This window comes from Streptomyces sp. NPDC093225, assembly GCF_044753805.1.
Classification (GTDB): Bacteria; Actinomycetota; Actinomycetes; order Streptomycetales; family Streptomycetaceae; genus Streptomyces.
Window position 1 is genome coordinate 57,290 of record NZ_JBIVNX010000013.1, and the last position, 110,489, is coordinate 167,778.

The window sequence follows — 110,489 nt, forward strand, 5'->3', positions numbered from 1 at the left end:
AGCTGGGCCGGCGAGACGGCGGACCGCTCGGCGCGGATCCGGCTGCGCCAGGGCGCGGGGTACCCGCTGCGGGCCCGGGCGACGGCCGTACGGGACGCCGGTGGCGGCTGGGACGAGCTGGAGATCCCGTACGGGCACGGACTGGACGCCTGGCTGGTGGAGTTCGGGCCGGACGTGATGGTGCTGGAGCCCGCCGATCTGCGGGCCGACGTGGTGGACCGGCTGCGCGCCGTGGCCAAGGGCTGAGGGGGACTCGAACGACATGGCCGCCAACGCCATCGACCAGACCCGGCGGATGCTGTCGCTGGTGACGTACCTGCGGGAGCGCCCGGGAGCGCGGATCGCGGACGTCGCCCGCGCTTTCGGGATCAGCGAGGACGAGCTGATCTCGGACCTCGACGTGCTGCCCATGTGCGGGACGAGCTTCCGCGGTGGGGACCTGCTGGACATCGACACCGACGGCGAGCGCATCTGGTGGCGCAACCCGGACGCGTCGGGCGAGTCCACGGCGGAGCCGCTGCGGCTGGCCGCCGACGAGGCGACCGCGCTGCTGGTGGCCGCGCGGGCCGTGGCGACGCTGCCGGGCCTGCGCGAGAGCGACCGGCAGGCGCTGCTGCGGGCCACCGCGAAGCTGGAGGCGGCGGCCGGTGAGGCGGCTGGGGCCAGCTCCCGGCTGAACGTGACCTTCGAGTCCGAGGGCGGGGTCTTCGCCGACGTCGACCGGGCGATCTCGGAGCGGCGCCGGCTGTGGCTGCGCTACTACTCGCCGGCCCGTGACGAGCTGACCGAGCGCACGGTCGACCCGATCCGGCTGTTCGCGGTGGGTCACACGTACATGGAGGGCTGGTGCCACCTCTCGGAGGCGCGGCGCACCTTCCGGCTGGACCGGGTGGCCGAGATCCGGCTGCTGGACGAGCGCGCCGAGCCGCCGGCGATCGAGCCGCGGGACCTGTCGGAGGGGCTGGTGCAGCCCTCGGCGGAGGACCCGGAGGTGGTCGTCGAGGTGGGGCCCGGCGGACGGTGGGTGGCCGAGTACTACCCGCACGACAGCGCCCGCGAGCTGGCGGACGGCGGCCTGCGGATCACGCTGCGCACCCCGGATCCGGCCTCCTTGCGCCGGCTGGCGCTGCGGCTGGGCCGGGACGGGCGGATCGCCGCCCCGCAGGAGCTGGCGGACAGCGCGCGGAGGGCGGCCCGGGAGGCGCTGGCGGCGTACGAGGAAGAGCACTGAGGCCGGGCGGGGAAGCGCACCGGGGCGGTACGAGGAACTGAGGGGGACGCGCGGATGAGGATGGTGCAGTTCAAGGCCGCCTGCCCGGACTGCCGGGCGCGCTTCGAACTCGACGCGGGCCAGTTGCGGCTGGCCATCGGGGGCAGCCGGCGCAGCACCTTCTACTCCTTCACCTGTCCCGAGTGCGGGGTGGCCGTGCGCAAGCCGGCGGGGGAGCGGATCGTCGAGCTGCTGACCGGCGGCGGCGTGCGGACCCTGCGCAGCGTCTGAGTAGGCTCGTCCCCATGCTGTGGCCGATGCTCGCAATTGCCCTGGGTTTCCTCGGACTGTCCGTGCTGGGCGTGCTCGCGATCCGCGTGTACGTCGAGGTGCGGCGACTGGCCCGCCAGGTGGACCGGGCCAGCCGGCGGATCGCCGGCGCGGCGGGCGACCTGGAACGGGCCGCGGTGGACCTGGCCCGGACCGGCGGCGACCTGCATTAGCACAGCCTTCGGTATTCGACCGCAATACCGTGGTCTCCACCCCGCGAGACGGGCGAGGTATTGTCGGATGCCGCGCCCCGTTCTGCCCCGCAGGGGCGGCCACCGGGAGTACGCACGGGCGTTGCACCGTGTTTGCACTCGGCGGTTACGATCACTGCGATCCACTGGGCCGGAACCGACCGTCCGGCCGGTAGAGAACCGACCGACCCGCCGCCTCCGTGAGAAGGTACCGCTTATGTTTGGAAGGCTCGGCGCACCCGAGATCATCCTCATCCTCGTCGTCATCATCCTGCTGTTTGGCGCGAAGAAGCTTCCGGACATGGCTCGGTCCCTGGGCAAGTCCGCTCGCATCCTCAAGAGCGAGGCGAAGGCGATGAAGTCCGAGGGCCAGCAGACCGCGCCCACCGGTCCGGCCCCCGACCCGGCCCAGGACCAGCCGGCTCCCCGCACCATCCAGGCCGCGCCCGGTGACGTGACCAGCGCGCGTCCGGTGACCGAGCCGACCGACACCACCCAGCGCTGACACCCCGCCCGCGCTGACACAGGGCCATACGCAGCCGTCGGAAACCGGCGACGGCCTGCCGCACGAGATGAGGACGTGGGTTGCTCAAGTCTGCCCGCAAGCAGGAGAAGGACCCCGAGGGGCGGATGCCCCTCGTCGAGCACCTGCGTGAACTCCGCAACCGGCTCGCGAAGGCGCTGCTGGCGATCGTCGTCGTCACGATCGTCGCGGCCTTCTACTACCGCGGGATCATCGAGCTCTTCACCAACCCGATCCTGAAGGCGGTGGGCTGCGAGTCCACCTTCGCGGAGCTGGCGAAGCAGCGGGACGGGACGTGCGCCCGGATCGTGCTCAACGGCCTGCTGACGCCCTTCACCCTGGCGCTGAAGGTCTCCCTGATGGCGGGTGTCACCCTCGCCTCGCCGATCTGGCTGTACCAGCTGTGGGCCTTCGTCGCCCCCGGTCTGCACCGGTCGGAGAAGCGGTACGCGCTCTCGTTCGTGGCGGCCGGCTTCCCGCTCTTCCTGTGCGGCGGCTACTTCGCCTACGAGACGCTGCCGACCATGGCCCAGGCGATGATCAGCCTGTCGCCGGCGGACCTCGACAACCAGCTGCCGCTGGACGACCTGCTGGACCTGATCACGCGCATGGTCGTGGTCTTCGGCCTCTCCTTCGAGATGCCGCTGCTGCTCGTGCTGCTCAACTTCGGCGGGGTGATCACCGGCAAGCGGATGCTCGGCTGGTGGCGGGGCATGATCCTCGGCATCACGGTGTTCGCCGCCGTCGCCACGCCCAGCACCGAGCCCATCAGCATGCTGGCCCTCTCGGTGCCGATCTGGGTGCTGTACTTCGCGGCCACCGCGATCGCGCTGCTCAACGACCGGCGCAAGGCCCGCCGCGAGGCCGAGGGCCCCGGCGACGACGAGGCCTCCGACCTGGACCTGACCCCCGAGGCGGTCGGCGAGGTCGAGCCGGTGGGCGCCGTGCCGTCGCTGCCCGAGCAGGCCGACGGCGGCCGGTCCCGGATCAACGGCTACGACGATGCCACCTGACCGACCCCGACCCCCGCAGCCCGCCTCCCGGGCGACCGGGCGGGCCACCGGGTCCTCCATCCCACCGCGCGACCGCGGCCGGGGCGCACACCGCGCCGCCGGCCGCTTTCGCGTTTCCTGGCGTGTTCGGGTGCAGAACGGCCGCTGTACGGGTACTGACCGGTTTGTCAGACCTTCAGTAAAGATCGCGACGGCTGTCAGAGGGGCCGGGTAGTCTCGGAGACAAGATGACAGAGGATCTCTCACCCGCCGAGCGGTACGCCGCCGCGCGGATCCGCGCCGCCGAGGAGGCCACCGCGCTGGCCCCCTTCCGCGAGCTGTACGACTTCGGGCTCGACCCCTTCCAGATCGAGGCCTGCCGGGCCCTGGAGGCGGGCAAGGGCGTGCTGGTGGCCGCGCCCACCGGCTCGGGAAAGACGATCGTCGGCGAGTTCGCCGTGCACCTGGCCCTGCAGCAGGGGCGCAAGTGCTTCTACACCACCCCCATCAAGGCCCTGTCGAACCAGAAGTACGCGGACCTGGTCAAGCGCTACGGCGCCGAGAAGGTCGGCCTGCTCACCGGTGACAACAGCGTCAACTCCGAGGCCCCCATCGTGGTCATGACCACCGAGGTGCTGCGGAACATGCTGTACGCCGGCTCCCAGTCGCTGCTGGGCCTGGGGTACGTGGTGATGGACGAGGTGCACTACCTCTCCGACCGCTTCCGCGGCGCCGTCTGGGAGGAAGTGATCATCCACCTCCCCGAGTCGGTGACCCTGGTGTCGCTGTCCGCGACGGTCTCCAACGCCGAGGAGTTCGGCGACTGGCTGGACACCGTCCGCGGCGACACCGAGGTGATCGTCTCCGAGGAGCGGCCGGTCCCGCTGTGGCAGCACGTCATGGCCGGGCGCCGGATCTACGACCTCTTCGAGGAGGAGAGCGACCACGGCGGCCGCGGCTCCGCCCGCCGCGAGGTCAACCCCGACCTGCTGCGCATGGCCCGCATGGAGAACAGCCGCACGTACAACCCGCGGGACCGGCGGCGCGGCAAGATGGTCCGCGAGGCCGACCGCGAGCGCGAGCGGCGGGCCCGCAACCGGGTCTGGACCCCGGGCCGGCCCGAGGTCATCGAGCGCCTCGACAGCGAGGGCCTGCTGCCCGCCATCACCTTCATCTTCAGCCGCGCCGGCTGCGAGGCGGCCGTCCAGCAGTGCCTGTACGCGGGGCTGCGGCTGAACGACGACGCGGGGCGCCTCCGGGTCCGCGAGATCGTCGAGGAGCGCACCGCCTCCATCCCGGCCGAGGACCTGCACGTCCTGGGCTACTACGAGTGGCTGGAGGGCCTGGAGCGGGGCATCGCGGCGCACCACGCGGGCATGCTGCCCACCTTCAAGGAGGTCGTGGAGGAGCTGTTCGTCCGCGGCCTGGTCAAGGCCGTCTTCGCCACCGAGACCCTCGCGCTGGGCATCAACATGCCCGCCCGCACGGTGATCCTCGAGAAGCTCGTCAAGTGGAACGGCGAGCAGCACGCCGACATCACCCCCGGCGAGTACACGCAGCTGACCGGCCGGGCCGGCCGGCGCGGCATCGACGTCGAGGGCCACGCCGTGGTGCTGTGGCAGCGGGGCATGGACCCGGCCGCGCTCGCGGGCCTGGCGGGCACCCGTACGTACCCGCTGCGCTCCAGCTTCAGGCCCTCGTACAACATGGCCGTGAACCTGGTCCAGCAGTTCGGCCGGCACCGCTCGCGGGAGCTGCTGGAGACCTCCTTCGCGCAGTTCCAGGCCGACCGCTCGGTGGTCGGCATCTCCCGGCAGGTGCAGCGCAACGAGGAGGGCCTCAGCGGCTACAAGGCGGGCATGACCTGCCACCTCGGCGACTTCGAGGAGTACGCCCGGCTGCGCCGCGACCTCAAGGACCGGGAGAACGAGCTCGCCAAGCACGGCGCCGCGCAGCGCCGGGCCCAGGCCGCGGCCTCGCTGGAGAAGCTGAAGCCGGGTGACGTCATCCACGTGCCGACCGGCAAGTTCGCGGGCCTGGCGCTCGTCCTGGACCCGGGTGTGCCCGGCGGGCGGTCGAACGGCCACCGCGGGTACGAGTACCAGGAGGGCCCGCGCCCACTGGTGCTGACCGCGGAGCGGCAGGTCAAGCGGCTGGCCGCGATCGACTTCCCGGTGCCGGTGGAGGCGTTGGAGCGGATGCGGATCCCCAAGTCCTTCAACCCGCGCTCCCCGCAGTCCCGCCGCGACCTGGCCTCGGCGCTGCGGACCAAGGCCGGGCACATCGAGCCCGAGCGGCACCGGCGCGGCCGGGCCGCCGCGGCCGACGACCGCGAGATCACGCGGCTGCGGGCCGAGCTGCGGGCGCACCCCTGCCACGGCTGCGACGAGCGCGAGGACCACGCCCGCTGGGCGGAGCGCTACCACCGGCTGCAGCGGGACACCAAGCAGCTGGAGCGGCGCATCGAGGGCCGGACGAACACCATCGCCCGGACCTTCGACCGGATCCACCGGCTGCTCACCGAGCTGGACTACCTGCGCGAGGACGAGGTCACCGAGCACGGCAGGCGGTTGGCGCGGCTGTACGGCGAACTGGACCTGCTGGCCTCGGAGTGCCTGCGGGAGAAGGTCTGGGAGGGCCTGACCCCGGCGGAGCTGGCGGCCTGCGTGTCGGCGCTGGTGTTCGAGGCGCGGCAGTCCGACGACGCGGTGGCGCCGAAGCTGCCGGGCGGCGGCGCGAAGGCGGCGCTGGGCGAGATGGTGCGCATCTGGGGCCGGTTGGACGCCCTGGAGGAGGAGCACCGGATCAACCAGGCCGAGGGCGTGGGCCAGCGGGAGCCGGACCTCGGCTTCGCGTGGGCGGCGTACCAGTGGGCCTCGGACAAGAGCCTCGACGAGGTGCTGCGCGAGGCGGAGATGCCGGCCGGCGACTTCGTGCGCTGGTGCAAGCAGGTCATCGACGTCCTGGGCCAGATCGCGGCCGCGGCCCCGGCCGAGGGCAGCACGGTGGCGAAGAACGCCCGCAAGGCGGTCGACGCCATGCTGCGCGGCGTGGTGGCGTACAGCTCGGTCGGCTAGGGATCCGAAAAGGCAGGCCCTAGCGGTCCTGCTGCGGAGGAGGGGCCTCCCAACCCGGGAGGTCCTCCCAGGCCTGCAGGGTGCGGGAGGACGCGAACCGGTGCGCCAGGCCCGTGACCGGGTCGGTGAACTCCAGTGTGCGGGCCAGGAGTTGGAGGGGCCGGCGGTAGTCGTCGGGGGCCGGGTCGAGGACGGCCGGGTAGACCGGGTCGCCCAGGATCGGCACGCCCAGGGCGTTCATGTGCACCCGCAGCTGGTGGGTGCGCCCGGTGGCCGGGGTGAGCCGATAGCGGCCCAACCCCGCCCGGTGGGCCAGGAGTTCGACGCGGCTCTCGGCGTTCGGCTCGCCCGGCAGCTCCTCGGCGGCCATCACCCCGCGGGTCTTCTCGATCCGGCTGCGCACGGTCCGCGGGAGCGCCAGGGCGGGGTCGTACGGGGCGACCGCCTCGTACTCCTTGCGCACGCGCCGGTCCTGGAACAGCCCCTGGTACGCGCCCCGGTCGGCCGGCCGCACGCTGAACATCACCAGGCCCGCGGTGAGCCGGTCCAGCCGGTGCGCGGGGCTCAGCTCGGGCAGGCCGAGCCGGTGGCGCAGCAGGGCCAGCGCGGTCTGGATGACGTGGCTGCCGCGCGGGGTGGTGGCCAGGAAGTGCGGCTTGTCGGCCACCAGCAGGTGGTCGTCGCGGTACAGCACCGGCAGCGGGAACGGCACGACCGGCTCGGCCGGCAGCTCCCGGTGGAACCAGACGAACGCCCCCGCCGTGTACGGGTCCCCGGGGCGGACCGGGGTGCCGTCGGCCCCGTACACCTCGCCGCGCTCCAGCAGTCGCGCCATGGCGCCGGCCCCGGCGCCGCCCTCGTACCGGTGGCGCAGGTACGTGCCCGGGTCCGGCCACTCGCCCTCCGGCAGCCGCAGCCGCACCGGGTCGATGCCGAGGCGCTGGGGGAGGGGCGAGGGGGGAAGCGGGGCTCTGCGTCTCATCCCGGCCAAGGCTACGGGGTGCGGCGGCGGGGCCGCGGGGCGGGCGCTCAGTGGGCGCGTTGGAAGGTGCCCAGGCCGTTCGCGTCCAGGTACTCGACGCGCACCGTGCCGTCCTTGAAGAACACCCCGGTGCGGCCGACCGCGTTCTCCCCGACGGTCTCGAAGCTGAACGTGTCGCCGTCGTAGTGCGTCAGCGGGAAGGCCAGCGGCTTCGGGCCCAGGTGCAGGACGAGCCCTCCGCCGCCGCCGGGCTCGGCGGTGACGGTCAGCCTGCCGTAGTACGGGTTGTCGTACGTGCCCGTGTACGCGCTGTCGGCGCGGGCGGGGCGGGCGTCGGACGGTGGGTGGGCGTAGTCGGTCTTCGAGTTCCCCGTCGGGTTCAGCTGTTCCTCGTAGGCCTTGGCCACCACCGGCAGCCAGTCGCGGGTCGGCTTCCCGTGCTCGACGGTGTCGAAGAAGTTCAGGGCGACGACGTCGGCCTGGCCGACGGGGGCGCCGTTGGTGAGGACCACGATGCCGAGGTGCTCGTCCGGGACCATGGTGACGTTGGTGTTGGCCCCCAGCGCGAACGCGCCGGAGTGGCTCAGGTGCAGCCGCCCCTTGTCGTCGTTGCGGACGTTCCAGCCCAGGCCGTAGAAGCCCGGCATGGTGTTCGCGGCGGGCGGGTGGGTCACGATCTGCGGCACGTGCGTGGCCGCCAGTCCGTCGGCGTCGATGACCTGCTTGCCGTCGAGCTTGCCGTCACCGAGTTGCAGGCGCAGCCAACGGGTCATGTCCCGGGCGGTGGAGCTGACGCCGCCGGCGGGGGACTGGGCGTCGGGATCGCGCTGGTAGCGCGGGGTCCAGGTGCCGTCGGGATCCTTGACGTGCGTGAGCGCGCGGTCGGGGGCGTTGACGTAGTCCTCGTAGCGGGAACTGGTGTGGTTCATTCCCGCCGGCTTGTAGAGGAGGTCGTCGGAGAGCTTCTCCCACGGGACGCCCTTGGACTGGGCGACGGCCTCGGCGGCGTCGGTGAGCCCGAAGTTCGTGTACGCGTAGCTGGCGCGGAACGGGGCCAGCGGCTCGTAGCGCAGGTGGGACAGGATGTACGAGCGGTCGTAGCCGAGGTCCTCGAGGAGGTCACCGGCGTGGTCCGGCAGGCCGGAGCGGTGGGAGAACAGGTCGGCCGCGGTGACGTGCTCGCTGACCCAGGGGTCCTTGAGGGTGACTCCGGTCAGCGGCTTGTCCCAGCCGTCCGCGCCGATGGCGCCGGCCACCACGGTGGAGGCCAACGGCTTGGAGACCGAGGCGAGTTGGAAGACCGTGTCGGGGTCGATCTTCTTCGCCGGGTCCTCGGTGCTGCGGACTCCGTATCCCTTGAGGTAGACGACCTTGTCGTTCTGCACGACACCGACCGCGACGCCGGGGACGCCCGTGCGGCGCATGACCTCCTCGACCTGGGAGTCGAGCTTGCCGAGGGCGCTGCGGACGGGGTCGGGCGGCGGGGTGGGGCTGGGTGCGGCGGTGGCGGCTGCCACGGCCCCCGCCGCCAGGGTGAGCCCGGTGGCGAGTGCCAGTCCTCTGCGTCGGTGGCGCATGGTCCCATTGAACGACGGTCGACGGGCGCGCGCGCGTCGGCGGGGCCGGGTCTCCGGCCCCGCCGGGTCAGGACTCCTGCTCGGCCTCGACCTGGGCGTTCCAGGCGCGCTTCGTGTTGCGCCAGGCCTCGTCGGTGTGGCCGAGGCGCCAGTAGCCGGAGATCGAGAGCCGCTCGCGCGGCACGCCGCGCTCCAGGCGCAGGTGGCGGCGCAGCTCCTTGACGAAGCCGGCCTCGCCATGGACGAAGGCGTGCACCGAGCCGACCGGGAAGTCCAGGCCGGTGACGGCCTCGACGAGGCGCTGGCCCACCGGGCGGTCGCCCCGGTGCAGCCACACCGGCTGCACCCCGTCGGGCGTGGCGACCTTCACCTCGTCGGCCTTGCCCTCGACCTCGATGAAGCAGCGCACCTGCGCGCCGGCCGGCATCCGCTCCATCGCCGCCGCGATCGCCGGCAGTGCGCTCTCGTCGCCGACCAGCAGGTGCCAGTCCGCCGCGGCGTCGGGGGCGTAGCCGCCGCCCGGGCCGAGGAAGTGCACCCGCTCGCCCGGCCGCGCCCGCGCGGCCCAGGGGCCGGCCAGGCCCTCGTCGCCGTGCAGGACGAAGTCGATGGTGAGCTCGCGGTGGGCCGGGTCCCAGGACCGCACGGTGTACGCGCGCTGGCGCGGCCACTGCTCGCGGGGGAAGGAGGCGCGGATCTCCTCCATGTCCCAGGGCTCGGCGTAGGTGACGCCGTCGGCGGGGAAGAGCAGCTTCACGTAGTGGTCGGTGAACTCGCCCGCATCGAAGCCGGCCAGTTCCGGTCCGCCCAGCACCACACGCACCATGTGCGGACCGAGCCGCTCGGTGTGTACGACGGTGGCCGTGCCGACCATGCGTGTGCGCGCCTCCTTGAGGGCCACTACTCCTGCCACGGTGGTACCCCGTTTCCCCTGACGTGTCACTTAGGTTTGCCTAACCTAGCACCTCAGGCCCGAAGTGTGGAGAGCAACCTTTCGACCGCTCCACCCAGACCCCAGCGTCGTACCAGGTCGGAGAGGGCCTCGGGGTCCGCCGGAGCCTTCGGCAGTGTGGGGTCGAACGACGGAAGCGGAACGTCGGAGGCCACCTTGACGACCTTGGGGGCGACCGCCACGTACGGCCGCGCCTCGTCGAGGCGTCGGCGCTGCGCCGGGGTCAGCTTCGACGCCGGATCGTCGACCGCGGCCATGATCCCGTCGAGGCTGCCGTAGGCGTCGAGCAGCTTCGCGGCCGTCTTCTCGCCGATGCCGGGCACGCCCGGCAGGCCGTCGCTCGGGTCGCCGCGCAGCAGCGCCAGGTCCGCGTACCCGGGGCCGTCGACCCCGTACTTCTCGGCGAGGACCGCCTCGTCGGTGATCTGGAGCGTGCCCACGCCCTTGAGGGGGTAGAGCACGCGCACCTGCCGGGCGTCGCTCACCAGCTGGTACAGGTCGCGGTCGCCGGTGACGATGTCCACCGGGCCGGTGGCCCGGCCGGTCAGCGTGCCGATCACGTCGTCCGCCTCGTACCCGGCGACGCCCACGCGTGCGATGCCGAGGGCGTCCAGTGCCGCCTCGATCACCGGCACCTGCGGGGCGAGGGTGTCGGGGACCTCCTCCTCGTCCGGTCCCGCCGCCGTCTCCACGGCGACGCGGTGCGCCTTGTAGGAGGGGATGAGGTCGACCCGCCAGTGCGGCCGCCAGTCGGCGTCCATGCACGCCACCAGCTCGTCGGGGTGGTGGTCCTGGACGAGCCGCGCGATGAAGTCGAGCAGCCCGCGCACGGCGTTGACGGGCGTCCCGTCGGGGGCGCGCACGGAGTCGGGGACGCCGAAGTAGGCGCGGAAGTAGAGGGAAGCGGTGTCGAGGAGCATCAGGCGTCGGGTCACGCTGACGATGATGCCGCAGCCCGCCCGCGGCCCCGGCGCGCACGCGGGCGGCCACGCTGCGTGAGCGTACGGATGCGGAGTTCGCCGTGCGCGCGAATCCGGGGGCGGAAGCTGCGTAAGGTGCTTACAGCACACCCATGTGCGACCGGACCAAGGGGAGGGCAGCCCCGGCCATGGACGAGAAGGACAGGGACAAGGACAAGGAGAGGGACGGCAAGGAACCGCTTCGGGTGGGTGCCGCCGTCCGCAAACGGCGCCGGCAGCTCCAGCTCACCCTCGCCGCCGTCGCGGCGCGCAGCGGTCTCTCGGTGCCGTTCCTCAGCCAGATAGAGAACGAGCGGGCCCGGCCCAGCATGCGCTCCCTCGAACGGGTCGCGGACGCGCTGGAGACCACCGCCGTCGAACTGCTGGAGGCCTCCGACGGGACCCGTACCGTCGACCTCGTGCGCGCCGGCGAGTCCTCCGGGCTCGCCCCCGCCGGGGTGCGCCCGCTCGTCCACGGCCACCACCAGCTGCACGCGCTGGAGTTCACCGGCGAGCAGGACGCGGGCCGCGAGTACCAGCACCGCAACGACGAGCTGATGTACGTGGTCGAGGGCTCCTGCCAGGTCGAGGCCGAGGGCCGGGCCTACCGGCTCGAGGCCGGGGACTCGCTGTTCCTGTCCGGCGGGGTGCGCCACCGCTGGCGGTCCACCGGGGAGGGCACCCGGCTGCTGGTCGTGGCGGTCGGCGACCACGTCGACGCCGTCACCGAACCCCCCGGCCGGTGAGCCCGGGCCGGGGCCCCAGGGTCGTCTCCCTCGTGCCGTCGCTCACCGAGGCCGTCGCCGCGACGGCCCCGGGGCTGCTGGTCGGCGCCACCGACTGGTGCAGCCACCCGCCCGGCCTGGACGTCGTACGGATCGGCGGGACGAAGAACCCGGACGTGGCCGCGGTCCTGGCCCTGCGCCCGGACCTGGTGGTCGCCAACGAGGAGGAGAACCGGGCCCCGGACCTCGACGCGCTGCGCGCGGCGGGCGTCGAGGTGCTGGTCACCGAGGTGCGCGCGCTGCCCGACGCCTTCCGGGAGCTGGAGCGCGTGCTGGTGGCCGGCTGCGGGCTGTCCCGCCCGGCCTGGCTGGACGCGGCCGAGGAGGCCTGGGCGTCGGTGGTGCCGGCGGGGGAGTGGCGCGCGGTGGTGCCGATCTGGCGGCGGCCCTGGATGGTGCTCGGCCGCGACACCTTCGCCGGCGACCTGCTGGCCCGGCTCGGGGTGCGCAACGTGTACGCCGACCACGCCGAGCGCTACCCGAAGGTGCCGCTGCCGGAGCTGGTGGGCTCCGGCAGCGACCTGGTCGTGCTCCCCGACGAGCCGTACGCCTTCACCGCGGCGGACGGCCCCGAGGCCTTCCCGCACGTGCCGGCCGCCCTCCTCAGCGGCCGGCACCTGACCTGGTACGGGCCCTCGCTCGTGGCGGCCCCGGCGGTGCTCAGCGCGGGGCTGCGAGCAGCCGTCCGCTGAGCAGCCCGCTCAGGGTGTGGGCGGCGGCGGCCAGCCAGGCCAGCACCAGCAGGGCGTAGAGCCCGGCGGCCAGCCACTCCAGGGCGACCAGTCCGGTGTGCCGGGCGAGGCCGGCGGCACCGGTGACGCAGGTGCCGACCGGGAAGGTGAAGGCCCACCAGGTCATCGCGAAGCCCATGCCCCGGCGGGCGGCCCGCACCACCAGGGCGGTGGCCAGGGCGAGCCACAGCAGGGCGAAGCCCATGACGGGGACGCCATAGACGACGGCGAACACGGACAGGCCCTCGGCGTAGGGGGCGCCGATCGCGCGGGGGGCCTGGTCGGCGAGCTGGTTGACGGCGGTGGTCGACTGGCCCAGCGGGCCGAGCACCAGGAACAGGGTCGGGGTGAGCGCCAGCGGCAGCGGCCCGCCGACGATCAGCCGGCCGAAGATCAGGGGCAGCATCAGAAGGGTGGCCAGCAGGCTGACGCCGAACATGGCGTAGCAGGCCAGCAGCAGGGCCTCGCGGGCCTGGCCGGCGGCCAGGTGCGGGATCAGCAGGGGGCCGAGCGCGGCCGAGACCATGGGGGCGACCAGCGGCAGCAGCCACACCGGGCTGGCGGAGCCGGCCCCGACCTCGTGGCGGGCCACCATCAGGTACGGCACGGCCACGGCGGCCACCAGGCCGATGGCGGTGCCGGCCACGTACAGCACGGTGTCCACGGCCACGGCCGGGCCCTGGCCGATGAGGTCCCCGCCGACCAGCAGGGTGCCGCCGCCGACGGCCAGCAGGGCCATCGACAGGCAGCCGTAGAAGGGGGCGACCGCCGGGTCCAGCAGGTGGGCGCGGGCCTGGTCGCGGTGGTGCAGCCAGTGCCCGGCGCGGGCGGCCAGGACGGTGGCCAGCGCGGCCACCGACAGGGCCCACATGACCTGGCAGAACCCGCGCAGGCCCGGGAACTGGTACGGCAGGCCGGCGCCGGCGTTGGCGATGATGGCCGTGCCCATGACGGAGGCGTACCAGTTGGGACCGAGGTGGCGCAGGGCGGGGAGCCGGCGCCGCTCTTCCCGCCGTTCGGTTGCGGCGGTGAGGGTGCTGGGGTGGTGCATGACGGTGGCCATGGCCCCAGCGTCGCCCCGGGGAAGCGGACGCAGTAGAGATGATCTCCCTATGGGCCCATAAACTGGATTTATGAGTGACGGAACGTCCAGGGGCGGGGGTGCACCGGCCGCGCCGCTGTCCCACCGGGTGCCCGACCTGGGATCGCTGGAGCTGCTGCTGGCCGTGGCCCGGCTGGGCAGCCTCGGAGCCGCGGCCCGCGAACTGGGGATCACCCAGCCGGCCGCCAGCAGCCGGATCCGGGCCATGGAGACCCGGCTGGGGGTGTCCCTGGTCGAGCGCTCGCCGCGCGGCTCGCGGCTGACCGAACAGGGGGCGCTGGTCACCGACTGGGCCCAGCGGATCATGGAGGCGGCGGCCGCCTTCGACGCCGGGGCGCAGGCCCTGCGCGGGCGGCGCGACTCGCGGCTGCGGGTGGCCGCCAGCCTGACGATCGCCGAGTACCTGCTGCCGGGCTGGCTGATCGCGCTGCGCGCGGAGCGGCCGGGCACCGCGGTGTCGCTGCAGGCCGGCAACTCGGCGGCGGTCGCCGAGCGGGTCCTCGCGCGCGAGGCGGACCTGGGGTTCGTGGAGGGGCGTACGGTGCCCGACGGCCTGGACTCGGCGGTGATCGCCCATGACCGGCTGGTGGTGGCGGTGGCGCCCGGACACCCGTGGGCGCGGCGGGCCGCGGGGGTCCCGGCCCACGAGGTGGCGGCCACACCGCTGATCCTGCGGGAGCGGGGTTCGGGCACCCGGGAGGTGCTGGGGGCGGCGCTGGCCGCGTACGGCGGACTGGCGGACCCGCTGCTGGAGCTGGCTTCCACCACGGCCGTGAAGGCGGCCGCGGAGAGCGGGGCCGGGGCGTGCGTGCTGTCGGAGCTCGCGGTGCGCGAGGAGCTCACCGCCCGCCGGCTGGTGGTCGTACCGGTGGCGGACACGTTGCTGGAACGGTCGCTGCGGGCGGTCTGGCCCGGGGGCGCCCGCCCCGCCGGCCCGGCCCGCGACCTGCTGTCGCTGACCCGCCGGCGGGGGTAGGGGGTGTCCGTTCCGCCGGGGCACGGGCGGGCCCGGAAGGACGGGCCCGCCCCGACCCCGAAGGGACGGCCTACGCCACCGGGGCCGGCGCGGGAGCCGCGGCGGGGGCCGGCACCGCGGCCCGGGCGGTGGCGGCGGTCTCGACGAGCGAGCGCATCACGCGCAGGTCCGTGCCCCGCTCGGGATGCCACTGGACGCCCAGGACCCACTGCGCACCGGGGAGTTCGACGGCCTCCACGGTGCCGTCGTCGGCCCAGGCGGAGACGACGAGCCCGCGCCCCAGGGTCTCGACGGCCTGGTGGTGGTAGGTCGGCACGTCGGTGGGCTCCGGCGCCAGCGCGCCGTACCGGGTGCCTGCCACCGGCGCCACGCGGTGGTCGCACATGACGCCGGGAGCCTCCACATGGCCGTCGATGTGCTGGACGAGGGTCCCGCCGAGGGCGACGTTCAGGGCCTGCATGCCCCGGCAGATGCCCAGCAGCGGGATGCCGCCGTCCTCCAGCGCGGCGCGGATCAGCGCCAGCTCCCAGGTGTCGCGGGCCGGATTGGGCGCCCCGGTACGGGGGTCGCGGTCGGCCCCGTAGTGCGCCGGGTCGATGTCCGGGCCGCCCGCGACGACCAGGCCGTCGAGCCGGGTCAGCAGCTCCGCCGCCCGCTCGGGATCGTCCGGCGGCAGCAGGACCGCCGTACCGCCCGATGCCTGTACGTACTCGTGGTAGCCGGACGGCGTCAGGGCCGCCGGTACGTCCCACGGGCCGTAGCGGGCGGACGCCTCGAGGTAGGTGGTGATGCCGATGAGCGGCCTGGGCACAGCGGGAACCTCCCGGAGCAGGGGCGAGCGGGTCGCGGCGGGGTGGGGTCGGTCGGAGTCGGTTGCGGTCGGTCGTCGGCCGTCGGCGGGCGGGTGTCAGTCCCGGTCGAGTTCCGCCTCGGCCGCCGCCAGCGCCGCGAACTCCTCCTCCGGCGCGGAGGCCACCAGGTGGTGCCGACTGTAGAGCGCGAAGTACGCCAGGGCGGCCGCGTACACGGCCAGTGCGATGAACGCGGCCTCCTTGTCCACCAGGAAGGTGGCGACCAGCGCCGAAAGGGCGAGCACGAAGGCGGCCGTGGAGGTCGCCACCCCGCCGGGCGTGCGGTACGGCCGGGCCAGTCCCGGCTCGCGGCGGCGCAGCACGATGTGGGACAGGGCCATCAGCGCGTACGAGATGGTGGCGCCGAAGACCGCGATGTTGAGCATGCGGGGGCCGTCGCCGGTGCCGGCGGCCAGCGCGAAGCCGAGCGCGCCCGGGATCAGCAGGCCCAGGTACGGGGCCTTGCGGCGGCTGGTCAGGGACAGGAAGCGGGGCAGGTAGCCGGCCCGTGAGAGGGCGAAGAGCTGGCGGGAGCCGGCGTAGATGAGGGAGAAGAACGAGGCGACGAGGCCGGCCAGACCCGCGTAGTTCACGAAGGTCTTCAGCCACGACAGGCCCGGGTCGCCCTCCAGGGCCACCACGAGGGGGTTGCCCGCCCCCTGGATGGCGTCGGCGCCGCGCGCCCCGGTGGCGACGAGGAAGGTGACCAGTGCGAGCAGGGCGAGGATGCCCATCGAGGTGGCCAGCGCCCGGGGCATGGAGCGCACCGGGTCCTTGGCCTCCTCGGCGGCCAGCGGTACGCCCTCCACGCCGAGGAAGAACCACATGCCGAACGGGAACGCGGCCCAGATCCCGAGCACGCCGAACGGCAGCCAGGAACTCGACCCGAAAGCGGAGGCGTCCACGGCGATGTCGTCGAGCCGGCCCGCGTCGAAGTGCCCCAGCGCGCCCACCGCGAAGACCAGCAGCGCGGCCACGGCCACCGCCGTCACGATCAGGCTGAAGCGCAGGGCCTCGCCGACGCCCCACAGGTGGATGCCGATGAACAGGGCGAAGCAGGCCAGGTAGACGGGCCAGCCGGAGGTCAGTCCGAAGAGGTGCAGGGACTCGACGTAGTCGCCGATGAAGATGGCGATGGCGGCGGGGGCCAGCACGTACTCGATGAGGATGGCGGTGCCGGTCAGGAAGCCGCCCCAGGTGCCCAGCGCCCGGCGGGCGAAGCCGTAGCCGCCGCCCGCGGTGGGCAGGATCGCCGACAGCTCGGCGAGGGAGAAGACCAGGCAGGCGTACATCGCGCCCATGAGGAGGGTGGCCAGGGCCAGGCCGCCGAAACCGCCGTGCGCCAGACCGGTGTTCCAGCCGGAGAAGTCGCCGGAGACGACGTACGCGACGCCGAGGCCGGTCAGCAGCAGCCAGCCGGCGCTGCCTCGGCGCAGCGTGCGCCGCTCCAGGTAGGCGGCGTCGGGGGAGGGGTCGGCCCCGGCGGACGGGGCGTGCGGGGGGACGGGGGTGAGGCGCGCCTCGGTGTCTTCGGCCATGGGTGGTCCTGCCTCGGGGTGATGGAGGGGAGGAGCAGGGGCAATGGTTCGAGGGCATACCTTTGCCGTATGCGGGGAGACGGCGCAAGACCCCTGGGTTAAACCGGCGTTACGAGTCGGCCGTCGTGGGGGCCGCCGCGGCGGCCGGACCGGTCACGCCAGGAACCCCCGCAGCAGCGCCGCCGTCCCGCAGCAGTGCTCGCGCATCACCTCGCGGGCCGCCTCCGGATCGCGGTCCAGGATCGCGTCGACCAGCGCGGCGTGCTGGCGCTGGGAGTGCTCCAGGTTGCGCACCAGCAGCGGGATGCAGTCCAGCAGGTCGTTGACGGTCGCACGGACCGCGGCGTACTGGGCCGTCAGCGTGGCGGAGCCGGAGAGCTCGGCCAGCGTCAGGTGCAGCAGCGTGTCGAGGCGGCGGTATTCGGTCAGCGGCGCGTCCTCGGTCGCCGCGAGGGCGCCCCTGAGGCGTGCCGCGCCCTCCTCGTCGAGCCCCTGGGCGGCGCACAGCCCGGCCGCGCCGGTCTCCAGCACCTCGCGGAAGCGCAGCACGTCCTCGATGTCCACCCCGGCCACGCGCCGGCGCAGCTCCGCCTCGGCGCCGCTCGCGGGGGTGTCGGGGCGCGGCCGTACGAACGTGCCGCCGTACCGCCCGCGTCTGCTCTCCACCAGTCCCTGGTCCTGGAGCACCTTGAGCACCTCGCGCAGCGTGACCCGGCTGATGCCCATGCGGTCGGCCAACTCGCGCTCGGGGGGCAGGCGTTCGCCGCCGGGTACCAGGCCGAGCCGGACGACCTGCAGGATCTGCTCAAGGGCCTCCTCGAAGCCGTTGCCCGCCCGCACCTGGCGGAGCACCGGGCCGAGCCGGTCGGGTGCCGCGCCGTCCCCCGTCGCCTCGTCGTGCTGCCGTACTCCCTCGCCGTGCGCCCGCGGGCCGTCGTTGGCGCTTTCCGGTGCCATGTTCCGTCATCCCCTTCCCAATCAATGGTCTCTCCCCATACCTTAGGCCTCCTCGGCTCACCCGAAGGAGAGAATCCCGTGGTAGACCGCACACCGCCGCTTTCGCCGGACGAGCTCCGCGCCCTGGTCGCGAACGGCGAGATCGACACAGTGGTCCTGGCCTTCACCGACATGCAGGGCAGGCTGCAGGGCAAGCGGTTCGCCGCACCGTTCTTCCTCTCCGACGTGCTCGACCACGGCACCGAGGGCTGCAACTACCTCCTCGCCGTCGACGCCGACATGAACACCGTCGACGGGTACGAGATGTCCTCCTGGGACCGCGGCTACGGCGACTTCGCCATGCACCCCGACCTGTCCACCCTGCGCCGCCTCCCCTGGCACCCCGGCACCGCCCTCGTCATGGCCGACCTCGCCTGGGAGGACGGCTCGCCGGTGGTCGCCGCGCCCCGGCAGATCCTGCGCCGCCAACTGGACCGGCTCGCCGAACTCGGCCTCACCGCGCAGGTGGGTACGGAGCTGGAGTTCATCGTCTTCAAGGACACGTACGAGCAGGCCTGGGAGGCGAACTACCGGGGCCTGACCCCCGCCAACCAGTACAACATCGACTACTCGGTGCTCGGCACCGGTCGCATCGAGCCCCTGCTGCGCCGCATCCGCAACGAGATGGCGGGCGCGGGACTGACCGTGGAGTCCGCCAAGGGCGAGTGCAACCTCGGCCAGCACGAGATCGCCTTCCGTTACGACGAGGCCCTCGTCACCTGCGACCAGCACGCGGTCTACAAGACGGGCGCCAAGGAGATCGCGGCCCAGGAGGGGGTCTCCCTCACCTTCATGGCCAAGTTCAACGAGCGCGAGGGCAACTCCTGCCACATCCACCTCTCGCTCACCGACGCCGACGGCCGGAACGTCATGGCCGGTGACGGGCCCGGCGGCATGTCGGACACCATGCGCCACTTCCTGGCCGGACAGCTCGCCGCCCTGCGCGAGTTCTCCCTCCTCTACGCGCCCAACATCAACTCCTACAAGCGGTTCCGGCCCGGCTCGTTCGCGCCCACCGCCGTCGCCTGGGGCCGCGACAACCGCACCTGCGCCCTGCGCGTGGTCGGGCACGGCCGCTCGATGCGGTTCGAGAACCGCGTACCCGGCGGCGACGTGAACCCGTACCTCGCCGTCGCCGGCCTGGTCGCCGCCGGCCTGTACGGCATCGAGAACCGGCTGGAGCTGCCCGAGGCCTGTGCCGGCAACGCCTACACCGCCGACTACGAGCACGTCCCCGGCACCCTCCGCGAGGCCGCCGAGCTGTGGGAGAACAGCGCCGTCGCCAAGGCCGCCTTCGGCCCCGAGGTCGTCGCGCACTACCGCAACGCGGCACGCGTCGAACTCGACGCCTTCGACTCCGCGGTCACCGACTGGGAACTGCGCCGCTCCTTCGAACGCATGTGAGGCACGACTTGTCGCTCTCCCCGCACCAGCCCCCCCTCGACGCACCCACCGAGCACCAGGTCCTCAACCCGGCCACCGAGGAGGTGGTCGCCACCGTCCCCGCCGCCTCCGCCGCCGACGTCGACGCCGCCGTGGCGCGGGCCGCCGCGGCGCAGCGCGCCTGGGCGGCCGCCGCGCCGGCCGACCGGGCCCGGCTGCTGCGCCGGTTCGCGACCGTGGTCGACGAGCACCGCGAGGAGCTCGCCCGGCTGGAGGTCACCGAGGCCGGCCACACCATCGGCAACGCCCGCTGGGAGGCGGGCAACGTCCGCGACCTGCTCGACTTCGCTGCCGGCGGCGTGGAGCGGCTGTCCGGCCGGCAGATCCCGGTGCCCGGCGGCCTCGACGTCACCTACCTCGAACCGCTCGGCGTGGTCGGCGTCATCGCCCCGTGGAACTTCCCCATGCCCATCGCCGCCTGGGGCACCGCCCCCGCGCTGGCCGCCGGCAACGCGGTGCTCCTCAAGCCCGCCGAGACCACCCCGCTGACCGCGCTGCGGCTGGCCGAGCTGGCCCTGGAGGCCGGGCTGCCCGAGCACCTCTTCCAGGTGCTCCCCGGCGCCGGCCCGGTCGCCGGCACCGCGCTCGTCCAGCACCCGGACGTCGCCAAGATCGTCTTCACCGGGTCCACGAAGGTCGGCAAGCAGATCATGGCCGCCTGCGCGCAGCGCGTGAAGCGGGTGACCCTCGAACTCGGCGGCAAGAGCCCCAACATCGTGTTCGCCGACGCGGACGTCGAGGCCGCGGCCGCGGCCGCTCCGATGTCGTTCCTCGACAACACCGGCCAGGACTGCTGCGCCCGCACCCGGATCCTCGTCCAGCGCTCCGTGTACGACCGGTTCATGGAGCTGCTGGAGCCCGCGATCAAGGAGGTCGCGGTCGGCGACCCCGCCGACGAGGCCACCCAGATGGGCCCGCTGATCTCGCGGGTGCAGCTGGACCGGGTCCGCTCGTACGTGACCGACGACCTGGAGACGATCCGCGGCAGCGCTCCCGAGGGCCCCGGCTTCTGGTTCCCGCCGACCGTCGTCACCGGCGTCGACCCGGCCGCGCCGGTCGCCTCCGAGGAGGTCTTCGGGCCGGTCGCCGTGGTGCTGCCCTTCGAGGACGAGGCGGACGCCGTCCGGCTGGCCAACGCCACCGAGTACGGCCTGGCCGGCTCGATCTGGACCCGCGACGTGGGCCGGGCCCTGCGCCTCTCGCGCGCCGTCGCGGCCGGCAACCTCTCCGTCAACTCCCACAGCAGCGTCCGCTACTGGACCCCGTTCGGCGGCTTCAAGCAGTCCGGCCTGGGCCGCGAGCTGGGGCCCGACGCCCTCACCGCCTTCACCGAAACCAAGAACGTCTTCATCAGCACGGAGGCCTGACCCACATGACCACCGAAGCCACCCCCGAGGCCGTCTGCCGCCGCCTGGTCGGCCGGACCGCCGTCATCACCGGCGCCGGCAGCGGCATCGGCCTCGCGACCGCCCGCCGACTGGCCTCCGAGGGCGCCAACGTCGTCTGCGGCGACATCGACGAGACCGCGGGCAAGGCCGCCGCCGAGGCCGTCGGCGGCACCTTCGTCAAGGTGAACGTCACCGACCCCGAGGAGGTCGAGAACCTCTTCAAGGTCGCCCACGACACCTACGGCTCCGTCGACATCGCGTTCAACAACGCCGGCATCTCCCCGCCCGACGACGACTCCATCCTCACCACGGGGCTCGACGCGTGGAAGCGGGTCCAGGAGGTCAACCTCACCTCCGTCTACCTGTGCTGCAAGGCCGCCCTGCCGTACATGCAGCGCCAGGGCCGGGGCTCGATCATCAACACCGCCTCGTTCGTGGCCATCATGGGCGCGGCGACCTCGCAGATCTCGTACACCGCCTCCAAGGGCGGCGTCCTGGCCATGTCGCGCGAGCTCGGCGTGCAGTTCGCCCGCGAGGGCATCCGGGTCAACGCGCTGTGCCCCGGGCCGGTCAACACCCCGCTGCTGCAGGAGCTGTTCGCCAAGGACCCCGAGCGGGCCGCGCGCCGCCTGGTGCACATCCCCGTCGGCCGGTTCGCCGAGGCGGAGGAGATCGCCGCCGCGGTGGCCTTCCTCGCCAGCGACGACTCCTCGTTCGTCAACGCCACCGACTTCCTCGTCGACGGCGGCATCTCCGGGGCGTACGTCACCCCCCTGTAAGCCACCACGAGGGAGGTCGCCCCACCGCCGGGCCGCCTCCCACCCCCCACACGGACAGCCGGGCGCCACCCACCTCCTCGGGCGCCCGGCTGTCCGGCGTCCACCCCGCCCCCCGCCCACCGACTCCAGGGAGCACCATGCGCAGACACGTCCCGGCCGCGCTCGCCCTCGCCGCCGCTGCGGCCGCCGCCCTCGTCCCCGCGCCCGCCGCCCAGGCCGCCCCGGGCACCCCGGCCGTCCGGACCGTCCCGCCCCGGCAGGGCGACTGCGCCCGCCCCGTCGTCGGCGCCGGCTGGTACGGCGAGAACCGGGCCCGCCTCCAGGAACTCGTCGACACCTACGGCCGCTGCACGCCCCACCGGCCCGGCCGGCACCGCCCGGTCGCGGTCTTCGACTGGGACAACACCGTCGTCAAGAACGACGTCGGCGACGCGACCTTCTACTGGCTGCTGCGCAACGGCAAGGTCCGCCGCCCGGCCGCCGGAGACTGGACCACCACCAGCCGCCACCTCACCCCCGCGGCCGCCGGCGCCCTGTCCACCGCCTGCGACGCACTCGCCGCCCCCGGCGACCCGCTGCCCACCGGCACCCCGGCGGGCACGGCCTGCGCCGACGAGCTCTCCGCCGTCTACGGCACCGGCGCCACCCGCGCGGGCGCGCCGGCCTTCGCGGGCTGGAACCGCCGTACCACCGAGCCCGGCTACGCCTGGCTCGCCCAGCTCACCCAGGGCTGGACGCCCGCGCGGATTCGGTCCTTCGCCGCGGCCGCGCGCCAGGAGAACCTCGCCGCCCCCGTCGGCGCCACGCAGCGGGTCGGCAGCTCCTCCGTCACCGGCTGGGTGCGCTACTACGCCCAGCAGACGGACCTCGTCCGCGCACTGCAGCGGGCCGGCTTCGACGTGTGGATCAGCTCCGCCTCGCCGCAGCCGGTCGTGGAGGTCTGGGCGCGCGGCGCGGGCATCGCCGCCGACCACGTCATCGGCATCCGCAACGTCACGCGCCACGGCGTCCTCACGCCGCGCCTGAAGGGCTGCGGATCGGTCCCGGACGGCGCCGACGCGATGATCACGTACATCGACGGCAAGCGCTGCTGGATCAACCAGGAGGTCTTCGGCGTGCGGGGCGCGGCCGCCGAGCGGGTCCAGCCGGCCGGGCACCGCCAGGTGTTCGCCGCCGGCGACTCCGACACCGACGTCTCGTTCCTGCGCGACGCCACGGCCCTGCGGCTGGTGCTCAACCGCAACAAGAACGAGCTCATGTGCCGGGCCTACGACGACGCCGACGGACGCTGGCTGGTCAACCCGATGTTCATCGATCCGAAGAAGCAGAAGGCGGGCCCCTACCCCTGCGCCACCACCGGCTACACGGGCCCCGACGGCACTCCCGGCCCGGTACGCCGCGCCGACGGCAGCGTCGTACCGGACCAGGCGGACACGGTGTTCTGACGGATCCGCGGGTGCGGCCGGCCGGCCGAGCGCGCACGGCGCACCTGGCCCGGAGAGCGCGTCACCACGCCGTCAGCACGCCGTCAGCACGCCGTCACCGCGCCAAGCTAGAGGAAGGTGCGCCCCTCACCGCGGTACGTCGGGACGGTGGCGGTGACCCGGTCGCCCTCGACGAGGTGCAGCTCGTCGAAGCGCTCGCACAGCTCGCCCGCCTTCGCGTGCCGGAACCACACCCGGTCCCCGATCAGCAGGTCGTCCGCCGGCGCCCCCAGGAGCGGGGTCTGCACCTCGCCCGCCCCCTCCTGGGGGTCGTACCGGAGCCCCTCCGGCAGGTACGGCACCGGCAGCCGGTCCGCGCCCGCCGCACCCGACGCCGGGTACCCGCCGCCGAGCACCGTCACCACGCCCACTCCGGGCCGGCGCACCACCGGCTGCGCGAACAGCGCCGCCGGACGGCCGCGGAAGGACGTGTAGTTGTCGAACAGCCGCGGCACGTACAGCCCCGAACCGGCCGCGACCTCCGTCACCGCGTCCTCGGCCACGGTGGACTCCACGCTGCCCGTGCCGCCGCCGTTGACGAACTCCAGGTCCGGTACGACCGACCGCACCGCGCGCACCGCCGCCGCCCGCCGCGCCGCGAGCTCCCGGCGGGCCGCCGCCTGCATCAGGCGGACGGCCCGGGACCGCAGCGGCCGCCCGGCCACCGCGTCGCCGACGCCCGCGATGTGGCCCTCGTACGCCATCAGGCCGACCAGCCGGAACCCCGGACGGGCGGCGACCTGCCGGGCCAGGTCCGCGAGTAGGGAGGGCTCGCGCAGCGGCGAGCGGCGCGCGCCGACGCGCACGCGCCCCCCGAGGAGGTGGAGCGCGGTGTCCAGCTCCAGGCACACCCGGACCTCCTCGCGGCCGCCCGCGCGGGCCGCGTCGACGAGCTCCAGCTGTGCCGGGTCGTCCACCATCACGGTGACGGCGGCGGCGAGCTTCGGGTCGCCCGCCAGCTCGGCGAAACCGGCCCGGTCCGCGGACGGGTACGCGAGCAGCACGTCCTCGAAGCCCGAGCGGGCCAGCCACAGGGACTCCGCCAGGGTGTACGACATGATGCCCGCGAAGCCGTCGCGGGCGAGGACGCGTTCGAGCAGGGCCCGGCAGCGCACCGACTTGCTCGCCACCCGGACCGGCTTCCCGCCGGCGCGGCGCACCAGGTCCGCCGCATTGGCGTCGAAGGCCTCCAGATCGACGATGGCGAGCGGGGCGTCGAGGTGCGCGGTGGCCCGGTCGTACCGGGCCCGGTCAGCGGCGGGAGTCGTCACCGGTGTCGTCATGGCCGCAGCTTGCCAGACCTGATTACCGGGGGGTAGGGGGAAGATCGAGCCCGTAGAGTACGGCCATTCGGGTCTTCGGGGACGGGGGGACGTACGCGCCATGACCACCGACCACCCTGCCGGCGGCCGTGTCGACACCGGCTCCGGATCGAACGGCCGCTTCCCGGACGACGGCCCGGCCGGCCGCTTCCCGGACCGCGGCTCCGACGGCTTTCCGGGCAGTGGCTTCCCGGGCGGCTTCCCGGACCGCCGCCGTCCCGGGCGCCACGTGGCCGGGCGCGGCGTCCCGGCCCCCGGGGCCGGGCCGGCCGGGGTGCCGCTGCGGGCGGCCGCCGGCACGGGTGCCGATGCGGGTGCCGACGCGGGCGCCGACGGTCGGTCGGGCGTCGGGCCCGAGCCCGGACGTGGGCGCGGGCGCCGTGCGGTGGCCGTGGTGTGCGCCGTGCTCGGGAGCGGGCTCGTCGGCGGTGCCGCCGCCGGCACCTGGCTGCTGGGCCGCGCCGATGCCGCGCCGCCCGCGGCGGCGTACGGCCGGGCGGCCTCGATGTGGCGGGCGGAACCCGTCGACACCCTCTTCCCGCCCGTACTGGTCGGCGACGGCGCGGGGCCGGGCGGCGCCGACCGCCGCTGGACCCGGGTCGCCGTGGACCCCGGCACCGGCTGTCACGCGTGGGCGGTCGCGCTGGGCTGCGCCCACGAGGTGCGGGCCACGTACACCGATGCGACGCGCAGCGCGGTCGTCGGCGCCGGGCTCGTCTTCACCGTCGCCCCGGCCCCCGCGCAGGCCGCGCTGAAGACCCGCCTCGGTGGCCGCCCCCCGCTGCCGACGGCGTACGGGATCCCCGACCGGGCCCGGGCCAGCTGGACGGTGTCCGTGCTGACGGACGCGCCCGCCGTGGTGTACGCGGTGTCCGGGTTCGCGGACCGGCGCCCCGTCGCCGCGCCCCGGCCCGCTGCCGCCGCGATGGCCTCCGACGACCGGAGCGCGGTGGCGCAGGCGGGGCTCGGCCACGAGGCGCGGGCGGTCGCGGACCGACTCGAGCGGGGGCTGCGGCGTCGGGTGGCCGCGTCCGGTCCCGCGGTTCGAGGGGCCGGCCGGTGAACGCGGCGCGGTTCCGGCGCCGCCCCGCGGCCGCGGTCGGGTCGGACGGGCGGGGGCCGTCGGAGTCCGGGGCGCCGCGCGGAGCCGTTCCCCGCCCCGCTCCTTCCCGGAACCGGGGCTCCGCCCCGACCCCCTCCCAGGGGCTCCGCCCCCGGACCCCCGCGCCTCGGACGCCGGCGGGGCCGGACGGCGTGTCCGTGTCGCCGGCGGGGCGTCGGTGGGGGCTGCGGGGCCTGGCCGTGGGGGTGGCGGTCGCGGTGCTCGCGGCGGGTGGGTGCGGGGCGGCGGTGGCCGACGGGATCCGGGACCGGCAGTGGGGGCTGGCGGCGCTGCACGCGCGCCAGGCGTGGCGTACGACCCAGGGGGCGGGGGTCACGGTCGCCGTCCTCGACACCGGTGTCGACGGGACCCATCCCGACCTGCGCGGAGCGGTCCTGCCGGGCAAGGACCTCATCGGCTTCGGCGCCGGCCGCGGCGACCGCCCCTGGGCCCGCCACGGCACGGCCATGGCCGGGATCATCGCGGGCCGGGGTCACGGACCCGGGCGCGACCAGGGCGTCCTCGGCATCGCCCCGGCCGCCGAGGTCCTCCCCGTGCGCGTGATCCTCGAAGAGGGCGACCCGGGCCGGGCGCGGGCCCGCGAGCGCAAGGGCGGCGCCCTCGCCGAGGGGATCCGCTGGGCCGCCGACCACGGCGCCGACGTGATCAACCTGTCCCTCGGGGACGACAGCGAGACCGCCCACCACGAGGCCGCCGAGGACGAGGCCGTCCAGTACGCCCTCGCCAAGGGCGTCGTGGTGGTCGCCTCCGCCGGCAACGGCGGCCAGGACGGCGACCGCGTGTCCTACCCGGCCGCCTACCCGGGCGTCATCGCCGTCACCGCCGTCGACCGCGCCGGCACCAAGGCGCCCTTCTCCACCCGCCACTGGTACGCCGACGTCAGCGCCCCCGGGGTCGACATCGTCATCGCCGACCCCGACCGGCACTACTACGAGGGCTGGGGCACCAGCGCGGCCGCCGCCTGGGTCTCCGGGACCGTCGCCCTGATCCGCGCCGCCCACCCCGGGCTGAGCCCCGCCCAGATCGGGCGGCTGCTGGCCGACACCGCCCGCGACAGACCCGCCGGCGGCCGCGACGACGCGCGCGGTCACGGCCTGGTCGATCCCGCGGCCGCCCTCGACGCCGCGGCCCGGCTGCGCCCCGAGCCGCCGCAGCCCACCCCGTCCCCGGCCGCCGCGACCTACTTCGGGCCCGGTCCCGAGCGCGTCCCGGCCCCGCAGCCCGCCCGCCGCCTGTCCGCGGCGGCCGTGGCCGGCGCCGGTGCGCTGCTGCTCGCCGCCGCCCTCGTCCTCGGGCGCCGCCGCCGCGCCGCGGAGCGGGGCGGTCCGAGGGGATAGGGTCGGGGGATTGTGGCGCATGACAAGAACATCCCCGACCCCGGTTTCGCCGACGACGACGGCTCCGCCGACCCCGTGCTGAGCGCGGCCCTCGCCGCCTGGTCCGAGGACAGATCGGCCGAGCCCCGCGTGCTGGCGGCCCTCAAGGACGCCCGGCTGCTGGTCCCCGTCGTGGCCCTGCTCGGCGAGGTCGAGACCGACCCCGAGACCGGCCTGCGCCGCGAGAAGACCTCCGACATGGCGGTGCCGACGCTGACCGCGGGCGACCGGCGGGCGCTCCCGGCGTTCACCTCGCTCGACTCCCTCGCGCGCTGGGACCCCAAGGCCCGACCGGTGGCCGTACCCCTGCACCAGGCGCTTGCGGCCCTGGTGCACGAGAAGGCGGACACCCTCGTGCTCGACCTCGCGGGCCCGGTCCCGTACCAGGTCACCGGCTCCGCCCTGCTCGCCCTCGCGGAGGGCCGCACCAGTGCCGCCCCGCTCGACGACCCCGCCGTCACGGAGGCGGTCCGGACGGTCGTCGCGGGGGAGCCGACGGTCGTACGGGCCCACCTCGTGCCCGGTGGGGCGGACGCCGACGGGATCCTCGCCGTGGCCCTCGACGCCCCCGCGGCGGAGGTGCCGAAGGCGGCCCGCCGGATCGCCGAGGCGCTCGCGGCCGACGAGACCCTGCGGGCCCGCCTCGTGCGCGGGCTGAACCTCGCCCTGCTGCCCGCGGACGCCCCCGCCCCGGGGAAGGCGCTGTACGCCCGCTGAGGCGGGACGCCCGTACGGCGCACGCGGCACGAGACGTGCGGAAGGGCCCGGGGACCACGTCCCCGGGCCCTTCCGCGAAGGTCCGGTTCACGACCGCCCGGGCGCGGGCGGCCCGCGACGGTCAGCCGAAGACCGGGCCGGTGAACTTCTCGCCGGGGCCCTGGCCGGGCTCGTCCGGCACCAGGGAGGCCTCGCGGAAGGCGAGCTGGAGGGACTTCAGGCCGTCCCGCAGCGGCGCCGCGTGGAAGGAGCTGATCTCGGTCGCGCTCGCGGTCACCAGGCCGGCCAGCGCGGTGATCAGCTTGCGGGCCTCGTCGAGGTCCTTGTGCTCGGAGTCGGGCTTGTCCAGGCCCAGGTTGACCGCGGCGGCGCTGAGCAGGTGCACCGCGACCGTCGTGATCACCTCGACCGCGGGCACCTCCGCGATGTCGCGGGTCAGGGTCTCGTAGTCGGGGGCCTCGTCGGCCTCGGTGGCGGTGGGGGGCGTCGCGTCAGTCATGCCACACACGATAAGCCGCACCGGTGAAGCGGACGACGCCCACCCGCTTCCGCCCGACGCGGAGCGGCCGGTTCGCGTCACCGCGCGGGGGCTGCTAACCTTGTGTGACGACCGGCCGGAGACCTATGTCCCCGGCCCACAAGTGGAGGCTCCGTACTCCCACCCGACCGTCCCCGAGGGACGGCGGGTCACCGGTCAGGCGGTAGCCATCGTTCCGTACGGACGATGGAAGCCGCCCGAGATGCGCGCCCCGTGATGACTCACGGCGGTGCTCCGGTAGTACGAGGAGCTCCCGCCTGTGTCCGTCCGGGGCGTTTTGTCGTTCCGGCGCGGTTGGTCTGACGAAACAGACGTCCGCGGCTGTCCCCCAGGCAGTCGTGTGGTGCTACCGAGGAGGATCCATCAGCGCCGAGCCCCGCATCAACGACCGGATTCGCGTTCCCGAGGTGCGACTTGTCGGTCCCAGCGGCGAGCAGGTCGGAATTGTTCCGCTTGCCAAGGCCCTGGAGCTTGCGCAGGAGTACGACCTGGACCTGGTCGAGGTCGCGGCGAACGCCCGTCCGCCCGTGTGCAAGCTCATGGACTACGGGAAGTTCAAGTACGAGTCGGCCATGAAGGCCCGTGAGGCGCGCAAGAACCAGGCGCACACGGTCATCAAGGAGATGAAGCTCCGGCCGAAGATCGACCCGCACGACTACGACACCAAGAAGGGTCACGTCGTCCGGTTCCTCAAGCAGGGCGACAAGGTCAAGATCACGATCATGTTCCGTGGTCGCGAGCAGTCCCGGCCGGAGCTCGGCTACCGACTGCTGCAGCGCCTCGCGGAGGACGTCCAGGACCTCGGTTTCGTCGAGTCGAACCCGAAGCAGGACGGCCGAAACATGATCATGGTTCTCGGTCCGCACAAGAAGAAGACCGAGGCGATGGCCGAAGCCCGTGAGGCGCAGGCCGCCCGCAAGGCCGAGCGCCAGGGTGGTCAGGTCGCCGACGCCGACGCCGAGGCCCCCGAGGTCGAGGTGGCCGAGGTCGAGGTTGCCGAGGCCGACGCCGACGCCGCCGCGACGGAGACCGCCGAGGCCTGATCCCGGAGCAGCCGCCCCGGGTCACAAGACACAACTGACGCTCCCGTGCGCCGGTCCGCGAGGACCGGTGGGGGCGCCACTGACGAGGAGATAACGGCGCTATGCCGAAGAACAAGACGCACAGCGGTTCCAAGAAGCGCTTCAAGATCACCGGCTCCGGCAAGGTGCTCCGCGAGCGCGCCGGCAAGCGCCACCTGCTCGAGCACAAGTCGTCCAAGCTGACGCGTCGCCTCACCGGCAACGCCGAGATGGCCCCGGGCGACGCCGCGAAGATCAAGAAGCTTCTCGGCAAGTGACGTCGCTCCGCTCCCGGCACGGGAGCGGAACTGCGACGGCTGGACCGGGACCCAATCGTTTTGGGCCGTGTGAAGACAACCACGGCCCCGCTACAAGGAGTTAAAAAGTGGCACGCGTCAAGCGGGCAGTAAACGCCCACAAGAAGCGCCGGGCGATCCTCGAGGCGGCCTCCGGCTACCGCGGTCAGCGTTCGCGCCTGTACCGCAAGGCCAAGGAGCAGGTCACCCACTCGCTGGTCTACAACTACAACGACCGCAAGAAGCGCAAGGGCGACTTCCGCCAGCTCTGGATCCAGCGCATCAACGCCGCTGCCCGCCAGAACGGCATGACGTACAACCGCCTCATCCAGGGTCTGAAGGCCGCCAACATCGAGGTGGACCGCAAGATGCTGGCCGAGCTGGCCGTCAACGACACCAACGCGTTCGCCGCGCTCGTCGAGGTCGCCCAGAAGGCGCTCCCGGCCGACGTGAACGCCCCGAAGGCCGCCGCCTGAGCGACCTGACGGTCGCACGAGCCGCACGAGGCTGAACCGGACCCGCAGGCGCCATGCCTGCGGGTCCGGTGTTTTCCGCCCCCCCTTCGGCGTTCCCGCGCCGCCCCCGCTCCCTTCCGGACCCGACAGAGAGACCGCCGAGCCATGGCAACCCCCGCCGAGCTGATCTCCCCGCGCTCCCCGCGGGTGGCCGCCGCCAGACGCCTCGCGCGGCGCAACTTCCGCACGAAGGAGCGCCGCTTCATCGCCGAGGGCCCCCAGGCCGTCCGCGAGGCCGTGGCCCACCGGGGCCCCGACGGGCCCACGCTCATCGAGCTCTTCGCCACCGTCGAGGCCGCCGAGCGCTACGCCGAGATCATCGACGCCGCGCGCGCCTCCGGGGTCCGGGTCCACTACGCCGCCGACGAGGTGCTGGCCGAGGTCTCCCAGACCGTCACCCCGCAGGGCCTGGTCGGCGTCTGCCGCTTCCTCGACACCCCCTTCGAGGAGATCCTCGGCGACCGCCCCCGCCTCGTCGCGGTCCTCGCGCACGTGCGCGACCCCGGGAACGCCGGCACCGTACTGCGCTGCGCCGACGCCGCCGGCGCCGACGCGGTGATCCTCACCGACGCCTCCGTGGACCTGTACAACCCCAAGTCGGTACGGGCCTCCGTGGGCTCCCTCTTCCACCTCCCGGTCGCCGTCGGCGTACCGGTCGAGCAGGCCGTCGCGGGGCTGCGCGCCGCGGGCGTACGGATCCTCGCCGCCGACGGGGCCGGCCAGGACGACCTCGACGCGGAGCTCGACGCGGGCACCATGGGCGGGCCCTCCGCCTGGGTCTTCGGCAACGAGGCCTGGGGACTGCCCGAGGAGACCCGGGCGCTGGCCGACGCGGTCGTCCGCGTCCCCATCCACGGCAAGGCCGAGAGCCTGAACCTCGCCACCGCCGCGGCCGTGTGCCTCTACGCGTCCGCGCGTGCACAGCGGGCGCCCGGAGGGTGCCGCTCCGTGACCCCCAGCTAGTAATGTGACGCCCCGGGGGCCCACTGCGCCGCCGAGATGTGGGGTACGGGGACATGACCGTCGGGACGAACGGCTCACCGAGGGCCGCGGCAGCAGCCGCGATCCCGCCGCAACCGCTGCCCGCGGCCGGCCCCGGACCCGCCGCCGCACCAGTCTCGGCCGGGACCCCCGGGGAGGTGCCCGCCGCCGGCACCGTCCCCGGGCTGGACCCCGACGAGCTCCCCGACGGCCTCGTCGTCGCCGACGAGGCCGGGCGCGTGGTCTGCTTCAACCGCGCCGCCGCCCGCATCACCGCCACCGACCCGGCCACCGCCCTCGGCGCCCGCATCGAGCACGCGCTGCCGCTGGAGGACCTCGAGGGCCGGCGCTGGTGGACGGTCACCGACCCCTACGGCGGCCTGGCCACCCGTACCGGCCAGCCCGAGCGGTACCTCCTGCTGCCCGGCGGCCACGAGGTGCTGGTCTCCGCCCGGTACGTGCGCGAGCGGCCCGCCGGCCCCCTGCACCGGCTCGTCGTCTCGCTGCGGGGCACCGAGGCCCGGCGCCGCACCGAGCGCAGCCACGCCGAGCTCATCGCCACCGTCGCCCACGAACTGCGCTCCCCGCTGACCTCCGTCAAGGGCTTCACCGCCACGCTGCTGGCCAAGTGGGAGCGGTTCACCGACGACCAGAAGCGGCTCATGTTGGAGACCGTCGACGCCGACGCCGGCCGGGTCACCCGCCTGATCGCGGAACTGCTCGACATCTCCCGCATCGACTCCGGCCGCCTGGAGCTGCGCCGCCAGCCGGTCGACATCGCCACCGCCGTCGGCCGCCACGTCCAGGCCCTCACCGCGAACGGGCAGGCCCCCGAGCGGTTCCTGGTCCGCATCGGCCGCCCACTGCCCGACCTGTGGGCCGACCCCGACAAGATCGACCAGGTGCTCGGCAACCTCCTCGAAAATGCCGTGCGGCACGGCGAGGGAACCGTCACCATCGACGTGGCACCCGCCCACACCAAGACCGAGAGGGGGACGGCGGTCACCGTGACGGACGAAGGCCCCGGCATCCCCGAGGAGTCCATGAGCCGCGTGTTCACCCGCTTCTGGCGGGGCAGCAAGCGCGGCGGGACCGGTCTCGGCCTGTACATCGTCAAGGGCATCGTCGAGGCCCACGGCGGGACGATCACCGTCGGGCGCGGCCCGGGAGGCGGCGCCGAGTTCCGATTTACCCTGCCCGTGGGCGCGCCGGCCTACCTCTCGTAAACCTCCGAGAGTCTCGCCAGGCGGCCCACGGGCTCCTCCACGCCCGCCCGCCCCGTAGACTCGTCCTTTGGCACCTTTGCGTCCCTTTGACGAACTCAACCGGTCGGAGCGGGGACCACCAGCCAGCCCATCGGAAGTACGGGAAGAGATGTCGGCACCGAACAAGTCGTACGACCCTGTCGAGGTCGAGGCACTGAAACCGGAAGAGATCGAGCGCATGCGGGACGAGGCGCTCGCCGCCTTCGCGGCCGCCGGCGACCTCGACGCACTGGCGCACGCGAAGACCGCCCACGCCGGCGGCACCTCGCCGCTCGCCCTCGCCAACCGCGAGATCGGCGCCCTGCCGCCCCAGGCCAAGGCCGAGGCGGGCAAGCGCGTCGGCCAGGCCCGCGGCGCCGTGAACAAGGCGTACGCGGAGCGGCTCGCGGCCCTGGAGGCCGAGCGCGACGAGCGCGTCCTGGTCGAGGAGGCGGTGGACGTCACGCTGCCCTACGACCGCGTCCCGGCCGGCGCCCGGCACCCCCTGACCACCCTGATGGACCGCATCGCGGACATCTTCGTGGCCATGGGGTACGAGGTCGCAGAGGGCCCCGAGGTCGAGGCGGAGTGGTTCAACTTCGACGCCCTCAACTTCACGCCCGACCACCCGGCCCGCCAGATGCAGGACACCTTCTTCGTCCGCGGCCCCGAGGGCGTCGAGGGCGACGAGTCCGGTGTCGTGCTGCGCACCCACACCTCGCCGGTGCAGGCCCGCGCCCTCCTGGAGCGCCGCGAGCCGCCCGTCTACATCGTCTGCCCGGGCCGCGTGTACCGCACCGACGAGCTCGACGCCACGCACACCCCGGTCTTCCACCAGGTCGAGCTGCTGGCCGTCGACGAGGGCCTGACCATGGCCGACCTCAAGGGCACCATCGACCACATGGTCAAGGCGCTCTTCGGCGACGACGTCACCACCCGCCTGCGCCCGAACTTCTTCCCGTTCACCGAGCCGTCCGCCGAGATGGACATGCAGTGCTACGTGTGTCGCGGCGCGTCGGTGGGCAACCCCGACCGCCCCTGCCGCACCTGCTCCAGCGAGGGCTGGATCGAGCTCGGCGGCTGCGGCATGGTCAACCCCAAGGTGCTCACCGCCTGCGGTGTGGACCCGGAGAAGTACAGCGGGTTCGCCTTCGGGTTCGGCATCGAGCGGATGCTGATGTTCCGCCACAACGTCGAAGACATGCGAGACATGGTCGAGGGTGACGTCCGGTTCACCCGGCCGTTCGGGATGGAGATCTGATGCGGGTCCCGCTTTCTTGGCTGCGGGAGTACGTCGACCTGCCTGCGGGCGAGACCGGTCGTGACGTGCAGGCCAAGCTCATCGACGCCGGTCTGGAGGTCGAGACCGTCGAGCAGCTGGGCGCCGACCTGACGGGCCCGCTCGCGGTCGGCCAGGTGCTGACCATCGAGGAGCTGGAGGGCTTCAAGAAGCCGATCCGCTTCTGCACCGTCGACGTCGGCCAGGCCAACGGCACCGGCGAGCCCCAGGAGATCGTCTGCGGCGCCCGCAACTTCGCCGTCGGCGACAAGGTCGTCGTGGCCCTGCCCGGCGCGGTGCTGCCCGGCGACTTCGCGATCGCCGCGCGCAAGACGTACGGCAGGAACTCGCACGGCATGATCTGCTCCGGCGACGAGCTCGGCATGGGCGACGACGGCACGCACGGCATCATCGTGCTGCCGCCGGAGATCGAGGTCGGCATCGACGCGATCGAGCTGCTGGAGCTGAACGACGAGGTCCTCGACATCGCCGTCACCCCGGACCGCGGCTACTGCCTGTCCCTGCGCGGCGTGGCCCGCGAGACGGCCACCGCGTACGGGCTGCCGCTGCGCGACCCGGCGCTGCTCGACGTCCCGGCCCCGAACTCGTACGGCTACCTGGTCAAGGTCTCCGACCCGACCGGCTGCGACCGCTTCACCGCGCGCACCGTCACGGGCCTGGACCCCGAGGCCAAGTCCCCGATCTGGCTCAAGCGCCGCCTGCAGAAGGCCGGCATGCGCCCGATCTCGCTCGCCGTCGACATCACGAACTACGTGATGCTGGAGCTCGGCCAGCCGCTGCACGCCTACGACCGCTCCCGCCTGGACGGTGCCATCGGCGTCCGCCGCGCCGAGCAGGGCGAGAAGTTCACCACCCTCGACGGCGTCAAGCGCGTCCTCGACGCCGAGGACCTGGTGATCACCGACAACAGCGGGCCGATCGGCCTCGCCGGCGTCATGGGCGGTGCCGACACCGAGATCGCCGACGCCGTGGCCGACCCGGAGACGGGCGCCGTCACCGGCACCACGGACGTCGTGATCGAGGCCGCGCACTTCGACCCGATCACGATCTCCCGCACCGCCCGCCGCCACAAGCTGTCCTCCGAGGCGTCCAAGCGCTTCGAGCGCGGCGTGGACCCGCAGGCCGCCGCCGCTGCCGCGCAGCGCACGGTCGACCTGCTGGTGCTGCTGGCCGGCGGTACCGCCGAGGCGGGCGTCACCGAGCTGACCGCCCCGGTCGCCCCCCGGACCGTCGCCATGCGCGCGGACCACCCGGACAAGGTCGCGGGCGTGGCGTACGGCCGCGAGACCGTCGTGCGCCGCCTCCAGGAGGTCGGCTGCGACGTCTACGGCCAGGACGAGCTCGTCGTCACCGTGCCGTCGTGGCGTCCCGACCTCGCCGAGCCCAACGACCTCGCCGAGGAGGTCATCCGGCTCGAGGGCTACGCCAACCTGCCCTCGACCCTCCCGCAGGTGCCCTCCGGCCGCGGCCTGACCGCCCGCCAGCAGCTGCACCGCCGGGTCGGCCGCGCGCTGTCCGGCGCCGGCTACGTCGAGGCGCTGAACTACCCGTTCATCGGCGAGGGCGTCTTCGACCAGCTCCAGCTGCCCGCGCACGACGCGAGCCGCCAGGTCGTCACGCTCGTCAACCCGCTGTCCGACGAGGAGCCGGCGCTGCGCACGACGCTGCTGCCGGGCCTGCTCGGCACGCTGCGCCGCAACGACAGCCGCGGCGGCCACGACCTCGCGCTCTTCGAGACCGGCCTGGTCTTCCGGGCCGGCGACCGGCCGGGCGTCGCGGTGCGCCTCGGTGTGGACCGCCGTCCCACGGACGAGGAGATCGGCACGCTCAACGCGGCGCTGCCCGCCCAGCCGCGGTACGCCGCGGTCGTGCTGGCCGGCGCCCGCGAGCAGGCCGGCTGGTGGGGCAAGGGCCGTCCGTCCGACTGGGCCGACGCGGTCGAGGCCGCCCGCTCGCTGGCCCGCGAGGCCGGCGCCGACCTGGTGATCCGCCAGGGCCAGTACGGTCCGTGGCACCCGGGCCGGTGCGCCGAGCTGATCGTCACCCTCGACGGTGTCGAGCAGGTCATCGGCCACGCCGGTGAGCTGCACCCGCGCGTCGTCAAGGCGCTCGGGCTGCCCGCCCGCACCAGCGCGATGGAGCTCGACCTGGACCGCCTCCAGCGGGCCGGTGGCGAGGCCCTCCAGGCGCCCCGGATCTCCGCCTTCCCGGTGGCGACCCAGGACGTCGCGCTGATCGTCGACGCGTCGGTGCCGGCCGCCACGGTCGAGGCCGCGCTGCGCAAGGGCGCCGGTGAACTGCTGGAGTCGCTGCGGCTGTTCGACGTCTTCACCGGCGAGCAGGTCGGCGAGGGCAAGAAGTCCCTGGCGTACGCGCTGCGCTTCCGCGCGGCCGACCGCACGCTGACGGCCGAGGAGTCCACGGCCGCCCGCGACGCCGCCGTCGCGCTCGCCACCGAGCGCACCGGTGCGGTGCTGCGCGGGGCGTAACCGCCCGGCGGGGCGCCCGGGGCCGCAACCGCCCCGGCGCGTGCGCACCGAGTAGTCCCTTGAGGGGCCCATCCGAAGGTTTCGGGTGGGCCCCTCACTCATTCGGGTGAGATCCGCCGGCAGGGGTCTCGGCAGGATCCGGCCACTCGACACAATCGTTCCGGCCGCGGGGCGACGGGCGAGAGCCGAGGGTCCCCACACAGGCTTTCAGCGCCCCGGGGGCGACGCGAGCCCCAGACACGAGACGGCCTCTACCTCAGGGCTCCGGGGAGGCCGACGTGACGGGATTCAGGGTGCGGTGCCCGCTGACCGGGGACCTGCCCCCGCTGCGCCGGGCGTGCCTGACCGCCTGGGCGCTCGCCGCGGTGGCGTGGGAGGTGGGCGCCCCCGAAGCGCTGCACGCCCCGTTACTGACCCGACTGGCCACCTGCGCCGCCTTCCTGGGCCTGGGCGCGGTCGCGGCACTGTGCCTGCGTCAGGGCGTGCTCGCCGAGCTGCGGCGCGCCCAGGAGGTCGCCGGAGCCGCCCAGCGGGCCCTGCTGCGCCCGCTGCCGCCCCGCATGGAGGGGCTCGCCCTGGCCGCCGTCCAGGTGTCCGCCAGCCGCGGCGTGACGCTCGGCGGCGACCTCTACGCGGCGCTGCCGACCCGGTACGGGGTGCGCGTGGTGATCGGCGACGTCCGCGGTCACGGCCTGCCGGCGCTCGGCGCGGCCGCCGCGGTGCTCGGCAGCTTCCGCGAGGCGGCGTACGACGAGCGGGACCTGGGCGGCGTACTGCGGCGCATGGAACGGGCGTTGCAGCGACACCTGCGCGAGCGGGCCCGCACCGACGCCCCGGACGGAACCCAACCCGGTGCGGTGGCCGAGGAGTTCGTGACCGTCCTGGTCCTGGAGATCGCCCCCGACGGGGTGCTGCGCGCCCTCAACTGCGGCCACCCCTGGCCGTTCCGGCTCCGCCGGGCCGGTACCCCGCTCGGCCACGCGGAACCCTGGGCCGGCGGCGAGACGCTGCCGCCGCTCGGCGTGCTCCCGCTGCCGGCGGAGCTGCCGGTGCGGCCGTGCGGGGTGCTGCTGCCCGGCGAGGCGCTGTTCCTGCACACCGACGGGGTCGCCGACGCCCGTGACCGGGCCGGCCGGCACTTCCCCCTCGGCGGAGTGCTGAGGGAGGCGGCCGGCGCGACGGGCACGCCCGCCGGCCTGGTCGCGGGCGTGCACGCCGCTCTGCTGCGCCACACCAGCGGGCAGCTCGCCGACGATGCCGCCCTGCTGGTGGTGCGCAACGACCGCCGCCTGGTGCCCGTGCAACCGAGCGGGCAGGCGGTGCGCCGGGGCAGTGACCCCGCACGGGACCTGACAGGACCCGAGAGCGGAGCCTTGGCGCGGCGGTCGTGGAGCGCCGCCCGCCCTGCCGCGGAGTGTCGGGCAGACGGCAGGGCAGGCGGCGCGTAGTCGGGCCGTCGCACTGTACGAGGGGGAGCCGACGGCCCTGGCTACCTCTTGGCGAGGCGCTTCAGTCAACCGGTCCCGGGGGCCTCCGCGGCAGAGTGCGCCGCGCATTTATGCGCGCACTCGGTTCACACCCCGTGTGAAGCCCGGCCCCACTACGCTGGCTCCGACGAGCTCTTGGAGGGGCCCATGCTGCCCAACGGCCTGCTCGACGCCCTCCTCGCGGAGGCGGGCATCTCGCACGCCGGCCTCGCCGCCCGGGTCAACCAGGCGGGCCGGACGCGGGGTTTGGCACTGCGGTACGAACACACCGCCGTGGCACGCTGGTTGAAGGGCCAGCGGCCGCGCGGCCAGGTGCCCGACCTGATCTGCGAGGTGCTCGCCGCCCGGCTGGCCCGCACCGTCACCCTCGACGACATCGGCCTGGGCGTCCCCGGCACCCCCGCCGAGCCGGGCCCCTCCCCGCTGGCCGGCTTCGTGGACCGGGCCACCGCCCTGTGGCGCTCCGACGGCCAGGGCCGCCCCCAACACCTGGCCGCCGCCGCCCTGACGGGCACTCCGGCCGTGATGCCCGTGTGGGAGTGGGAGAACCCGCCCGAAGACGCGGACGTCGCCCGGCCCGCCTGCCCGGCGGCCGCCGGCGGCACGCCCGTCGGACCCGAGCACATCGAGGTCCTGCGGGCCGCCCGGGCCCACTACGAGCTGCTCTACCGGCGGGCCGGCGGGATGGCCACCCGCGGCCGGGTGGTCCGCTTCCTGGGCAGCGAGACCGCCCCGCTGCTGCGCGGCAGCTACCCCGACGACCTGGGGCGCCGGCTGCACCGGGCGGTCGGGTCGCTCGTCGCGGTCGCGGGCATCTGCGCGTACGACTCGGACGCCCACGGCCTGGCCCAGCGCTACTTCCACCAGGCGCTGCGGCTGGCCAAGGCCAGTGGCGACCGCGGACTCGGGGCGTACGTCGTCGCCCTGCTCGTCAACCAGTCCCTGCACCTGGGCGAGTTCCGGCAGGCGGTGGCCTTCGCGGAGGCCGCGCTGCGCGCCGCCGGCGCCCGTACCACCCCGGCGCTCACCGCCGACCTGTACGCGATGCAGGCCAAGGCCTACGCGTGGCTCGGCGACGGGCCGACGGCGCTGTCCTGCATCGGGCGGGCGGAGGAGGCCGCCGGGCGGATCCGGCCCGGCGGCGAACCGGACGAGACCGGCTACGTACAGCCCGGGCTGGTGGACGTACAGGTGGCGGAGGCGCTGCTGGCCCTGGGGGACCTGGCCGCCGCGCACGCGCACGCCGCGGCGGCCGTGGCGAGCCCCGCCCACGACCGCGGCCGCGTGCACCGGCTGGCGATGCTGTGCGCGGTCGAGCTGCGGCGCGGGGAGGTGGACCGGGCGGGCGCGGCGGCGGCCGAAATGGCCGAGCGGGCGCGGGGGATGGAGTCCCGGCGGCTGCGGGACCGGCTGCGCACCGCGCGGGCCGCCCTGCTGGCCAGCGGCGGCGCGGAGGCCCGGCAGGCGGCGGGGCTCATCGACGAGGCGCTGCGGGTGCCGCTGTGGGCGGCCGGGACGTGGAGCACGTCGTGATCCGGGCCGGGTGACGCCGCCGTCCGGGCGGCGGCGTCACCCGCGCGCCGGTCAGCCGTACGGGTAGAAGCCGGAGCCCGTCTTGCGGCCCAGCCGGCCCGCGTCGACCATGCGCTGCAGCAGCGGGGGAGCGGCGTACAGCGGCTCCTTGTACTCGGTGTACATCGAGTCGGCGATCGAGACGATGGTGTCCAGGCCGATGAGGTCGGCCAGCTTCAGCGGGCCCATCGGGTGGGCGCAGCCGAACTCCATGCCGTTGTCGATGTCCTCGCGGCTGGCGATGCCCGACTCGAACATCCGGATCGCGGAGAGCAGGTAGGGCACCAGCAGCGCGTTGACCACGAAGCCGGAACGGTCCTGGGCGCGGATCGGGTGCTTGCCGAGCACCTGGGTGACCAGCGCGTCGGCGCGCTTGATCGTCTCCTCGCTCGTGGTCAGCGCCGGGATGAGCTCGACGAGCTTCTGCACCGGGGCCGGGTTGAAGAAGTGGATGCCGATGACCTGGTCGGGGCGCGAGGTCGCGACGGCCAGCTTCACGAGCGGGATCGAGGAGGTGTTGGAGGCCAGGATGGCGTCCGGGCGGGTGATCACCTGGTCGAGGACCTGGAAGATCTCCGTCTTGACCTGCTCGTTCTCGACCACGGCCTCGATGACCAGGTCGCGGTCGGCGAACTCGCCGAGGTCGGTGGTGAAGCTGAGGCGGGCCAGGGTGGAGTCCCGCTCCTCGGCCGTGATCTTGCCGCGCTCGGCGGCCTTGGTCAGGGAGTTGTACAGCCGGGTGCGGCCGATCTCCAGGGCTTCGCCGGTGGTCTCGGCGACCTTGACCTCGAGACCGCTGCGCGCGCACACCTCGGCGATGCCCGCGCCCATCTGGCCACAGCCCACTACGCCGACGCGGGTGATGTCGGTAGGGAGGTCCGTCACTTGGTGCCCTTTCGGTGCTCATCCTCGGCGGGTCCCCCGTGGGCCAGTGTCACTGCTCTCCGGCGCCCGCCACGCCCCACGACGTTACTCCCGCCGCTGCGCCCCCTGAAGGGGCGGGGCGGGCATGCTGTGCGGGAACGATCTGTCGTTACTCTGCGGAACGGGAGTGTCACATGACGTACATGGGGCGGCGGGGCCTGCTCGCGGGCGCGGCCGGGGTGGCGGCCGCGGCGATGGGCGCGGAGGCGGTCGCCGCCGCGGGGCCGCGGGCGGGGCGTACGGAGCCGTCGGCGGAGCCGGGCGGTCGGCGGCGCCACCGGGACGGGGCGCCGGAGTTCCGGGGCGCGTGGCTGGCGACCGTGGAGAACATCGACTGGCCGTCGCGGGCCGGGCTGAGCGCGGCGGCGCAGCGCAGCGAGCTGATCGGGTACCTCGACACGGCGGTGCGGCGACGGCTCAACGCGGTGATCCTCCAGGTGCGGCCGACCGCCGACGCGATGTGGCCCTCGGAGTACGAGCCCTGGTCGCAGTGGCTCACCGGCACGCAGGGCAAGGACCCGGGGTGGGACCCGCTGGGCACGGCGGTCGCCGAGGCGCACGCGCGCGGGCTGGAGCTGCACGCCTGGTTCAACCCGTACCGGATCGCCAACCACACGGACCCCTCGCGACTGGCGGCGAGCCACCCGGCGCGCGAGTACCCGGAGTGGACGGTGGAGTACGGCGGGCGGCTCTACTACAACCCCGGGCTGCCGGAGGTGCGGGCCTTCGTGCAGGAGGCGATGCTCGACGCGGTCGACCGCTACCCGCTGGACGCGGTGCACTGGGACGACTACTTCTACCCGTACCCGGTCAGCGACGAGTACTTCGACGACGACGACGCGTACGACGAGTACGGCGGGGCCTTCGCGTCCCGCGGCGACTGGCGCCGCGACAACGTCAACGCGCTGGTGCGGGAGATGCGCGAGGGGATCGCGCGGGTGCGGCCCGGCACCCGGTTCGGGATCAGTCCGTTCGGCGTGTGGCGCACCCGGGACCAGGACCCGCTCGGCTCGCCGAACGGGCCGAGCCTGTGCTCGTACGACGACCTGTACGCGGACACCCGGCTCTGGATCGAGCAGGGCTGGCTCGACTACGTCGTGCCCCAGCTCTACTGGCACATCGGACACCCCACCGTGGACTACGTCACGCTCGCGACCTGGTGGGCCGAGACGGTCCGGGGATCGGGGGCGGACCTGTACGTCGGCGAGGCGCTGTACCGGTGCGACCCGGAGAGCGAGACGGCGGCCTGGCGGAAGGTGGACGAGCTGTCCCGGCACCTGACGTACGCGGCCCGGTACGCGGAGGTCCGCGGCCACGTCTACTTCTCGGGGAAGCAGGTGGCCACGGACCCCTTGGGTGCCATGGCGAGGGTCGTCGCCGACCACTACCCCACGGCGGTGCCGCCCCGCTGACGGTCACCCGCGTCGGTGCCGCCTCCGCGGGCGGTGCCCGCGGTCGCCGTCAGCGGTACGGCGCACGGGTCAGTAGCGCGGCTCGGTGGGTGGGTGCTTGACCACGCAGTCGGGTCCCGGAGACATCACGGCCTCGTGCCCGTCCTGGAAGCGGACGCGGTACGGCGGGCTGCCGTTCTCTCCCAGGACCTGGGTGATCTCGCCCACCCGGTCGTGCTGGCCCACGATCCTGCCGTGCTGCACCAGCTGGTCGCCCTCGGTCGCTCGCATCTGCTTGCCTCCTCGGAGCCGGTCGTTAGCGGTGACTGCAGTTTACGGCGATTCGCCGCTGTTGAGCCTGTCGGGTCGTGTTCGCCCGGTATCAGGCCCGCTGGGTGACCGCGATGCAGACGAGGACGGCCGCGGCGGCGGCCGGGGCGGCCGGGGTCAGCCGCTCGCCGAGCAGGGTCACCGACCACACGAGGGTCAGGAGCGGCTGGGCGAGCTGGAGCTGGCTCGCCCGGGCCGCGCCGATCTCCGCCATGCCGCGGTACCAGACGTACAGGCCGAGGAACGTCGAGCCGGCCGCGACCCAGACCAGCCCGGCCAGGCCGTGGGCGGTCAGGTGCACCGGCTCGTACGCCAGGCCGACCGCGGCGCCGACCGCGGTCAGCGGCAGGCACAGCACCAGCGCCCAGCCGATGACCTGCCAGCCCGGCATCGTACGGGCCAGCCGGCCGCCCTCGGTGTAGCCGGCGGCACACACCAGCAGCGCGCCGAAGAGGTACGCGTCGCCGGTCGAGAGCGCGCCGCCGCTCTGCTGGAGGGTGAAACCGATGACCACGGCGGCGCCGGCGACGGCCGCGGTCCAGAACGTCCGGGAGGGGCGCGTGCCGCCCCGCAGGCTGGAGAACACGGCCGTGGTCAGCGGGAGCAGGCCCACGACCACCGCCGCGTGCGAGGTCGTGGAGGTCTGCAGCGCGAGGGTGGTGAGCAGCGGGAAGCCGACGACCACGCCACCGCCGACCACGGCGAGGCCGGCCCAGTGGGCGCGGTCGGGCAGCCGGACGCGCAGCGCCAGCAGGAACCCGGCCGCGATGAGGGCGGCCAGCACGCTGCGGACCGCCACGAGGGACCAGGGGCCGAAGCTCTCCAGGCCCCACGCCGTGGCGGGGAAGGTGAGCGAGAAGGTGAGCACGCCGAGCGAGGCGAGGGCCGTGCCGGGGGAGAGGGTCCGGCGCGGGGTGACGGCCCCGGGGGCCGTAACGGTGGCGCCGCCGCCGCTCCCGATGCCGGAGTCACTGGTAACCGCTATCGTCGGAACGGTAGTAGCGCTATTCTGTGCTCTCATGCAACAGCGTAGCAGCGTGACTGAGCTGGCAGAAAGCCTTCGTTCTGAGCTCGACCGCTATCCAGTAGATGGAAAGCTGCCGTCCAGTCGGGCCCTCGTCGAGCGCTTCCGGGTCAGCCCGGTCACCGTCTCGCGGGCCCTGGCGCAGCTGGCCGCCGAGGGCCTGGTCGTCACCCGGCCCGGAGCCGGGGTGTTCCGGGCCGCTCCGCGGGAGCAGGACGCCGTCGCCGGCGACACCTCCTGGCAGGAGCTCACGCTCAGCGCCGAGGGACCCGGTGACGCGGTGCCGCGCTCGGTGGACGCGTCCGGGGTGCTGGCCAGCCTGACCGCCCCGCCGCCCGGGGTCATCGAGCTGAACGGCGGCTACCTGCACCACTCGCTGCAGCCCGAGCGCGCCATGGCGGCCGCCCTCACCCGCGCCGGGCGGCGGCCGGGCGCCTGGGGGCGCCCCCCGCTGGAGGGGCTCACCGAGCTGCGCGCCTGGTTCGCCCGCGAGATCGGCGGCTCCGTCACCGCGGCGGACGTCCTGGTCACCGCCGGCGGCCAGAGCGCGCTGACCACGGCCCTGCGCGCGCTGGCCGCACCCGGCGCCGCGGTGCTCGTGGAGTCGCCCACGTACCCCGGCATGCTCTCCATCGCCCGCGCCTCCGGGATGCGCCCGGTGCCGGTGCCGGGTGACGCCGACGGGGTGCGTCCCGACCTGCTGGAGAAGGCCTTCCGCGCCACCGGGGCCCGGGCGTTCGTCTGCCAGCCCCTCTTCCAGAACCCCACCGGCGCGGTCCTCGCCCCCGGTCGCCGCGCCGAGGTGCTGCGGATCGCCCGGGCCGCCGGGGCGTTCGTCGTCGAGGACGACTACGCCCGCTACATGGGGCACGACGACGGCGGGCCGCTGCCGGTGCCGATGGCCGCCGACGACCCGGACGGCGTGGTGGTGCACGTCCGGTCGCTGACCAAGGCCACCTCGCCGAGCCTGCGGGTGGGGGCGCTGGCCGCGCGCGGCCCGGTGCTGGAGCGGCTGCGCGCGATCCAGGTGGTGGACAGCTTCTTCGTGCCGCGGCCGCTGCAGGAGGCGGCCCTGGAACTGGTCGGCGCCCCCGCCTGGCCCCCCCACCTGCGCGCCGTCGCCACCGCCCTGCGCGAGCGCCGCGAGGTTCTGGCGGCGGCCCTGCGCCGGGAGCTGCCCGGCCTGGCCCCGGCCCACCTGCCGTCCGGCGGCTACCAGTTGTGGTGCCGGCTGCCCGAGGGCACCGACGAGGCCGCCTTCGTCGCCGCCGCGCTGCGCGCCGGCGTCGCGGTCGCGCCGGGCCGCCCGTACTTCAGCGCCGAACCGCCCGGCCCGCACGTCCGGCTGAGCTTCGCCGGCGTGGCGGGCCCGACGGAGCTGGCGGAGGCGGTGCGGCGGCTGGCGGGGTGCGGGGGGTCGTGAGGGCAAGCCCGCGGGCAGCCATCTCACCCGTCCGGGCTGCCGGATTCTTGGCTGTGCCTGGCGGGTCCCGTGGTGTGTGGGGGAGGCGCTTGAGGCGGTGGGGCAGGCTGGTCCGGCGGCAGGCCCTGCCGGGTCAAGCGCCGAGGGGACCCACACACCACGGGACCCGCCCCCGAAGCGAGCCCCCCGAAGCGAGCCCCCCGAAGCCCCCGCCCCGCCCCCGAAGCGCGCAGCGTGACAGGGCCACGTGCGAAGGTCACGTGCCACCAGGACGCACCAACACCTTGACCCGCGGCCCGGCGAGCCCCACCATCACCGCATGCATGTTCGGGTCACGCTCGTCGCGGCAGCCCGCAGTGCCCCGCTGCTCGCCGAGCGCTTCGACGACGACCGCCCGCTCGACCGGAACGGGTGGCAGGACGTGGCGGTGGCCGCCCACGGCCTCGTGCCGCTCGGCGCCGCCGAGCTGCGCTACTGCTCCCCGACGCCGCGCAGCCGCGCCACCGGGGAGGCGCTCGGTTACGCCCCGCTCGCGCAGCCGGCCCTGCGCGAGTGCGACATGGGTCGTTGGCGGGGCCTGACCCTGGGCGAGGTCGCGGCCCGCGAGCCCGCCGCGGTGGACGCCTGGCTCGCCGACCCGCTGGCGGCCCCGCACGGCGGCGAGTCCCTCACGGACTTCATCACGCGGGTCGGGGGCTGGCTCGACACCCGCGCCCTGTACTTCGTCCACACCGACCAGCGCACCGCCGGCGACGGCGCGATCGTCGCGGTGGCCGAGCCCTCGGTGGTGCGGGCCGCGCTGGTGTACGCACTCAAGGTGCCGCCGCTGACCTACTGGAACGTGGACGTCCGACCGCTCGCCGCGGTCACCCTCACCGGCTGGGCCGGATGCTGGCAGATGTCGCTCCGGGCGGCCGCGTGACGTACCGGGACGTGGCACCCGGAGCACCGGCTGACCTGCACGGAAATCGCTTGGAACAAGCGTACGGCGCTGGCTAGTTTGCCCCCATGGACGACGTACGAGAGCAGCACCTGCACATCACCACCCTCGCCGAGCGCCCCGAGCTGCGCGACGAGATGTGGGGCATGAAGGACACCTGGCCCGAGTTCACGATGCACGACCCGGTCGGGTGGATGCTGATGGGCCGGATCGCCGCCGAGCTGCCCGAGTACGTCCTCGTCGCCACGGACGGCACGGGCGCGGTGATCGCCCGTGCCTTCAGCGTGCCGTTCGCCCTCCACAAAGAGGGCCGCGGCGAACTGCCCCCGCGTGGCTGGGACCAGGTGCTGATGTGGGCCTTCTCGGACCTGCGGCACGGCGTCGCCCCCGACACCGTCAGCGCCATCGAGATCAACATCCACGCCGACCACCAGGGCAAGGCGCTCTCGGGCCGCATGCTCGCGGCGATGCGCGCCAACGCCAAGGCCCGCGGCTTCCGCGAGGTGGTCGCCCCGCTGCGCCCCAATGCCAAGCACCTCGAACCCGGGACGCCCATCGAGGAGTACGTGCTGCGCACCCGGCTCGACGGCCTGCCGCACGACCCGTGGCTGCGCGTCCACGTGCGCGCGGGCGGCGTCGTCGAGAAGGTCTGCCCGGCCTCCATGACGGTCAGCGGCTCACTGGAGGAGTGGCGGTCGTGGACGGGCCTGCCCTTCGACACGCGGGGCCCGGTCGTCGTGCCCAAGGCCCTGGTGCCGGTGCACTGCGAGCCGGACCTGGGGTACGCCGTCTACGTCGAGCCCAACGTGTGGGTCCGGCACCCGCTCGAGGACCCGGAGACGGGCGCCGCCCCCGAGGGGGAGACGGAGCCCGTGGCGACCGACGCGGCGGCCGTGGTGCCGGGTGCGGCCGCCGCGGCGCGCGTCGCGCCGTCCGTCACGGCCGGCGACCGGGAGTCCCTCACCGCCTTCCTCGACTACCAGCGCGCCACCCTGGCGTGGAAGTGCTCGGGCCTCACCCCCGATCAGCTCCGGCTGAAGGCGGTGCCGACCTCGGGACTCTCGCTGCTCGGCCTGGTCCGGCACGCGGCGGAGGTGGAGCGCGGCTGGTTCGCGAACGTGGTGCGCGGCGAGGGGCGCGGGGCGCTGTGGCCGCGCGTGAACGGGGAGTTCGCCGACTTCCACGTCGAGGACGCCGACGTCGAGGAGGCGTTCGCGTTCTGGCACGCCGAGTGCGACCGCTCGCGGGCGGCCGCGGCGGCCGTGCCGAGCCTGGACGACACCGTCGTCTTCCGCGGTGAGACCTACGCGCTGCGCTACGTCGTGACCCACATGATCGAGGAGTACGCCCGCCACAACGGCCACGCCGACCTGCTGCGCGAGGCGATCGACGGGGCGGTGGGGGAATGACGCCCCCCGTGGCTCCCGCGGCCCCCGTCCGCGCCGGGGCGGCCCGGTGACGGGCGAGAGCCCGGTCCTGTGGGGGCTGGCGGCCAACCCGGCGCTGCCGCCCGAGCTGTTCGGTCCGCTGCTCGCCGCGGCGACGCCGGGGAACTCCTGGCTCGCGTACCAGCTGGCCGACCGCGACGACCTCACGCGCCCCCAGGTCCTCGCCCTCGCGGCCTTCCTCGACGACGGTGACACGGTCGCCCAGTGCCTGGCCCGCCGCGGCCTGCTGACCGCCGAGGACATCGACCCGGCCGTGCGGCCCGACACCGCCCTGGCCCTGATGGACGAGTGGGGGAGCCGGACCGCATGGGCCCGGGTGCTGGTGGCCGACCCGTCCGTGGAGCGCCGCGAGCGGCTCGCCGAGTGCCGCGGGCTGCCGGACGACGTGGTCGACCTCCTCGCCGCCGACCGGGACGCGTGCGTCGTCACGAAGCTCGCCCTCTCGGCCCCGCCCGAGCGCGCACCGCTGCTCGCCCGGCTGGCCCGGTACCCGCACGCGGAGGTCCGGAGCGCCGTCGCGGCCAACCCGGCCACCCCGCCCGCGGTACTGGCCGACCTGCTCCTCGGCCGCGGTGCCGCCCCGGCCGAGCGCTGCATGGCCTGTGACGAAACGGACGCCGGCCGCTACCACCAGCCGGACTGCGGGGCGCCCGGCGCCGACCCGGGCTGGCGGGACTGCACCGACGGCGCGCACGAGTCGGCCGCCGCCGACCTGTGCGTGCAGGCCCTGGGCAACCCCGCGCTGCCGGCCGACGCGGCCGCCCGGTTCGTCGGCCATCCCGGCTACCTGGTGCGCAGGGCGCTCGCCGGCCGCGAGGACCTGCCGCAACGGGCGTACGAGGACCTCGCCGACGCCCCGGAGAGCTGGGTCCGCGGCGACCTGGCCGCCAACCCGGCGATCGCGGAACCGCTGCTCCGCCGGCTCGCCCGGGACGCGGACCCCGACGTGCGGCGCGACGCCGCCCGGCACCCGCGCATCCCCCTCGACGCCCTCGGCCCGCTCGTCGCCACGACGCGGATCGGGTCGACCGTGCTGCCCCGGATCGCGGCGGCCACGGCCGACGAGGTCGCCCTGCTGGCCGCGCACCGCGACCCCCTGTTGCGCATGCTCGTCGCCGCGCGCGGGGACCTGCCCGGACCGGTCCGCGACGCCCTGGTCGCGGACCCCGACCCCAAGGTGGCCAAGTCGGCCGCCCGCCATCCGGGTCTGTCGGAGGCACAGTTGCGGGCCGCGCTCGACCGCCACGGCGTGCAGGTCGCGGCCCGGATCGCGGGCAACCCGGAGACCCCTCCGGAGCTGCTGGAGGCCCTGGCAGCGTACGCGCCGCCGGTGAACAAGGCCCGTCGGGAGGTGGCCCGCCACCCCCGGGCCACGGCGGCGGCCCTGCGCACCTGCATCGCGTACGACGACACCCGCCGCCTCGCCGCCGCCCACCCCGCGCTCGCGGTCGGCGACCTGCTCCCGCTGCTCGACCACCCCGATGCCGTGACCGTCGAAGCCGCCGCCCGCAACCCCGCCCTTCCGCCGGCGACGATGCGCACCCTCCTGCCGTGACCGGCCCGGACGCCGGCGCCGCCCCGCTGGAGGCGGCCGTCCGCGCGGGCCGGGCGGACGCCGTGCGCGCCCTGGTCCGGGCGGGCGAGGACCCCCGTCTGCCGCTGGGGGAGTACCACGAGACCACGCCGCTCTGCCTGGCGGCCTCCCTCGGCCGCCTCGGGGTCGCTGACGCCGTTGACGCCCGCGCCGCCGCACCGCGGCGGCGCGGGGTCAGCGCAGGACCGGGCCGACGACCGACGTGACGGCCCGGGCGACGGCCCCGGGGGTCGGCGGGGTGCCCGTGCGGTCGGCGAAGAGGAGGTGGGCGGCGCCGATCAGGGTGGGGGCGAGGGCCTCGGCCTCGGCCTCGGGGGCGAGGCGGCCCAGGGCGCGCTCGGCGGCCAGATAGGCGGCGATGGCCGCGGCGGCCTCCGCCAGCACCGGGACACCGGTCGGGCGCGCCGCGCGCAGCCGGGCCCGGAGGGCGTCCCGGGAGGTCACCAGGCCCACGACGGCCACCGCGACCGACGTGAAGAGGTCCGTCAGGAAGGCCGCGAGGTTCCCCGCGACCGTGCCGGTCCCCGCCGCGGCGCACATGGCCGCCCCCTGCGCATCGACGCGGGCGACCCGGTCCGTCACCAGCTCCGCCAGGAACGCGTCGAAGTCCGCGAAGTGCCGGTGCAGGACCCCCTTGGCGCAGCCCGCCTCCGTGGTGACGGCGCGGCTGGTCAGCGCACTGGGGCCGTCCCGCAGCAGGACGCGGTCGGCGGCGGCGAAGAGCTGCGCGCGCACGTCCTGGAGCGCCACGCCGGTGGGTGCCATGGAGTCCTCCCGAAGACCCGTGGCCGACGGATGTCGGCCGTCGGCCGTTGACCAGTGGGCATGTGCCCACTCATAGTGGGCACATGCCCACCTTAGCGTCGGGAGAACCCGACCCCACCCCGCAGCAGCACGGATCGCACCGCCGACGCGACGTCGCCGAGTCCTTCGGAGGCGACGCCAAGCGCTACGAGCGCGCCCGTCCGCGCTACCCCGACGGGTTGGTCGCCCGGGTGACCGCCGCCGCGGCCGACCGCGTCCCGCCCGCCGCCCCGCCGGCCGCGCCGGCCGCGCCGGGCGCCGCGACCGCGCCGCCGGCCGGCAGCGGTCCGGCGGACACCCCGCCCACCGTGCTCGACGTCGGCTCCGGCACCGGGATCGCGGCCCGCCAGTTCCGGGCCGCCGGCTGCCGCGTGCTCGGCGTCGAGCCCGACGCCCGGATGGCCGCCGTCGCCGAGCGCCTCGGCGTCCGGACGGAGACGGCGACGTTCGAGGACTGGGACCCGGCCGGCCGCACCTTCGACGCGGTCGTCGCCGCCCAGGCCTGGCACTGGATCGACCCGGCGGCCGGCGCGGCCAAGGCGGCCGCCGTGCTGCGCCCCGGAGGCCGGTTCGCCGCGTTCTGGAACGCCCTGCGGCTGCCGCCCGCCGCCGCGGAGGCCTTCGGCGCCGTGTACGCCCGCCTCCTCCCGGACCTGCCGTTCGACCCCCGCGCCCTCACGGAGCAGGGCGAACAGGCCTACGCGAAGGTCCTCGACCGGACCGTCGAGGGCCTGGGCGCCGCGGGCTCCTTCGGGACGCCGGAGCGCGGGCGGGACGCGTGGGAGTGGACGTACACGCGTGAGGCGTGGCTCGACCAGCTGCCGACGCTGGGCGCCTTCACCCGCCTCCCCGCCGACCGCCTCGCCGGGCTCCTCGATGCCGTGGGCACCGCCGTCGACGCCCTCGGCGGCTCGTTCACCGCGCGGTACACCACGCTCTCCGTCACCGCCGCCCGCCTCCGCTGACGGCCGACCCCTCGCCGGCAGGGCCCCGTGGCGGCAGCGACCCCGTGGCGGTCGTCGGCCGCTGTCAGTGCGCCGTGCCATGCTGGGGGACATGGGCTTGGAGGACCTGAAGCGGTTGCGGCGTGCGCGGGACACCATGGACCGCGACTACGCGGAACCACTGGACGTGCCTGCCCTGGCGGCCGTCGCACTGATGTCCCCGGGGCACTTCTCCCGCAGCTTCCGCACCGCCTTCGGCGAGACGCCGTACAGCTACCTGATGACCCGCCGCGTCGAGCGCGCCAAGGCGCTGCTGCGGCGCGGCGACCTCAGCGTCACCGAAGTGTGCTTCGCGGTCGGTTGTACGTCGCTGGGCTCGTTCAGCTCGCGTTTCACCGAACTGGTCGGCGAGACCCCGAGCGCCTACCGGGCCCGCTGCCACGCGGCCGGCGCCCCGATCCCCGCCTGCGTCGCCAAGATCCACACCCGGCCGGTCCGGGCCGGCGGCTGACCGACCGCCGCCGGGCCGCACGACCCGCCGCGGCCCCGCCCGCCGACCGGTCGGCACGGCAGGAAGCGGGATCGGCGCGCGGCTCGTAGCGTCGAGGGCATGAACGTCAAGCTGTCCCAGTGCTTCATCGCGGTCGACGACCACGACAAGGCGCTCGCCTTCTACCGGGACGTCCTCGGCCTGGAGGTGCGCAACGACGTCGGGTTTGAGGGGATGCGCTGGGTGACCGTCGGGTCCCCCGACCAGCCGGACGTGGAGATCGTCCTCGAGCCGCCGCTCGCCGACCCGGGCGCCTCCCCGGCCGACCGGCGGGCGATGGCGGAGCTGCTGGCCAAGGGCCACCTCCGCGGCGTGATCTTCTCCACCGACGACGTGGACGCCACCTTCGAACGGATCCGCGCCGCCGGCGGGGAGGTGCTGCAGGAGCCGATCGACCAGCCGTACGGCGTCCGCGACTGCGCCTTCCGCGACCCGGCGGGGAACATGCTCCGCTTCAACCAGCCCCGCACGGGCTGAGGACCGCATACGGTGGACCGCTCACGGCCGGCGGCGCCCGCACCACGGGGCCCGTGCCCGGGCCCCGCAACGGAGGAGAGACGAGACGATGCGCAAGGCCACGAGGACGGACGCGCACGCGTCGGATCCGCACGCCGCCGACAGCCACGACCTCATCCGCGTGCTCGGCGCGCGCGAGAATAACCTCAAGGACGTCAGCATCGAGATCCCCAAGCGCCGGCTGACGGTGTTCACGGGCGTCTCCGGCTCGGGCAAGAGCTCGCTCGTCTTCGACACGATCGCCGCCGAGTCGCAGCGCCTGATCAACGAGACGTACAGCGCCTTCGTCCAGGGGTTCATGCCCAGCCTCGCGCGCCCCGACGTCGACGTCCTCGACGGCCTGACCACCGCGATCATCGTCGACCAGCAGCGGATGGGCGCCGACCCGCGCTCGACCGTCGGCACCGCCACCGACGCCAACGCGATGCTCCGCATCCTCTTCAGCCGGCTCGGCAGCCCGCACATCGGCCCGCCCGGCGCGTACGCCTTCAACGTCCCCTCGGTCCACGCGACCGGCGCCATCACCGTCGAGCGCGGCGCCCAGAAGACCGAGAAGGCGACCTTCCGGCGCACCGGCGGCATGTGCCCGCGCTGCGAGGGCCGTGGCTCCGTCAACGACATCGACCTGTCCCAGCTGTACGACGACACCAAGTCGCTCGCCGAGGGCGCGCTGACGATCCCCGGCTACAGCATGGACGGCTGGTACGGGCGCATCTTCGCCGGCTCCGGCTTCTTCGACATGGACAAGCCGATCCGCAGGTACACCAAGCGGGAGCTGCACGACCTGCTGCACAAGGAGCCCACCAAGATCAAGGTCGAGGGCATCAACCTCACGTACGAGGGCCTGATCCCGAAGCTGCAGAAGTCGATGCTGGCCAAGGACGTCGACGCGCTGCAGCCGCACGTCCGCGCCTTCGTGCAGCGGGCGGTCACGTTCACCACCTGCCCCGACTGCGACGGCACCCGCCTCACCGAGGCGGCCCGGTCCTCGAAGGTCGCGGGCATCAGCATCGCCGACGCCTGCGCGATGCAGATCAGCGACCTGGCCGACTGGGTCCGCGGCCTCGACGACGCGTCGGTGGCCCCGCTGCTGGCCAAGCTCCAGCACTCCCTGGACTCCTTCACGGAGATCGGCCTGGGCTACCTCTCGCTCGACCGGCCCGCGGGCACGCTCTCGGGCGGCGAGGCGCAGCGCGTCAAGATGATCCGCCACCTCGGTTCCTCGCTCACCGACGTCACGTACGTCTTCGACGAGCCCACCGCGGGCCTGCACCCGCACGACATCCAGCGGATGAACGAGCTCCTGCTGCGGCTGCGCGACAAGGGCAACACCGTCCTCGTCGTCGAGCACAAGCCGGAGGTCGTCGAGATCGCCGACCACGTCGTCGACCTCGGCCCCGGCGCCGGCGCCGCGGGCGGCTCGGTCTGCTTCGAGGGCACCGTCGACGGGCTGCGGGCGGCCGGCACGATCACCGGCCGCCACTTCGACGACCGCTCCTCCCTCAAGCCGTCCGTCCGTACGCCCACCGGCGCGCTGGCGGTCCGCGGCGCGACGACGCACAACCTGCAGGGCGTCGACGTCGACATCCCGATCGGCGTCCTGACCGTCATCACCGGCGTGGCCGGGTCGGGCAAGAGCTCGCTCGTCCACGGGTCGGTCCCGGCCGACGAGGGGGTGGTCTCGGTCGACCAGAGCCCGATCCGCGGCTCGCGGCGGAGCAACCCGGCGACGTACACCGGGCTGCTCGACCCGATCCGCAAGGCCTTCGCCAAGGCCAACGGCGTGAAGCCGGCGCTGTTCAGCGCCAACTCCGAGGGCGCCTGCCCCACCTGCAACGGCGCCGGCGTCGTCTACACCGACCTGGCGATGATGGCCGGCGTGGCCACCACCTGCGAGGAGTGCGAGGGCAAGCGCTTCCAGGCCTCGGTCCTCGAGTACCGCCTCGGCGGGCGGGACATCAGCGAGGTGCTCGCGATGCCCGTGACCGAGGCCGAGGAGTTCTTCGGCGCCGGTGAATCGAGGACGCCGGCCGCGCACAAGATCCTGGAACGGCTCGCCGACGTCGGCCTCGGCTACCTCAGCCTCGGCCAGCCCCTCACCACGCTCTCGGGCGGCGAGCGGCAGCGGCTGAAGCTGGCCTCGCACATGGGGGAGAAGGGCGGGATCTACGTCCTGGACGAGCCCACCACCGGCCTGCACCTCGCCGACGTCGAGCACCTGCTCGGCCTGCTCGACCGGCTCGTCGACGCGGGCAAGTCCGTGATCGTCATCGAGCACCACCAGGCGGTCATGGCGCACGCCGACTGGATCATCGACCTCGGCCCGGGGGCCGGCCACGACGGCGGCCGGATCGTCTTCGAGGGCACCCCCACCGACCTCGTCGCCGCCCGCTCCACCCTCACCGCCGAACACCTGGCCGCCTACGTCGGCGCCTGACGCCCCCGTCCGACCCTCCGGGCCCCGCCCGGCCGTCGCGGCCCCACGCCCCCTGTGACTGGGCGCTTCGGTTGGCGAGCTGCGTCAACCGAAGCGCCCAGTTCTCCCTCTGCGCACGAGAACCGGTTCGGGTTCAGCTCGCTGGTGTCGGCGAGTGGGTGAAGCAGCCCGTGACCGGCGACGACGGACTGTCAGCCGTGGTGGTTCGCCGGCTCACGGCGTACAGCCCGGACCGGACGAGCCGGTCGGCGTCGCCCGTCGGTGCTGCCGGGAGACGCTTCGCTCAGGACAGCGCGGCAGGGCATCTGGTGCCGCGTGGCGGCAAGGTCAGGTTGGTCAGGTATCCGTCGACGGCGCGCTCCATGCAGGGGCCGCTGGCGACACTGCCGTGGCCCTGACCCTCGTACGTGAGGAGCACACCACCGCGGCCGAGCTGCCTGGTCACCGAGACCGCCCACGGGTAGCCGGTGGCAGGGTCGTGGAGTGCGCTGGAGAGCAGGATCGGAGGGGCTCCGCGGACCGCCAGGCGGTGCTGCGGGTTGGCGGTCGGCGTGCCCAGGCATGCCGCTGTCATCTGGATCGGCAGCAGGTGCGGCAGGTCGGGTGCGGTTCTGTTCATCGTGCGGACGAGTGAGGCGTACTCCTGGTAGTCCCGCACGGGCAGGTGCCAGTCCGAGCAGAGGACGGGGGTCGCGGGCGGCAGCGGCATGGTCGAGCCGGGCGAGGCAGGGAGTGGGCTGCTCGCCTCCATGCGGAGGATGGCGGTGGCCAGTTCCGCGTACCTGACGGCGTAGAACTCCTTGAAGGCGATCCTGTTGACCAGCTCCACCAGCGAGAGGTGGACTCCAGGCCGTTCGGGATCCTCCAGTTCGCCTCGTTCGGCCCGGCTCAGCAGCCCCCGCCATGCCGCGCGTACGTCGCGGCCGTGCAGTGCGCAGGATGCGTCGTGGGCGCACCACTTCGCGAACTCGTCGAAAGAGTCCTGCGCCGCCACTGCCTGGGCTCCCAGAAAGTCACGGGTGCGGGAAACACCGTGGTCCATCACGCTTTCCAGCACCATGGCGCGGATCCGGTGCGGGTAGGTCTCGGCGTACTGTGCCCCGAGCACCGTGCCGTACGAACTTCCGTGGAAGGTCAGTTGGGCTTCGCCGAGGGCTGCCCGGAGCGCGTCCAGGTCCTGGACGGTCTGGCCCGTGTCGAGGTGATCGAACACGGCGCCGGTGCGTGTCCGGCAGTCCGCGCGGAGCTGCTTGTTGTACGCGAGGACGGCGTCGAAGTCCGCCTGGCTCGCCAGATCCGCTGACGGCCGCTGGGCCAGCAGGTCGCCGGAGCAGGTCACCGGGCTGCTGCCACCCACGCCGCGCGGGTCGAAGCTGACGATGTCGAACCTGCGACGGGCCTCGGGGCTGAACCGGTCGATGCCTTTGACCACCCGCTCCACACCGGAGTCGCCGGGTCCCCCGGGGCCGAACACCATCGAGCCGATGCGTGCACCGGGGTCGGTGGCCTGCCGGCGGGCCACAGCCAGGCTGAACGTCGGCCCGCTCGGACGGGCCCAGTCGACCGGCACGGTGAGGGTGGCGCACTCGGATCCCGGGTTGTCCCGAACGTCGCACAGAGCCCACCGCAGAGCTTCGGCGGTCACCGGCGATGCCGTCGCGATGGGTGCGGCGGCGGTGAAACCGGCGACGGCGGCGAAGATGGTACCCGCGACCGCGACCGTCCCTCGTAAGGCAACGCGCTGTATCGCGGACCTGCTTCTGAACAGCATGAATCGTCCTCCTGACCGTGAGCGGGAGACGTGCTACACGAATGTGCGAACCGGCCGGGACCGCCTCAGAAGGCTAGGCGGGCCGTCGGCCGCCAGGTGCCGTTGTCAGGGTCCGTTCCGGGGCGAGCCAGGGTGAGACCAGGGGTGAACCGCTCTTCGCGACCGCCAGCGCGGCCGTGCTGATCGGGCTCGCGACGGCTGCTGGACACGGGCTGCTGGCTATTCCTGTCCCCGGGGCGCTCCAGCGGCGCGAAAGACCTTTGCATAAACGTGCATCGATACGTATAGTCATGCCATCGAACGATGGAGGGTCCGATGGTGGTACGAGCAGCGGTGGCCGGTGCGAGCGGGTATGCGGGCGGAGAACTCCTGCGCCTGCTCCTCGCGCACCCGGAGGTCGAGATCGGTGCGCTGACCGGCGCGTCCAACGCCGGCCAGCGTCTCGGCGCCCTCCAGCCCCACCTCTTCCCGCTCGCCGACCGCGTGCTGGAGCCGACCACCTCCGAGGTGCTCGCCGGCCACGACGTCGTGTTCCTCGCGCTCCCGCACGGCCAGTCCGCCGCGGTCGCCGAGCAGCTCGGCCCGGACGTCCTGGTCGTCGACATGGGCGCCGACTTCCGCCTGCAGGACGCCGCCGACTGGGAGGCGTTCTACGGCTCCCCGCACGCCGGAACCTGGCCGTACGGCCTCCCCGAACTGCCGGGTGCCCGCACCGCGCTGGAGGGGTCCAAGCGCATCGCGGTGCCCGGTTGCTACCCGACCGCCGTCTCGCTCGCGCTCTACCCGGCGTACGCGGCCGGCCTCGCCGAGCCGGAGGCCGTGGTGGTCGCCGCCTCCGGCACCTCCGGCGCCGGCAAGGCCCCCAAGCCGCACCTGCTCGGCGCCGAGACCATGGGCAACATGACCCCGTACGGCGTCGGCGGCGGCCACCGCCACACCCCCGAGATGAGCCAGAACCTCTCGGCCGCGGCGGGGCGGAAGGTGTCCGTGTCCTTCACGCCCACCCTCGCGCCCATGCCCCGCGGCATCCTCGCCACCTGCAGCGCCAAGGCGGCCCCCGGCGCCACCGCCGACGCGCTGCGGACCGCGTACGAGAAGGCGTACGCGGACGAGCCCTTCGTCCACCTGCTCCCCGCGGGGCAGTGGCCCGCCACCGCCGCCGTGTACGGCTCCAACGCCGTGCAGGTCCAGGTCGCGTACGACCCGGCCGCCGGCCGCGTCATCGCGATCAGCGCCATCGACAACCTGACCAAGGGCACCGCGGGCGGCGCGGTGCAGAGCATGAACATCGCCCTCGGCTTCGACGAGGCACTGGGACTTTCCACGATTGGAGTGGCGCCGTGACGGTTACGGCTGCACAGGGTTTCACCGCGGCGGGCATCGCCGCGGGGATCAAGGAGAACGGCAACCCCGACCTGGCCCTCGTGGTCAACCACGGCCCCCGTCTGGCGGCCGCCGGCGTGTTCACCTCCAACCGCGTCAAGGCCGCCCCGGTGCAGTGGTCCGAGCAGGTGCTGCGCGGCGGCGCCGTCAGCGCCGTCGTCCTCAACTCCGGCGGGGCCAACGCCTGCACCGGCCCCCGGGGCTTCCAGGACACCCACGCCACCGCCGAGAAGGTCGCCGACACCCTCAACGCGGCCGGCGTCGCGGGCGGCGAGCACAACGCCGGCGAGATCGCCGTGGCCTCCACCGGCCTGATCGGCGTACTGCTCCCCATGGACAAGCTGCTGCCCGGCGTCGAGACCGCCACCGCGGCCCTCGCCGAGGACGGCGGCGAGGCCGCCGCCGTCGCGATCAAGACGACCGACACCGTGCACAAGACGGCCGTCTTCGAGGGCGACGGCTGGACCGTCGGCGGCATGGCCAAGGGCGCCGGCATGCTCGCCCCCGGCCTGGCCACCATGCTCGTGGTCCTGACCACCGACGCCGACCTCGACAGCACCGCCCTCGACACCGCGCTGCGCTCGGCCACCCGGCTCACCTTCGACCGGGTCGACTCCGACGGCTGCATGTCCACCAACGACACCGTGCTGCTGCTCGCCTCCGGCGCCTCCGGCACCACGCCCCCCGCAGCCGACTTCGCCGACGCCGTCCGGACCGTCTGCGACGACCTGGCACGCCAGCTCATCGGCGACGCCGAGGGCGCCAGCAAGGACATCCGCATCGAGGTCGTCGGCGCGGCCAGCGAGGAGGACGCCGTCGAGGTCGGGCGCTCCATCGCCCGCAACAACCTCCTCAAGTGCGCCATCCACGGCGAGGACCCCAACTGGGGCCGGGTGCTCTCCGCCATCGGCACCACCAAGGCCGTCTTCGACCCCGACCGGCTGCACGTGGCCATCAACGGCGTCTGGGTCTGCAAGAACGGCTCGGTGGGCGAGGACCGCGACCTGGTCAGCATGAAGGACCGGGAGGTCCGCATCACCGCCGACCTGTCCGCCGGCTCCGAGTCCGCCGTGATCTGGGCCAACGACCTGACCGCCGAGTACGTCCACGAGAACAGCGCCTACTCCTCATGACCGGTACCGCGCGGAAGCACACCGCCCTCCCCAAGGCCCAGATCCTCATCGAGGCCCTGCCCTGGCTCACCCGCCACCACGGCAAGACCGTCGTGATCAAGTTCGGCGGCAACGCCATGGTCGACGAGGAGCTGAAGGCCGCCTTCGCCCAGGACGTCGTCTTCCTGCGGCACGCCGGCATCAAGCCCGTCGTGGTCCACGGCGGCGGCCCCCAGATCAGCGCCCAGCTCGACAAGCAGGGCCTGGTCAGCGAGTTCAAGGCCGGGCTGCGCGTCACGACGCCCGAGGCCATGGACGTCGTCCGCATGGTCCTGGCCGGCCAGGTCCAGCGTGAGCTGGTCGGGCTCCTCAACCAGCACGGGCCGCTGGCCGTCGGCCTGACCGGCGAGGACGCCCACACCATCTCCGCCGTGCAGCACAAGCCGGAGATCGACGGCGAGCTCGTCGACATCGGCCGGGTCGGCGAGATCACCGCCATCGACACCGGCGCCATCGCGGCGCTGCTGGAGGACGGCCGCATCCCGGTCGTCTCCTCCATCGCGCGCAGCGCCGACGACGGCCACATCTACAACGTCAACGCCGACACCGCCGCAGCGGCCCTCGCGGCCGCCCTCGGCGCCGAGACGCTGATGGTCCTCACCGACGTCGAGGGCCTGTACGCGGACTGGCCGAGCAGCGACGAGGTCATCAGCCGGCTCACGGTCAGCGAGCTGGAGAAGCTGCTGCCCGAGCTGTCCAGCGGCATGGTGCCCAAGATGGAGGGCTGCCTGCACGCCGTGCGCAACGGCGTCCGCACCGCCCGCGTCATCGACGGGCGGGTCCAGCACTCGATCCTGCTGGAGATCTTCACGGACGAGGGAATCGGCACGATGGTCGTGCCCGACGAGCAGGGAGGGGACCGGACATGAGCGGCGGTACGACGTCCAACCAGGAGCTCGCCCGGCGCTGGCGGGACACCCTGACCGACAACTACGGCACCCCCGCCGTCGCCCTGGTCCGCGGCGAGGGCGCGCAGGTCTGGGACGCGGACGGCAACGCGTACACCGACTTCGTCGGCGGCATCGCGGTGAACGCCCTCGGCCACGCGCACCCCGCGATCGTCCGGGCCGTCTCCGACCAGGTCGCCACCCTCGGCCACGTCTCGAACCTGTACGCCTCCGAGCCGGTCCTCGCCCTCGGCGAGCGGCTGCTGCAGCACTTCGGCCGGCCCGGCCGGGTGTTCTTCTGCAACTCCGGTGCCGAAGCGGTCGAGGCGGCGTTCAAGATCGGCCGGCTCACCGGCCGCACCCACATGGTCGCCACGAACGGCGGCTTCCACGGCCGGACCATGGGCGCCCTCGCGCTGACCGGCCAGCCCGGCAAGCAGACCCCCTTCCTGCCGCTGCCCGGCGACGTCACGCACGTGCCGTACGGCGACGTGGAGGCGCTGCGCGCGGCCGTCACCGAGGAGACGGCCTTCGTCATCATCGAGCCCGTCCAGGGCGAGTTCGGCGTCGTCGTGCCGCCCCCGGGCTACCTGAGGGCCGCCCGCGAGATCACCCGGGCCACCGGCACCCTCCTCGTCCTCGACGAGGTCCAGACCGGCGTCGGCCGGTGCGGCCAGTGGTTCGCGCACCAGGCGGACGAGGGCGTCGACCCCGACCTCGTCACCCTCGCCAAGGGCCTGGGCGGCGGCCTGCCCATCGGTGCCGTGGCCGCCTTCGGCCCCGCCGCCGACCTGCTCAGGCCGGGCCAGCACGGCACCACCTTCGGCGGCAACCCCGTCGCCTGCGCCGCCGGCCTCGCCGTGCTCGACACCATCGCCGCCGACGGACTGCTCGACCAGGTCAAGGAGCGCGGCGAGCGGCTGCGTTCCGGAATCGAAGCCTCCGGCCACCCGCTGGTCTCCCACGTCCGCGGTGCGGGCCTGCTGCTGGGTATCGTGCTGACCGAGCCCCTCGCGGCCCAGGTGCAGCGCGCGGCTCAGGACGCCGGCTTCCTCGTGAACGCCCCCGCCCCCGACGTCGTACGCCTCATGCCCGCGTACGTGGTCTCGGAGGACGAGGTGGACGCTTTCGTGCGGGCCCTGCCCGGCATCCTCGACAACGCAGGCAACGCAGGCGGCGGACGGACCGGAGAATGAGACGACGATGAGCCAGGCGCAGGACAACGAGCAGTACGGGTCCTCCCGTGCGGACTCCGGAGGCGGTCCCGCCGTCCCGCAGACCCGCACCGCCCGCCACCGCCGGATCGTGGACATCCTCAACCGGCAGCCGGTGCGCTCCCAGAGCCAACTGGCCAAGCTGCTCGCCGACGACGGGCTGAGCGTCACCCAGGCGACGCTCTCGCGCGACCTCGACGAGCTGGGCGCGGTGAAGATCCGCAACACCGGTGGCGAGCTCATCTACGCGGTCCCCAGCGAGGGCGGCTTCCGCACCCCGCAGGCGCCGCTGGGCGAGTCGGCCAAGGAGGAGCGCATGCGGCGCCTCTCCGGTGAACTGCTGATCTCGGCGGAGGCCTCCGCCAACCTCGTGGTCCTGCGCACCCCGCCGGGAGCGGCCCAGTTCCTGGCCTCGGCCATCGACCAGGCCGAACTGCACGCCGTGCTCGGCACCATCGCGGGCGACGACACGCTCATGCTCATCAGCCGCGACCCGGCGGGCGGCCAGGCCCTGGCCGACCACCTCCTGAAACTGGCCCAGAAGGAGGGCTGACCCCTTTCGCGCGGAGGGCCCCGGCGGACACCCGCCGGGGCCCTGCGCGCATCCGGTGCGGCCCGGGGCGCGACCGCGGGGTGGCTAGTAGGCGGTCACGTCCAGGGCCCCCGAGCGGGTGCCGATCGCGATGTGCGGGTGGCGGTGCGGGTCGGCCCAGGTCAGGATCCGGCGCATGTCCCGCTCCGGTACGGACACGCAGCCGGCCGTGGCGCCGCGCCCGTTGACGTGCAGGAAGATGCCGGCGCCCCGACCGCGCACCGGCCGGTCGTAGTTGAACCCGACGACCAGCGCGTACGCGTACTGGGCGGCGTACGAGACCAGGTGCTCGGCCTCCCCGGGCGCGCAGTCCGCGGGCAGCGGCTCGACCCAGCGGTTGTAGCGGGTGGAGGCGTTGTCCTGGCACCACCACGACTGCGGCGTCACGCGCTTGTACCGGAACGCGGTCCCGGCCGGCGCCTTCTGGATCCCGAAGGCGTACGGCAGCGCGTACAGCCCGGCCGGGGTCGTGCTGGTGCCCTGCACGCGGGTGGTCCCCTCCGCCAGCCCGTGCGCGCCGAACCGGGCCGGGGCACTGCCGGCCTCGAACCACCGGCCCGCCCGCCGGTCCCACCAGGTCACGGTGCCCGTGGTGGAGCCGGGTGCGGGCGCGACGGCGGTGATCAGCTGCGTGCCGCCGCCGGTGTCGGCCATCCGCGCGGGCAGCGGCAGCGCCGCGGGCCGGGTGTCGGTCGGCCCGACGGGCACGGGCGGTGCGGCGTGTGCGACGGGGCCGAGGAGCAGGGCGGTTCCGGCGGCCAGGGCGGCGGCGATGCGCACGGGCGGACCTCTCGGTGCGGGAGGGAAACGGAGGGCGCATCAGACGGTACGCGGCGGCGACCCTACCGGACGCGCCGGGCGCGCGGCGGGGCCGTGCGGTACCCGCCTTCAGGCCGTACGCGGCGGCAGTGGGAGCGGCAGCGCGGGCAGGCCGTCGAGGCTGGTGCCGATGTGCTCCTTCTTCTCGCAGTACGCGGCGAACTCCTCGTCCGTCTTGCGTGCGAAGTACTCGGCGTGCAAGGTGCGTTCCTCGCGGTAGCCCATGAAGGGCACGGCGTAGCCGCAGCTGTCGGAGATCCGGTTGGCGTGCACCAGGATGACCGCGCGGGCCGAGGGGCCGTCCACGGCCTCGAACAGTCCGATCAGTGCCGGCCAGCGGGGGTCGTCGCGGAACACGGCCTCGCCCTCGCCGTGCACGCGCACGATGTTCGGGGGGCCGTCGAAGGCGCACCACATGAGGGTGATGCGGCCGTTCTCGCGCACGTGCGCGATGGTCTCGGCGCCGCTGCCGCCGAAGTCGAGGTAGGCGAGCGTCTGCTCGTCGATCACCACCAGGGTGCCGGCCCGGCCCTTGGGGGAGAGGTTGATGTGCCCGTCCCCGGCCAACGGCGCCGTGGCGGTGAAGAACACCGGCTGCGCCTCGATGAAGGTCCGCAGCCGTCCGTCTATGCGTTCGTAGATCTTTCCCATGGCAGGAGTATCCGCCACCAGGGCGGCCGGCGTTGGCCGGATTCCGGCTGCGGAGCCGGGGGCGGAGTGGGCCCGGCCGCGGGCCGGTCGGCCGGGACCGGGGTGGCCCCGGCCGACCCCTCGGTGCTCAGCTCCCACCACTCGTCCGCCAGTCCGCCGGCCGCCCACGGGTCGGCGTCCCCGTACCGGGCGGACAGCAGGCGGGCCGCGGCCCGGCGGCGGTGGTCCGGCCCGGCGGGGTCCAGACGCTCCCTGAGCCAGGCGTCCGGGAGGCGGTCGTCGAACGGAAGCAGCGCCCGGGTCGTCTCCCGGACCACCGCAGGTGACGGGTCGTCGATCAGGGGCAGCAGCGTCTCCGGGCGCGCCCGCCCCAGCAGCCGCAGTCCGGTCACCGCGTCCGCCCGTACCAGCCCGTCGGGGTGGGCGAGCAGTGCCGTCAGCACCGCCGCGTCCGCGTCGCGGGTTCCGGTGCCGGGCGTCCGGCACTCGCCCAGACCGACCGGCGCCCGGCGCGGCACCTCCGCCGCCGGACCGGTGCACAGATCCCGGTAGAGGGGGCGCGGGTCGGTGCCGTACTGGCGCAGCACCCAGCGGGCGCAGGCCCGGACGAGGGGTGAACGGTCGAGGAGGTACGGCGGCGCGAGATCCGGCCGCCCGGCCCGGCGCAGCGCGGTGACCCCGGCCGCCCGCACCTCGGCGGGCCGGGCCGCGAGCAGCGGCGCGATCGCGTCGGGGGCACCGGCCGGGGCCGGGTCCCGAACGCCGCTCCTGCCGGCGGCCTCCGGCAGGGCCGCGAGGGTGGCGTCCGCGTACAGCCGTTGGACGACCACGTCCCGGGCCGCGGCCGCCAGGGCCGCGAGCTCCGCCGCCGGCAGGCTGCCCCGCGCCACGGTCAGGCGGGCTCCGAGGCGGCGGGTGGCCAGGTCGGTACTGGCCCGCAGTCGCCGGGCCGGGTCCTGGCCGGGCAGCGTGCCGAGCACCGTGAGGAACAGCTCCCGGGCCCAGTCGCCGCGCTCGCGCCGCCCCACCCGCAACGCCACCGGCACCAGGGCCAGGACGTCCGCCGGGGGCAGCTCCGCCAGCAGCCCCGGGAGCAGGGCGCGGGCCCGCTCCCGTACCGGCCGGGCCCAGTCGGCGCACCGGATCACCACCAGCGGCAGCAGCTCTTCCCGGCCCGCCGCGACCCGTTCGAGGGCGGCCTCGCGGACGCGGCCCTCCGGGTGGCACAGGGCGAGGGCGAGCCCGGCGCCGGGTAGCGGGTGGTCGCCGGGATCGTCGCCCCCGGGCGGCTGCGGCGCGAGGGTGGGCAGCCGCTCGGGCCGGCCCCACCGGCGTACCCCGAAGTCGAGCGCGAGCCAGCGGCCGGCCGCGGTCTGCTCGTCGACGTGCCCGAGGCCCAGGGCTCGGGCGACGCCGGCCCCGTCGGCGATCCGGCGGGCCATCCGCACGCCGGCGGCCGTGTCCGTACCCGCCCCGGTGTCCGTACCCGCGTCAGTACCCGGCCCGGCCTCCGTGCCCGTTCCGGCCTCCGTACCCGTACGCGCGTCGGTGCCCGCGTCGGTGTCCATGATCGTCCCTTTCGCCGTGTGCTCGGCCCGCCACGAAGGAGCGTAGACGGCCGCCTGGGGGACCTACCGCCCATTATTCGCGCAGGTCAGAGCGGTGTGCCCACACCTCGTTGACGAAACATACGGAGTCATGCATAGTTATGCCTGTCGTTGATTGCACCGTAAGGAGAAACCCGTGACCGAGCGCGTCGTACTCGCCTACTCGGGCGGCCTGGACACCTCCGTCGCCATCGGCTGGATCGCCGAGGAGACGGGCGCCGAGGTCATCGCCGTTGCCGTGGACGTCGGCCAGGGCGGCGAGGACCTGGACGTCATCCGCAAGCGCGCGCTCGCCTGCGGTGCCGTCGAGGCCGAGGTCGCGGACGCCAAGGACGAGTTCGCCGAGGAGTACTGCCTCCCGGCGATCAAGGCCAACGCCCTCTACATGGACCGCTACCCGCTGGTCTCCGCGCTGTCGCGACCCACCATCGTCAAGCACCTCGTCGCCGCCGCGAAGAAGCACGACGCCTCGATCGTGGCCCACGGCTGCACCGGCAAGGGCAACGACCAGGTCCGCTTCGAGGCCGGCATCCAGGCCCTCGGCCCCGACCTGAAGTGCATCGCCCCGGTCCGTGACTACGCCATGACCCGGGACAAGGCCATCGCCTTCGCCGAGCGGGCCGAGCTGCCGATCGCGACGACGAAGAAGTCCCCGTACTCCATCGACCAGAACGTCTTCGGCCGCGCGATCGAGACCGGCTTCCTCGAGGACATCTGGAACGCCCCGATCGAGGACATCTACGAGTACACCCAGAACCCGGCCGTGGTGCGCGAGGCGGACGAGGTCGTCATCTCCTTCAAGGAGGGCGTCCCGGTCGCCATCGACGGCAAGCCCGTCACCGTCCTGCAGGCCATCCAGCAGCTCAACGAGCGGGCCGGCGCCCAGGGCATCGGCCGGATCGACATGGTCGAGGACCGGCTGGTCGGCATCAAGTCCCGCGAGGTGTACGAGGCCCCGGGCGCGATCGCGCTGATCACCGCCCACCAGGAGCTCGAGAACGTCACCGTCGAGCGCGAGCTGGCCCGCTACAAGCGGCAGGTCGAGCAGCGCTGGGGCGAGCTGGTCTACGACGGCCTGTGGTTCTCCCCGCTCAAGCGCGCCCTGGACGGCTTCATCAACGAGGCCAACCAGCACGTCACCGGCGACGTCCGGATGACCCTGCACGGCGGCCGCGCGGTCGTCACCGGCCGGAAGTCGGACCAGTCGCTGTACGACTTCAACCTCGCCACCTACGACACCGGCGACACCTTCGACCAGTCGAAGGCCCAGGGCTTCATCGAGATCTTCGGCCTGTCGTCGAAGATCGCGGCCAAGCGCGACCTCGCCTGATCCCAGGCAGCAGGACCGTACGCCGCGCCACCACCGGTCCCCCCGGGCGCCCGTGAGCGCATCGCCGGGTCGGCCGCGGTGCGGCGTACGGTGAAAACGGCCGCCTCCCCGCTCCTCCGCGGCGGGGAGGCGGCCGTACATCCCGCCGATGCATCCCGGCAACGGCAGCACCCCCTCTTGCACACGCGAGGAGCAGAGCAGTGAGCAGCAACAACGGTGACGTCCGGCTCTGGGGCGGCCGGTTCGCCGACGGCCCCGCCGAGGCCCTGGCGAAGCTGTCCGCCTCGGTCCACTTCGACTGGCGGCTGGCCCCGTACGACATCGCCGGCTCCCGTGCCCACGCCCGCGTGCTGCACAAGGCCGGGCTGCTCACCGCCGACGAGCTCGAGCGCATGATCGCGGGCTTGGACCGGCTGGAGGCGGACGTCGCCGACGGCTCGTTCACCGGGACCATCGCCGACGAGGACGTGCACACCGCACTTGAGCGGGGCCTGCTGGAGCGGCTCGGCCCCGACCTCGGCGGCAAGCTGCGGGCCGGCCGCTCCCGCAACGACCAGGTCGCCACGCTCTTCCGCATGTACCTGCGCGACCACGCCCGGATCATCGGCGGTCTGATCGCCGAGCTCCAGGACGCGCTGGTGGGCCTGGCCGAGGCGCACGCGGACGTGGCCATGCCCGGCCGTACCCACCTCCAGCACGCCCAGCCGGTGCTGTTCGCCCACCACGTCCTCGCGCACGTCCAGTCGCTGTCCCGGGACGCGGAGCGGCTGCGGCAGTGGGACACGCGTACGGCCGTCTCGCCGTACGGCTCCGGCGCGCTGGCCGGCTCCTCCCTCGGACTCGACCCGGAGGCGGTCGCGGCCGACCTCGGCTTCGAGCGGGGTTCCGCGGGCAACTCCATCGACGGGACGGCCTCCCGGGACTTCGTCGCCGAGTTCGCCTTCGTCACCGCGATGATCGGGATCAACCTGTCCCGGATCGCGGAGGAGGTCATCATCTGGAACACGAAGGAGTTCTCCTTCGTGACCCTGCACGACGCCTTCTCCACCGGCTCCTCGATCATGCCGCAGAAGAAGAACCCGGACATCGCGGAGCTGGCGCGCGGCAAGTCGGGCCGCCTCATCGGCAACCTGACCGGCCTGCTGGCCACGCTCAAGGCCCTGCCGCTGGCCTACAACCGGGACCTCCAGGAGGACAAGGAGCCGGTCTTCGACTCCTGCGACACGCTGGAGGTCCTGCTCCCCGCCTTCACCGGCATGATGGCCACCCTGACGGTGAACCGGGAGCGGATGGAGGAGCTCGCGCCGGCCGGCTTCTCGCTCGCGACGGACATCGCGGAGTGGCTGGTCAAGCAGGGCGTGCCGTTCCGGGTCGCGCACGAGGTCGCGGGCGAGTGCGTCAAGGTGTGCGAGTCCGAGGGCATCGAGCTGGACGGCCTCACCGACGAGCAGTTCGCCAAGATCTCCGAGCACCTCACGCCCGAGGTCCGTACGGTCCTCGACGTCCCCGGCGCCCTGGCCTCCCGCAACGGGCGCGGCGGCACGGCCCCCTCGGCCGTCGCCGTCCAGCTCACCGAGCTGAAGGCGGACCTGGTCATCCAGCACGCCTGGGCCACCGCCAAGCAGAAGTAGTCCCGATCGTCGCCGGAGGGCGGTGGGTGCCGTCCGGCACCCACCGCCCTCACGCGTCCGCCGCCGGGGCGCCGGCGCGGCCCGGCCGGTGCCGGCTCAGCCGATGCCGGCCCGGGCTCCGGCGAGGGCCTCCCGGAACAGTGCGCCCGTCTTGGAGTCGCTGAACTCCCCGGCGAGCGAGTCGAGGGCCTCCAGGACCGGGAGCGCCCGGACCGGTGTGACGTCGGCGAACCACGGATCGGGCAGTGGGCCGAGGACGAGCCACGGGTCGGGGAGCGGGCCCGCGGTCTCGCGCTCCAGGTGCGGCTTCGGCCACCGGATGTGGATGGGCCTCGGTGGCGGGCACAGGTCCTCGATGTCCGAGAACGTGTCCAGCAGGGGCTCCATGCGGGCGAAGACCTCCTTCGGCTTCAGCGCTTGGGCCTTGCCGTCCAGACTGGCCGCCGCCCGGGTCAGATCGCCGTACACGGTGCGCGCCTTGGCCTCGGGCAGGGCCCGGACCAGGTAGCGCTGGGCCTGCGTGATCAGGAACCGGTCCCAGTCGTGGGAGTTCTTGATCCTTTTGATCACGAACGGGGGAAGGTCTCGCACGTCTTCCTCGGTGCGCATGGGGCAACCTCTCCCACCGGCCCGTGGGCAGGACGTCCGGCGCCCGGCCGACGGTCGGTGAAGGCTAGTGGGGCCTCCAGACTCGCCTCGGCACGCCCGCGGCGACCGCCGGGACGGTCCGGACGGGTGACGGCCCCCTCAGGCGTCCTCGCGGGCCCACGCCGCCAGGGCGTCGAAGTCCGGGCGGGTCAGACCGATGCGCTCGTCGACGCGCAGCAGCAGCGCGTGCGCCAGGTGGTGCCGGGCGACGTACTCGCGGTCGAGGTCCGTGATGTCGTCGTCGAGCCAGGCGAAGGGGCGGCCGGCGGCGTACCCGAGGACGTACTGCGTCTTCCAGAACGTGCCGCGCGGCGCGCGGCCGTGCATCTGCGGCCAGTCGACGAACGGCAGCTCCGGCAGCCCGAGCGGCGGGCCGATCCAGCGGTTCGCCTCGCCCTTCCAGGTCGTCGCCCAGACCAGTTCGTACCGGTCGGCGAGGGCGAGCAGCTCCGCGCCGTGTGCGGGGTTCAGCCACACCCGCAGCGGCTTGCCGTCCGTCCAGCCGGTCGGGCGCATGCGATGGGTCCGGTACCCGGGCGGGCGGCGGGTGGGCGGGGCCGCGTACGGGTTGAGCGGTCCGTCCACGTCGATCAGGAGCAGCGGCCTTCGGGGTGTCGCGGCTGTCATGTGCATACCTTTCCGGTCCGCGGCAGGGGTCTGCCGCGCAGTAAAATGAGACATGGATGTCTCAGGTGGGGTATCGTTGTCTCATGGCCATGGATCGAGACCACGTACTGCGCGCCGCCGCCGCCCTGCTCTCCCGCAAGTCGACCGCGACGATGGACGAGGTCGCCAAGGCCGCCGGCATCGGCCGCGCCACGCTCCACCGGCACTTCGCCGGCCGCGACGCGCTCGTCCGGGCCCTCGAGGACCTCGGCATCCGTGAGTTCGAGGGGGCGTTCGACCGGGCCGGGCTGGAGGAGGGCTCCGTCGTCGAGGCGCTCAGGCGCCTGGTCGCCGAGTCCGAGCCCGACGCCCAGCTGCTCGCCTTCCTCGTCACCGAGAACCAGCTCTTCGAGGGCGACCAGGTCAACGAGGGCTGGGCCCGGCTCGACGCCCGCGTCTCCGCGCTCTTCCGGCGCGGCCAGGAACGGGGCGAGATCCGCATCGACCTCAGCCCCGCCTGGCTCACCGAGGCCCTCTACGGCCTCATCGCCACCTGCGCCTGGGCCGTCATGGACGGCCGGGTCGCCGCCAAGGACTTCCAACACATGATCATCGAGCTGCTGCTCGGTGGCGCACGACGGAGTGAGAAATGACCAGTACCGAACAGCTGCGGGCAGGGAAGGGAACACGGACCACCGCCACGCCGCCGGCCGCCGCCGGCTCGCGCGGCCGCTGGCTCGCGCTGTCCGTCCTGGTGCTGGCCGTGCTGCTGGTCGCGGTCGACGCCACCGTGCTGGGCCTGGCCACGCCGTTCCTCAGCGAGGACCTCCAGCCCTCCGGCGCCCAGCTCCTCTGGATCGGCGATGTCTACTCGTTCGTCATCGCCGGTCTGCTCGTCTCCATGGGCAGCCTCGGCGACCGCATCGGCCGCAAGCGGCTGCTGCTCACCGGCGCCGTCGCCTTCGGCGCCGTGTCCGTCCTGAACGCGTACGCCACCAGCCCCGAGATGATGATCGTCGCCCGCGCCCTGCTCGGCGTCGCTGGCGCGACCCTCATGCCCTCCACCCTGGCCCTGATCCGGAACATCTTCCAGGACCCCAGGGAGCGCAGCCTCGCCATCGGCATCTGGGGCGCCGCCGCCTCCGCCGGTGCCGCGGTCGGCCCGGTCGTCGGCGGGTTCCTGCTGAACCACTTCTGGTGGGGCTCGGTCTTCCTCATCAACCTGCCCGTCATGGCGCTCCTCGTCCTCGTCGGCGTCAAGCTGCTGCCCGAGTCGAAGAACCCGGTGGCCGGTCCCTGGGACCTGCCCAGCGTGGGCCTGTCCCTGGTCGGCGTCATCGGCCTCGTGTACGCCGTCAAGGAGACGGCCGCGTACGGGCCGACCGCCCAGGCCGGTGCGGCCGCACTGCTCGGCGCCGGCGCCCTGTGGCTGTTCGTCCGCCGCCAGCTCACGCTCCCCGCGCCGCTGCTCGACATGCGCCTGTTCCGCCACCGCGGCTTCTCGGGCGCGGTGCTCGCGGACCTGCTGACCGTGTTCGGCCTGTCCGGACTGGTCTTCTTCCTCTCCCAGTTCCTCCAGCTCGTCCAGGGCCGCGACCCGCTCGAGGCCGGCCTGGCCGAGCTGCCCGCCGCCCTCGGCGCGGTGGCCACCGGCCTCCTGGCCGGCCGGGCCGCCCGCCGGTTCTCGGTGCGGTCCGTCGTCACCGGCGGCCTGGCCGCCATCGGCCTGGCGCTGGGCGCGCTCGCCCTGATCGACCAGAACAGCGGCTACCCGATCCTGGGTGCGGCCCTGCTGGTGGTCGGCGTCGGCGCCGGCTTCTCCTTCACGGTCACCGCCGACGTGATCCTCTCCAGCGTGCCGAAGGAGCAGGCCGGCTCGGCCTCCGCCGTCTCCGAGACCGCGTACGAGCTCGGCGCCGCACTCGGCATCGCCCTGCTCGGCTCCATCGTGACCGGCGTCTACCGGGGCTTCCCGGTCCCGGAGGGCGTACCGGCCCCGGTGGCCGAGGCGGCCCACGAGTCCCTCGGCGGGGCCGTCGAGGCGGCCGGGGCGCTGCCGGGCGGGGCGGGCGAACAGCTCGCCGCCGCAGCACGGGGCGCCTTCGTGGACGGCCTGCACATGGCCTCGCTGGTGGGCGCCGCGGTCCTGCTGGCCACGGCGGTCGCCGCCTGGTTCCTGCTGCGCGGCCAGCAGCTCGCCGACCACGTCGAGCACTGATCCGAGGGTCCGCCCGGCCGCTGACGTACCGCCAGCGGCCATCGCTCCGCCGGGAGTTGACAGTATGATCGCACGAGCGGCAGCATCCGCCCGATGGAGATCACCGACCTGACCCCGGCGGAGCGCCGCATCTGGCAGGCGTTCCCGTACGACGAGGGCGTGGACTTCCGCGAGGACCCCGACGAGGACGCCGCCGACGGCGCCGCGTGGGGCGCCGACCGCACCGTTCGGGCCGAGGTCCTGCGGACCCTGCTCCTGACCGCCCCGACCCGCGAGGGCGCCGCCGCCGGCCTCACCCTGTACGGCGCCCGGATCACCGGCACCCTGCGCCTGAAGTACGCCGCGATCGACCACCCCGTACGGCTGCGCACCTGCCACTTCGAGGAGGAGCCGGACCTCTACGGGGCCCGGATGCGGGTCCTGGCCCTCACCGACTCCGTCCTCCCCGGCCTGGAGGCCTCCAACCTGGACCTCGAGGTCTACCTCCGGCTCTCCTGCGCCCGCATCAGGGGCCAGGTGCGGCTCTCCGGGGCGCGCATCGGCGGCGGGGTGTTCCTCAACGACGCCGTGATCGGCACCCCCGGAGCGCCGGTCCGGCACGACGAGTCCCAGCCCACCAGCCTGCTGCTCAACCACACCACCGTCGGCACGGACATCCGCGCCAAGCGCCTGACCGTCCACGGCCGGCTGCTGCTCAACGGCACCACCGTCGCCGGCCGCGTGCTCCTGGACTCAGGGACCTTCAGCAACCCGGGCGGCAGCGCCATCCACGCCGAGACCCTCTCCGTCGGCACCGACCTGTCCGCCAAGGACATCCGGGCCGACGGCCGGATCGACCTCAAGGGCGCCCGCATCCCCGGCCAGCTCGACCTGCACCGCGCCACCCTCGCCAACCCGGGCGACCAGGCGCTGCGGATCAGCAGTGCCGACGTCGGCGAGCTGTGGTTGCGCGGCGCCCGGCCGGTGCGCGGCATCGTGAACCTGCGCCGCTCCCAGCTCGACCTGCTGCACGTGCCGACCGAGGTGCTGCCCGAGGAGGTCCGCCTCGACGGCCTGACGTACCGCACCCTGGCCCCGCACCGCCCCGCCGAGGAGCGGCTGCCCCTGCTCGAACGCGACGCGGCGGGCTACCTGCCGTACGCGTACGAGCAGCTCGCGGCGGCCTACCGCACGGCGGGCGACGAGGCGGGCGCCCGCACCGTCCAGCTCGCCAAGCTCCGCCGCCACCGCCGGACCCTGCCCCGGTACGCCCGGATCTGGGGGATCCTGCAGGACGCGACCGTCGGCTACGGGTTCCGGCCCATGCGGGCGGCCGGATGGCTGGTGGCGTTGCTGCTCGTCGGCTCCGTCGCCTTCGCGGTGCACCACCCCGTGCCGCTCAAGGCGGACGAGGCCCCGCAGTTCAACCCGGTCTTCTACACGCTCGACCTGCTGCTGCCGATCATCGGCTTCGGGCAGGAGAGCGCCTTCGCGCCGGCGGGCTGGCAGCAGTGGCTGTCGTACCTGCTGATCGTCACCGGCTGGACGCTGGCCACCACCATCGCCGCGGGCATCACCCGTTCCCTGAGCCGGCAGTAGGAGGGGGCGCGGGAAGGGAACGGGCACGGGAAAGGGCGGGCACGGGAAAGGGCCGGACCCGACGGGATCCGGCCCTTTTTCGGAGCCTCAGCGGCGAGGGTTCACGCGGCTTCCTTGGCCTTGGTCGCGTACATGTCCACGTACTCCTGGCCGGACAGGCGCATGACCTCGGTCATCACCGAGTCCGTGACGGCCCGCAGCACGTACCGGTCGCGGTCCATGCCCTCGTACCGGGAGAACTCCATCGGCTCGCCGAACCGCACCGTGACCTTGCCCGGCCGCGGCACGCCCGCGCCGCCGGGCTGGAGCTTGTCGGTGCCGATCATGGCGAAGGGCACCACGGGCGCCCCGGTCATCAGGGTGAGCCGGGCGATGCCGGTACGACCGCGGTAGAGGCGGCCGTCGGGGGAGCGGGTGCCCTCCGGGTAGATGCCGAAGACCCGGCCCTCCTCCAGGACCCGGCGGCCGGTCATGAGGGCGGCCACGCCCCCGTTCGCCCCGTCGCGGTCGACCGGGATCATGCCGACACCGGTGAAGAACCAGGCCATCAGGCGGCCCTTGAGACCCTTGCCCGTGACGTACGCGTCCTTGCCGATGAAGCACACCTGCCGCTCGGAGATGAGCGGAAGGATCAGCGAGTCGATGAAGGTGAGGTGGTTGCCCGCCAGGATGACCGGACCGGTGCCGGGGATGTTCTCGGCACCCTCGACCTGCAGACGGAACATCATGCGCAGGAACGGTCGAAGTGAAGCCCTGATCAGCACGAAACGGGACAACGTGAGCCCTCCGGCGTCTTGAGTCGTTCGTGCACCGCGGTACAGCGCAACGTCGGTGCAGGTGAGGACGATACTCGCGCGTCGGGGTGGAGCGCACATCGGGTTCACGTATCCGATACGCAGTGTTGACGTGTGTTTCCGTCGTGTTCCGGCCGCGATCGCCCCCGCGCAAGGTCCCGCTGCCTACCATCACCGGGCCGAATTCTCGGGCCGGAGGACCCCGGAGACCCCGGGTGGAGGGCCCGCCGAGCCGATCAGCCGAGGAGCATTCACATGACACAGGGTGGGACGGCGCGTCGCCGGGTGCTGGGGGCGGCCGTGCTGGCCGCGGGCGGTACGGCCGTGGGCCTGGGCGCGGGCCCGGCCGCGGCGGCCCAGGGCCCGCACGCGGGCCCGGCCGCCGAGGCCGTACGCACGGCCGCCGAGCGGACCGGCGGGGACGGCGGCGGCACCGGCCGCGGCTACCGGAGCCTGCCCGTGCCGACGGTCATCGGCCACCGCGGAGCCAGCGGCTACCGGCCCGAGCACACCCTCGGCTCCTACCAGCTGGCCCTCGACATGGGCGCGCACGTGATCGAGCAGGACCTGGTCCCCACCAAGGACGGGCACCTGGTCTGCCGCCACGAGAACGAGATCGGCGGCACCACCGACGTCGCCGACCACCCCGAGTTCGCCGGCCGCCGCACCACCAAGACCGTCGACGGCGTGACGATCACCGGCTGGTTCACCGAGGACTTCACGCTCGCCGAGCTCAAGACCCTGCGGGCCAAGGAGCGCATCCCGGCGGTGCGCCAGCGCAACACCCTCTACGACGGCCGCTGGGCCGTGCCCACCTTCGAGGAGGTGCTGCGCTGGGCCCGCCGCGAGGGCCGCCGCCGCGGCCGCGAGGTGTGGCTGCACGTCGAGACCAAGCACCCCACCTACTTCCGCTCCCTCGGGCTGGGCCTGGAGGAGCCGCTCGCGAAGCTGCTGCGCCGCTACGGCCGCGACCGCCGCGACGCCCCGCTGTTCCTCCAGTCCTTCGAGCCCTCCAGCATCCAGCGGCTGGCCCGCCTCGTGGACGCGCCGCGCGTGGTGCTGCTGTCCGCGGCGAACACCCGCCCCTGGGACTTCGAGCAGGCCGGGGACCCGCGCACCGTCGCGGACCTGGTCAAGCCCGAGGGGCTGGCCTGGATCGCGGGCTTCGCCCAGGGCATCGGGCCCACCATGGACCTGATCCTGCCGCGCGACGCCGCCGGCCGGCTCGGCACCCCGACCACCCTGGTGGCCGACGCCCACGCGCGGCGCCTGGTCCTGCACCCCTACACCGCCCGCAACGAGAACGCCTTCCTGGCGGCGGACTTCCGCAAGGGCACCGACCCGAACGCCTACGGCGACGCCTTCGCGGCCTTCCGCCGCTACTTCGAGCAGGGCATCGACGGGATCTTCACCGACCAGCCGGACACCGCGCTGCTGGCCGCCGCCGACTTCGACGGCCGCTGACCGCGCGGCGCCGGGCCCGCATACGCCCGTTCGGGTGAGCCGCGGTCCGTGGGGAAACCCCGGGCCGCGGCCGTCGCGTCCCCCGGGCATGGACCTGGTGACCGAACTCGGCCCGCTGCTCTCCGCCGAGGCGGCGGCCGAGGCCCCCGCCGCGGGAATCGACCCCGCCGACCTCGAACAGGCCGTCTGGCTGCGCCTGCTGGAGCGCGACACGGTGGCCGGCCGCCCGCCCGAGACCGCCCGTTGGCTGCGCCGCGCGGTACGGGCCGAGGCCCGCCGGGCCCGCCGCCGCGCACTGCGCGAGGTGCCGTACGGGGACCGCCCGGCAGGGGGCGACCGCGGCCCGGAGAGGTCGGCGCTGGCGGAGGAGGAGGAGCGGGTCCTCCGTTCGGCCGTCGCCCGGCTGCCCGGCCGGTGTCCGGAGCTGATGGGCGCGCTTCTTTCGCCCCGGGACCTCACCTACCGGGAAATCGCAGGCGAGTTGGGTATCTCACAAGGAAGTTTGGGGCCTGTTCGTTCCCGTTGCCTGGGATGTCTGCGCAGAATGCTCGCGGCAGAGGTTGCGGCTCCTGAACGGCGGGGAAAGGAGCGGTAGACCGACGGGCTACCAGGTGAGCGGGAGGCATGCGCACATGGGCATGAGCGTGACCATCTCTGCGGCGAACGCGGAGGATGCCGAGCAGATCTTCAGACTGCAGTACCTGTGCTTCCAGAGCGAGGCCGAGCTCTACGGCAACTACCGCATCGGCCCGCTCGTGCAGTCCTTCGACTCGGTCAGGGCCGAACTCACCGCGGACTGCGTGATGGTGGCCCGGCTCGGGGACGAGGTCGTCGGCATGGTGCGCGGCTCCCTGGACGACAAGGGCACCGCCGCCATCGGCAAGCTCGGCGTCCACCCCCGCCTGCAGGGCCACGGCCTGGGCGCCCGGCTGCTGCACGCGGTCGAGGCCGCGCTGGCCGAGCGCGGGGACGCGGTCCGGTACCGGCTGTTCACCGGGCACAAGAGCGAGGGCAACCTGCGGCTGTACCGGCGCGCCGGGTACGTGGCCGTCGGCGACCGCACCGGCGAGGACGGGGTCCGGCTCATCGTGCTGGAGAAGGAGGCGCCCACGGCGGACTCCTTCGCGGTCAGCGCCTGAGCGACCGCGGTGCGCGTACGGGCGCCCGTGCGACCGTACGCGCACCCCGGCGGTCCGCTATGCGGGCGTGCGCCGGGCGCGGCGCAGCCAGAGCATCCCGGTCACCGGCAGGAGCACCGGGATGAACAGGTAGCCCATGCCGAAGTCGGACCAGACGGTCGCGTCGGGGAAGGCGTCCGGGCGCGCCAGCGTCCAGGTGCCCACGGCGAGCACGCCGGCCAGCTCGGCGGCGCAGCACACCAGCGCCGCCTTGCGGGCCGCCTCGCCGCCGCGCACCAGCGAATAGGTGATGAACGCGTAGACCAGCGCCGCCACGGCCGACAGCGCGTACGCCAGCGGCGCCCGGTCGAACTCCGTGGAGATCTGGTAGGCCGAGCGGGACACCGCGCCGACCACCATGACGCCGTACAGCCAGACGAGCAGCAGCCCCGGGCCCTTGACCAGGCGGCGGTCCCGCCCTGCCGCGGCGGACGTGGAACCGGTCGCGGTCCCGGACTCGGTCGCGGCCCCCGCCGCGGAGGTCTCAGGCACCGGTGCCTCCCCAGATGTCGGTGAGCCGCACTTCCAGTACGGCCAGGACCACGGCGCCCGCGGCGACGGTCACCGAGCCCCACTTGGTGCGCTCGGTCAGCGACAGGAACCCGGCGGCCGGGATCGCGCAGAGCGCGCCGATCAGGTACGCCGTGAAGATCACGCCACCCTCGTCGGGCTCGCCGCCCTGCGCCAGCTCGACGATGCCGACCACCAGCTGGACCAGTGCCAGCACGGTCACCACGGCCATGCCGATGAAGTGCCAGTCCTTGGTCGGCTGGTCCCGGTAGGCGGCGAATCCGCACCACCCGGCCAGGGCCAGCGCGGCCACGCCGAGGGTGAGGGTGAGGGCATCGAGCATGCAGCGAGGGTATTACGGGTCCAAAGACCCGATGCGCCGGGCCCCCGACCCGGGCTTAGCTGGAGGCATGAGCTTCTCCGGCGCCTTCCTCCCCGACCGCGCGATCCTGCCCGACCGCGCGCTCTTCCCGGCCCGGGCCCTGCTGCTCGGCGACGAGGGGACCCTCCTCTCCGCCGTCGAGGGGCTGGAGGTGGCCGACGTGCCCGGGGGAGTGGAGCTGCTGCCCGGTGCCAAGGACCTGCTCTCCGCCCTGCCCGCCGGCAGCTGGGCCGTGGTCAGCTCCGCCACGCGGCGGGTGGCCGAGGCGCGGCTGCGCGAGGTGGGCGTCGACGTTCCCGTGCTCGTCGCGGCGGACGACGTGGCCCACGGCAGGCCGCACCCCGAGCCCTTCTCGCTCGGCGCCCGGCGGCTGGGCGTGGACCCGGCCGACTGCGTGGTCCTGGAGGACGCCCCCGCCGGGCTCGCGGCGGGTCACGCGGCCGGCATGCGGACCGTGGCCTTGACCACAACGCACCCCGCCGCGGCGCTGTTCGCGGACGCGGTCGTACCGGACCTTTCGGCGGTGTCCGTGCAGGTCAGGAACGGTGTCCTGGAGGTCGGGACGGAGGGCTGAGGATGTCCGGTCCGTTCCGGTATACGGCCGAATTCTGTCCGCTATACGGACAGAATTGATCGGCTCGGCGGACGGTCTGCTTTACTGGGGCCCATGACCACGACGAGCAGCCGCACCCTTGCGACCGAGGCGATGATGACGCCCGGTGCTCGTTGTATGTGTCGAATGTGCGCCTTCTGAGGGCCCCTTTCCCGCGCCTCGCGCCCCGAAGCGAGACCCCGGCCGAGCCTGTCCGCCCCGCGGAACGCTCCCGCCCCGCGCACGTGTTGACGCCCGGTTCCTCCCGGTTTCGACCCGTATCGCGTCCCCAGATGCAACGCCCCGTGCCCGGCGCCGCACCGCCGCGCACTCGACAGCGACGGAATTCCTGTGATCACCACAAAGGGCCTCACGAAGGTCTACCAGTCCCGTGGCCGCGAGGTCACCGCCCTGGACGGCGTCGACCTGCACGTCCGCGAGGGTGAGATCTACGGCGTCATCGGACAGAGCGGCGCCGGCAAGTCCTCCCTCATACGCTGCGTCAACCTGCTGGAGCGCCCCACCTCAGGCACCGTGACCGTGGACGGCACCGACCTCACCGCCCTCGCCGGCAACGGCCGCCGTGCCGGCAAGGAGCTGCGCGAGGCCCGCAGCCGCATCGGCATGGTCTTCCAGCACTTCAACCTGCTGTCCTCGCGCACCGTCGCCGCCAACATCGAGCTCCCCCTGGAGATCCTCGGCGTCGACCGCCGCGAGCGCAGCCGCAAGGCCCTCGAACTCCTCGACCTCGTCGGCCTCGCCGACAAGGCCGGCGCCTACCCCGCCCAGCTCTCCGGCGGCCAGAAGCAGCGCGTCGGCATCGCCCGCGCCCTGGCCGGCGACCCCAAGGTGCTCCTCTCCGACGAGGCCACCAGCGCCCTGGACCCCGAGACCACCCGCTCGATCCTCCAGCTCCTGCGCGACCTCAACCAGCAGCTCGGCCTGACCATCCTGCTGATCACGCACGAGATGGACGTGGTCAAGAGCATCTGCGACTCCGCCGCCCTCATGAAGAAGGGCCGCGTCATCGAGTCCGGCACCCTCTCCGAGCTGCTCGCCACCCCCGGCTCCGAGCTGGCCGCCGAGCTGTTCCCGGTCAGCGGCACGGCCACCGCTCCCGAGCGCACCGTCGTGGACGTGACGTTCCGAGGGGAGTCCGCCACGCAGCCGGTGATCTCGCAACTCTCGCGTACGTACAACATCGACATCTCGATCCTCGGCGCCGCGATGGACACCGTCGCCGGACGCCAGGTCGGCCGCATGCGCATCGAGCTGCCGGGCCGTTACGAGGACAACGTCGTACCCGTCGGCTTCCTGCGCGAGCAGGGCCTCCAGGTGGACGTGGTGGACGACAGCCTGGCCGCCGCGGAGGCGGTCGCCGAGGCCGAGCTGATCAAGGACGGTGCCCAGTGACCTGGTCGGAAATGCAGCCCCTGCTGACCCAGGGCACGTACGACACCCTCTACATGGTGCTGTGGTCCACCCTGGCGACGGTGGCCGGCGGACTCCCGCTGGGCCTCCTCCTCGTCCTCACCGACAAGGGCGGACTGCTCCAGAACCGGGTCCTCAACAAGGCCATCGGCGTGGTCGTGAACATCGGCCGCTCGCTGCCGTTCATCATCCTGCTGATCGCCGTGATCCCGTTCACGACCCTCGTGGTCGGTACGTTCATCGGCCCCAGCGCGATGATCGTGCCGCTGGCCATCGGCGCCGTCCCGTTCTTCGCCCGCCTCGTCGAGACGGCAGTCCGCGAGGTGGACCACGGACTGGTCGAAGCCGTCCAGTCCATGGGCGGCGGCGTGCCCACCCTGGTCTGGAAGGTGTTCCTGCCGCAGGCGCTGCCCTCGCTCGTCGCGGCCGTCACCACCACCGTCATCACCCTCATCGGCTACTCCGCCATGGCCGGCGCCGTCGGCGGCGAGGGCCTCGGTTCCAAGGCCATCACCTACGGGTTCCAGCGCTTCGAGACCGGCTTCATGGTCGCCACGGTCGTCGTGCTCGTCGTACTCGTCACGGTGATCCAGCTCGTCGGCGACGGCGCGGTACGGCTGCTGGCCCGCCGCGGCCGGACCGCCTGACCCCCACGGACTTCTCTCCCCCACCAGCCCGCACTCGTTGTGCTCGGGCGCAGTCAGCACCACCCAGAAAGGCACTCTTCGTGCGCAAGAACACCAAGCTCACCGCCGCCGCCCTCGCCACCGCCGGGCTCGCCCTCGGCCTCACGGCCTGCGGCACCTCCTCCGACCCGTCCTCCGCCACGGGCGACGGCGCGAAGGCCGACGCCTCCAAGCCCCTGGTCGTCGCGGCCTCCCCGGTCCCGCACGCCGACATCCTGAAGTTCGTCAAGGACAACCTGGCGGCGAAGGCGGGCCTCAAGCTGGAGGTCAAGGAGTTCACCGACTACGTCCTGCCCAACACCGCCACCCAGCAGGGCCAGGTCGACGCCAACTACTTCCAGCACAAGCCGTACCTCGACGACTTCAACGCCAAGAACAAGACGGACATCGTCCCGGTCGTCAACGTGCACCTGGAGCCCCTCGGCCTCTACTCCAAGAAGGTCAAGGCCCTCGCGGACATCAAGGCCGGCCAGACCGTCGCCGTCCCGAACGACACCACCAACGAGGGCCGCGCCCTCCAGCTGTTGGCCGCCAACGGCCTGATCAAGCTGAAGGACGGCGTCGGCACCAGCGCCAAGCTGTCCGACATCACCGACAAGAAGGGGCTGGAGTTCAAGGAGCTGGAGGCCGCCACGGTCCCGCGCGCCCTGAACGACGTGGACGCCGCCGTCATCAACGGCAACTACGCCCTCGAGGCCGACCTCAAGCCGGCGAAGGACGCCCTGGCCCTGGAGAAGGCCGAGGGCAACCCGTACGCCAACTTCCTGGCCGTGAAGCGCGGCAACGAGAACGACCCGCGGATCAAGAAGCTCGCCGAGCTGCTGAACTCCCCCGAGGTCAAGAAGTTCATCGACGACACCTACGCCGGCTCGGTCATCCCCGCCTTCGGCAAGCCGGCCGCCTGATCCGGCGCGCCCCGGACACGCCCGCCGGAGCCCGGAATACCCGGTTCCGGCGGGCCTGGTCCGGCGTACCCGCAACCGCCCGGAACCGCACCGGGCCAGGGACGACTCGGCCCCGCACCCTCCTGAGCCGGGGGTGCGGGGCCCAGTCATGCGCACCCGTGGGCCGATGCTGCATGCTGTGCCAGGAAAGCCCTCTCTAACTGGCCGTCAAAGGCCCTGAAAAGGCCCGGAATCCGGTCCCACGGCATGGAGCTGCGCATGACTACCACCTTCCCGGACGTCTCCATCAGCACCGACCGGCTGGTGATGCGACCCTTCGAGGAGGCCGACGTCATCGCGCTCGCCGAGATGATGAACGACGAGCTCGTCACCGCCTGGACCTCCGTCCCGCACCCCTACACCGCGGCCGACGCCCGGGCCTGGGCGGGCCGCCTCGCCCCCGCCGAGCGCACCGAGGGCCGGGGCATCGTCTTCGCCGTCACCGAGTTCCTCACCCAGCGCCTCGTCGGCATCGTCCACCTCCGGAACACCGACTGGCGCACCCGCAGCGCCGAGGTCGGGTACGTCACCGCGCCCTGGGCCAGGGGCGAGGGCTATGCCAGCGAGTCCGTCCTCGCCGTCGCCCAGTGGCTGTTCGGCGACCAGCGGTTCGAACGCCTCGAACTGCGCACCGCCGCCGACAACACCGCCTCCCAGCAGGTGGCCCAGAAGATCGGTTGCATCAGTGAAGGGGTCCTGCGCAACGCGGGCATAGTCCGCACCCAGACCCTCGACGGAGGCTGGGCGGAGATCCGTACCGATCTCATCGTCTGGAGCCTGCTGCCCGAGGACCTCGACGGCGTCGACGACCAGCTCGCCGACGCGGGCGGCTACACCGCCGGATACACCGACTGGAACTAGCCCGCCGCCCCCCCCACCCGAACCGACCGGGACGATCGGGCCGGGCCCGTGGAGCCCGCGCCCGCGTACGCCGTGACCAGGTAGTCTCACGGGTACCGCGCGGTACGGACCAAAGGAGACTGACGCACATGGCCGACCGGGTCACGGTGATCGGCTGGGACGGCTCACCCCTCACCGCGGCCGCGAAGTCCGCGTTGTCCGCCGCCACCCTCGTGGCGGGCGCCGCCCACCACCTGGACCTCGCCGAGATCCCCCCGGCCGCCGAGCGCGTCCGCCTGGGCAGCATCGGCCTGGCCGCCCGCACGATCGCCGGCCACCGCGGCACCGCCGTGGTCCTCGCCGACGGCGACCCCGGCTTCTTCGGCGTCGTACGCGCCCTCCGCGCCCCCGAACACGGGCTCGAGGTCGAGGTCGTCCCCGCGGTCTCCGCCGTCGCGGCCGCCTTCGCCCGTGCCGGCATGCCCTGGGACGACGCCCGCGTGGTTGTCGCCCACCCGCGCACCCTGCGCCGGGCCGTCAACGTCTGCCGTGCCCACCCCAAGGTCGCCGTGCTGACCTCCCCGGGAGCCGGCCCCGCCGAACTGGCCCTCCTCCTCGACGGCGTCCACCGCACCTTCGTCATCTGCGAGGAACTCGGCACCGCGCGCGAGCAGGTCACCGTCCTCACCTCCGACAAGGCCGCCGACCACACCTGGCGCGACCCCAACGTCGTCATCGTCATCGGGGGCGGCGGCACCGTCGACGGCGCCGACGGCGGCTGGCTCGCCGGCGGCCACCCCGGTGCCGCCCGCGAGCGCGGCTGGGCCCGCGCGGAGGAGGGCGCCACCGAGGGCGCCGGCGGCCAGCTGCGCGCCGCCCAGCTGGCCCGCCTCGGACCCCGCACCGGCGACCTCGTCTGGGACATCGGCACCGGCACCGGCGCCCTCGCCGTCGACGCCGCGGCCTTCGGCGCCGCCGTCATCGCGATCGACGCGGACCTCCGCGCCTGCGAACGCGCGACGGTCGCGGCCCGGGCACGGGGCGTTCAGCTCCAGGTCGTCCACGGCCGTGCCCCGCACGTCCTCGAAGCCCTCCCCGAGCCCGACGTCGTGCGCATCGGCGGGGGAGGCGTCGAGGTGGTCACCGCCTGCGCCGACCGGCGCCCCGAGCGCATCGTCGCCCACGCGGCCACCCGCGACGAGGCGGAAGCCCTCGGCCGCGCCCTGACCGAGAGCGGCTACGACGTGGAGTGCGTCCTGCTGCAGTCCCTCTGCCTCGACCCGCACAGCTGGGACGAACGCGAGCGGTCGGTCGTGTTCCTCCTCTCGGCGCAGCGCACGGAGAGCCGCTGAGGCACGGCGGCGCGCGCCGGAGCGTTCGCCGGGCGACGCGTCCGACCGTCCGGCCGTCCGGCATGCGGAACGGGCCCGGCGTGGGGCGCCCCGTGATCCTGACGGCGCGCCACGCGCGGTAGGCTGGCCGACCGTTGTACTGCACTGGACCGTGCGGGTGATTCCCGTCCCAAATGTCCGGACAAGGCGCCCTGCTCGGGCGCCTTTTGTGGTACGGCGAGACCGGAGGACGCGCGACGTGGCGCAGTCCACAGCGGGCCATGGCGGTAAAGGCTGTCATGGCGGCGAACGACCGCGACAATGCTTGTTGTCGGCGGGCGTTCGTGCCGCGCGGCTCACCCGCTCGTTCTTCATACGGGCGCCGGGTGTGCCGTGATCGGGCGCCCGGGCGACCTGATCGAAGAAGCACAACCGATGGGCGAGGGGTACGCATGACTGACACCGGCCAGGTTCCGGGCGAGGGTCTCCCGGAGAACGCGGGCATGGTGGATCAGCAGGGCGGCATCCCCGCCGCGGAGCCGGGCCTCCCGGTTCCGGGCGCGTACACCTACCTCGACCCGGCCGACAACGGCGCCGACGAGGACGAGGTGCTGCTCATGCCCAGCGGCACCGGCCAGGGCGTCTGGAGCGACCCCCAGATCGTGCCCCAGGCCCCGCCCGCGCCCTTCGGCGAGGACGCCTTCGAGACCGGTTCCTTCCAGACCGGCAGCTACGAGCCGGTCGCCTTCGACACCGCCGGCTTCGACCCGGCCGCCGCGCAGGCCCCGGGCGTTGCGGGCTTTCCCGCCCCCGGCGCCTACGAGATGGGTTCCCACGAGGCCGGCGGCCGCGACTCCGGAGCCGTGGACCTCGGTGGCGTCCGCATGACGCCGGCCGCCGGCGTGCCCACCACCCCGCCCCGCCGCCCGCTGCACATGGGCCCGCCGGTCCCCGACGCCACCGGCGGGGTCGTACGCTCCCTCGCCGACCGCGGCCCCGCCGCCCCGGCCGAGCCGGTCCCCGCCGCCCCGCTCGCCGCCCCCGCCGCCCCGGTCGCCGCCACCGCGCCCGCGGCCATGCCCGTACGCCAGCCCGGCCCGCCGACCACCGGCCCCGAGTACTTCGACGTACCGCGCACCGAGCACCTCGACGCGGGCGTGCTGCCCGGCCCGCAGCTGGGCGAGATCCCGCCGCAGGCGGGCGCCCCCTGGGGCACGGAGCCGCCGCAGGGCGCCGAGCCGGTGGTGCCGGCCGCCGTCGCCGAGCCCGTGGCCGGCCCGGCACCGGAGGCCGTGGCAGCGGCCGGCGGAGCGGCGACCCCCGGCACGCCCGGTGCCCCCGTTCCGCCCGTGGCCGCCGACCCGGGCCTGCCCGGCGCGACCGCCGGGCAGCCGGTCGCCGTTCCCGGTGGACCCGCCGAAGCGGTCGTGCCGGCCGCCGTCCCCACCCCTGGCCCGGAGGCCACCCCCGCCGAGGGCGTGACCGTCCCCGCCGAGGTCCTCGCCGTCCCCGCCCCGGAACAGGCCGTCGCGGCGGTGCCCGCCGCCCCGGCCGAGCCCGTCGCGGTCGTCGCCGAGCCGGTGGCCGAGGCCGTCGCGCCCGCGCCCGGCCCGGTCCTGGCCGACGTCCTGGTCTCGGGCGGCGCCGCCGTCGTGGCCCAGCCGGTGCCCGCCGCGGCGGAGGCCCCGGTCGCGGAACCCGTGGTCGCCGAGTCCGTCGTCGCCGAGTCCGTCATCGCCGATCCGGCCGCCGCCGAGGCCGCCGTCGCCGCGGCCACCGGTCCCGCCGAGCCGGTGGTGCCCGAGGCCGCCGTCCCCGCGCAGGCCGACGCCGAGCCGGCGGTCGCCCCGCCCGCGGAGCCCGCCCCGGCCGAGTCGCAGGCCGTCGCCGAGGCCGCTGTCGAGGCCCCCGCCGACGGTGCCGCCCAGCCGCTCGCGGCCGAGGCACCGCTCGCGCCGGCGCCCGGGCCCGTGGTGGTGGAGCCCGCCGCCGAGCCGGTCGCCGCCGAGCCGGTCGTCGCGCAGCCGATGGTCGCCGAGCCGGTCGTGGAGCCCGTCGCCGAGCCCGTAGCCGTGCCGGTCCAGCCGGTCGCCCCCGAGGCGGTCGCCGCCGAGCCGCAGCCCGCCCCCGTACCGCAGCAGCCCGAGGCCCTCGCCGACGGGGCCACCCCCGCGGAAGGCCCGGAAGCCGTGCCCGCCGAGGCCGTGACCGTCGTGCCCGAGACCCCGGAAGCGGCCCCGCAGCAGCCGGCCGCCGCGCCCGAGGCCGTCGCCGCCACGGACGCCCCGCAGCCGCCCGCGGCGGACCAGGCCGCCCCGGTGGAGCCCACCGAGCCGACCGCACCCGTCGACGCCGCCGCCGACGAGGCCCCCGGAACCGACGAGGAGCGCCCCGCCCCGGCCCCCGGCTACGCCGAGGCCGAGCGCGAGGCCGTCCTGCGCGTGATGCGCGAGCGCCGCGACATCCGCAACGGATTCCGCACCGACCCGATCCCGCACGAGGTGCTGCTGCGCGTCCTCGAGGCCGCCCACACCGCCCCGAGCGTCGGCCACTCCCAGCCCTGGGACTTCGTGGTCATCCGCTCCGCCGACACCCGGCGCACCATGCACGAGCTCGCCACGCGCCAGCGCGAGGCCTACGCCAAGTCGCTGCCCAAGGGCCGGGCGAAGCAGTTCAAGGAACTGAAGATCGAGGCCATCCTCGACACGCCCGTGAACATCGTGGTCACCGCCGACCCGACCCGCGGCGGCCGCCACACCCTGGGCCGCCACACCCAGCCGCAGATGGCGCCGTACTCCTCCGCCCTCGCGGTGGAGAACCTGTGGCTCGCCGCCCGCGCCGAGGGCCTGGGCGTCGGCTGGGTCAGCTTCTTCGACGAGCGCGAGATGGTCCGCGCCCTCGGCCTGCCCGAGCACCTGGAGGTCGTCGCCTACCTGTGCGTCGGGTACGTCGACGAGTTCCCGGACGAGCCCGAGCTGATGCAGGCGGGCTGGTCCAAGCGCCGCCCGCTGTCGTGGGTCGTCCACGAGGAGACGTACGGCCGCCGCGCGCTGCCCGGCGAGGAGCCGCACGACCTGCTCTCCGAGACCGTCTCCAACATCCGCCCGCTGGACGCCAAGGCGCTCGGCGAGGCCTGGGAGCGGCAGAAGCGCATGACCAAGCCGGCCGGTGCGCTCGGCATGCTGGAGATCATCTCCGCGCAGCTGTCAGGGCTGTCCCGGATGTGCCCCCCGCCGATCCCGGAGCCCGCGGCCGTCGCGATCTTCGCGGGCGACCACGGCGTGCACGCCCAGGGCGTCACCCCCTGGCCGCAGGAGGTGACCTCGCAGATGGTCGCCAACTTCCTCGGCGGCGGCGCGGTCTGCAACGCCTTCGCGAACCAGGTGGGCGCCGAGGTCTGCGTCGTCGACGTGGGCGTCGCCGGCGAGCTGCCGGCCACCCCGGGCCTGCTGCCGCGCAAGGTCCGGGCCGGCACCGCCGACATGACCACCGGTCCCGCGATGACCCGCGAGGAGGCGATCGCGGCCATCGAGGTGGGCATCGAGACCGCCCGCGACCTCGTCGCAGCGGGCAACAAGGGCCTCCTCACCGGTGAGATGGGCATCGCGAACACCACCGCCTCCGCCGCGCTGATCTCCGTCTTCACGGACACGGACCCGTCCGAGGTCACCGGCCGCGGCACCGGCATCAACGACGAGACCCTGGCCCGCAAGACCGAGGTCGTCCGCCGGGCCATCGAGTTCCACCAGCCGGACCCGGCGGACCCGATCGGCGTCCTGGCGGCCATCGGCGGCCTGGAGCACGCGGCCATGGTGGGCCTCGTCCTCGGTGGCGCTTCCCTGCGCACGCCGGTCATCCTCGACGGCGTCAGCGCCGGGGCGGCCGCCCTGGTGGCCCGCGCCATCGCCCCCGAGTCCCTGGCCGCCTGCATCGCCGGCCACCGCTCCGCCGAGCCGGGTCACGTCGCGGCCCTGAACAAGCTCGGTCTGCGCCCGCTGGTCGACCTCGACCTCCGCCTCGGCGAGGGCACCGGCGCCCTCCTGGCCCTCCCGCTGGTGCAGAGCGCCGCCCGCGCCATGCACGAGGTGGCCACGTTCGACTCGGCCGGCGTCACCGAGAAGTAACCCGTACCGATCCCGCCGGCGGGGCCGCGATCGCGGCCCCGCCGCGGCGACTCCGGCCCCGCCGGCGCGTGGGGGCGGCCGGGGGGCCGGGGCCCCGCCCCGCAGGGCGACGGTCCGGGCACCCGCCGTATCGTGGACCCGGCACGCACCCGAAACCGCACGTCACAAAGGACACGCCGCTCCAACGCAGCAGCGGCACCCAGGCACACCGCCCCTCAGGAGCCGCACCGCCATGGCAGCACAGGAACCCCAGGCCCCCGCGTACCCCGTCGGCCTGCGCCTCACCGGCCGCCGCGTCGTCGTCATCGGCGGCGGCCAGGTCGCCCAGCGCCGCCTGCCGGCCCTCGTCGCGGCCGGTGCCGAAGTCGTCCTGATCTCCCCGTCCGCCACCCCCTCGGTGGACGCCATGGCGGAGACCGGCGAGATCCGCTGGGAGCGCCGCCGCTACCAGGAGGGCGACCTCGCCGACGCCTGGTACGCCCTGATCGCCACCCGGGACCGCGAGGCCAACGACCGCGCCTCCGCCGAGGCGGAGCGTGCGCGCGTCTGGTGCGTGCGCAGCGACGACGCCGAGGCCGCCACCGCCTGGACCCCCGCCACCGGCCGCAGCGAGGGCGTCACGGTCGCCGTGCTGACCGGCAACGACCCGCGCCGCTCCGCCGCGGTCCGCGACGCCATCGTCGAGGGGCTCAGGGACGGTTCCCTGGCCGCCCCCGAGCACCGTACGAAGGACCTGCGCGGCCCCTCCGTCGCGCTCGTCGGCGGCGGTCCCGGCGACCCCGACCTCATCACCGTGCGCGGCCGCCGCCTGCTGGCCCAGGCCGACGTGGTCATCGCGGACCGGCTCGGCCCCCGCGACCTGCTCGACGAACTGCCGCCGCACGTCGAGGTCATCGACGCGGCGAAGATCCCGTACGGCCGCTTCATGGCCCAGGAGGCCATCAACAACGCCCTGATCGAGCACGCCAAGGCCGGCAAGGCCGTGGTCCGCCTCAAGGGCGGCGACCCGTACGTCTTCGGCCGGGGCATGGAGGAGGCCCAGGCGCTCGCCGAGGCCGGCATCCCGTGCACCGTCGTGCCCGGCATCTCCAGCTCGATCTCGGTGCCCTCGGCCGCCGGGATCCCCGTCACCCACCGCGGTGTGGCGCACGAGTTCACGGTGGTCAGCGGCCACGTCGCGCCCGAGGACCCGCGTTCGCTCGTCGACTGGGCCGCGATGGCCAAGCTCACCGGCACCCTCGTGGTGCTGATGGGCGTGGACAAGATCGGCGCCATCGCCGCCGCGCTCGTCGCGCACGGCAAGGCCGCCGAGACGCCCGTGGCGGTCATCCAGGAGGGCACCACGGCCACCCAGCGCCGCGTGGACGCCACCCTGGCCACCGTGGGCGAGACCGTGCGCGCCCAGGACGTCCGCCCGCCGGCGGTCATCGTGATCGGCGACGTCGTGAACGTGGGCGTCCCCCCGATCCGCACCACCGCCTGACACCCGGAAGGCGACCGCCCGCGGCGGTCGCCCCACCCATCCGGGACCGGGCGCGAGTAACCGCGGGTAACCCATCTCGTACCCGCCCGTTGGCACCACACCCAGGACAAGGCAGTATCACCCTGTGGCTGATCTCATCACCGTCGAGGACCCCGACGACCCGCGCCTGCGCGACTACACGGGCCTGACCGACGTCGAACTCCGGCGCAAGCGCGAGCCCGCAGAGGGCCTGTTCATCGCCGAGGGCGAGAAGGTCATCAGACGGGCCAAGGAAGCCGGCTACGAGATGCGCTCGATGCTGCTGTCGGCGAAGTGGGTCGACGTCATGCGCGACGTGATCGACGAGCTCCCGGCCCCCGTGTACGCGGTGAGCCCGGAGCTCGCCGAGCGCGTCACCGGCTACCACGTGCACCGCGGCGCGCTGGCCTCCATGCAGCGCAAGCCGCTCCCCACCGCCGACGAACTGCTGGCGGGCACCCGCCGCGTGGTGGTGATGGAGTCCGTCAACGACCACACCAACATCGGCGCCATCTTCCGCAGCGCCGCCGCCCTCGGCATGGACGCGGTGCTGCTCTCCCCGGACTGCGCGGATCCGCTCTACCGGCGTTCGGTGAAGGTCTCGATGGGCGCGGTGTTCTCCGTGCCGTACGCACGCCTGGAGTCCTGGCCGCGCAGCCTGGAGACGGTCCGCGAGCACGGCTTCAAGCTGCTCGCCCTCACCCCGCACGAGAAGGCCTCCCCCATCGACGACGCCGCCCCGCACACCCTGGACCGGGTGGCGCTGATGCTGGGCGCCGAAGGCGACGGCCTGTCCACGCAGGCCCTGCGCGCTGCCGACGAATGGGTGCGCATCCCCATGGCCCACGGCGTGGACTCTCTCAACGTCGGCGCGGCCGCGGCCGTCGCGTTCTACGCCGTGGCCACGGGCCGCCCGGGCGCCTGAGCCCCCGCCCCACCCCGACGCATCCGTGAGCCGGTCGGGTCCCGCCCCGCTAGGGCCCCAACGCGCCCCAAGCCCACCCGACACAAGCCCACCCGCCCCAAACCCACCCGACACACAGATCCGGGTTGCCGGATCCTCGGCGGTGCCGGGTGGGTCGTGTGGTGTGTGGGGGAGGTGCTTGAGGCGGTAGGGCAGGCTGGTCCGGAGGCAGGCCCGGGCCTGGGGTGGCCGCAGGCCAGGGGCGGAGCCCCCTTGCCCCAGGGGTGGGCCTGCCGCAGGGCCTGCAGGCCATACCGGGTCAAGCACCGAGGGGACCCACACACCACACGACCCACCCCTCGAAGCGAGCCCACCGAAGCTCCCGCTCGCCACCCCGAAGCGTGCTGCACCCTGCGCCGCACCGAGAACTGCGCCGCACCCAGAACCTGCTAGAACCTGCGCCGCACCGAGAACCTGTGCCGCGCGTAGAACCTGCCCCGCACCGAGAACCCGCCCCGCACCGAGAACCCGCCCCGCGCCTAGAACTTCTGCGCCGCCGCGATCCCCAGCGCCACGATCAGCGTGACCACCACGAACACGATCAGCCGCTGCCGCAGCAGCTTCCGGTCCGGCCCCGCCGGCCGGCGCGCCCCCGCCCCGGTGGCCCGGGCCGCGCCCCGACCGTCCGTACGGGGACCCGTGCGCGGCCGGGACTGGGGTCCGGTGCGCGGTCCCGACCGCACGGTGTCGCGGGCCTGGCCCGCCATCGCGCCACCAGGCGTGCGCGGCCCCGACCCCGAGGCGGGGCCGGTGGCCGGGCGGGTGCCGGCGCCCTGCTGGGGGCGCGGCGCGGGGGTGCCCGCCGGCCGGCGCTCGGTGCGCTGGTGCGCGTACTGCTCCGCCAGCCGGCCGCTGGGCCGGTCCTGCTGCGTGCGCGGCGCCGGCGGCCGCAGGTCCGGCAGCCCCTGCGCCTCGCGGGCCGCGATCTCCTTGAGCCGCATCGACAGCTGGAGCGTGGTGGGGCGCTCCTCCGGGTCCTTGGCCAGGCAGGCCTGCACCAGCGGGGCGAGCGAGTCCGGCACGCCGTACAGCTGCGGCTCCTCGTGCACGACCCGGTACAGCATCACCTCGGAACTGCCGTGGCCGAAGGGCGAGTCGGCGGTGGCGGCGTACGCCAGGGTGGCGCCGAGCGCGAACACGTCGGTGGCCGGGGTCACGGCCGCGCCGCGCACCTGCTCGGGCGCGAGGAAGCCGGGGGAGCCGACGGCGGTGCCCACGTGGGTGAGGGTGGACGCCCCGGTGGCCCAGGCGATGCCGAAGTCGATGATGCGGGGGCCCTTGGGGGAGAGCAGGATGTTCGAGGGCTTGAGGTCGCGGTGGACGACCCCGGCCTCGTGCACGGCGACCAGGCCCTCCGACAGCGCGGCACCGATGGCGGCGATCTGCGCGGCGGAGAGCGGGCCGCCCTCGTTGACCTTGTCGTGGAGCGAGGGCCCGGGCACGTACTGGGTGGCGAACCAGGGGCGCTCGGCGTCCAGGTCGGCGGCCACCAACCGTGCCGTGCAGCCCCCGCGGATGCGACGGGCCGCCTGCACCTCGCGGGCGAAGCGGGAGCGGAACTCCTGGTCCTCGGCGAGGTCCGGGCGGATCACCTTGAGCGCCACGCGCTGGCCGCGCCGGTCCGAGCCCAGGTAGACCACGCCCATGCCGCCCGCGCCGAGGCGGCGGTGCAGCCTGAAGTTGCCGACGACACGCGGGTCCTCGCGCCGGAGCCGCATCATCGCCATGTCCACCCCGCTGCCCGGTCGTCCTGTTGACGTGGCACAGCTTACGGACGATCCGGCAAGTGTGCTCAGAGGCCGCGCCCTCCCGCCGGGATTCGATCGTCCGTGCGGCGGGGGCCACTTGAGGGTCGGTCAGGAACCGTGCGTCGAACGTCCGTACGAGGTCGGCCCGGCAGTAAATGCCTTGCGGTGAAGGGGTATTGGCCTCGCCGGGACGCACCTCGTCGCTCCGAGGGGCGCACGAGCGGACGGGCGTACCCACGGACCGGCGCCCGCCCGGGCGTGGGTGGCCGGAAGTGATCGAAGTCACGCGGTTACGAGGTGTAAACGGCGGATCGCCACACCCCTTCCGGGATGACCCCGAGACGGGCGACGCCGTCTCCACCCAGGGGAGTACGCGCGGGGGCGGGGCGTCATCCTCCTGGAGGCCCGGGAATGGGTACGTCGGCATGAGGACCGGGCGGCCGCGCGCTCCTAGTCTTGAGGTCAAGCGGCGGGTGAAGCACTCGTCCCCCGAGGTCACCAGCCCGCCGCTGCCAGATCGACGGGGAGAGGACCGGGGAGCGGACCATGGCGTACACGGCAGGGCGGACCATCCTCCGCACGCGGACGCGCAAGCCCTCCGGTACGCGCCACCCTCTGGTGGCCGCGGCCATGGTGCTCCCCCTCGCCGCCCTCCTGGTCGTCGTCTTCGGCGGCTGGGACGCGGTGGTGACACAGGCGTCGTCCGTGGGCGCGATGCTGGGGCGCTGAGCGGCGCCCCGGGTCCGGGAGAGCGGCCCGGGCCGGACATCCGCGCCGGTGGCCCCGTGGGGACGGGGGCGCGGCGGACGGCAGTGAGAAAAGGGTGCCGCCCCACGACCGAGAGGTCGCGGGGCGGCACCCTTTCGCGCGGACCCGCGGGCACCCTTTCGCGCGGACCCGCGGGCCCCCTCCTCCACGTGGCTGCGCTCCCGGCGCGGCTGCGCACCGGGATGTGGGTTCGAGGACCGGTGGCGCGTACGATCCTGAGGTTGCGGCGCAGGCCGTACGACCGGACCGGGGACGACTGGGGGCACCGTGAACGCGCGCTTCGCGGCGGAACTCGCCGCGCTCGTCACCTGCCCGGGCCCCCGCGGCCGCACCGGCGTACCCCGCCAGCACACCCTCCTCGCCGACCGCCCCGACGGCACCGTCGTGCGCAGCGGCAACGTCGTCGTCAAGGCGCACGCCCCCGGCACCGACCAGGCGCAGCTGGCCGTACGCGTCCGCCTCGCCGCAGCCCCGTCCCTGGACGGGATCCTGCTCGCCCCGCTGCCGGTGCTGACCCCCGAGGGCGCGTACACCACGCTCCTGCGCGGCCGCGCGGTCACCGCCTGGCCGCACGGCGCCCCGGTGGACCCGGCCGCGCCCGAGGCCGCCCCGTGGGAGGACGCGGCACGGCTGCTCGCACGGCTGCACCGGCTGCCGGCCGCCGTACTGCCCGAGCCGCTGCCGCCGATGCGCGGTCCGGCCAAGGTGGCCCGCGCCCTGTCGCGGATGGCGGCCGCCGGGCCGCACCCCGACGCGGCCACCGTGCTGGCGGCGGCGGCCCGCCTGCCCGCCTGGGCGCGCGGCGAGGGTCCGGCCCCCGCCTCGGCCACGGTGTGCCACGGCGACCTGCACCTCGGCCAGCTGGTCCGCCACCCCGTCCCCGACGGGCCCTGGCTGCTGATCGACGTGGACGACATGGGGCTGGGGGACCCTGCCTGGGACCTGGCCCGTCCCGCCGCCTGGTACGCGGCCGGCCTGCTCGACCCCGAGGTCTGGGAGCGGTTCCTGGGGGCCTACCGTGCGGCGGGCGGTCCGGCGGCCGGTCCGGCCGGCCGGGACCCGTGGCGGGAACTCGACGTGGCGGCCCGCGCCCTGACGGTGCAGACCGCCGCGCTCGCCATCGCCAAGTCAGTCCAGGAGGAGCGCGGACTGGACGAGGTGGAGCGGATGATGACCGACAGTTGTTCCCGAATTGCCACACTCCCGCCGGACTTGGAGCCCGTGCTTCCGTCGTAGGGTGAGGCTCGCGTCGCCGGGCAGGATTCCGGGGACGAACACGTCCGACGGCGAGGAGTGAAGCCGATCATGCAGTGCCCGAAGTGCCACGCCATGATGCACACGTACAACCGCAACGGTGTCCAGATCGAGCAGTGCAGCGGCTGCCGCGGCATATTCCTGGACTACGGGGAGCTGGAGGCGCTGACCCGCCTGGAGTCGCAGTACGGACAGCCCGTCCCGCCGCCGCCGGCGCCGCCCGCCTACCCGGCAGGCCAGGCGCCCGCCTGGGGCGCCCCGCAGCACCACGGCGGCCACCAGGGTCACCACGGGCACCACGGCCACCACAAGAGCGGCTTCGGCCGTCTGCTGTTCTCCTCCTGAGGCCCCGGCCCCCACGGCCACCCCTCGACGACGTGACGCGCCCGGCGCCGCCTTCCGGCTGCCGGGCGCGTTCCCGTTCCGGCACCCACCCACCGAGCACCCACCCACCAGGCACCCGCCCCGCCGAGCGGGCGTACGGCCGGGAGCAACGCAGAAGGGCCCTCGGAGCAACGCAGAAGGCCCTCGGAGCAACGCAGAAGCCCCGGCCGATCGGGTCGGCCGGGGCTTCCGGATGGTGCGCGATACTGGGATTGAACCAGTGACCTCTTCCGTGTCAGGGAAGCGCTCTCCCGCTGAGCTAATCGCGCGGGGACCTTCTTCGCATGATGCGAAGCCGCAGGTCGGGCGGTATTGCGTGCGCGATACTGGGATTGAACCAGTGACCTCTTCCGTGTCAGGGAAGCGCTCTCCCGCTGAGCTAATCGCGCGGGTGATCCGTGAGGATCCAGTGGACGATACTGGGATTGAACCAGTGACCTCTTCCGTGTCAGGGAAGCGCTCTCCCGCTGAGCTAATCGTCCTTGGAGGTGGAGACGGGATTTGAACCCGTGTAGACGGCTTTGCAGGCCGTTGCCTCGCCTCTCGGCCACTCCACCAGGAGCCTGCAGGGGGTCGGGAAGATCCCCCACATTCGAGCGGACGACGAGATTCGAACTCGCGACCCTCACCTTGGCAAGGTGATGCTCTACCAACTGAGCCACGTCCGCAGGTCGCCGGTGTTGCTTCCGGGTTTTTTCCTTCGCTCCCCGGCGACGTGTTGAACTCTAGCGGATTCCCGGGCCAGCTCAAAAACGCGTTTGCGCAGCGTGCTGCGGTTGCTTCACCGGCCGCACCGCACGGTCCACCGGGGACCAGCCCCCGGCGGGCTTCCGATGGCCTTCCTGTGGCCCTCCGACAGCCTCCCCGCGGCCGTGCGTGCCGCCCCCCGGTCCAGCTCAGCGCCCCCGACGCCGCCCCGCCCCCGCCCCCGTGCCGGAGCCGGGCCCCGCCGTCCCACCGGCGGCCCCCCGCCACCCGTCCTACACTCACAGCCGTGCAGTACCTCCCTCCCCTCGCCCGCTTCGGCGGCCTCCTCGCAACCGACCTGCGCGACGTGACCAGCGATCCGTCCGCGCTCGACTCCACCGGCTTCTGGGCCGTGGCGGCGGACTTCGAGGGCCGCCTGGTGTGCGCGCGCTTCGGGGACGTCCGTCCCGACCCGGTCCCCGCCCCCGTGGCGGGCGGCTGGCACGGCCCCGCCACCGACGCGTGGACCTCCTCCCTCGACCGGGAGGCGTACGTCTCGGGCGTACGGCGCATACGCGAGCACATCGCCCGCGGCGAGGTCTACCAGGCCAACCTCTGCCGGGTGATGTCCGCGCCGCTGCCGGACCCCGCCGCCGACGTGGACGCCCTGACCGCGCTGCTGGCCCGGGGCAACCCCGCACCGTACGCAGGAACGATTCGGCTTTCGGCGCACGGCGTCGAGATCGCCACCGCCTCGCCCGAGCTGTTCCTGCGCCGCACCGGCCGCACCGTCGAGTCCGGCCCCATCAAGGGCACCGGCCGCACCGCCGCGGACCTGCTCCCCAAGGACCACGCCGAGAACGTGATGATCGTCGACCTGGTCCGCAACGACCTCGGTCGCGTCTGCGCCACCGGCTCCGTGACCGTCCCCGAGCTGTGCGCGGTGGAGGAGCACCCCGGCCTGGTCCACCTCGTCTCCACCGTGCGCGGCGAGCTCGCCGACGGCGCCGGCTGGCCCGAGCTGCTCGCCGCCACGTTCCCGCCCGGTTCCGTCACCGGCGCCCCCAAGTCCTCCGCCCTGCGGATCATCGAGGCCCTGGAGACGGCGCCCCGGGGCCCGTACTGCGGCGGCATCGGCTGGGTCGACGCCGACCGCGGCACCGGCGAGCTGGCCGTCGGCATCCGCACCTTCTGGATCGACCGGGAAGCCCCGGCGGGCCCCAGGCTGCGCTTCGGCACCGGCGCCGGCATCACCTGGGGTTCCGACCCCGAGCGCGAATGGGCCGAGACCGAGCTGAAGGCCGCCCGACTGCTCGCGGTAGCGTCGGGCACGCACGAGGCGACGGGAGGAACCGTACGGTGAGGATCTGGCTCGACGGAGAGCTGCGGGACGCGGACGACGCACGGGTGTCGGTGTTCGACCACGGGCTGACGGTGGGCGACGGCGTCTTCGAGACCATCAAGGCGGCGGACGGGCGGCTCTTCGCGCTCACCCGCCACCTGGACCGGCTGGCCCGGTCGGCGCGCGGCCTGGGCCTGCCCGACCCCGACCTCGACGAGGTCCGGCGCGCCTGCACCGCCGTCCTGGAGGCGAACCCGATGCCGCTGGGCCGGATGCGGATCACGTACACCGGCGGCCTCTCGCCGCTCGGCTCCGACCGGGGCGACGCCGGCCCCACGCTGGTGGTCGCGCTCGGGGCCACCACCCGCCGGCCCGACAGCACGGCCGTCGTCACCGTCCCCTGGGTGCGCAACGAGCGCGGCGCCCTGGCCGGCCTGAAGACCACCTCCTACGCCGAGAACGTCGTCGCCCTCGCCCGGGCGACCGCCGCCGGCGCCTCGGAGGCCCTGTTCGCCAACACGGTCGGACAGCTCTGCGAAGGCACCGGGTCCAACGTCTTCGTCGTGCTCGACGGGGAGCTGCACACCCCGCCGGTGCCCTCGGGCTGCCTCGCCGGGATCACCCGCGCGCTGGTCGTCGACTGGAGCGGCGCGAAGGAGACCGACCTGCCCCTGGAGGTGCTGGAGAGCGCCGACGAGGTCTTCCTGACCTCGACGCTGCGCGACGTCCAGGCCGTCCACCGCGTCGACTCCCGCGACCTGCCGGGCGCCCCCGGGCCGGTCACGGCCGAGGCGATGCGGACCTTCGACGCCCGCGCGGCGGAGGACTGGGACCCGAAGTAGCCGCGGCGCCGGCCCCGGCACCGGCCAGGTCTTCCGCGGACGGGGCCCCGTGCGCCAACGCCCTTGAAAGCACCGCAGGTTGGTGGCGCGGCGGGGTGGCGTCCGGGGGTCCGGGCGGAAAGGTGACGGACGGGGGGTCCGGCGGGTAGAACACCTGTGATGACCACGACCCTGCGGCCGGCCGGGCCGCTCCAGGAGACCGGGGACGGAGCGCGGTCGCGCCCGTACGAGGTCCGTGTGAACAGCCGCGTCGTCGGGACGGTCGAACTCGCCGCCGACACCCCGTTCGGCCCGTCCGTGGGCGTGATCCGCGGTCTGTGGATCGACCGGCCGGACCGGCGCCGCGGTCGCGGCACGGTGGCCGCGCTCGCCGCCGAGGAGGTGCTGCGCGGCTGGGGCTGCCGGCGGATCCAGGTCGCGGTACCGGCCGAGGCGGTCGAGGCGCTGCGGATGGCGACCGCCCTGGGCTACACCGAGGCCAGCCGGAACATGGCCAAGAAGATCGGCGCACGGCCCCCCGCGCTGCCCCGCGGCGCGGTCGGCCGCCCCATGACGGCGGGGGAGTACGACGCGTGGCTCGCCCGCGCGGTCACGGCGTACGCGTGCACGTGGGCGGAGCGGGGACTGCCCGCCGCCGCCGCGGAGGCGAAGTCCCGCGCCGACCACGCGCGGAACCTGCCGCGGGGCCTGGAGACGCCCGGTACGACCTTCACCGTGCTGGAGCAGGGCGGGGAGCCGGTCGGGCACGTGTGGACCGCGGCGGGGCCCGCCCTGCCGCGCGGCGACTCCGCCCTCCCAGGCGGCGTGACCTCCTACGTCTTCGACGTGGAGGTGGCCGAGGAGCACCGCGGCCGGGGCCACGGCCGCACCCTGATGCTGCTCGCCGAACGCGCCGCGGCGGGGGCCCGCTCGCGGCTGCTGGGCCTGCAGGTGTTCGCCGACAACGCCCCGGCGCTGGGCCTGTACCGCTCCCTGGGGTACCGCACGGTGCAGTTCACCTTCGGCAAACCCCTGATCTGACGGCGGCGGACCTGGAGGCTGTCTCCCCGGTAGGGCGTGGCGAGCTTGTCGGTGCGCATCGCCACACCACGCCATTGGTTCACACGGTCGGTGCACCGCTCGACGTCCTGCAGATGCGGTACTTCCGGGCGATGCTGTCAAGGGTCCGACGATGGTCAGCCCACCGTCGCCCACGGACCGGATCGGCCGCATCAACGGCGCGATCCGGTCCCACATCACTCAGTGGCTACCCATCGGACAGACACATCCGATCAACCGACCAACCCATCACAGAGACACGCGCTTAGCCGGCGTCGGCGGCCAGCAGGCGGTCGGCGATCTCCTCGATGCGGGCCCGCAGGCCCTCCTGGCTCTTGCCGCCGTCGAGGCGCTCGCCGCCGATCACGTAGGTCGGCGTGCCCGTGACGCCGATGGCCTTGCCCTCGGCCTGGTCGGCGTCCACGATCAGGATGTGCCGGCCGTCGACGAGGGCGGTGTCGAACTCGTCCGCGTCCAGGCCGAGTTCCTTCGCCGTGTCCAGCAGGACCGCCTCGCCGCGCCGGTCCAGTTCCGCGGTGCGGGCCAGCACGGCCTCGATGTACGGCCAGCCCTGACCCTGCTCGAGGGCCTCCTCGGCCGCCTGTGCCGCGGCGAACGCGTGCTTGTGCTTCTCCAGCGGGAAGTGCCGCAGCCGGATGTCCATCCGGTCCCCGTACCGGGCCCGCAGGGCGCGCACGTCCTCCAGCGCGGCGTGGCAGTCGGGGCACTGGAGTTCGCACCACACGTCGAGGACGACGGGCTCGGTGGCGCCGGAAGGCTGGGTTTCGCTCATGCGCCCAGTCTTCCAGACGCCTCACGGAGGGGAGGAACCCCGAGATCTCCCGGAGATCCGGCCCCCGACGGCTTCGGCCGTGGCCGCGGTGGACATGGACGATGCAGGATGGAAGGAACCGGACCACCGGACCGATCGCGGGACGGCGCACACACCAAGCTGGAGGACCGCATGCTCGCCGAGACCATCTGTTCCGCGGCGTCCGCGGCGGGCCTGGGCATCGCCGCGCTGACCGCCTACCGCAAGCGCTTCCTCGCCGCCACGCGCATCGCGGCGTACTCGCTGGTGCCGATCGGCCTCGTGCTCACGGGGGTCGTCGCCTGGCTCACCGGGATCGTCTTCAAGCCCTCGGTGTGGATCGGCTTCGGCTTGCTGGCCCTGGCCTGGGTGCTCCTCATGACCACCCGCGCGGTCGAGCGCCGGGGCGGGGGCTCCCGCAAGGACCGGAGGGCCGCGGCCGCGGGTGCCGACCGGGGGTCGGTCGCGCCCGGCGCGTCGACGCCCGCGGCCCCGTCGCTCGGCGCGGGCCGGTCCGCCCCGGCCACGGCCCGGCCGGCCGGGGCGCCGGAGGAGGACTTCTCCGACATCGAAGCGATCTTGAAGAAGCACGGGATATGAGGAGATCCGCCATGAATCGGACGCGTTCTGGCAGAGGGTGATCAACTCCCGCACCCTACGGGCGTGTTGATCGCCGTCGTCGGGTCCGGTGCGCCATCATTCGCCCCGAGATGCTCGACACGTCGCGGGGCGAGCCCGCCACCACTGCGCCCGCGCCCGCCACGTCCGAAGAGGACCCGCAGCGCGGCTGCCTCTTCGCCCTGTCGCAGCCGCCCCTGATGATCTTCCTCACGGTCATCGGCACGCTGCTCTTGCTGGCGGCCACCCACGACCTGTTCCTGCTGTAGCCCGGGCGGGCGGGAGTGCGACCCCTGCCCGTGTCGGGGGCCGCGGGGACGGCGGCTTACTCGGCGGCTTCCTTGCGGCGGGCGCGGTAGGCGGCCACGTGGAGGCGGTTGCCGCAGGTGCGGCTGTCGCAGTAGCGGCGCGAGCGGTTGCGGGACAGGTCGACGAAGGCCCGCCGACAGTCCGGGGCCTCGCAGCGGCGCAGTCGCTCGCGCTCGCCGGACACCAGGATGAAGCTCAGCGCCATCCCGCAGTCCGCAGCGATGTGGTCGCCCACGGACGCGCCCGGCGCGAAGTAGTGCACGTGCCAGTCGTAGCCGTCGTGATCGGTCAGTCGCGGGGTGGTGCCCGCCGCGGCGACCAGGTCGTTCACCACGCCGGCGGCCTCACGGGTCGTGGTGGCGGAGAAGATCTGCGCGAAGCGTCCCCGCACCGCCCGTACCCCCGCCAGGTCGCGGGCGCCGAGCTCGCCGACGTCGCTGATCTCGTGCTGCTGCACGAAGACGCGCAGCGCCCCGACGTCCATGAGCCCGTCGGGCCCACCCGGCTCGGGGGCGGTGTTCACGAGATCGACGACGACGTCGAGCGCGCGACGCGTGTCGTGGGGGATCTGCATGGTTCTCGCTCCCTGGGGACCACTGCGGGCGGGCCGGTGCCCGCCGATGTGGCCGAACTTTAGCGGCTTCCCCAAAAAGCGCACGGGCGCAGTCCGCGCGGGTGGCTCCCGCGAGAACTGCGCCCGCACTGCGTATGTGGTTGTCCGGCTCGCACCGTCGCCCCGAGTCGGACGGTGCGCAGCGGCTCCCGCCCTGGCTCAGCTTTCCGCCAGGATGTGGGAGAGCTCCTGGTCGAGGTCGAAGTGGCGATGCTCGGTGCCGGGTGGCACGGCCGCGTCGGTCCGCTTCAGGAACGACTCCAGGGCCCTCGCGGGGGCCTCCAGCAGAGCTTCTCCCTCCGGTGAGCTCAGGGCGATGCATACGACGCCCTGACCGTGGCTCCGGGACGGCCAGACGCGGACGTCGCCGGTACCGGTGGGCCGGTGCAGCCCCTCGGCGAGGAGGTCGCGGGCGAACACCCACTCGACCGTTTCCTCGGCGCCGGTGTGGAAAGTGGCGTGCACGGCGTAGGGGTCGGCCGTCTCGTACCGCAGGCCCGCGGGGACAGGCAGTGAGGACTCGCTCGACACAACGAGGCGCAGGTGCAGCTCGCAGCTGACCGTGGTGTTCATAAGCGCCAGGGCCTTTCGCTCAGTGTGCGCTCGGGGATTCGCACGTCGGCGAAATCGACATGCCACCTACGGTGCCGTTGTAAACCCCTCTGACCGTTTTGCGGTCGTTCAGGTACCTCTTACGGCGGATCCCACAAGCCGTTCACGTGTGCTGGGACCTCCGGTAGGTTGGCTCCCATGAATACGGGGAGTAACCACCGGGACGACGCGGCGAGCCCGGCCGGAGAGCGGCACGACGCGGCGGGGCCCGCCGGAGGATCCGAGAACGGCCCGGACGAGGAGGCGCCGCTCGGCTCTCGTGCGCCCGCCTTCATCAAGCGGAGCCGGAGCCTGCACGTGAGCTGGCAGGTCGGCGTCTTCGTCGTCGGCCTCGCCGTCGTGGCCCTGGGCGTGGTCATGCTGCCGCTGCCCGGCCCCGGCTGGCTGGTGATCTTCGCGGGCATGGCGATCTGGGCCACCGAGTTCGTCTGGGCCCAGCTCGTGCTCCGCTGGACCAAGCGCAAGGTCACCGAGGCGGCCCAGAAGGCCCTCGACCCGAAGGTCCGGCGGCGCAACATCATCCTGACCACCATCGGCCTGGTGATCGCCGGCACCCTGCTCGGGATCTACCTGTGGAAGTTCGGCTTCGTGATGCCGTGGAAGATCGGCGAGTGACCGGCCTGCGCACCGCCGGCGACCCGCTCGCGCCGCCGCCCGGCGGCCGGCGGGTGCCGCTGGGCCGTCCGTGGTCCTGAGTACCCCCTGACATGGGGTAATGTTTGCGGTGCGCCCGGGCGATTAGCTCAGTGGGAGAGCGCTTCGTTCACACCGAAGAGGTCACTGGTTCGAACCCAGTATCGCCCACCCGGAAGCCGGCCCCGGAGACTCGACGAGTCTCCGGGGCCGGCTGCGTTTTACGGCCCTGTCGGCGACCTCCGCCACCCGCCCCCGGCCCCGCCCCGCCTGTCGGACGGGACGGGGCCAGCGGCCGGGCCGGGGGAGCGGCGCGTGCCGACTGTGCCCCCGGCCCCAGGCGGGGCGTGCCTCAGCGCATGCGGGACAGGGCCCCGCGGAGGCGGCGGGCGTCGCGCAGGCGCTTCTCGTACGTCGCCCCGACCACCAGCAGGAGGGCGCCCGCGAGGGCCGGCGGGAGCCAGCGCGGCAGGGCGTCCACGACCTGGACCACGTACGGGGCCAGCTCGTGCAGCGCGTCGAGCACCAGGACGCCACCGCCCAGCACCAACGGGGCACCGAGCCGGCGCCGGGCCCCGGCCAGGGTCACCGCCAGCGCGCCCAGGCCGAGCAGGAGCGGACGCGGCCAGTGCGGGTCGCTCCAGGCGGCCACCAGGCTCGGCACCAGCGTCGCCGCCAGACCCGGCCCGTACGCCGTCCAGGACGAGGCCTCCGGGTCGCGGCGCCGCCGCAGCAGGCCCACCACGAGGGCCGGGACGGTGACCGGCAGCGTGTACGCCTCCGGGACGGTCACCCCCGAGGCGGCCAGCCGCACCCAGGCCGCCAGGACGAACAGCACCGCGGCCGCGTAGCCGACCGGTCGCCGGTCCGGGCGTACCGCGGTGCCCGCCGCCAGTACCCCGCACAGCCCCAGCACCAGGGCCAGCGCCGGCAGGTCGGGCAGCACCAGGCACACGGCCAGCGCCGCCGCCCCCGCGCCCGCCGCCTCGAAGGGCACCCGCGCCGGACGCGGGGCGCGCGCCACCGGACGGGCCGCCACCAGCGCCACCACCGCGGACACGGCCAGCACCAGCAGCGCCCGGGACAGCGGCTCGAGGTCCAGCGCCCGCGCCACGGCCAGCGCCAGGGCGACCGCCCAGCCGACCGACAGCCCCGCGGCGGTCCGCACCGCCCACCGCGGGCCCCGGGCGTCGAACGCCGCCGCGGTGAACAGCACCGCCAGGGCGCCCAGCACCGCGAACGTCCCCGGCCGCCCGGCCAGCGCCAGCAGCGACACGCTCAGCGCGCCCGCCAGGGCGCACGCCGCCGCCGGGACCGCCGCCCGGGCCCCGGGGGCCCGCAGCGCGAGCCCCGTGGCCGCCACGGTCAGGAGCACGTGCCAGGCCAGCACCACCGGGTGCGGCAGCGCCCCGACGCCGGGGAGGAGGAACAGCCCGGCCCAGCCCAGCGCCACGGCAGCGGTGGCCGCCTCCGACCGACCCGACACCCGGAACAGGCGCGCCGCCAGCCCCGCCACCGCGAACAGCACCACCGCGGCCGCGGTCGGCGCGGTCCAGCCCGCCCCCGTCGCCGAGGGCACCCGGCCCTCCCAGATCCCGCCCAGCACCTCGACGGGCGACAGCAGTGCCACGAGCACCGCGGGCAGCGCGGACACCCCGGCCAGCGCCGCCACCCCCGCACCGGCCCCGGCCAGGCCCCGGCGCACCGGGGCCGGCAGGACCGGCACCGGCGCGGTCGACCGCACGAGCCCGCCGAGCCCGAGGAGCGGTACGGCGCACAACAGGTAGGCCACCGCCACCCAGCCCTCCGGCAGTGCGGCCCGCACCACGCCGCCCAGGGCCGCCACGGCCGCGAGCCCGGCGACCACCGCGAGCGCGGCCGCCCCCTGCACCCGGCCGGCCTCGGCACCGTTCCCCGCCGGGACGCCCGGGACGCCCGGGACGCCCGGGACGCCCGGGACGCCCGGCGCCGCAAGGCCCGTCGGGCCCTCGCCTCCCGGCGCGCCGAACGCACCCCTTCCCGCCACCGCGTCGGCCGCTCCGGATCCGGCCGGGCGCGGGATCGCGCGGAACGCCGCGGCCAGGGCCAGCGCGGCACCCGCCAGAAGGAGGGCGCCCGGGGCGACCGCGGAAGCCGGGGCGGCGGCCGAGGCCGAGAAGACCAGCCCGGCGAAGAGGGCCCAGCCGCCCACCGCGACGCCGCAGGCCGCCGCCAGGACGCGGGCCGGGCGGCCCGGGGCCCGGAGCGCGGCGACCGCGTCCAGAACCGCCGTGCCCAGCAACGCCCACGCCACCCCGAGGGGCGCGGCGCCCGCGGCGATCGCCGCCAGCGGCAGCGGGAGCTGCGCCGTGAGCACCGCCGCCGGCAGCGGCAGCCGCAGCCCGCGCAGGACCGAGCCGTAGCCGGCCCACAGGACCGAGAGCACCCCGGCCGACCCCGCCGCGTACGCGGTGCCGTCCGTGTCCGGCAGGGCCACCGCGTAGAGCGCGTACGCGTCCAGCACCGTCAGCGCCATGCCCAGCGCGGCCACCGACTCGGCCGTCGAACGCAGCCCGCGGCGCAGCAGCACGACCGGCGCGGCCAGCGCGGCCGCCGTCACGGCACCGAGCACGGCGGCCCGGCCACCGATCCCCATGGAGCCCCAGCTGACCACCGTGAACGCGAAGGCGGCCACCGCGAGCAGCACCGCGCCCAGCGCCAGCAGCACGTTCTGCGCACTCGGCCCGGAGACCTCCCTGGCCGCGCCGGCCGCGCCGGGCACACCCGCCGCACCGGCAGGGCCGGCGGCGGCGCCCGGTCGCGGCGACCACGTCGGGAAGGGCTGCTGCGGGGCCACGGCCTGGTGCAGCACACTGACCAGCCAGGCCCGGCGGGCCAGCAACTGCGCACGGCGCGCGTCGAGTCGGACCAGCTCCTGATCGATCAGGGCCAGCTCCTCGGCGGGCGGCGGAATTCTCTCCATGCCCGGAGTGTGGCGCCGGTCACGCACCGAGGACATGGGTGCGGATACTCAGATCGCCCCGGATCCGCGGTGAGTAGTCCGCGGCCGCGCACCCGTCCCGCCGTGCATGGCGGGTGCCGTTCGCGCGCACACTCATCCCATGGACTGGAGCCGCTACCGCTTCCGCAGCGTGTGGGACCTCCCCGCACCCCCCGAGCGCGTCTTCGCCGTCCTCGCCGAGGCCGAGCGGTACCCGCAGTGGTGGCCCCAGATCCGCAGCGTCGCCCCCCGCGACCCGGACGACCCCGACGGCCGCGCCGGTACCGCCCGCTTCCGCTCCGTCCTCCCGTACGAGCTCGTCGTCACGGCCGCCGAGCGCCGCAGCGACCCGGGCGCAGGGGTCCTGGAGATCGAGATGCGGGGCGACCTCGACGGCTGGGCCCGGTGGACGCTGAGCGCCTCGTCGCCCGGCCGCACCCGCGCCCTGTACGAGCAGGAGGTCGTCGTCCGCAAACCGCTGATGCGGCGCCTCGCGGTCCCCGGGCGGCCGGTCTTCCTCCTCAACCACGCCCTGATGATGCGGGCCGGACGGCGCGGTCTGGTCCGGCTCCTGACGGCCGAGTCGGGGGCGGTTTGAACCCACCCCCTCCGCACCTGTATTGTTCAGTGCGTTCCCGGGCGATTAGCTCAGCGGGAGAGCACTTCGTTCACACCGAAGGGGTCACTGGTTCGATCCCAGTATCGCCCACCGGGAGAGGTCGGTCCGTCGATGACGGACCGGCCTCAACTCGTTTCCGGGGCCTGCGCGGGCACCCGTCCCCGAGGCCTCCACCGAAGCCTCCACCCGCCCCGAGGCCTCCGGCCGCCCCCGTGACCGACGCGCCCCCGAGGTCTCCCGTACGTCCGTCACGCCGCCGCCGGCACCTCCGGGCGCAGCGGCCAGTGCGGATCCACCGCCTCCTCCGACCCGTTGCGCGCGAACCACGCCTGCAGCCCGCGCGCCTGTGCCGCGTGCCACACCGCCTGCAGCGCGTGCAGCTCCGCCGGGCTCAACCGCTCCAGCCGGCCCGCGAACCGCCGGCCCACCGCCCGGACGACCTCCAGCGAGGCCACCGCGTCCGCGGCCGCGTCGTGCGCGCCCTCCAGCGCTATCCCGTAGTGCGCGCACAGGTCGGTCAGCGTCCGGCGCCCCTTGCGGTAGCGGTCCAGGTGCTTGTCCAGCACCCGGGGGTCCAGCACCGTCAGCGGCCGGTTGTCCAGGTACCTCGCCAGCGATGACGCCCGGTGCCGGCGCAACTCCCGGTCCAGCAGCGTCAGGTCGAACGGCGCGTTCATCACCACCAGCGGCCGGCCCGCCGCCGACTGCTCGCCGAGCGCCCGGGCTATCTCCTCCACCACCGGCGCGGGCCACCGCCCGTTGTGCTGCAGGTGTTCGTCCGTCAGACCGTGCACCTCCGTGGCCTCCCGCGGCACCGGGATCCCCGGATTCACCAACCAGCGGGTGGCGCGCACCCGCCCGCCGGCGCACTCCTGCACGACCAGGGCGGCGGACACGATCCGGTCCTCCTCGACATCCACCCCGGTCGTCTCGGTGTCGAAAGCGGCCAGTGGCCCCTCAAACCAGCGCGTCATGTCCGAACTCCTCGTCCCCGATGGGCAGATGGCGCGCGCCTCGATCCGGCCACCCCTGCCCCCGAGACCGTGATACCCGGACCCGTCCGCCACTACGCCGTTTGCGCCCCGGCCGACGCGGAGACAACACCACTGGGGGACCGTACAACTGAGCGGTCGTCATGGGATCCGGCATCGGACCGGGAGTCCGTCACCGGACCGATCGGCAATCGGCAGCCACACCCGGAAGGCCTGGGGAGCCATGGCGCTCGTACAGCCCGAGCGGACCGAGCCGCTGCGGGGCAATCTCGCCACCACCGCCTGCATGGAGACGCTCCAGGTGGGATACCTGCACGCCGTCGCAGCGGCCGCCGGCTGCTCGCTGTCCCAGCCGTTCCCGGACAACGGCGTGGACTGGCACGTCAGCCACGGCTCGCCGGGCCACACCGTCGACGACGAGGTGACCATCAAGGTGCAGCTCAAGGCCACCTACCAGGTGGCGCCCCGCCCGCCGGGGCCCAGCTTCGCCTTCACCCTCGACAACGACCACCTGGTCAAGCTCGCCCGCACCCCCGTGGCCGTGCACAAGATCCTCGTCGTGATGCTCGTCCCGCGCCGCCAGGAGGACTGGCTCAGAGCCGGCCACGACGCCCTGGACCTGCGCCACTGCTGCTACTGGACCAACCTGGCCGGACACGCCGTGACCGGCCGCACCCGGACCACCGTCCGCATCCCCACCTCGCGGATCTTCGACGACCGCGCGCTGTGCGAGATCATGACCCGGGTCGGGGTCGGAGGGAGACCTTGATGGAACGGTACGCGTACGGACCCCGCCTCCCGCACCGCGCCGAGCTCCCGCCCGACCCGGGGCAGCCGGTCCGGCCCGCACCCGCCGAGGTCGACCCCGCCGTCCTCGGCGCCCTCCTGCACCGGCACGGCTGGCAGCGGCGCGGCGGCGCACCCGGCCGGTACGCCCGCTGGACCCCGCCGCCCGGCGTCGGCCCCGGCGCCGGCCACGCCGGCACCAGCCTGCTCGTCCCCGAGACGGCCGGCTTCCCCGACAGCGAGGACCTGCTCGGCGAGGCGCTCACCGCCCTCTCCCGCAGCCCGCTCGCCTCGGCCCGCGAGGTGCTCTACGGCCTGACCGTGCCCAGCGACGAGGTCCGCTGGTGGCGCGAGGCCCCCGAGGGGCCCGCCACCGACGCCCTCCACGCCGACTCGTCCTGGGCCGCGCAGGAACGGCTGCGCTCCGCCGCCCACCAACTGCTGCTCGCCGGCGCCCTCGCCGACCGGGCCCGGGCCGGCTACCACGGCGCCCGGCACCGCACCCAGGCCGAGCGGGCGCTGACCGACGTCCTGGTCGGCCCCGCCCCCGGCGGGCGCCGGCTCACCGCCTTCGTCCCCGTCGACGGCGGCCGCGGCGCGGTCATCCGCCTCCACCACGCCCTGCACGCCACCCGCGAGGCCATCGACTACCGGCGCGCGACCGGAGGCATGGAGGCCTTCGACTCGGCCGTCGCCGCCGGGGTCAGCCGGGAGCTGGCCGACGGGCTGATCGCCCTGGTCACGGGGGCCGAGGGGGCCCGCATCGGGCTCGCCTGGGCGCCCGCGGCGGGTACCCCGGCCGGCTGCGCCGCCCGACCCGAGCCCGTCGAGTTCTCGCCCGGCGACCTGCCCCTGCTCCGCGAGGCCGCCGAGCGCTACACCCGCGACGAGCCGGCCGTACCGGTGCGGATCGCGGGGGCGGTCGTGCGGATGCGCCGGTCCGCCGCGCGCGGCGGCGGCACCGTACGGCTGAAGGTGCTGGCCGGGGCGGAGGTGCCGTACGTACGGACCGTCCTCGACGAGGCGGCGTACCAGGTCGCCGGGCACGCGCACCTGGTCGGCCTGCCGATCCGGCTCACCGGACGGCTCCAGCGGCGCGGCGGCTTCCGGCGGCTCAGTGACGCGGCGGACGTGACGCCCGTACCGCTGGACGAGGTGGAGCGGGACCGGCTCATGAAGTCGCTCCAGGAGAGCGAGACGGGCTTCGACTTCTTCGGGGAGGTCTGCGGCGGCAGCGCGGACTGACCGGCCGAGCGGAGGGAGGCGTTCCGCCGCGTCCGCCGGATGAGGCGTAACCGTTTCGCGGGCCACCCCATCCGCTCGGTACGATTCAGGCGCGCGCAGTGACCGCTCGCGCATTCCCCTGAGTCAGGAGAGACCGGTGTCAGACGTCCGTGTGATCATCCAACGCGATTCCGAGCGGGAAGAGCGCGTGGTGACGACGGGCACTACGGCGGCGGACCTCTTCTCCGGCGAGCGCACCGTGATCGCCGCGCGCGTGGCGGGCGAGCTGAAGGACCTCGAGTACGTGGTCCTGGACGGCGAGACCGTCGAGCCGGTGGAGATCTCCTCCGAGGACGGCCTGAACATCCTGCGCCACTCGACCGCGCACGTCATGGCGCAGGCCGTGCAGGAGATCTTCCCCGAGGCGAAGCTGGGCATCGGCCCGCCGGTCCGGGACGGCTTCTACTACGACTTCGACGTCGCCAAGCCCTTCACCCCCGATGACCTCAAGGCCATCGAGAAGAAGATGCAGGAGATCCAGAAGCGGGGCCAGAAGTTCTCCCGCCGCGTGGTCACCGACGAGGCGGCCCGCGAGGAGCTCGCGGACGAGCCGTACAAGCTGGAGCTCATCGGCATCAAGGGCTCGGCGAGCTCCGACGACGGCGCGAACGTCGAGGTGGGCGGCGGCGAGCTGACCATCTACGACAACCTCGACGCGAAGACCGGCGAGCTGTGCTGGAAGGACCTCTGCCGCGGTCCCCACCTGCCCAGCACCCGTGCCATCCCGGCCTTCAAGCTGATGCGCAACGCCGCCGCCTACTGGCGCGGCAGCGAGAAGAACCCGATGCTCCAGCGCATCTACGGCACCGCGTGGCCGTCGAAGGACGAGCTCAAGGCCCACCTCGACTTCCTCGCCGAGGCCGAGAAGCGCGACCACCGCAAGCTCGGCAACGAGCTCGACCTCTTCTCCATCCCGGACGAGATCGGCTCCGGCCTCGCCGTCTTCCACCCGCGCGGCGGCATCATCCGCCGGACCATGGAGGACTACAGCCGCAGGCGCCACGAGGAAGAGGGCTACGAGTTCGTCTACTCCCCGCACGCCACCAAGGGCCAGCTCTTCGAGAAGAGCGGCCACCTGGACTGGTACGCGGAGGGCATGTACCCCCCCATGCAGCTCGACGGTGGTACGGACTACTACCTCAAGCCCATGAACTGCCCGATGCACAACCTGATCTTCGACGCGCGCGGGCGCTCCTACCGTGAGCTGCCCCTGCGCCTGTTCGAGTTCGGCACCGTGTACCGGTACGAGAAGTCGGGCGTGGTGCACGGCCTGACCCGCGCCCGGGGCTTCACCCAGGACGACGCGCACATCTACTGCACCCGTGAGCAGATGGCCGAGGAGCTCGACCGCACCCTCACCTTCGTGCTGAACCTGCTGCGCGACTACGGTCTGACCGACTTCTACCTGGAGCTGTCCACCAAGGACGAGGAGAAGTTCGTCGGCTCGGACGAGGTCTGGGAGGAGGCCACCGCGGTCCTCCAGCAGGTCGCCGAGAAGCAGGGCCTCCCGCTGACCCCCGACCCGGGCGGCGCGGCCTTCTACGGCCCGAAGATCTCCGTGCAGGCGCGCGACGCCATCGGCCGTACCTGGCAGATGTCGACCGTGCAGCTCGACTTCAACCTGCCGGAGCGCTTCGACCTCGAGTACACGGCGGCGGACGGCTCGCGCCAGCGGCCCGTCATGATCCACCGGGCGCTGTTCGGCTCGATCGAGCGGTTCTTCGCGGTGCTGCTGGAGCACTACGCGGGCGCCATGCCGCCGTGGCTGGCGCCGGTCCAGGCGGTCGGCATCCCGATCGGCGACGGGCACGTCGAGTACCTGCAGGAGTTCGCCGCCGAGGCGAAGAAGAAGGGCCTGCGGGTCGAGGTGGACGCCTCCTCCGACCGCATGCAGAAGAAGATCCGCAACCACCAGAAGCTCAAGGTCCCGTTCATGATCATCGTTGGTGACGAGGACATGGCCGCGGGCACCGTCTCCTTCCGCTACCGCGACGGTTCGCAGGAGAACGGCGTCCCGAAGGCCGACGCCCTGGCCAAGCTGGTCCAGGTCGTCGAGGACCGCGTGCAGGTCTGAGCCGCCGTGGTGCAGGTCCGAGCCGCCGCGGTGAGGGCCCGGGCCGGCGGGTGAAGGTCCGAGACACCGTGTGAAGGCCCCCGGAAGTCACTTTCCGGGGGCCTTCCTCGTGGCCCGGCCCCAGGTCATATGCTGCATGGCATGACGAGTGAGCCGGTGCAGCAGAACGGCGTGGGGACGCAGGACGCGTTCCAGCGCCTGTGGACCCCCCATCGGATGGCGTACATCCAGGGCGAGAACAAGCCCACCGGCCCGGCGGCCGGCGACGGCTGCCCCTTCTGCGGGATCCCGGAGATGTCCGACGAGGACGGGCTCGTCGTGGCCCGCGGCAAGCACGTGTACGCGGTGCTCAACCTCTACCCGTACAACGGCGGGCACCTGATGGTCGTCCCGTACCGGCACGTCGCCGACTACACCGAGCTGGACGGCCTCGAAACGGCCGAACTGGCCGATCTGACCAAGCGGGCCATGGTGGCGCTGCGCAAGGCCTCGGGCGCGCACGGCTTCAACATCGGCATGAACCAGGGCAGCGCGGCGGGCGCCGGCATCGCGGCCCACCTGCACCAGCACGTCGTGCCGCGCTGGGGCGGGGACACGAACTTCATGCCGGTGGTCGGCCACACCAAGGTGCTGCCGCAGCTGCTGGCCGACACGCGGTCGATGCTGGCCGACGCCTGGCCCACCGACTGAGCCCCGCCGCCGCACGCCACGAGGCCCCCACGGTCGTCCGTCGGGGCCTCGTGGCGTGTGCGGACCGGCCGCGGCCCGTCCGCACGGGCCCGGCTACGCGTCGTACAGGTCCGCCTTGCGCGGCGACACGTCCTGCACCAGGCCGCTGACGACCATCGAGCGGTTGCTGAAGCGCTCGGTGTCCACGCCGTTCTCCTCCAGCACCTTCATCGCGGCGGAGTGCACCACCCGCAGCACCGGGGTCGCGGCGCGCATCGCGTCGTCGGCCATGAAGCGGTGGCGCCAGGGCTGGTCGGCCCACACGTGCCGGACGCCGAACGGCTCCGGCAGGACGATCTTGCCGCCGAGGAAGGTGAGGATCGGCGGGTACCAGCTGATCAGCGCCCGGACGCCGAGCCGGACGACCTCGTTGGTGTCGACGAGGGGGAGCGTCACCTCGTACGTCTCCCACGGCTTGAAGGTCTTGGTCAGCTCCTTGGTCTTGGGGGCCGACTTGGACGTGAACAGGCCGTTGACCGGGCCGAGGGCATGGCCGGTGACCTCCACCCGGAGCGTCTGGTAGAGCACCGTGACCGTGCACAGCATCGTGAGGACGAGCTGGCCGTCCCAGAGGGTGAACTGCACACCGAGGTAGTGCCGGTTGCCGCTGCCGAACTGCTGCTCGTTGCAGATCGTCGTGATCTCCTGGGAGGAGATCTGGAAGCTGTCGGGGCCGTCGCCGGAGGGGCGGGCCACCTCCTTGGCGCCTTCGCCGACCGGGCTGACGATCCAGTGCTTGACCGAGGGGGTAGGGAAGCCGCCGGTGTGCAACGGGCCCCGGTGGAGCTGCGTGAGCTGCTTCTGGATGGCCCGGACGACGTCGAAGCTGCGGAACGGATGGATCTCGACGCCGGGCGTGGCGGAGGAGAGGTCCTCCGCCATCTGCCAGCTGCCCCAGCGGGTCCCCATGCCGAGTATGCCCTTGGGGCCGGCGTAGAAGACGGTGTTGCTGCGGTCCTCGGCGGTGAGCTTGGCGAGCTGCTTGCGCAGCTCCTCGGCGGCGCTCTCGCCCGGGTCCTGGGGGACCGCGTGCGGGATCTTGGCGCCGATGCCGTCGCCGGAGAGCAGGCCGTCCCAGCGGGCGCGCAGGTCGTGCGCGGTGGTCTCGCAGAGGCGCTTGGCCAGCGTCCAGCCGACCACCGGCGCGATGATCATGCCCCGGAGGTAGTAGCCCCAGAAGCCGGTGAAGGGCAGCCGGAACATCAGGACGGCGGCGAGTACGCCGACGCCGACGAGCACGGCGGTGCCGATCCAGGTGGCCTTCTTTTCGTCCTTGCGGCCCGCGAGGGTCCTGCGCAGCTGGAAC

General features: G+C 74.1%; 102 protein-coding genes, 7 tRNA genes and 2 pseudogenes (2 of these 111 running past the window's edge). 75 read left to right on the plus strand and 36 right to left on the minus strand.

Annotation, left to right across the window (positions count from 1 at the left end; all coding sequences use genetic code 11):
• From ACIQCH_RS14690 to ACIQCH_RS14720, 7 genes are all read left to right on the plus strand, one after another.
• On the plus strand, window positions 1-246 hold the 3' portion of the coding sequence (locus tag ACIQCH_RS14690; protein WP_402581047.1) for a helix-turn-helix transcriptional regulator. Its footprint begins 711 nt before the window's first position; only the last 246 of its 957 coding nucleotides appear in the window; its start codon lies off the left edge, out of view; it ends in the stop codon at window positions 244-246.
• A gap of 16 nt (window positions 247-262) precedes the next feature.
• Window positions 263-1,231, plus strand: coding sequence for a YafY family protein (locus ACIQCH_RS14695; protein WP_030192983.1), 969 nt, complete (start codon window positions 263-265; stop codon window positions 1,229-1,231).
• Between the two features lie 54 nt (window positions 1,232-1,285).
• Window positions 1,286-1,501 carry a hypothetical protein gene (locus ACIQCH_RS14700; protein WP_030192981.1) on the plus strand — a complete coding sequence of 72 codons (216 nt, stop codon included), beginning with the start codon at window positions 1,286-1,288 and terminating at the stop codon, window positions 1,499-1,501.
• Window positions 1,502-1,515: 14 nt separating this feature from the next.
• Window positions 1,516-1,713, plus strand: coding sequence for a hypothetical protein (locus ACIQCH_RS14705; RefSeq protein ID WP_402581048.1), 198 nt, complete (start codon window positions 1,516-1,518; stop codon window positions 1,711-1,713).
• Between the two features lie 235 nt (window positions 1,714-1,948).
• Window positions 1,949-2,236, plus strand: a complete 288-nt coding sequence (gene tatA / locus ACIQCH_RS14710; protein WP_030192976.1) for a Sec-independent protein translocase subunit TatA — start codon at window positions 1,949-1,951, stop codon at window positions 2,234-2,236.
• A gap of 80 nt (window positions 2,237-2,316) precedes the next feature.
• Complete coding sequence (gene tatC, locus ACIQCH_RS14715) at window positions 2,317-3,267, plus strand: twin-arginine translocase subunit TatC (RefSeq protein ID WP_402581049.1); 951 nt, start codon at window positions 2,317-2,319, stop codon at window positions 3,265-3,267.
• Window positions 3,268-3,494: 227 nt separating this feature from the next.
• On the plus strand, window positions 3,495-6,323 hold the full coding sequence (locus tag ACIQCH_RS14720) for a DEAD/DEAH box helicase (protein ID WP_402581050.1): 2,829 nt from the start codon (window positions 3,495-3,497) through the stop codon (window positions 6,321-6,323).
• A gap of 19 nt (window positions 6,324-6,342) precedes the next feature.
• On the opposite strand, the gene ACIQCH_RS14725 is transcribed toward ACIQCH_RS14720, so the two are convergent.
• The 4 genes from ACIQCH_RS14725 to ACIQCH_RS14740 form a co-directional block, all read right to left on the minus strand.
• Window positions 6,343-7,305 carry an RluA family pseudouridine synthase gene (locus ACIQCH_RS14725; protein ID WP_402581051.1) on the minus strand — a complete coding sequence of 321 codons (963 nt, stop codon included), beginning with the start codon at window positions 7,303-7,305 and terminating at the stop codon, window positions 6,343-6,345.
• A gap of 47 nt (window positions 7,306-7,352) precedes the next feature.
• On the minus strand, window positions 7,353-8,882 hold the full coding sequence (locus ACIQCH_RS14730; protein WP_402581052.1) for a serine hydrolase: 1,530 nt from the start codon (window positions 8,880-8,882) through the stop codon (window positions 7,353-7,355).
• 67 nt (window positions 8,883-8,949) lie between these two features.
• Window positions 8,950-9,756, minus strand: coding sequence for a siderophore-interacting protein (locus ACIQCH_RS14735; protein ID WP_402581140.1), 807 nt, complete (start codon window positions 9,754-9,756; stop codon window positions 8,950-8,952).
• A 92-nt stretch (window positions 9,757-9,848) separates the two neighbouring features.
• The gene (locus ACIQCH_RS14740) at window positions 9,849-10,754 is read right to left on the minus strand and encodes a 5'-3' exonuclease H3TH domain-containing protein (protein WP_402581141.1); all 906 of its coding nucleotides are present in this window, start codon (window positions 10,752-10,754) and stop codon (window positions 9,849-9,851) included.
• A gap of 188 nt (window positions 10,755-10,942) precedes the next feature.
• Here ACIQCH_RS14740 and ACIQCH_RS14745 point away from each other — a divergent pair, with 188 nt between their 5' ends.
• Window positions 10,943-11,539, plus strand: a complete 597-nt coding sequence (locus tag ACIQCH_RS14745; protein WP_402581053.1) for a helix-turn-helix domain-containing protein — start codon at window positions 10,943-10,945, stop codon at window positions 11,537-11,539.
• Window positions 11,540-11,571: 32 nt separating this feature from the next.
• Window positions 11,572-12,270: a helical backbone metal receptor gene (locus ACIQCH_RS14750; protein WP_402581054.1), complete on the plus strand. Its 699-nt coding sequence runs from the start codon at window positions 11,572-11,574 to the stop codon at window positions 12,268-12,270.
• Here the strand turns inward: ACIQCH_RS14750 and ACIQCH_RS14755 are convergent.
• The gene (locus tag ACIQCH_RS14755; RefSeq protein WP_402581055.1) at window positions 12,239-13,372 is read right to left on the minus strand and encodes a TDT family transporter; all 1,134 of its coding nucleotides are present in this window, start codon (window positions 13,370-13,372) and stop codon (window positions 12,239-12,241) included. The two genes, ACIQCH_RS14750 and ACIQCH_RS14755, sit on opposite strands and share 32 nt — an antisense overlap.
• A gap of 70 nt (window positions 13,373-13,442) precedes the next feature.
• On the opposite strand from ACIQCH_RS14755, the gene ACIQCH_RS14760 reads away from it, so the two are divergent.
• Window positions 13,443-14,387 (plus strand): LysR family transcriptional regulator, encoded by a 945-nt coding sequence (locus ACIQCH_RS14760; RefSeq protein WP_402581056.1) that lies wholly within the window; start codon window positions 13,443-13,445, stop codon window positions 14,385-14,387.
• Between the two features lie 70 nt (window positions 14,388-14,457).
• Here the strand turns inward: ACIQCH_RS14760 and ACIQCH_RS14765 are convergent, their stop codons facing one another.
• From ACIQCH_RS14765 to ACIQCH_RS14775, 3 genes are all read right to left on the minus strand, one after another.
• On the minus strand, window positions 14,458-15,198 hold the full coding sequence (locus ACIQCH_RS14765) for a gamma-glutamyl-gamma-aminobutyrate hydrolase family protein (RefSeq protein WP_402581057.1): 741 nt from the start codon (window positions 15,196-15,198) through the stop codon (window positions 14,458-14,460).
• Between the two features lie 96 nt (window positions 15,199-15,294).
• Window positions 15,295-16,776: an ethanolamine permease gene (gene eat, locus ACIQCH_RS14770; protein WP_402581058.1), complete on the minus strand. Its 1,482-nt coding sequence runs from the start codon at window positions 16,774-16,776 to the stop codon at window positions 15,295-15,297.
• 153 nt (window positions 16,777-16,929) lie between these two features.
• Window positions 16,930-17,733 (minus strand): FadR/GntR family transcriptional regulator, encoded by an 804-nt coding sequence (locus ACIQCH_RS14775; protein ID WP_402581059.1) that lies wholly within the window; start codon window positions 17,731-17,733, stop codon window positions 16,930-16,932.
• A gap of 78 nt (window positions 17,734-17,811) precedes the next feature.
• Between ACIQCH_RS14775 and ACIQCH_RS14780 the strand changes: the two genes are divergently transcribed.
• The 4 genes from ACIQCH_RS14780 to ACIQCH_RS14795 all read left to right on the plus strand — a co-directional run bounded on the left by ACIQCH_RS14780 (window position 17,812) and on the right by ACIQCH_RS14795 (window position 22,827).
• Entirely contained in the window at window positions 17,812-19,176 is a 1,365-nt protein-coding gene (locus ACIQCH_RS14780; protein ID WP_402581060.1) for a glutamine synthetase family protein, read from the plus strand.
• Between the two features lie 8 nt (window positions 19,177-19,184).
• The gene (locus ACIQCH_RS14785; RefSeq protein ID WP_402581061.1) at window positions 19,185-20,582 is read left to right on the plus strand and encodes an aldehyde dehydrogenase family protein; all 1,398 of its coding nucleotides are present in this window, start codon (window positions 19,185-19,187) and stop codon (window positions 20,580-20,582) included.
• A 5-nt stretch (window positions 20,583-20,587) separates the two neighbouring features.
• Complete coding sequence (locus tag ACIQCH_RS14790; RefSeq protein ID WP_402581062.1) at window positions 20,588-21,382, plus strand: 3-oxoacyl-ACP reductase; 795 nt, start codon at window positions 20,588-20,590, stop codon at window positions 21,380-21,382.
• Window positions 21,383-21,519: 137 nt separating this feature from the next.
• A complete protein-coding gene (locus ACIQCH_RS14795; protein ID WP_402581063.1) occupies window positions 21,520-22,827 on the plus strand; it encodes a haloacid dehalogenase-like hydrolase in 1,308 nt (435 codons plus the stop codon).
• Window positions 22,828-22,934: 107 nt separating this feature from the next.
• Here ACIQCH_RS14795 and ACIQCH_RS14800 read toward each other — a convergent pair whose 3' ends face one another.
• Window positions 22,935-24,137, minus strand: coding sequence for an amino acid deaminase/aldolase (locus tag ACIQCH_RS14800; protein ID WP_402581142.1), 1,203 nt, complete (start codon window positions 24,135-24,137; stop codon window positions 22,935-22,937).
• 112 nt (window positions 24,138-24,249) lie between these two features.
• Here ACIQCH_RS14800 and ACIQCH_RS14805 point away from each other — a divergent pair, with 112 nt between their 5' ends.
• From ACIQCH_RS14805 to ACIQCH_RS14815, 3 genes are all read left to right on the plus strand, one after another.
• A complete protein-coding gene (locus ACIQCH_RS14805; RefSeq protein WP_402581064.1) occupies window positions 24,250-25,251 on the plus strand; it encodes a hypothetical protein in 1,002 nt (333 codons plus the stop codon).
• A gap of 197 nt (window positions 25,252-25,448) precedes the next feature.
• Complete coding sequence (gene mycP, locus ACIQCH_RS14810; RefSeq protein ID WP_402581143.1) at window positions 25,449-26,648, plus strand: type VII secretion-associated serine protease mycosin; 1,200 nt, start codon at window positions 25,449-25,451, stop codon at window positions 26,646-26,648.
• Window positions 26,649-26,660: 12 nt separating this feature from the next.
• The gene (locus ACIQCH_RS14815; RefSeq protein ID WP_402581065.1) at window positions 26,661-27,404 is read left to right on the plus strand and encodes an SseB family protein; all 744 of its coding nucleotides are present in this window, start codon (window positions 26,661-26,663) and stop codon (window positions 27,402-27,404) included.
• A gap of 121 nt (window positions 27,405-27,525) precedes the next feature.
• On the opposite strand, the gene ACIQCH_RS14820 is transcribed toward ACIQCH_RS14815, so the two are convergent.
• Window positions 27,526-27,903, minus strand: a complete 378-nt coding sequence (locus ACIQCH_RS14820) for a DUF1844 domain-containing protein (RefSeq protein WP_030192945.1) — start codon at window positions 27,901-27,903, stop codon at window positions 27,526-27,528.
• A gap of 377 nt (window positions 27,904-28,280) precedes the next feature.
• Here ACIQCH_RS14820 and infC point away from each other — a divergent pair, with 377 nt between their 5' ends.
• The 9 genes from infC to ACIQCH_RS14865 all read left to right on the plus strand — a co-directional run bounded on the left by infC (window position 28,281) and on the right by ACIQCH_RS14865 (window position 38,848).
• Window positions 28,281-28,985, plus strand: a complete 705-nt coding sequence (infC, locus tag ACIQCH_RS14825; RefSeq protein ID WP_402581066.1) for a translation initiation factor IF-3 — start codon at window positions 28,281-28,283, stop codon at window positions 28,983-28,985.
• 101 nt (window positions 28,986-29,086) lie between these two features.
• Window positions 29,087-29,281: a 50S ribosomal protein L35 gene (gene rpmI, locus ACIQCH_RS14830; RefSeq protein ID WP_030192941.1), complete on the plus strand. Its 195-nt coding sequence runs from the start codon at window positions 29,087-29,089 to the stop codon at window positions 29,279-29,281.
• Between the two features lie 107 nt (window positions 29,282-29,388).
• A complete protein-coding gene (gene rplT / locus ACIQCH_RS14835) occupies window positions 29,389-29,775 on the plus strand; it encodes a 50S ribosomal protein L20 (protein ID WP_351555115.1) in 387 nt (128 codons plus the stop codon).
• A 144-nt stretch (window positions 29,776-29,919) separates the two neighbouring features.
• Window positions 29,920-30,777 carry a TrmH family RNA methyltransferase gene (locus tag ACIQCH_RS14840; RefSeq protein ID WP_402581067.1) on the plus strand — a complete coding sequence of 286 codons (858 nt, stop codon included), beginning with the start codon at window positions 29,920-29,922 and terminating at the stop codon, window positions 30,775-30,777.
• Window positions 30,778-30,830: 53 nt separating this feature from the next.
• On the plus strand, window positions 30,831-32,021 hold the full coding sequence (locus tag ACIQCH_RS14845) for an ATP-binding protein (protein WP_402581068.1): 1,191 nt from the start codon (window positions 30,831-30,833) through the stop codon (window positions 32,019-32,021).
• Window positions 32,022-32,169: 148 nt separating this feature from the next.
• Window positions 32,170-33,300: a phenylalanine--tRNA ligase subunit alpha gene (gene pheS, locus ACIQCH_RS14850; protein WP_402581069.1), complete on the plus strand. Its 1,131-nt coding sequence runs from the start codon at window positions 32,170-32,172 to the stop codon at window positions 33,298-33,300.
• A complete protein-coding gene (gene pheT / locus ACIQCH_RS14855) occupies window positions 33,300-35,828 on the plus strand; it encodes a phenylalanine--tRNA ligase subunit beta (protein ID WP_402581070.1) in 2,529 nt (842 codons plus the stop codon). Before pheS ends, pheT begins: the two co-directional genes overlap by 1 nt.
• A gap of 278 nt (window positions 35,829-36,106) precedes the next feature.
• Window positions 36,107-37,276, plus strand: coding sequence for a PP2C family protein-serine/threonine phosphatase (locus ACIQCH_RS14860; protein WP_402581071.1), 1,170 nt, complete (start codon window positions 36,107-36,109; stop codon window positions 37,274-37,276).
• 186 nt (window positions 37,277-37,462) lie between these two features.
• Complete coding sequence (locus tag ACIQCH_RS14865; protein ID WP_402581072.1) at window positions 37,463-38,848, plus strand: transcriptional regulator; 1,386 nt, start codon at window positions 37,463-37,465, stop codon at window positions 38,846-38,848.
• 51 nt (window positions 38,849-38,899) lie between these two features.
• Here the strand turns inward: ACIQCH_RS14865 and ACIQCH_RS14870 are convergent, their stop codons facing one another.
• On the minus strand, window positions 38,900-39,718 hold the full coding sequence (locus ACIQCH_RS14870; protein WP_402581144.1) for a 3-hydroxybutyryl-CoA dehydrogenase: 819 nt from the start codon (window positions 39,716-39,718) through the stop codon (window positions 38,900-38,902).
• A gap of 227 nt (window positions 39,719-39,945) precedes the next feature.
• Between ACIQCH_RS14870 and ACIQCH_RS14875 the strand changes: the two genes are divergently transcribed.
• Window positions 39,946-41,223, plus strand: coding sequence for a glycoside hydrolase family 10 protein (locus tag ACIQCH_RS14875; RefSeq protein ID WP_402581073.1), 1,278 nt, complete (start codon window positions 39,946-39,948; stop codon window positions 41,221-41,223).
• A 69-nt stretch (window positions 41,224-41,292) separates the two neighbouring features.
• On the opposite strand, the gene ACIQCH_RS14880 is transcribed toward ACIQCH_RS14875, so the two are convergent.
• On the minus strand, window positions 41,293-41,493 hold the full coding sequence (locus ACIQCH_RS14880) for a DUF1918 domain-containing protein (protein ID WP_402581074.1): 201 nt from the start codon (window positions 41,491-41,493) through the stop codon (window positions 41,293-41,295).
• A gap of 91 nt (window positions 41,494-41,584) precedes the next feature.
• The gene (locus tag ACIQCH_RS14885; protein ID WP_402581075.1) at window positions 41,585-42,553 is read right to left on the minus strand and encodes a DMT family transporter; all 969 of its coding nucleotides are present in this window, start codon (window positions 42,551-42,553) and stop codon (window positions 41,585-41,587) included.
• Between ACIQCH_RS14885 and ACIQCH_RS14890 the strand changes: the two genes are divergently transcribed.
• The 6 genes and pseudogenes from ACIQCH_RS14890 (at window position 42,552) to ACIQCH_RS14915 (ending at window position 48,167) form a co-directional block, all read left to right on the plus strand.
• Complete coding sequence (locus ACIQCH_RS14890) at window positions 42,552-43,979, plus strand: PLP-dependent aminotransferase family protein (protein ID WP_402581076.1); 1,428 nt, start codon at window positions 42,552-42,554, stop codon at window positions 43,977-43,979. The genes ACIQCH_RS14885 and ACIQCH_RS14890 overlap by 2 nt on opposite strands.
• A 319-nt stretch (window positions 43,980-44,298) precedes the next feature.
• Window positions 44,299-44,901, plus strand: a complete 603-nt coding sequence (locus tag ACIQCH_RS14895) for a histidine phosphatase family protein (protein ID WP_402581077.1) — start codon at window positions 44,299-44,301, stop codon at window positions 44,899-44,901.
• Between the two features lie 86 nt (window positions 44,902-44,987).
• Window positions 44,988-45,746: pseudogene (locus ACIQCH_RS14900) on the plus strand (hypothetical protein); the annotation flags it as partial.
• A gap of 69 nt (window positions 45,747-45,815) precedes the next feature.
• Entirely contained in the window at window positions 45,816-46,328 is a 513-nt protein-coding gene (locus tag ACIQCH_RS14905) for a DinB family protein (RefSeq protein WP_402581145.1), read from the plus strand.
• A gap of 46 nt (window positions 46,329-46,374) precedes the next feature.
• Window positions 46,375-47,922: a hypothetical protein gene (locus ACIQCH_RS14910; protein ID WP_402581078.1), complete on the plus strand. Its 1,548-nt coding sequence runs from the start codon at window positions 46,375-46,377 to the stop codon at window positions 47,920-47,922.
• A complete protein-coding gene (locus ACIQCH_RS14915) occupies window positions 47,919-48,167 on the plus strand; it encodes a hypothetical protein (RefSeq protein ID WP_402581079.1) in 249 nt (82 codons plus the stop codon). The genes ACIQCH_RS14910 and ACIQCH_RS14915 overlap by 4 nt, the downstream gene beginning before the upstream one ends.
• On the opposite strand, the gene ACIQCH_RS14920 is transcribed toward ACIQCH_RS14915, so the two are convergent.
• A complete protein-coding gene (locus ACIQCH_RS14920) occupies window positions 48,136-48,726 on the minus strand; it encodes a TetR/AcrR family transcriptional regulator (RefSeq protein ID WP_402581080.1) in 591 nt (196 codons plus the stop codon). The genes ACIQCH_RS14915 and ACIQCH_RS14920 overlap by 32 nt on opposite strands.
• 83 nt (window positions 48,727-48,809) lie before the next feature.
• Between ACIQCH_RS14920 and ACIQCH_RS14925 the strand changes: the two genes are divergently transcribed.
• From ACIQCH_RS14925 to ACIQCH_RS14940, 4 genes are all read left to right on the plus strand, one after another.
• On the plus strand, window positions 48,810-49,730 hold the full coding sequence (locus ACIQCH_RS14925; RefSeq protein ID WP_402581081.1) for a class I SAM-dependent methyltransferase: 921 nt from the start codon (window positions 48,810-48,812) through the stop codon (window positions 49,728-49,730).
• Between the two features lie 91 nt (window positions 49,731-49,821).
• Window positions 49,822-50,220, plus strand: a complete 399-nt coding sequence (locus ACIQCH_RS14930) for a helix-turn-helix domain-containing protein (protein ID WP_402581082.1) — start codon at window positions 49,822-49,824, stop codon at window positions 50,218-50,220.
• A gap of 99 nt (window positions 50,221-50,319) precedes the next feature.
• Window positions 50,320-50,736, plus strand: coding sequence for a VOC family protein (locus tag ACIQCH_RS14935; RefSeq protein ID WP_402581083.1), 417 nt, complete (start codon window positions 50,320-50,322; stop codon window positions 50,734-50,736).
• 88 nt (window positions 50,737-50,824) lie between these two features.
• Window positions 50,825-53,212 carry an ATP-binding cassette domain-containing protein gene (locus tag ACIQCH_RS14940; protein WP_402581084.1) on the plus strand — a complete coding sequence of 796 codons (2,388 nt, stop codon included), beginning with the start codon at window positions 50,825-50,827 and terminating at the stop codon, window positions 53,210-53,212.
• Between the two features lie 283 nt (window positions 53,213-53,495).
• Here ACIQCH_RS14940 and ACIQCH_RS14945 read toward each other — a convergent pair whose 3' ends face one another.
• Window positions 53,496-54,857, minus strand: coding sequence for an alpha/beta hydrolase (locus ACIQCH_RS14945; RefSeq protein ID WP_402581085.1), 1,362 nt, complete (start codon window positions 54,855-54,857; stop codon window positions 53,496-53,498).
• Window positions 54,858-55,298: 441 nt separating this feature from the next.
• On the opposite strand from ACIQCH_RS14945, the gene argC reads away from it, so the two are divergent.
• From argC to ACIQCH_RS14970, 5 genes are read left to right on the plus strand one after another with little or no spacing between them, the layout of a single operon-like run.
• The gene (gene argC, locus ACIQCH_RS14950; RefSeq protein WP_402581086.1) at window positions 55,299-56,327 is read left to right on the plus strand and encodes an N-acetyl-gamma-glutamyl-phosphate reductase; all 1,029 of its coding nucleotides are present in this window, start codon (window positions 55,299-55,301) and stop codon (window positions 56,325-56,327) included.
• Window positions 56,324-57,499, plus strand: a complete 1,176-nt coding sequence (argJ, locus tag ACIQCH_RS14955; RefSeq protein ID WP_402581087.1) for a bifunctional glutamate N-acetyltransferase/amino-acid acetyltransferase ArgJ — start codon at window positions 56,324-56,326, stop codon at window positions 57,497-57,499. Before argC ends, argJ begins: the two co-directional genes overlap by 4 nt.
• Window positions 57,496-58,407, plus strand: coding sequence for an acetylglutamate kinase (gene argB, locus ACIQCH_RS14960; protein ID WP_402581088.1), 912 nt, complete (start codon window positions 57,496-57,498; stop codon window positions 58,405-58,407). Before argJ ends, argB begins: the two co-directional genes overlap by 4 nt.
• Window positions 58,404-59,621 carry an acetylornithine transaminase gene (locus ACIQCH_RS14965; protein WP_402581089.1) on the plus strand — a complete coding sequence of 406 codons (1,218 nt, stop codon included), beginning with the start codon at window positions 58,404-58,406 and terminating at the stop codon, window positions 59,619-59,621. The genes argB and ACIQCH_RS14965 overlap by 4 nt, the downstream gene beginning before the upstream one ends.
• A gap of 7 nt (window positions 59,622-59,628) precedes the next feature.
• Window positions 59,629-60,192 carry an arginine repressor gene (locus tag ACIQCH_RS14970; protein WP_030192896.1) on the plus strand — a complete coding sequence of 188 codons (564 nt, stop codon included), beginning with the start codon at window positions 59,629-59,631 and terminating at the stop codon, window positions 60,190-60,192.
• Between the two features lie 84 nt (window positions 60,193-60,276).
• On the opposite strand, the gene ACIQCH_RS14975 is transcribed toward ACIQCH_RS14970, so the two are convergent.
• The 3 genes from ACIQCH_RS14975 to ACIQCH_RS14985 form a co-directional block, all read right to left on the minus strand.
• Window positions 60,277-61,011 carry a L,D-transpeptidase gene (locus tag ACIQCH_RS14975; protein WP_402581090.1) on the minus strand — a complete coding sequence of 245 codons (735 nt, stop codon included), beginning with the start codon at window positions 61,009-61,011 and terminating at the stop codon, window positions 60,277-60,279.
• A 108-nt stretch (window positions 61,012-61,119) separates the two neighbouring features.
• Window positions 61,120-61,701 (minus strand): pyridoxamine 5'-phosphate oxidase family protein, encoded by a 582-nt coding sequence (locus tag ACIQCH_RS14980; protein WP_402581091.1) that lies wholly within the window; start codon window positions 61,699-61,701, stop codon window positions 61,120-61,122.
• Window positions 61,677-63,269, minus strand: a complete 1,593-nt coding sequence (locus ACIQCH_RS14985; protein WP_402581092.1) for a hypothetical protein — start codon at window positions 63,267-63,269, stop codon at window positions 61,677-61,679. Before ACIQCH_RS14985 ends, ACIQCH_RS14980 begins: the two co-directional genes overlap by 25 nt.
• Window positions 63,270-63,444: 175 nt before the next feature.
• Here ACIQCH_RS14985 and ACIQCH_RS14990 point away from each other — a divergent pair, with 175 nt between their 5' ends.
• Window positions 63,445-64,638 (plus strand): argininosuccinate synthase, encoded by a 1,194-nt coding sequence (locus ACIQCH_RS14990; protein ID WP_402581093.1) that lies wholly within the window; start codon window positions 63,445-63,447, stop codon window positions 64,636-64,638.
• Between the two features lie 200 nt (window positions 64,639-64,838).
• Window positions 64,839-66,269, plus strand: coding sequence for an argininosuccinate lyase (gene argH, locus ACIQCH_RS14995; RefSeq protein WP_402581094.1), 1,431 nt, complete (start codon window positions 64,839-64,841; stop codon window positions 66,267-66,269).
• A 96-nt stretch (window positions 66,270-66,365) separates the two neighbouring features.
• Here argH and ACIQCH_RS15000 read toward each other — a convergent pair whose 3' ends face one another.
• Both ACIQCH_RS15000 and ACIQCH_RS15005 read right to left on the minus strand, forming a co-directional pair.
• Window positions 66,366-66,878 (minus strand): hypothetical protein, encoded by a 513-nt coding sequence (locus tag ACIQCH_RS15000; protein WP_402581095.1) that lies wholly within the window; start codon window positions 66,876-66,878, stop codon window positions 66,366-66,368.
• Window positions 66,879-67,016: 138 nt separating this feature from the next.
• Complete coding sequence (locus tag ACIQCH_RS15005; RefSeq protein ID WP_402581096.1) at window positions 67,017-67,544, minus strand: HAD domain-containing protein; 528 nt, start codon at window positions 67,542-67,544, stop codon at window positions 67,017-67,019.
• An 83-nt stretch (window positions 67,545-67,627) separates the two neighbouring features.
• Here ACIQCH_RS15005 and ACIQCH_RS15010 point away from each other — a divergent pair, with 83 nt between their 5' ends.
• The 3 genes from ACIQCH_RS15010 to ACIQCH_RS15020 all read left to right on the plus strand — a co-directional run bounded on the left by ACIQCH_RS15010 (window position 67,628) and on the right by ACIQCH_RS15020 (window position 71,319).
• Complete coding sequence (locus ACIQCH_RS15010; protein ID WP_402581097.1) at window positions 67,628-68,176, plus strand: TetR/AcrR family transcriptional regulator; 549 nt, start codon at window positions 67,628-67,630, stop codon at window positions 68,174-68,176.
• On the plus strand, window positions 68,173-69,741 hold the full coding sequence (locus tag ACIQCH_RS15015) for an MFS transporter (RefSeq protein ID WP_402581098.1): 1,569 nt from the start codon (window positions 68,173-68,175) through the stop codon (window positions 69,739-69,741). Before ACIQCH_RS15010 ends, ACIQCH_RS15015 begins: the two co-directional genes overlap by 4 nt.
• A 93-nt stretch (window positions 69,742-69,834) precedes the next feature.
• Window positions 69,835-71,319 carry a membrane-associated oxidoreductase gene (locus tag ACIQCH_RS15020; protein ID WP_402581099.1) on the plus strand — a complete coding sequence of 495 codons (1,485 nt, stop codon included), beginning with the start codon at window positions 69,835-69,837 and terminating at the stop codon, window positions 71,317-71,319.
• A gap of 101 nt (window positions 71,320-71,420) precedes the next feature.
• Here ACIQCH_RS15020 and ACIQCH_RS15025 read toward each other — a convergent pair whose 3' ends face one another.
• Window positions 71,421-72,194: a lysophospholipid acyltransferase family protein gene (locus tag ACIQCH_RS15025; protein WP_402581100.1), complete on the minus strand. Its 774-nt coding sequence runs from the start codon at window positions 72,192-72,194 to the stop codon at window positions 71,421-71,423.
• Between the two features lie 174 nt (window positions 72,195-72,368).
• On the opposite strand from ACIQCH_RS15025, the gene ACIQCH_RS15030 reads away from it, so the two are divergent.
• The 3 genes from ACIQCH_RS15030 (at window position 72,369) to ACIQCH_RS15040 (ending at window position 74,716) form a co-directional block, all read left to right on the plus strand.
• Window positions 72,369-73,577, plus strand: coding sequence for a glycerophosphodiester phosphodiesterase (locus ACIQCH_RS15030; protein WP_402581101.1), 1,209 nt, complete (start codon window positions 72,369-72,371; stop codon window positions 73,575-73,577).
• 88 nt (window positions 73,578-73,665) lie between these two features.
• Entirely contained in the window at window positions 73,666-74,172 is a 507-nt protein-coding gene (locus ACIQCH_RS15035; protein ID WP_402581102.1) for a sigma-70 family RNA polymerase sigma factor, read from the plus strand.
• A 37-nt stretch (window positions 74,173-74,209) separates the two neighbouring features.
• Window positions 74,210-74,716 carry a GNAT family N-acetyltransferase gene (locus tag ACIQCH_RS15040; protein ID WP_402581103.1) on the plus strand — a complete coding sequence of 169 codons (507 nt, stop codon included), beginning with the start codon at window positions 74,210-74,212 and terminating at the stop codon, window positions 74,714-74,716.
• Between the two features lie 57 nt (window positions 74,717-74,773).
• Here the strand turns inward: ACIQCH_RS15040 and ACIQCH_RS15045 are convergent, their stop codons facing one another.
• Together ACIQCH_RS15045 and ACIQCH_RS15050 are read right to left on the minus strand one after the other, a co-directional pair.
• On the minus strand, window positions 74,774-75,247 hold the full coding sequence (locus tag ACIQCH_RS15045; protein ID WP_402581104.1) for a hypothetical protein: 474 nt from the start codon (window positions 75,245-75,247) through the stop codon (window positions 74,774-74,776).
• Window positions 75,240-75,608 (minus strand): hypothetical protein, encoded by a 369-nt coding sequence (locus ACIQCH_RS15050; RefSeq protein ID WP_402581105.1) that lies wholly within the window; start codon window positions 75,606-75,608, stop codon window positions 75,240-75,242. Before ACIQCH_RS15050 ends, ACIQCH_RS15045 begins: the two co-directional genes overlap by 8 nt.
• Before the next feature lie 67 nt (window positions 75,609-75,675).
• Between ACIQCH_RS15050 and ACIQCH_RS15055 the strand changes: the two genes are divergently transcribed.
• The 9 genes from ACIQCH_RS15055 (at window position 75,676) to ACIQCH_RS15095 (ending at window position 88,021) form a co-directional block, all read left to right on the plus strand.
• Complete coding sequence (locus tag ACIQCH_RS15055) at window positions 75,676-76,221, plus strand: HAD-IA family hydrolase (protein ID WP_402581106.1); 546 nt, start codon at window positions 75,676-75,678, stop codon at window positions 76,219-76,221.
• A gap of 369 nt (window positions 76,222-76,590) precedes the next feature.
• Complete coding sequence (locus ACIQCH_RS15060; RefSeq protein ID WP_402581107.1) at window positions 76,591-77,652, plus strand: methionine ABC transporter ATP-binding protein; 1,062 nt, start codon at window positions 76,591-76,593, stop codon at window positions 77,650-77,652.
• A complete protein-coding gene (locus ACIQCH_RS15065) occupies window positions 77,649-78,317 on the plus strand; it encodes a methionine ABC transporter permease (RefSeq protein WP_030192858.1) in 669 nt (222 codons plus the stop codon). Before ACIQCH_RS15060 ends, ACIQCH_RS15065 begins: the two co-directional genes overlap by 4 nt.
• An 80-nt stretch (window positions 78,318-78,397) precedes the next feature.
• On the plus strand, window positions 78,398-79,261 hold the full coding sequence (locus ACIQCH_RS15070; protein WP_402581108.1) for a MetQ/NlpA family ABC transporter substrate-binding protein: 864 nt from the start codon (window positions 78,398-78,400) through the stop codon (window positions 79,259-79,261).
• A 258-nt stretch (window positions 79,262-79,519) separates the two neighbouring features.
• Complete coding sequence (locus ACIQCH_RS15075) at window positions 79,520-80,161, plus strand: GNAT family N-acetyltransferase (protein WP_402581109.1); 642 nt, start codon at window positions 79,520-79,522, stop codon at window positions 80,159-80,161.
• A 128-nt stretch (window positions 80,162-80,289) separates the two neighbouring features.
• Window positions 80,290-81,492, plus strand: coding sequence for a precorrin-6y C5,15-methyltransferase (decarboxylating) subunit CbiE (cbiE, locus tag ACIQCH_RS15080; RefSeq protein ID WP_402581110.1), 1,203 nt, complete (start codon window positions 80,290-80,292; stop codon window positions 81,490-81,492).
• 431 nt (window positions 81,493-81,923) lie between these two features.
• On the plus strand, window positions 81,924-85,595 hold the full coding sequence (gene cobT, locus ACIQCH_RS15085) for a nicotinate-nucleotide--dimethylbenzimidazole phosphoribosyltransferase (RefSeq protein ID WP_402581111.1): 3,672 nt from the start codon (window positions 81,924-81,926) through the stop codon (window positions 85,593-85,595).
• A gap of 232 nt (window positions 85,596-85,827) precedes the next feature.
• A complete protein-coding gene (gene cobA / locus ACIQCH_RS15090) occupies window positions 85,828-87,078 on the plus strand; it encodes a uroporphyrinogen-III C-methyltransferase (RefSeq protein ID WP_402581112.1) in 1,251 nt (416 codons plus the stop codon).
• 124 nt (window positions 87,079-87,202) lie between these two features.
• Window positions 87,203-88,021, plus strand: coding sequence for a TrmH family RNA methyltransferase (locus tag ACIQCH_RS15095; RefSeq protein WP_402581113.1), 819 nt, complete (start codon window positions 87,203-87,205; stop codon window positions 88,019-88,021).
• 518 nt (window positions 88,022-88,539) lie between these two features.
• Here ACIQCH_RS15095 and ACIQCH_RS15100 read toward each other — a convergent pair.
• On the minus strand, window positions 88,540-89,793 hold the full coding sequence (locus ACIQCH_RS15100; protein WP_402581114.1) for a protein kinase: 1,254 nt from the start codon (window positions 89,791-89,793) through the stop codon (window positions 88,540-88,542).
• A 561-nt stretch (window positions 89,794-90,354) separates the two neighbouring features.
• Between ACIQCH_RS15100 and ACIQCH_RS15105 the strand changes: the two genes are divergently transcribed.
• From ACIQCH_RS15105 to ACIQCH_RS15115, 3 genes are all read left to right on the plus strand, one after another.
• Window positions 90,355-90,537, plus strand: a complete 183-nt coding sequence (locus tag ACIQCH_RS15105; protein WP_030192839.1) for a hypothetical protein — start codon at window positions 90,355-90,357, stop codon at window positions 90,535-90,537.
• 306 nt (window positions 90,538-90,843) lie between these two features.
• Complete coding sequence (locus ACIQCH_RS15110; RefSeq protein WP_402581115.1) at window positions 90,844-91,812, plus strand: phosphotransferase; 969 nt, start codon at window positions 90,844-90,846, stop codon at window positions 91,810-91,812.
• Between the two features lie 69 nt (window positions 91,813-91,881).
• Window positions 91,882-92,175, plus strand: a complete 294-nt coding sequence (locus tag ACIQCH_RS15115; protein WP_402581116.1) for a zf-TFIIB domain-containing protein — start codon at window positions 91,882-91,884, stop codon at window positions 92,173-92,175.
• Between the two features lie 233 nt (window positions 92,176-92,408).
• Here the strand turns inward: ACIQCH_RS15115 and ACIQCH_RS15120 are convergent.
• The 5 genes from ACIQCH_RS15120 to ACIQCH_RS15140 form a co-directional block, all read right to left on the minus strand.
• A tRNA-Val gene (locus ACIQCH_RS15120) sits at window positions 92,409-92,483 on the minus strand.
• A 48-nt stretch (window positions 92,484-92,531) separates the two neighbouring features.
• A tRNA-Val gene (locus ACIQCH_RS15125) sits at window positions 92,532-92,603 on the minus strand.
• A gap of 21 nt (window positions 92,604-92,624) precedes the next feature.
• A tRNA-Val gene (locus ACIQCH_RS15130) sits at window positions 92,625-92,696 on the minus strand.
• Between the two features lies 1 nt (window position 92,697).
• Window positions 92,698-92,771 (minus strand) — tRNA-Cys (locus tag ACIQCH_RS15135).
• Window positions 92,772-92,809: 38 nt separating this feature from the next.
• Window positions 92,810-92,882 (minus strand) — tRNA-Gly (locus ACIQCH_RS15140).
• A gap of 326 nt (window positions 92,883-93,208) precedes the next feature.
• On the opposite strand from ACIQCH_RS15140, the gene ACIQCH_RS15145 reads away from it, so the two are divergent.
• The 3 genes from ACIQCH_RS15145 (at window position 93,209) to ACIQCH_RS15155 (ending at window position 96,105) form a co-directional block, all read left to right on the plus strand.
• Window positions 93,209-94,264, plus strand: a complete 1,056-nt coding sequence (locus ACIQCH_RS15145) for a chorismate-binding protein (RefSeq protein ID WP_402581117.1) — start codon at window positions 93,209-93,211, stop codon at window positions 94,262-94,264.
• Window positions 94,261-95,085, plus strand: a complete 825-nt coding sequence (locus ACIQCH_RS15150; RefSeq protein WP_402581118.1) for an aminotransferase class IV — start codon at window positions 94,261-94,263, stop codon at window positions 95,083-95,085. Before ACIQCH_RS15145 ends, ACIQCH_RS15150 begins: the two co-directional genes overlap by 4 nt.
• A gap of 159 nt (window positions 95,086-95,244) precedes the next feature.
• Window positions 95,245-96,105 carry a GNAT family N-acetyltransferase gene (locus tag ACIQCH_RS15155; RefSeq protein WP_402581119.1) on the plus strand — a complete coding sequence of 287 codons (861 nt, stop codon included), beginning with the start codon at window positions 95,245-95,247 and terminating at the stop codon, window positions 96,103-96,105.
• Window positions 96,106-96,214: 109 nt separating this feature from the next.
• On the opposite strand, the pseudogene ACIQCH_RS15160 reads toward ACIQCH_RS15155, so the two are convergent.
• Window positions 96,215-96,350, minus strand: a pseudogene (locus ACIQCH_RS15160) (IS5/IS1182 family transposase); the annotation flags it as partial.
• A gap of 38 nt (window positions 96,351-96,388) precedes the next feature.
• The gene (locus ACIQCH_RS15165) at window positions 96,389-96,916 is read right to left on the minus strand and encodes a DsbA family protein (protein ID WP_402581120.1); all 528 of its coding nucleotides are present in this window, start codon (window positions 96,914-96,916) and stop codon (window positions 96,389-96,391) included.
• 171 nt (window positions 96,917-97,087) lie between these two features.
• Between ACIQCH_RS15165 and ACIQCH_RS15170 the strand changes: the two genes are divergently transcribed.
• Together ACIQCH_RS15170 and ACIQCH_RS15175 are read left to right on the plus strand one after the other, a co-directional pair.
• Entirely contained in the window at window positions 97,088-97,534 is a 447-nt protein-coding gene (locus ACIQCH_RS15170; RefSeq protein WP_402581121.1) for a hypothetical protein, read from the plus strand.
• A 110-nt stretch (window positions 97,535-97,644) separates the two neighbouring features.
• Window positions 97,645-97,821 carry a hypothetical protein gene (locus ACIQCH_RS15175; RefSeq protein ID WP_402581122.1) on the plus strand — a complete coding sequence of 59 codons (177 nt, stop codon included), beginning with the start codon at window positions 97,645-97,647 and terminating at the stop codon, window positions 97,819-97,821.
• Between the two features lie 56 nt (window positions 97,822-97,877).
• Here the strand turns inward: ACIQCH_RS15175 and ACIQCH_RS15180 are convergent, their stop codons facing one another.
• Both ACIQCH_RS15180 and ACIQCH_RS15185 read right to left on the minus strand, forming a co-directional pair.
• Window positions 97,878-98,435, minus strand: a complete 558-nt coding sequence (locus ACIQCH_RS15180; RefSeq protein ID WP_402581123.1) for a CGNR zinc finger domain-containing protein — start codon at window positions 98,433-98,435, stop codon at window positions 97,878-97,880.
• Window positions 98,436-98,633: 198 nt separating this feature from the next.
• Entirely contained in the window at window positions 98,634-99,047 is a 414-nt protein-coding gene (locus ACIQCH_RS15185; protein ID WP_030192817.1) for an SsgA family sporulation/cell division regulator, read from the minus strand.
• A 177-nt stretch (window positions 99,048-99,224) separates the two neighbouring features.
• On the opposite strand from ACIQCH_RS15185, the gene ACIQCH_RS15190 reads away from it, so the two are divergent.
• Both ACIQCH_RS15190 and ACIQCH_RS15195 read left to right on the plus strand, forming a co-directional pair.
• Complete coding sequence (locus ACIQCH_RS15190; protein WP_402581124.1) at window positions 99,225-99,701, plus strand: TIGR02611 family protein; 477 nt, start codon at window positions 99,225-99,227, stop codon at window positions 99,699-99,701.
• A gap of 117 nt (window positions 99,702-99,818) precedes the next feature.
• Window positions 99,819-99,890 (plus strand) — tRNA-Val (locus ACIQCH_RS15195).
• A 181-nt stretch (window positions 99,891-100,071) separates the two neighbouring features.
• Here ACIQCH_RS15195 and ACIQCH_RS15200 read toward each other — a convergent pair.
• Window positions 100,072-102,681, minus strand: coding sequence for an SCO7613 C-terminal domain-containing membrane protein (locus ACIQCH_RS15200; RefSeq protein ID WP_402581125.1), 2,610 nt, complete (start codon window positions 102,679-102,681; stop codon window positions 100,072-100,074).
• Between the two features lie 139 nt (window positions 102,682-102,820).
• On the opposite strand from ACIQCH_RS15200, the gene ACIQCH_RS15205 reads away from it, so the two are divergent.
• Window positions 102,821-103,297 carry an SRPBCC family protein gene (locus ACIQCH_RS15205; protein WP_402581126.1) on the plus strand — a complete coding sequence of 159 codons (477 nt, stop codon included), beginning with the start codon at window positions 102,821-102,823 and terminating at the stop codon, window positions 103,295-103,297.
• Window positions 103,298-103,336: 39 nt separating this feature from the next.
• A tRNA-Val gene (locus ACIQCH_RS15210) sits at window positions 103,337-103,408 on the plus strand.
• A 158-nt stretch (window positions 103,409-103,566) separates the two neighbouring features.
• On the opposite strand, the gene ACIQCH_RS15215 is transcribed toward ACIQCH_RS15210, so the two are convergent.
• A complete protein-coding gene (locus ACIQCH_RS15215) occupies window positions 103,567-104,292 on the minus strand; it encodes a 3'-5' exonuclease (RefSeq protein WP_030192808.1) in 726 nt (241 codons plus the stop codon).
• A gap of 241 nt (window positions 104,293-104,533) precedes the next feature.
• On the opposite strand from ACIQCH_RS15215, the gene ACIQCH_RS15220 reads away from it, so the two are divergent.
• The 4 genes from ACIQCH_RS15220 to ACIQCH_RS15235 all read left to right on the plus strand — a co-directional run bounded on the left by ACIQCH_RS15220 (window position 104,534) and on the right by ACIQCH_RS15235 (window position 109,144).
• Window positions 104,534-105,079, plus strand: coding sequence for a DUF4365 domain-containing protein (locus tag ACIQCH_RS15220; RefSeq protein ID WP_030192806.1), 546 nt, complete (start codon window positions 104,534-104,536; stop codon window positions 105,077-105,079).
• Window positions 105,079-106,341, plus strand: coding sequence for a hypothetical protein (locus ACIQCH_RS15225; RefSeq protein WP_402581127.1), 1,263 nt, complete (start codon window positions 105,079-105,081; stop codon window positions 106,339-106,341). The genes ACIQCH_RS15220 and ACIQCH_RS15225 overlap by 1 nt, the downstream gene beginning before the upstream one ends.
• A 136-nt stretch (window positions 106,342-106,477) precedes the next feature.
• Window positions 106,478-108,454: a threonine--tRNA ligase gene (thrS, locus tag ACIQCH_RS15230; protein ID WP_402581128.1), complete on the plus strand. Its 1,977-nt coding sequence runs from the start codon at window positions 106,478-106,480 to the stop codon at window positions 108,452-108,454.
• 129 nt (window positions 108,455-108,583) lie between these two features.
• Entirely contained in the window at window positions 108,584-109,144 is a 561-nt protein-coding gene (locus ACIQCH_RS15235) for an HIT family protein (protein WP_402581129.1), read from the plus strand.
• 93 nt (window positions 109,145-109,237) lie between these two features.
• On the opposite strand, the gene ACIQCH_RS15240 is transcribed toward ACIQCH_RS15235, so the two are convergent.
• Window positions 109,238-110,489, minus strand: the 3' portion of a protein-coding gene (locus tag ACIQCH_RS15240; protein WP_402581130.1) for a hypothetical protein. 425 nt of this gene lie beyond the right edge of the window; only the last 1,252 of its 1,677 coding nucleotides appear in the window; the start codon falls outside the window, past its right edge; the stop codon is at window positions 109,238-109,240.

Excerpts from the sequence above, each read along its gene's own strand:
- argC (WP_402581086.1), top strand. The coding sequence starts at position 55,299 with ATGGTGGTACGAGCAGCGGTGGCCGGTGCGAGCGGGTATGCGGGCGGA.
- ACIQCH_RS14720 (WP_402581050.1), top strand. The coding sequence starts at position 3,495 with ATGACAGAGGATCTCTCACCCGCCGAGCGGTACGCCGCCGCGCGGATC.
- ACIQCH_RS14735 (WP_402581140.1), bottom strand. The coding sequence starts at position 9,756 with ATGGTCGGCACGGCCACCGTCGTACACACCGAGCGGCTCGGTCCGCAC.
- ACIQCH_RS14920 (WP_402581080.1), bottom strand. The coding sequence starts at position 48,726 with ATGGCACCCACCGGCGTGGCGCTCCAGGACGTGCGCGCGCAGCTCTTC.
- ACIQCH_RS15055 (WP_402581106.1), top strand. The coding sequence starts at position 75,676 with ATGAGCTTCTCCGGCGCCTTCCTCCCCGACCGCGCGATCCTGCCCGAC.
- ACIQCH_RS15075 (WP_402581109.1), top strand. The coding sequence starts at position 79,520 with ATGACTACCACCTTCCCGGACGTCTCCATCAGCACCGACCGGCTGGTG.
- ACIQCH_RS14980 (WP_402581091.1), bottom strand. The coding sequence starts at position 61,701 with ATGGGAAAGATCTACGAACGCATAGACGGACGGCTGCGGACCTTCATC.
- ACIQCH_RS15220 (WP_030192806.1), top strand. The coding sequence starts at position 104,534 with ATGGCGCTCGTACAGCCCGAGCGGACCGAGCCGCTGCGGGGCAATCTC.
- ACIQCH_RS14985 (WP_402581092.1), bottom strand. The coding sequence starts at position 63,269 with ATGGACACCGACGCGGGCACCGACGCGCGTACGGGTACGGAGGCCGGA.
- ACIQCH_RS15235 (WP_402581129.1), top strand. The coding sequence starts at position 108,584 with ATGCTGCATGGCATGACGAGTGAGCCGGTGCAGCAGAACGGCGTGGGG.
- eat (WP_402581058.1), bottom strand. The coding sequence starts at position 16,776 with ATGGCCGAAGACACCGAGGCGCGCCTCACCCCCGTCCCCCCGCACGCC.
- ACIQCH_RS15185 (WP_030192817.1), bottom strand. The coding sequence starts at position 99,047 with ATGAACACCACGGTCAGCTGCGAGCTGCACCTGCGCCTCGTTGTGTCG.
- ACIQCH_RS15030 (WP_402581101.1), top strand. The coding sequence starts at position 72,369 with ATGACACAGGGTGGGACGGCGCGTCGCCGGGTGCTGGGGGCGGCCGTG.
- ACIQCH_RS15205 (WP_402581126.1), top strand. The coding sequence starts at position 102,821 with ATGGACTGGAGCCGCTACCGCTTCCGCAGCGTGTGGGACCTCCCCGCA.
- cbiE (WP_402581110.1), top strand. The coding sequence starts at position 80,290 with ATGGCCGACCGGGTCACGGTGATCGGCTGGGACGGCTCACCCCTCACC.
- ACIQCH_RS14870 (WP_402581144.1), bottom strand. The coding sequence starts at position 39,718 with ATGGGCGCGGGCATCGCCGAGGTGTGCGCGCGCAGCGGTCTCGAGGTC.
- ACIQCH_RS15180 (WP_402581123.1), bottom strand. The coding sequence starts at position 98,435 with ATGCAGATCCCCCACGACACGCGTCGCGCGCTCGACGTCGTCGTCGAT.
- ACIQCH_RS14820 (WP_030192945.1), bottom strand. The coding sequence starts at position 27,903 with ATGACTGACGCGACGCCCCCCACCGCCACCGAGGCCGACGAGGCCCCC.
- ACIQCH_RS15165 (WP_402581120.1), bottom strand. The coding sequence starts at position 96,916 with ATGAGCGAAACCCAGCCTTCCGGCGCCACCGAGCCCGTCGTCCTCGAC.
- ACIQCH_RS15175 (WP_402581122.1), top strand. The coding sequence starts at position 97,645 with ATGCTCGACACGTCGCGGGGCGAGCCCGCCACCACTGCGCCCGCGCCC.
- ACIQCH_RS14760 (WP_402581056.1), top strand. The coding sequence starts at position 13,443 with ATGAGTGACGGAACGTCCAGGGGCGGGGGTGCACCGGCCGCGCCGCTG.
- ACIQCH_RS14890 (WP_402581076.1), top strand. The coding sequence starts at position 42,552 with ATGCAACAGCGTAGCAGCGTGACTGAGCTGGCAGAAAGCCTTCGTTCT.
- tatA (WP_030192976.1), top strand. The coding sequence starts at position 1,949 with ATGTTTGGAAGGCTCGGCGCACCCGAGATCATCCTCATCCTCGTCGTC.
- ACIQCH_RS14845 (WP_402581068.1), top strand. The coding sequence starts at position 30,831 with ATGACCGTCGGGACGAACGGCTCACCGAGGGCCGCGGCAGCAGCCGCG.
- ACIQCH_RS14940 (WP_402581084.1), top strand. The coding sequence starts at position 50,825 with ATGCGCAAGGCCACGAGGACGGACGCGCACGCGTCGGATCCGCACGCC.
- ACIQCH_RS14840 (WP_402581067.1), top strand. The coding sequence starts at position 29,920 with ATGGCAACCCCCGCCGAGCTGATCTCCCCGCGCTCCCCGCGGGTGGCC.
- ACIQCH_RS15170 (WP_402581121.1), top strand. The coding sequence starts at position 97,088 with ATGCTCGCCGAGACCATCTGTTCCGCGGCGTCCGCGGCGGGCCTGGGC.
- ACIQCH_RS14705 (WP_402581048.1), top strand. The coding sequence starts at position 1,516 with ATGCTGTGGCCGATGCTCGCAATTGCCCTGGGTTTCCTCGGACTGTCC.
- ACIQCH_RS14700 (WP_030192981.1), top strand. The coding sequence starts at position 1,286 with ATGAGGATGGTGCAGTTCAAGGCCGCCTGCCCGGACTGCCGGGCGCGC.
- ACIQCH_RS15215 (WP_030192808.1), bottom strand. The coding sequence starts at position 104,292 with ATGACGCGCTGGTTTGAGGGGCCACTGGCCGCTTTCGACACCGAGACG.
- ACIQCH_RS14925 (WP_402581081.1), top strand. The coding sequence starts at position 48,810 with ATGCCCACCTTAGCGTCGGGAGAACCCGACCCCACCCCGCAGCAGCAC.
- ACIQCH_RS15000 (WP_402581095.1), bottom strand. The coding sequence starts at position 66,878 with ATGCGCACCGAGGAAGACGTGCGAGACCTTCCCCCGTTCGTGATCAAA.
- ACIQCH_RS15115 (WP_402581116.1), top strand. The coding sequence starts at position 91,882 with ATGCAGTGCCCGAAGTGCCACGCCATGATGCACACGTACAACCGCAAC.
- ACIQCH_RS14895 (WP_402581077.1), top strand. The coding sequence starts at position 44,299 with ATGCATGTTCGGGTCACGCTCGTCGCGGCAGCCCGCAGTGCCCCGCTG.
- ACIQCH_RS14805 (WP_402581064.1), top strand. The coding sequence starts at position 24,250 with ATGACCACCGACCACCCTGCCGGCGGCCGTGTCGACACCGGCTCCGGA.
- cobT (WP_402581111.1), top strand. The coding sequence starts at position 81,924 with ATGACTGACACCGGCCAGGTTCCGGGCGAGGGTCTCCCGGAGAACGCG.
- pheT (WP_402581070.1), top strand. The coding sequence starts at position 33,300 with ATGCGGGTCCCGCTTTCTTGGCTGCGGGAGTACGTCGACCTGCCTGCG.
- ACIQCH_RS14875 (WP_402581073.1), top strand. The coding sequence starts at position 39,946 with ATGACGTACATGGGGCGGCGGGGCCTGCTCGCGGGCGCGGCCGGGGTG.
- ACIQCH_RS14795 (WP_402581063.1), top strand. The coding sequence starts at position 21,520 with ATGCGCAGACACGTCCCGGCCGCGCTCGCCCTCGCCGCCGCTGCGGCC.
- ACIQCH_RS15155 (WP_402581119.1), top strand. The coding sequence starts at position 95,245 with ATGACCACGACCCTGCGGCCGGCCGGGCCGCTCCAGGAGACCGGGGAC.
- ACIQCH_RS15050 (WP_402581105.1), bottom strand. The coding sequence starts at position 75,608 with ATGCTCGATGCCCTCACCCTCACCCTCGGCGTGGCCGCGCTGGCCCTG.
- ACIQCH_RS14865 (WP_402581072.1), top strand. The coding sequence starts at position 37,463 with ATGCTGCCCAACGGCCTGCTCGACGCCCTCCTCGCGGAGGCGGGCATC.
- ACIQCH_RS15005 (WP_402581096.1), bottom strand. The coding sequence starts at position 67,544 with ATGACAGCCGCGACACCCCGAAGGCCGCTGCTCCTGATCGACGTGGAC.
- ACIQCH_RS15040 (WP_402581103.1), top strand. The coding sequence starts at position 74,210 with ATGGGCATGAGCGTGACCATCTCTGCGGCGAACGCGGAGGATGCCGAG.
- ACIQCH_RS14725 (WP_402581051.1), bottom strand. The coding sequence starts at position 7,305 with ATGAGACGCAGAGCCCCGCTTCCCCCCTCGCCCCTCCCCCAGCGCCTC.
- ACIQCH_RS15025 (WP_402581100.1), bottom strand. The coding sequence starts at position 72,194 with ATGTGCGCTCCACCCCGACGCGCGAGTATCGTCCTCACCTGCACCGAC.
- cobA (WP_402581112.1), top strand. The coding sequence starts at position 85,828 with ATGGCAGCACAGGAACCCCAGGCCCCCGCGTACCCCGTCGGCCTGCGC.
- ACIQCH_RS14790 (WP_402581062.1), top strand. The coding sequence starts at position 20,588 with ATGACCACCGAAGCCACCCCCGAGGCCGTCTGCCGCCGCCTGGTCGGC.
- ACIQCH_RS14880 (WP_402581074.1), bottom strand. The coding sequence starts at position 41,493 with ATGCGAGCGACCGAGGGCGACCAGCTGGTGCAGCACGGCAGGATCGTG.
- ACIQCH_RS15020 (WP_402581099.1), top strand. The coding sequence starts at position 69,835 with ATGGAGATCACCGACCTGACCCCGGCGGAGCGCCGCATCTGGCAGGCG.
- pheS (WP_402581069.1), top strand. The coding sequence starts at position 32,170 with ATGTCGGCACCGAACAAGTCGTACGACCCTGTCGAGGTCGAGGCACTG.
- ACIQCH_RS14740 (WP_402581141.1), bottom strand. The coding sequence starts at position 10,754 with ATGCTCCTCGACACCGCTTCCCTCTACTTCCGCGCCTACTTCGGCGTC.
- ACIQCH_RS15225 (WP_402581127.1), top strand. The coding sequence starts at position 105,079 with ATGGAACGGTACGCGTACGGACCCCGCCTCCCGCACCGCGCCGAGCTC.
- ACIQCH_RS14965 (WP_402581089.1), top strand. The coding sequence starts at position 58,404 with ATGAGCGGCGGTACGACGTCCAACCAGGAGCTCGCCCGGCGCTGGCGG.
- ACIQCH_RS15015 (WP_402581098.1), top strand. The coding sequence starts at position 68,173 with ATGACCAGTACCGAACAGCTGCGGGCAGGGAAGGGAACACGGACCACC.
- rpmI (WP_030192941.1), top strand. The coding sequence starts at position 29,087 with ATGCCGAAGAACAAGACGCACAGCGGTTCCAAGAAGCGCTTCAAGATC.
- ACIQCH_RS14935 (WP_402581083.1), top strand. The coding sequence starts at position 50,320 with ATGAACGTCAAGCTGTCCCAGTGCTTCATCGCGGTCGACGACCACGAC.
- ACIQCH_RS14885 (WP_402581075.1), bottom strand. The coding sequence starts at position 42,553 with ATGAGAGCACAGAATAGCGCTACTACCGTTCCGACGATAGCGGTTACC.
- ACIQCH_RS15035 (WP_402581102.1), top strand. The coding sequence starts at position 73,666 with ATGGACCTGGTGACCGAACTCGGCCCGCTGCTCTCCGCCGAGGCGGCG.
- ACIQCH_RS14775 (WP_402581059.1), bottom strand. The coding sequence starts at position 17,733 with ATGGCACCGGAAAGCGCCAACGACGGCCCGCGGGCGCACGGCGAGGGA.
- argB (WP_402581088.1), top strand. The coding sequence starts at position 57,496 with ATGACCGGTACCGCGCGGAAGCACACCGCCCTCCCCAAGGCCCAGATC.
- ACIQCH_RS14695 (WP_030192983.1), top strand. The coding sequence starts at position 263 with ATGGCCGCCAACGCCATCGACCAGACCCGGCGGATGCTGTCGCTGGTG.
- ACIQCH_RS14755 (WP_402581055.1), bottom strand. The coding sequence starts at position 13,372 with ATGGCCACCGTCATGCACCACCCCAGCACCCTCACCGCCGCAACCGAA.
- ACIQCH_RS15010 (WP_402581097.1), top strand. The coding sequence starts at position 67,628 with ATGGCCATGGATCGAGACCACGTACTGCGCGCCGCCGCCGCCCTGCTC.
- ACIQCH_RS15200 (WP_402581125.1), bottom strand. The coding sequence starts at position 102,681 with ATGGAGAGAATTCCGCCGCCCGCCGAGGAGCTGGCCCTGATCGATCAG.
- ACIQCH_RS14970 (WP_030192896.1), top strand. The coding sequence starts at position 59,629 with ATGAGCCAGGCGCAGGACAACGAGCAGTACGGGTCCTCCCGTGCGGAC.
- ACIQCH_RS15190 (WP_402581124.1), top strand. The coding sequence starts at position 99,225 with ATGAATACGGGGAGTAACCACCGGGACGACGCGGCGAGCCCGGCCGGA.
- ACIQCH_RS14930 (WP_402581082.1), top strand. The coding sequence starts at position 49,822 with ATGGGCTTGGAGGACCTGAAGCGGTTGCGGCGTGCGCGGGACACCATG.
- ACIQCH_RS15105 (WP_030192839.1), top strand. The coding sequence starts at position 90,355 with ATGGCGTACACGGCAGGGCGGACCATCCTCCGCACGCGGACGCGCAAG.
- ACIQCH_RS14745 (WP_402581053.1), top strand. The coding sequence starts at position 10,943 with ATGGACGAGAAGGACAGGGACAAGGACAAGGAGAGGGACGGCAAGGAA.
- ACIQCH_RS14730 (WP_402581052.1), bottom strand. The coding sequence starts at position 8,882 with ATGCGCCACCGACGCAGAGGACTGGCACTCGCCACCGGGCTCACCCTG.